This is a genomic window from Halobellus salinus, from assembly GCF_014646875.1.
Lineage (GTDB): Archaea > Halobacteriota > Halobacteria > Halobacteriales > Haloferacaceae > Haloquadratum > Haloquadratum salinum.
The window spans coordinates 113,485-227,510 of record NZ_BMOC01000001.1 but is presented as its reverse complement, the minus strand read 5'-3'; the positions used below and the strand labels follow the sequence as shown (position 1 = coordinate 227,510).

Here is a 114,026-nt window from a genome sequence, read left to right as displayed (position 1 = left end):
CGAAGCAATTACGCAAGGAAGAACGAACAATTCAGCATCATAAAGTTCCGATTTTAGACGATCATCGGAAACATGTCCTAAGAACTCAACATAACTTTCGATACCAAATTCATAAACCCTATCCCTAAGAAACTGCTCTTGCTCTCCCGAACCGATAATATGGTATTCAATATCGTATCCCTGCTTAATGAGCTTCGCAACTGCGTCAATCATATATTTATGACCTTTCTTTTCAACAAGCCGTGCAACCGTAAGGAGCCGCCCTGATATACAATTGCCAGATTGATCAAACTTATTGGCATCCGTTGTCGCCGGAACTACAGTCATCTCAGTATTTACTCCGAATTTCTCTCGGAGAAACTCTCTATTATACTTAGAAGGGACAATCACATGATCAAAGCGCAAAAAGAGACGCTGTAGTCGTTGAATATCTGGATTAGAGAAGATCTCGTAAGCATGCGCGGTAATGGTACAGGGGATATCGTAATACGCAGCCGCATATGTGACTGCTATACGGTTTGGCACTGCAAAATGAGAATGTATTAAATCAACACTGCCTTCTGATTCAATAAATTCGATAAGCTGCTTTCCGAGATGAAGGCAAGAGGCGTGGTAGCGTGGTTCATCGACAAATGCTGCTTGACGTAATACGGTCGGATTCAAAATATAATGTGAGAGGAGATCAGGAAGCGATTGAAGAGAAGGTTGCTCCGCATAGTGAACTGTCAAATCTATATTTTGAAGTTCTTTATGAACGATTTCTTCATCTGTCTGAGTAATGGCAAATATAGATACAGTATGCCCTCGTTTTTTAAGCTCATATATTTCATTTATAACGAAACTTTCGGACAATTTTGGAAACTGACTGACGAAATAAATTATTTTCATAACAAATTTTCTGTAGATATTTTATGAATTAATAGCGATTAATCTTCATTCCGATGACTGAACTCCTGAAGAGTCCTGCTCAAGGATAACACGATATTGGAGTGTTAATAGATTATTCATTTTCGTATGCTCTGGTCTACGTTACGCTTTCGCTCGTCGAAACGGCCCGACAAAGTATTAATTTTGGCACTGTTCAGATAAGATCGAAGGATGAGGCGGACGTAGTTTCTTGGTGTCCATACCAGAAACTCGCCGCCTCACCGGATGTAGCGACTGGCCTGAGTTAGGATTTGTGGAGCGAGAGGCGACACCCGAGCCGGCGATGAAGTTGGGTATCCAACTCCATTTGGCGGGATTGTCGCTGTCGGATACCGTCTCCGTCCTCGCTGGCCTGGGTGTCGATCGGTGCCGATCCACTGTTCACAACTGGATTCAGAAGGCTGACCTACAGCCGACAGAGGGACGGAATCCGAATTACGTTGCGGTAGACGAGACAGTAATTCGAGTGAATGACCAGCGCTACTGGCTGTTTGCTGCGGTCGACCCCGACTCAAATCGCCTGCTACACGTGCGACTGTTCTCGACCAGAACCTCTGCGTTGACCGAGATGTTTCTCACGGAACTCCGCGAGAAACATCTCGTTGACGACGCGATCTTTCTGGTCGATGGCGCACCCTGGCTGCAGGCGGCCTGCCATCGCCACTCGCTCCGATTCCAACACGTCACCCACGGGAATCGGAATGCCGTCGAACGCGTCTTCAAAGAGCTCAAACACCGAACTGAAGCCTTCGCTACCCACTTCAGACACGCCGATCCGAACACAGCAGAAACCTGGTTGCAAGCATTTGCCGTCTGCTTCAATCAACTAATCTGAACAATGCCTCAGAACGAATGGTGTTGAGGTAGCGCTTGGTCTGGCAGTTTCTATTTCGATCCAGACTAAGAAGTCAGAGTCTTTTTATCCGTATGTACCATAAATAAAGGTAGACCTGTCTTCACACAAGTATTTATGTCTGACTCGCAAAATGCCACTGTCACCCGTCGAGAAAAGATTAACGCGCTTCTGGATGTAGCTCGGTTCAACCCGAAGTTTACGGTACTGATCATCGGGCTGGGACTCGTTGCTGCAGTCCTCGAGGGGGTCGGTCTAAGTTTTATTCTACCAATCGTTGAGATCGTCCAGGCAGAAGACCCCGTTGCTCAAGCTGATGGGCTTATGGCCGTGTTCGTGACGGTATACCAAACGCTGGGTATCCCGTTCACCCTCGGGTTTGTCGTTGTCGGCGTTGCTGTCGTGATGACAGCCCGGTACACGATGAGTTTCGTCGTGGCGTGGTTCCGCGAGGCGTTGCGAACGTACTACATCCGCGATCTACAGATGCGAGCATTTCGAAGTGCGTTGGACGCCCGAATCGAGTATTTCGACGAAGAAGGATCGGACGATATACTGAATGCGATTGTTACGCAAACAAATTACGCTGGGCGGGCGATTCAGCGCGTTGTCAAACTTACAGAAGTGCTCTTTCTGGCATTAGCGTATCTCTCAGTCGCACTGTTCATTGCCCCGGTGCTCACGGTGGTTTCACTCGCGGTTCTCGGAGGTCTCACTGTCCTGCTTCGGAACGTTATCGAACCGGGATATGAACTCGGGGAATTGGTCGCCGAGGCAAACGAACAGCGGCAGGAGGCAGCACAGGCGGGGACACAGGGGATCAGAGATATCCGTATTTTTGGTCTCGCCGAGGAGCTGTACCAAGACTTTATTGACGCGATCGATCAGTTCACCGAATCCCGTATCAAACTTCGACGTAACGAGGCTGCGCTCAGTAACTTCTATAGTCTCGGTGTAGCTGTTTCGGTATTCGTTTTGATTTACCTCGCATTAACCTTCGCCGACTTGTCGGTTGGTGCACTCGGAGTGTTTTTATTTGCGATGTTCCAACTCGGGCCGAGAGTAAGTCGCCTCAACTCGGAGTTTTATAATCTCGAAAATGACTTACCGCATCTCGTCCGAACGCAGGCGTTCATCCGGAAATTAGAAGACCGGGAAGAACCGAATGAACCCACCCGTGATGTTCCAGCCGAAATCGAATCCGTCGAATTCGATAATGTGCGGTTTTCTTATAATGATGAAGAACAGGTACTTCGTGGAGTTGACTTCGAGGTTGAGAAAAGCGAGTTCATCGCCTTCGTCGGGCAATCAGGGGCTGGCAAATCCACGATCGTGTCCCTGCTGGCTCGCCTGTACGAGGTAGATGAGGGAGAGATTCGAGCAAACGATGTGCCGATAGAGGAGATGGACATCCACGAGTGGCGAGAGCACCTTTCGGTCGTCCGTCAGAGTCCGTTCATTTTCAACGACACGCTGCGGTATAACCTCACAATTGGGAATCGCGATGTAACAAAGACAGAATTGGATCGTATTTGCGAGATTGCACGGGTTGACGAATTCTTTGATGATTTACCAAACGGGTACGATACGACGCTTGGCGACAATGGTGTTCGCCTTTCCGGGGGACAGAAGCAGCGTGTCGCGTTGGCGCGGGCGCTGTTAGAGGATGCAGACTTGTTGGTCTTAGACGAAGCGACGAGTGATCTGGACTCAAACTTGGAGCAGGAGGTCCAGGCAGCGATCGAAGCAATGGACCGGGACTACGCGTTGATCACTATCGCACATCGGTTGTCTACGGTTCAAAATGCCGACCGGATATACACGATGGAGAATGGCCAAGTAACTGAAGTCGGGACACACGCTGAACTGATAGATAACGGTGGGCAGTATGAAGAGTTGTACACGATCCAATCAAAATAAAGAGATCAAGCGTCACATCTCAGAGGAGAAGCTTGACGAGCTTCTCCGCGACGCCGAAGACAAGCACAGAATTCAGCGTCTCGGGTTTGTGAAAAATCTCTACCAGGGTGATACGATTGCGGAAGCTGACGACCGTGCTTCCCGGTCGGCAGCGATCGGCGGCTAATGGGCGGATGCGTGGAATGAGGGTGGACTCGAAGATTGATGTCGAGCTTTGGGGGTAGCCGGCCCCCGAAACTCGACGAAGACGAACAAGAAGGGCTCTTCAAGCTCCTCAAAGAAGGTCAGCCGTGGAAATCACAGGAGATCCAGCACCTTCTGGCCGAGGAGTTCGGCGTCGGGTACCATCCGGATTACCTCGGGGAGTTTCTCCGAGGCCTCGGCTTATCGTACACGAAACTACGTCCAAAACGTCCAAACCGGCCGGAGAATCCGGAGGAAATCCTCGATGAGCGCGTCGCTGACGCGCTCGACGAGACTGACGACCAACCCCACCACAAAGAGCATCCGTATTCGGTTAAGGACAGAAACCAAGTGACGGCACTCCGATTATGTTATCGCTGTAGACCGCGTAGGGAGAGGTGTGAAACCCAAACTCTCCCCAGTCCTCATACGACGCTGATTGACTTCTCTCTTTCCAGCAGTGCGTATAGAAGACATCGCGCGTGAGCGGGATGTCGTCCGCCGCCACCGGAAACTCGATGTCTCTATGTTCGTCTGGACGCTGATTGCGGGCTTCGCCGCTGGCGGCGAAGCACGCGCCATCGCCGCATATCGCCGCTCCTACAACGCCGCTACTGGTCACGGACTCTATCCATCCAGCATCTACAACCGCTTTACCGATGAGGTCGCTGATCTCCTTGGCGACCTCCTCGAACATACTATCGAGGAGGTCGCCGTCCCGCATCATCTCGCACCAGCCTTCGACCGATTCCGTAGCGTCATCGCTGCTGACGCCACTATCGTCCGCTTGCATCGGTTCCTCTCGGCTTTTCCAGCAACTCACGAGGGTGTCTCCGGTCTCCAACTCTACCTCGTGCATCACGTCACCGAACGGTCGATGATCTCCGCCGAGATCACCGACGAACGCACCCACGAGAGCACACTGTTCAAAACCGGCTCGTGGATGCGTGGACGCCTGTTTCTGCTTGATCTCGGCTTTTTCAAGTACCGCCGGTTCGCCTTGATTGACGAGAACGACGGCTCCTTGGTCAGCCGCCTCAAGCGCAGTACGAATCCACTGATCACCGAGGAACTGGAGGGATGGCGCGGGCGCGCTATGCCGCTGGTCGGCAAGCAGATTTTCGACGTAGTGGGTGACCTACACCGCCAAGGAACCGACGTTCGGTGAAAGTCTCGGTCAAACGTCGTCCCTACGATGAGAGCCAGTCGATCACGCCCAAGCGGTTCCGAGTCGTCGGCGTCCGGGACGAGGACGCCGACGACGGCCACCGGCTGTACATCACGAATCTGCCCAGCAAGGAGTTCAGTCCCGCCGAAGTGAGTGCGCTGTACCGGGCTCGGTGGAGCGTGGAGTTGCTGTTCCGTGAGTTGAAATCACGATACGAGCTGGGGTCGTTCCAGACGGAGAAGGCGCATATCGTCCGGATACAAGTGTTGGCGGCTCTGCTGACGCTGGTAGTCAGCAGAGCCATCCTTCGAGTGTTCGTCGATCACGCCGACGACTATGGAGACGGTGCAACGTTCCCGCCGGAGCGCTGGGCGACGACCTTCCGGTCGGTCGCCCAGCTCGTGCTGTTCGATATCGTAGAAGCGTACACGGGTATCCACCGCCAAACCTACCCGAGTTCCTCTATCACGAAGCGCAGCAACCAGATCCATCTCGGGTTACACTGCTCGGGGAGGTGAATGCAGAGCTATGTAGCGGTTTCCAAGCTCAACCGAATACGAATGGTTGACACAGTATCTCAGAGCGTTTCAGTTACGTCGGGAGCTGTATCGGAAACCTGGTCGGGGTGCTCTCAAATATGCTGTTTGAGCGACGCTGTGAAATCAACAATGTGCTACGGATGAGCGTATATTCTATCCGAGATAAGACGCATAGACAGGTAGCTAGAAATGAAAAACGAATTATTTATTTACGATTAATGGATAAATTTCCGTACGATGTCTCTGGCTTCTCTATAGATAATGCTAAGTGTATTCGGTAGTGGACTTAGACTGAAATATGGCAAATTCAGAAGGTATACTCTATATCGCTACTGGCAAAAAATATATTAACGAGGCAGTAACATCTGCGCGCAGCTTAGAGGAACATATGCCAGATATCCCAATATCAATAATATCTAATAGAGAACCTGATTCTGACATATTTGATACTGTATTTACGGTTGATAATCCATCTTATTCTTTCAAAGATAACGTAGATTACCTTCGTAAGAGTCCCTATGACAAGACAATTTTCTTAGATTCTGACACATATGTGTGTCGGGATATCTCCGAACTCTTTGAATTACTCGAACAATTTGATATTGCTGCAGCTCATGACACTGGTCGCCGACATAAATTATATAAAGACGACAATATAGAAGTTCGAGCCCCAGATAGTTTTCCAATGTACAATTCTGGCGTGGTAATATTTTCTGATAATATAGAAATTGACAATTTATTTGACAAATGGGAAGACATATACTATCGTCATACTGATAAGGCCTCTGGTATCGTAAATCAACCTTCATTCCGAGAGGCACTGTACAAGACCGACGTTCGGATTGCAACTCTCCCGCCGGAATACAATTGTAGGCTTCCGTATCCGACCTATCTAAGAGGCGAAGTGAAAATCATCCATGGTAGAACCTCAAATTTTGAAGCTATTGAACAGATACTGAATGAGGAACCTACTGAATCACGTCGTACGTTTTTGAACTTTTCTGGTCGAAAAAATCCACATATACTACGTCTTGATCTGGATAAATGGCAATATCGTCAACGGAGTTTGTTTGAATCTTTGTTCAATAGGGGTATAAAAGAAACAGCAATAGGACTCATTCGTTGGTACAAAGGAGATAATTTTTGGGAATCATAAATTCCTAATTAAATATAGGTATGTCTATGAGATCCCCTATATTCATCTTCATATCGGTTTCAACCGGTTCACATAGAATACCTATGTATTCGTGGCCACACTCCTGAGCTAAGAGAAAATAATGCGCACCGCGTGTGTTGCCTGAATGTATGAGTTCAACAAACACTGCACCTGTCGCAAACACCATATTCGTCGCTCCCGCACCATGTGGGGCGACGATAATCTCTGCTTGACTGAACAACGCCACCTGTTGTCTGAAACTCAAATCAGAGAGAACATACGATTGGAATCCTAAGGGGCGCAATTCAGCTAATATCTCGTCGCGATTCAGAACGCGCCGCGAGTTGGCATCTTCACGCGAAATATATAAATAGGGAGACACATTTATATTATCTAAAACCTTCGTATCGACGTTCGACGTGGTCCGGTCCCTGAGCCACCGGCAGTTTTCGATAGCGGGTGGAAAATAAATTTCCATACTTCGGAATGGATGTTCTGGAACGATCAGATGGTTCACCTGTGTTGGTTCACCTGTCCATTCGACCCAGTCATCCTTGTCGTAGCCACAAACAGCGAGGGATTCGATCATCCAGTTCGGCGGATTTTGTGGCAAGATTAACACTGGAGAAACGCCTTCTTGAGCGGTATAGTGTTCGACTCCCCGAAGCTGTGGCAGATGTTCGATAACCCAATGATAGTAATTCTCTACATTGAACGACGCGAGAGAAACAGCGTAGTCATACTCTTGGGTCGGTTCAATTTGGTCCAAAAGCGCTTTGAAGGTGTCCCTAAGGCCATCCTTCTTGATCATTCCGGAGAGAGTAGGCCAAAAGAGATGGATATTGCCCCCCGCAGTTTCGGTAATCACACTCTTAGGACCGGTGACTCCGAGTGCGTACGTCCCGACAAGGCGGACATTTTCAAATTCTCTAACATAGGTGGGCGGATTTTCGTAGGTCCCGGTTCGCTCACGGTAGGGGTCAGGGAGTTCTCCGCTACCTGAATCAATCGTAGTAGACGACGTGGACCCGTATCGGAATTCTTGGTCCGGATTTGTATCTACTTCTGTGAGCAGGCTAACAAGAACTCTCGCTATCGTTCGTCGAGTAACAAATCGTGTTCCATCTACTGCGAACTCTCGTAGATCCCGTTTGTGTATGTTTTCTCGTGCACGAAGATACCAATCCATCAATTGTATAGTGGTTACACTCTGATAATAGTTCTACGGTTGTACTGTCCAGACTGCTGTATGAATTGCGGTGTCTTCGTTGATGGTTCCAATTCGAGCTGCCTTGTTAGCTGTGACTAATGTGGTCGCAGGGGGATCAACTCACTCCCGCACAGAGGCTGCCATTCAATAAGTGGTTTCTACAGCTGTATAACCAGATATAATGTTGGTATATCCACATACACCAATCAGCAAGTTTAACGCAATTGTCCTGGAATTAGAGGTGTATGTCGGATATCGCTATGCTGTATCATGGACACGCCGAGGAGTTACACCCTGCCCATCGCGGCTTTGCCGAATCTATCGATGCAGATATTGTGAGTGTTTCCAACACGAGCCCCCATACCACAAAATCGTTCTACCAAGAACTGGTTCGAGGATACTCAATCGGAAAGTACGAAACAGTCATCGCAGAAGGGTCACGACCATTATATACTGGTTTGATACACAAGATGATACACGGTTCCACCCTCATATACTTATGTGCTGACCATCGCCTCTACGAACTCTGGAACAGTTCAGTGGAGATTGAATCAGTATATACCTTCTTCAAATATTTGCTCGGGGAATACGGAAAACCGGTAGTTCGCGCTATTGCGCAGTACGGCGTTGATGGTATTATCGCTGTATCCGACTTTGTGAAAGAATATCTTCGACCGATTTTCGGAAATAGTGTCCCGATCCATATCGCTCATCCGTATATCCAGCCGGATTTATATAATCGCCTCGGCGATATTGAACCAAACCTTGAGCAAAAGACCGCTTTAACAGTCGGTAGATCTACACGATACAAAGGGGTTGATCTCCTTGTTGACGCGTGGCCAGCAATCCGAGAACGACATCCCAATGCGGAACTACACGTTGTGGGAGATGGACATAGTGAATCGTACGCAAACACAGCCGGTGTGACTGTACGCGGCTTTGTCGAAGATATCACTAACGTTTATGCAAATGCAGGGTTGTACGTTCAGCCATCTCGGGCTGATCCGTTCCCAGTGACAGTACTTGAAGCACTCCGAGCTGGGATTCCTACTGTGGTCACTGAATCAACTGGCTCTCAATCTGAAGTTAAGAAACTTGATGATCGCCTGATCGCATCCACTACATCAGAGGGACTCAGTAAATGTGTAAATTGGTTTTTTGATTGTGAAACGGATACGAAACAAAGATTGTCTAATTATGCCAAAGAGCGTGGGAGATGGTTTAATTCTGGCCATAAGAAACAATATTTTCGAAGGAAGTTTGAAGAACTTATGACAGAAATAGAGTGATGAAATGACGATATATCATAGAATGTCGGATTTTACCATATCAGCTATTACGACTGTTCCTCTTGTGAAGCACATTGTTGATTTTCAGAGGGCAGCGTCGAGAGCGTGTTTGAGTGCTTCATCACCTGGTTTCCCGAAGAGTTCACGTCGAAGCTGAAAGGCTCTGAGATACGGTGTTAGCTTGGTTTTTGACACTTCTCGGTGAGGCGAGAGCCACCGTCGCGTCAGCGACGCGTGGCTCTCGCAGGTGTTGATGTGGATGTCGCAGTCAGCATACTCTCCGTCGCTGTAGACGACGTATTCTCGGGTGAATGCGTCGTCTTCTTCGAACGGATCATAGGCCCGAAATTCATCGGTATAGACGGTGAGCGACTCCTGCTGGCGATCCGCCAGCAGGAGTCGAATGGTCGATTCGTCGGCGGATTTCGCTGGCACGATGTACCGTTCGTCCGAACCACGGTCAACCAGCGTGAACACCGGTGGTTTGTCGCCATCATATGTTCCGCGCCCACGCGTGGACAGGCCACGCGAGCGCGACGCTTGGTCGCACTCGCAGCCTTTGAGGCCAGCAGACACGCGTACACTTCGTCGACTTCGACCTGCCCAGACAGCGTGATCAAAGGCGCGTCGAGCGCTTCGCTAGAGCGCTCGACGCGCCGCCTCACCGTTCTGTAGGAAAGCTCGAATTCTGCCTCAATTTGCCGAATACTCGTGTTGAACCGTAAGAACACGTAGATTACGAAGTACCACTCTTTCAGCGAGAGCTTCGAGTGAGCGAAGATTGTGCCCGTCTTGTCGTTGAACGTCCGACCGCAATTCTTACACAGATACCGTTGATACACCCGGTAGCTGCGGTTTCTGACCGTCAGGTCAGAACGGCAGCGGGGGCACTCGACATCATACGCCAGCGAACCTGTTGTAGCAGGTCCGCTGCAGCCGATTCCGACACAAACCGGCTTACTGGGAACATATCGGGCACCGCTAGCGCGGTGCCCTTGCCCTCTTCGACTTTCAGCTGTCGCTATCACCGTCAACAATCTCCTTCGCAAGAGCGACGACTGTTTTATACATAATTTGAACTATTCAAAAATATTTACATTTTCTCTTATTTTGCTAATTGTCTGATCGGCTACTTTTGACCAAGTGAAATTTCTTGCTTTCTCAACACAGACGTTACGATCAATCCCTTTCACCGATTTAACACCTTCTGGGAGATCGGTAGTAACTCTTCCATATGTCTCATCTACAATTTCAGCTGCTCCACACTGGTCACTGATAACGACTGGAGTACCACACGCTAATGATTCAAGAATAACATTACCGAAGGCCTCAAATCGTGCCGGATGAACAGTAGCAACTGCCCCAGTATAAAGTTCTGCAAGTCTGTCCTGGTTCACTCGACCAAGTGCAGTAATATTCTCATCTTCTACCTTCGAGGGACCCACTACCCAAACCTCCTCCGATAATTGATTTGCGTATTCTTTTACTGTTAGTAATCCTTTTCGCACAGAATCTCCGACAAATAGGACATAGTCTTTTTGCTCCTCTACTTCTCTTGGATAGAATATATTAGTGTCAACGCCATTGTAAATTACTGTTGTTGATGTTTCAACCTCATAATGTTCTTTCCAGGCATCACGACAGAGCTTACTATTAAAAATGGCAAAATCAAGATATCTAATAGATCGTTGCTCAATAAGTCTTCTAGTAGGATCAATAAGTGAATCGACAATTTTTTTGGGACCACTTAATTCTTGACGAAAGAAGGGACGTTGCTTACGTGAGCAACCATGGTATTTTTGTATCGTAGGGATACCCAATTCAAACGGAATATGAGTATGCGTTAGTGCCACATCGAAATTTTCCACTTCAAACTCTCGTAAGCGGTTCTTAAGCGCAATCGAAAACCAAAGATGGTGTGCGTGAAATGTTCCGTATGAAAATCGCTCCACACGTATACTATCGTTTATCAAATTATGAGCTGTTTTGGAGCTTTGTGAACAGGTTCCTGCCAATACTGTTAATTCATGTCCTAGTTCTACAATTTTCGAATATAAATACCCCAGATGATATCCCATTCCACCGATCACGTTAGGTGGAAATTCTCGTGTCACGACGAGTATTTTCACAACGTTAAAAGAGCTAGCAACAATTTAACATTTCTGGTATCTGCTTTTGGTTGTGGTAAGTTTAGATAAAGAGAGCTGTTGGATTGCCTCTTATTGTCTATGGACAGATCAATTGTTTCTCACTGTCTAGAGCTTCTAACAATGGCCTCTCCAAAAACTAAGTCATCATCACCAGAAGGGTGTCAACCTTAGCGTGAAGGATGCGGCCGAGCAAGGAAAAGTTGGTGACTCAGTAATGCTCGGCCGCGTGGTTGGGCAAGTATGCGAACAAGAGATATTTTCGCGTGAAGACACGCAGACGGAGCAACGTGTCGAGACAGCGTTCCTGTATCATACCGGCTTGTCGTATCGGCGCCTCGAGAAGGTGATCGGACGGTCGTATGAGGCCGTGCGCCAGTGGTATCACAGGCTGGCGCACCTGTTCGATCCGGACCCCGATCACCGCTCGACGGTTGCAATCGATGAAACGAAGCTGAACGTCGAGAAACCGAGGTCTACATCTGGGCAGCGATCGATATGGAGACGTTCGAGGTCATCCACATTGGGGTCTCGCCCGGCCGATCTGCCCTCGATGCGTTGCTGTTCATCAAACAAGTGCTGAAGCACTGTCGTGGCGATCCTGTTGTCCTCGTGGATCGCGGTCCGTGGTACAACTGGCCACTTGATGACCTCGATCTCTGTGAGTCACGCCGAGAAACGTGGGGGAACGGTCTCTCGTCGAAGCGTGGTTCGGCCTGCTGAAATATCGAACCAGGCTCTTCTACAACCGGTTCCCCCACTATAGCTCCTGGAAATCAGTCGACCGCTGGGTCAAAGCCTTCGCAGCATTTCACAATGCTATCCTCAAACCCTGACACCTTTCCAGCAAAAACCCAACAGTTATAAGATTATCGGTACTTCCCAACTGGCGTGAGAGACGGAGCTAAAGCGTCGGTCTGATTGAGGAAGATGTCTGGTTCGGTAAGTGTGCTTGAACTACCCGAACCAGACGGTGTTCTTTCGGCGGCAGATGTCAAAGAAGTAGCGGCTGACATAATTGGACTGCTCCCACTGGAAGGAATCGAGGGCTCGCCCCTCGATTCCGATGACATTTGGCCTGTCGTTACACTGGCCAGCGTCAATCAGTCGTCCGTCTGGGAAGTCACGTCCCAGACGGACGACACACCCTGCGACGATACTGTTCTCAACTGGTTGCATACCCTTCAGCGTGGCCAACTCGAAATGGCTGCCAACATCCTCTTTCGACACCTCGCTCTGACGATTCTCGACCCTGACCGGTCGAGAATCGTCTCCATCGACTTCGTCGATAACCCCTACCACGGCTCTCCTGACGAGGATGCTGGTGAACTCTGTACAACCAGCCCAACCGACGGTACCACAACCTGCCACCGCTACTGTACCGCGTACGTCGTCTCAAACGGGAAGCCGGTGACGCTGGCGCTCACCTACGTCCGCAGCGACGAGAAGGAAGCCGACGCGGTCGAGCGCGTCCTCGACCGCGTCGGCACCTATCCCTTCGACGTTGACCTCTTGCTCGCTGACCGCGGCTTCTACAACGAACGGGTAATTCGCCGCGCACGCGACCTAGCGACGACAGTGATCCCCGTCAAAAAAAAGGGTGAGCGAATGAAGGACAAACTCGATACGCACTGCTCGTATATGAGCACCTACCGTATGTACAAGGACAGCGAGCGGGAACTCCGATTCCCGCTTGCGGTCTCTGTCTCTTATCAGAATGACGATCGAGGAAAGCACGGTGAGGTCGTTCGGGGGTACGTGGCGTGCGATCTCGGAGATCGCACGCCCACACAGGTCGAACGCCGCTATCGGAAACGCTCGGCAATAGAGACCAGTTACCGGCTGTTTCGCCAAGCGCGAGCAACGACGACAACTCAAGATCCACTCGTCAGGTTTGCGTTCGTGATCGTCAGCTTCCTGTTGGAGAACCTGTGGTTGGTGCTGCGATGGGCGGTCGTCGCCCGCCCACGACGGGGCGGGCGCGACCTGCCCGAGCAGTTCACGTTCCAGACGTTCTGTGACTGGATTCGTCACGAGCTGGAAGTAGAGTTACAGCGGCGGTGGGAGACCGAGATGAACGGTGTCGGCGTCCCCGATGCGTACGCCTCGGCCGCGGGCTGACCCAGCCCGCGGCCTTGGGCCAGCGACTCGTCAGTAACAACACTCTACTAAGGCCATCTGAACGAGCCGTTCTTGTCACAGTTTCCGCTTCTCTGAGACTGATGCTTCACTTCAGTAACCTGCCGCTCCGAGTTCGAACGACTCACACCGACTCAGCTCGGCTTCCGATTCCTCAGTTGGGAAGTACCGATTATAAGAGCGGGTATAGCTCGTCAGATATCTCGTTATTCAGCCGGTTGTTCGCCAATCTCCGCAAGGATCATAATACGTCGTATAGAGTGGTTTTCGTCAATTCTGAAGAAATTTTGATTGCTATCCAATCGCTGTCATCGCTCCCAAAGAACGTCTCATTTCTACTTTTATTTTAGAATAAAATTTTATTATATGAGCAGAGCTAAAAGGAGCGAAATTATACCTAGAAGAAGTAATAATTGTTGATTTGATTACGATATTTTTCCATATTTGACCACTACCACTACGTTACCGATTCATACACATCTTTCAGTTTTTGCGCTGACTTATTCCAACTTTGTGAGACTGCACGTTGGTAGTTTGCTTCCCTCACTGTTTGTAGGTCATCGTGTTCGCGAACTTGTGTCAGCGCACGTACTAGCGCTTTTGGATCGCTCTTATCATAGAGGAATTCATTTTCTTTAGGTGTTGTCGCTGGAATACAACCCATTTCAGGGGCCACAATCGGTAACCCAAATGATAGGCCCAGATGGACGGTGCCAGAATTGAGAATATTTCGATATGGCAATACGAGTGTATCGGCTGCATTCATATAGAACTGGACCTGATCTGCCTCAACAAACTCAAAAACTGTAAAAATATTCTCGGCATCACTAACACATTCTTGTATATCCTCACGAATTCCCTCAGATGATGCATTTCCAACGATCCACAGCTCTGCATTAGACTGATCAATATTATTGAAAGAATCGATCAGATTTGGAATTCCTTTATACTCTCGTATCATTCCGAAATAAAGATATACAAATGTGGAGTTGTCAACTCCAAGCTCCATACGAGCTTCTTGCTTGGAAATAGAATTCTCGTATGCTGGAATATAATTTCCGTCTGAGACAACGTACATTTTATCTAAACCTGCCATCCAGAAAGCAGATTCGACTTCGCATTTAGCGTGCTCACATTTGACTGTGATGGCATCAGATACCCAGCACATCATCTCATTCACGATACGTTCAGTTCTTGGATATTTACTCTCATGATGGCTCTTGTTATGAACTGTCCAAACGACTGATGTTTGTCGGAAGTAGATGATAAAAAGATCAATTAGAAAAAAAAAAGTACGGCAAACAGTTATTGCGAAGTCAGCGATTCTGGTGCCCGTAAACCCGTTTGCCATATAGTATCCATACAGCCAATCCAGTTGAATGACTTCCGCATCTGTGTGATCAAGTGATGAACGAGTCAGGGGAAGTAACTTATAATTCACACCCTGACAGACAGTAATTCCTTCATCCTCTAATGCATTGTAGAGAAGATCTACATATGGATTATCATCGCTCTGCTGCATGCCCACTATAGAGATCTCTTTGTTAGGATCCATTGGTAAAGTAACGGTATCCACTCCGGAAAGTTGTTACTCTATTCCACAGCATTGAAATCCGTAGAGTGAGGTTAGTCAACAGACATACCCGAGATGTTCAGATAATTCACAATCTTATGTGGTCTAATTTATAGACACAGTGTCTCATAACTCATATTTCATAACTAAAAGCCAGTACGGCACTGTCTAGTTAACAGCCACAGGTGGCGTTCGATCATTTAGGGCTTGATGCGGTCGTTGAACGTTATAATAGTACACGAACTGTGCAAGCCACTGGCCGACGGCAAGCCGACTGCCGACCCACAAGTAATGAAAGCAGTCGATCCTCATTTTGAGGGTCTGAAATCACTTCTCAATGACGCTTAGGTCAATGTAGTCAAGGTGACCGCTCAATCCGACGCAAAAGAGGGGAGTCAGGTATCCGTAGCTATAGACTAGATATTAGTGTTCGAGAAATCGTGTTTCTCGGAGAGTTACCCAAGAAACTCAGCTGCTGGATCAGTTCCTCGCTGTTCGAAGAGATTGATGCCGAGCAGCAACTTTGAGTGTAGGTTCATACAGCGGTACGTGTTTAACCCGAAGACGCAACAGCGGGCACAGCCTGAGCTCGTGGGATCATCTCGTTGTTTCGAGCGATTCGCTTGAGCTCTTCGTAGGGATTGCGTCCCTGCTGGCGGTAGGTCGCCAGCAGGGACAGCAGCGTCTTATGCACGAACATTCCACGGTCGTTCCGGAGCGTTCCGATGAGCTTTCGGAGAACCACCGGCTCACGAAGCGCATTTTTAGCGGCGTTGTTCGTTGGGGAAACCGCTGGCTCACCGATGAAGGTGAGCCAATGGTCGAAGCCTCCTTCAACTTTGCCGAGTAGTGTTGCCACTGGTCCGTCGGGAACTGACCGTTCTATCAGCGATTCAAGCTCTCTTCGCGCCACACGTTGGAGTTCTGCTCGCTTACGGACTGTCAAGTCCAAGTCCTCTCCAGCCGGGTCTGGAGAGCGACGTACAGCTGTTTGAGGGCACGATAGATCGGTTCGCCTTCCGCCTGCTTCTCGGCGGCGTCTTCAGCCTCCCGGAGAATATGTGCCCAACACCGCTGGAGGTTGCTGCTGAATGCCGGATACGCCGTCCACCCATCACAGACGACCGTTCCCGCGAAGTCCTCGCCTAGGACTTCTGCGGGAACATCACTCCCTCTACTCTCCCTGACCGCGTAAAGCGTGTGGTTCTCGGTGGTGAACGTCCAGATCCACGCCTGTTCGCCGTCGCGTTTGATACCAGTTTCGTCAACGTGGACAACGTTGGCTTGCTGTATCTGGTGACGGATTTGCTCATACTCACAGCGACCGGCGCGCGCAGCGCGCTCGGTCGTGTGCCACGCGGCTGCGCCCGACAATTCCAGTCCGTGGAGTTGCTCGAAACGGTCGCCGATCTTCCGGTAGGGAAGACGGTGATCGTACCGAGAGAGTGCCGCCTGTGCGATGACGTTCACCCCGAACTGCCCCTCCGGGGCAGTTCGGGGTGTGAGGCGACAGTCTCAGCACCACAGGAGTGACACTCGTAGTGGTGGCGGTTGTACTGTGTGACCTCCGGTGGCTGTGGATCAGGGAGTTCCTCGACGAGTCGAGGGTAACGCCCGCCGACTCGTCGAACCGTTCGCCGCACTCTGGACAGCAGTCGCAGGTAACCTCGATTTCTTCGTCTGGCTCAGGAGCGTCACGCCATTCCGGGTTATGTCCGGATTTTCGGCCGGGCGTGCCACCGTCAGTACGTGGTTGTTCGTCGTCCTCGTCCGGCGGGGACGAGGACGACTTTTCCTCATCGGCTTGTTCCTTGCTCGGTGGCGTGTACGGTCCCTTGTACCACCGAATCTTGGCCCTAGCCGCTTGTTCTCCTCTCGAAGCTTCTTGTTTTCTTCCTCAAGCGCAGCCAGACGTTCAAGGATCTCTTCCTTGGTGCTCCGAAGAAGTTATGAACAGGCGAGACGGGATGTTCTCCCGGCTGGAGACCATTCCTCAGGAACGCGCATACTCACCTGGCGTATCAATCTACGACACCAGTCGGGCCGCCCCTACGAGAGACTGGCGGAATCGGTCTCGGAGTAAACACGTACGGTTACTCTATGTAGCTGATTCCTTCATATATTACAGAAACCCGACAATTCCTTATGATTATTGTGGTTAGTTCCCATCGTATATTTTTGCGCGACCATTTGTATATACCAAGTCCTTATTTGTGAACTCCGGCAGTTCAAAATATTCGTAATAGATGAACCCATAGAACCCGGTTGTTATTGATCCACTCGTCATATCTACCTGAGCAATATACGTATATCCTTTATTGAGATCAGTCGGCTGCTGTATATCACGAATGATGGGGCCGGTTCCATCGGACGATCTAGGTTGCGTCTGGTACGTCCCTAACCGACTTTTATATACCATACTCTCGTCCGGGATATGCTTTGCAATAAACGAAGACGCGAAGATACCGCTTTCAGGCGTATACACCCGATATAGTGCGAACTGTTCCAGCCGATCGCCGGATTGAACGATTCGATCTCTGTCGAAGTTCGGTACCCGTGACGCGTCGTGGGTCACAGTCGCAGCGACGAACCCCGAAGAAACCAACATAATAATAACGAGGAATACGCTTGCCGGGACAAACCTTCCTCGGAGAAGCTTGGGAAGACACATTGCGAGAATGGCAAATGGACCCATAAACACCATCAGAAGTCCGAACGTACGCGCCGAGCTCAAGATGTTGGGACCGAACGACAGCGGAAAGAGCAGTGCAAACCCGAGCATCATACTCAAATACGCGCCACTTCGTGTTGCACCGTGAGCATCCATCCCAACGAATTCAGACAACCAAGTGATGAGCGGGTGCTCTACCGAAAGCAATCGTAGTAGGTAGACGAGCGCGACGATACCGACGCCGAGGCACGTGAAAGCGGCGATGATCAGGTGCGAGTAGAAGAATACCTCGAACGAGAGCGATGGCATCCCGAAGGAGAGGGCGTTCGTCGCGGCGGTGTTGCTCGTCGGTTCGAGGAAATTGAGTGCCCGACCAATGAGGACGCCAGCGACGAAATCGAATGTGTCGCTAGTTACGTAGGCGTACCACCCGTAGGTCAACACAACATAGAGTGTGAGACTTACGAAACCAGCCATTGGTTGGGACCTCTCTCCCAAACGTCTGAGTACATAATAGCAGAGGTATGCTGGGATGATCAACAGCAACACCAGAGGACCGATGCCGTAGTGAGACGTGATTAACGCCCAGAAGAAGGCGAGTGCGAGGAAATTTCGATATCGCTTCTCGATACCCGCATCAAGTATGACAGCAACGAGAACGGCTGTGAAGAAGACCGCGGCACCGGTCCGCGTGTTCCGCGGGAGTAGCCGATATGTCTCCGGGAGGAAAACGTACAGCGCGCTGCCGAGGAACGCGACCTCTTTCGAGAAATATCGAGTTGCGAGCAGATAGCCGATCACGGGCGTGAACGCGAACACGAACGGATGAGCCGTTTTGAATACCCACAGAAGCGGAATATCCATTATCAGTTGATACGCTGCTTGCATCGGTCCCACTCGAACCATCGCTCCCTTCGTTCCTGTCGGGATCCAATAGCCATTGTTGAGAATTCTCTGAGCAACACCATATTCCGCCATACCGTCGCCGAAGGCGAGATGCGTCGCTAAGAGAGCACGCTGCAACACGAGGGCGAACGAAATCGCCAGTATCGCTAGTCCGAGATATCGTCGCTTCTCGTCGAAATGGAGTACGGAAAGCGGGAGAACAGCACATGTAGCGAGGACGAAGAGCGCGATACCGTTCTCACTGACGCGGTTGATGAACAACGCACCGGCAACGCCGAGAATAGGGAGGGTAAGCAGTAATACGATGACTTTGCCGTTGTATTCGCCGATGTAGGTGAATACACGACGTATCTCATCAGCAGGCGTCTGGTCTCGGGTCAAATTCCATACTGAAACAGTGAGTGCACCGATTACGCCGACGTAGGTCCAAGGGAGAGTAGTTCCGATAAACGGCTTTGAGATGATCTGAGACTGCACGTATACCGCGTTTGTTACCCAGGCGACGAACATTGAAAACGTGAGACTCAGCGTCACTGCATATAGCACGTCTATCGGACGGAAACGCTTCCGTATAACGCGTAAAATCAGCAACCCGGGTATGAATGTCAATAGAACGAATCCGAGGACAGTTTGAATCGCCGTCATTGGTAGATTGTCCGGGAAAAAGACACTCACCGCATAGAGCATCGTGATAAACCCCGAGAAACGAATCGACTCGTGAGTGTTCGGAGCGATGGCTGATAGTACAGCACTTCGGAACAACTCCGTCCGAGTCACCTGAGTAGTTGCCATTAGTGTGGGTCTCCGTCAGGGAGTAGATCTCCTCGTTTGTTACTCATCGTCCTCACTAAGCATAGGTACTGCGCCAAGTGCGTGTATTAGGTGCTCTCTGAACTCGTCGTAATCCTCTTCGGTGACGTGATGCGCGTTCCTAAGTGATTGTACTGCCGGAATCGACTCGAAAGCGACGATCTCTAAGTCAAAGTAGCTCGCTTCGGAAAGTGGAAGCCCCCAACCTTCCGAGAGTGAGCACGTGGCGTAGACGTCGCTCCGGTTGTAAATTCCCGCGAGCGTCTCATCGTTGACGAATCCCGTCAATACGACATCATCCCCCGCTCGCCTTCGGACGCGCTCGGAGTACTCGGGCATACTCTCCTCACCGACGAGGAGGAGTTTATACCCTGTCTCCCCGTCTGTCGCCTCTTGGAATATGTCTACCAGTCTGTGAATGTTCTTACGGGGCGAAATCCGCCCAACGTGAAGGACGACGGTATCTTCGGGTGTGAGGACGAAGCGTTCGTTGATGGTCTCTTCGGTCGCAACGTCCTCAAACCGTGACTCGGTGATCGTGTTCGGAACAACGGTTGCCTCGCGTCCGGTTTTCGTTTCGATATACTCTCCAGACTCCTCACTCACCGCACAGATGCAATCGGCCCTTCGAACGGCGTAGTTCTTGGTTTCCAGGTGATGTTGGACACGCGCCCAGACGTGAGCGAGCCCCTCGAAGAGTTCGTCCGATGACCCGGACGGATGCGACCAGTAGACGTAGGGAACGCCGTGAATCACTTTGGCCGCGTGCCCCAGCGTCGAGAACGGAAACCGATGGGCGATAATCAAATCAAACCTATTGGCCGACTGGATAAATCTGAGAGCGCTCGGACTAGCCAGCGTGATCAGTTTGTCGACCTCCTTATACGGACTGGTCTCGAAGCGTCCAAGTGAGTGCAATAGGACTCCTTCTGGAGGTTCCCGTGTACCTTCCAGTGCGAATATTTCCACGTCGTATCCGTCGTCCCGCAACTCCGAGGCCTGTTGTTCGATCACCCGTGCGACGCCACCGATGTCGTTATAGGACGTTCCACAAATCGCGATTCGTCTCACGTCGTCCTGTAGCGAGCCAACGAAGTCACTGATAGAGTTGTAGTCAGCACCCATCTGCCACAACCTCTGCCTGTACAGTTTCCTTCAGGTGGTTTCCGTATACTTCTATGGTCCGCTGGACTGCCTGGCCCCACGAGCGCGATTTCGCACGTGCGCTGTTTTTTATCTGCTGCGTCTCCTTTTCGTCTCGAATCATCTCTTTCAGTTTCTCGGCGATCGGCACCTCGTCTCGGGATACTACGTACCCATCCTCTCCATCCTGAATAGCCGTCGGAATCCCCCCCGCATCCGTCCCGATCACGGGCGTCCCACACGCCATCGCTTCCAACAACACGAGCCCGAACCCCTCGTACCGCGACGGCAACACGAACACGTCCGCCGACGAGTACAGCACCGGCAGTTCCTCGTCCCCGACGTACCCCAGAAACCGCACCTGATCCGCGATCTCCAACTCCCGCGCCAACTCTCGCAGCGTCTCCTCGTGCCGTCCGGTCCCCGCGATCAGGAACTCCACGTCCTCGTCATCGACGCGAGCCAACGCCCGCAGCGCCAGATCCAACCCTTTCCGCGCACCCAACCGACCCACGTACAACAGCGTCGTTTTTTCCTCGTCGACGGCTGGGTGCCGCTCCTCGCGCGGATAGAACCACTCCGTATCGACGCCGTGCGGGATCATCTCCACCTCGTCCTCACGAAGCCCGTACCACGTCGTCAACTGCTCGTAGGCGTGGTCACTAATAGCGATCACCCGATCCGCGTCCCGGCTCGCCACGTAGTCCATCGCGACGTTCATCGGATGGAAGAAGTACTTCAGTAAATAGTCCGCGGGCGTCTCCAGCGCGACCGCCCGTGCCTCCCCGATCGACGTCCCGTGGCTCGTCAGCACGACCGGCGGCTCCACGTCGTTGAACGGCGTCACCGCGATCGTCGAGGCAGGCATCATCGTCCCGTGAATGATGTCGTAGTCGTCGAAGTCAATCTCGCATCGCGCCCTATAGCTGAACCACAGGGTCTCGAACGTGACGAGCTTCCGCCTGCCTTTGCAGATCCGTTTCACCGTCACGTTCTCGTGGACGTCCGCTTCCTCGTCAGGACTGTCGATCCACTGCGTGAACACGTCGACGTCGTGTCCCCGCTCGGCGAGCCCATTCGCTAGTTCGTACGCGTACGTCTCCGCACCGCCGACGCCCGGAGGAAACTGCTTCGAGATGAGACAGACGCGCAGGGAGTCCGCCATACTACTCCGTGTACCCCAGCGCACTCAACCGTCGTTCGATCTCCTCGTTGATCTTCCCGTCACCGACGTTCGCATCACCGTTCTCGACGCGCACCCGCGCTTCGATGTGCGCTTCCAGCTCGGTACGAAGCGACCGGTCCGACGGCTCGACGAATTCGATCCCTCCCAACTCCGTGTCTCGTTCACAGAAACAGCATCCCTCCGAGGTCCGTACCGCATATCTTCGAATGTGACTGTGCTCGTCTTCGCCGCGTGTCTGCGAGAATACCCGCCTGTCGTCCGACACGTCGAACAGCGACGTTCCATCAGAACGGTTCTCCCGGACTGCGTCCTCGATCGTGGCCGCGACGTCCAGCGTACTCGTGGGCGCGTCCACGACCTCGCTTGCTCCACCGGGCGGCCGCACGAGCAGAGGCACGTGCGTGAGCTCGTCGTACAAATACCGCGGATGTTCGTAGTACCCGTGCTCGCCGAACGCGTCACCGTGATCAGCTGTCACGATCAGCAGCGACTCTTCTAACAATTCACGTTTCCGGAGCGCATCTAGGAATTCCCCAATCTTCGCGTCGTTATATCGGATCTCCCCGTCGTACATATCTACTAAGAACTGCCGCTCCGACTCGGTGATCGACCCCGGCTCATCGATTGCACGCTGATACAGCGACTGGGCGTCCCGTCCCGACAGTCTAGTGTCGGAATACAGCGTAGCGTACTCCCCGAGCGGCTCGTACGGCCCGTGGGTGTCCATATAGTGATTCCACAGGAAGAACGGCTCATCTTCATCCAACGAATCAACCCACACCAACGATCGCTCGTTGATCTCCTCAGCCCGCGCGTAGTGCCGATTCCGAAGTTTATCGACCGCTCGTTGTGCCAACGCGATCAGCTTGTGCTGGCCCAAATGTAAGTCGTCGTCAAAGTGATCGAAACCCTGATCGAAACCGTACGCACGAGAGACGAACGGATTCGAATGAAAACCTGCGGTCGCGTACCCTTCGTCTGAGAGTATCGAAGCAACAGTTTCGGCAGCTAAATTGTACCCCGAATCAACAGCGACATCCGGATACTCACCCGTCAACAGTGCTGGTACCGCCTCTCGCGTGTGCGAACTCGCACTGTAGGCATTCATAAACTGCAGGCTTTCTTCTGCGAGTTCATCAAGGATAGGCGACGTCTTCCGAGAGTATCCGTAACAGGAGAGGTGGTCTGCACGGAGCGCATCCGCAGAAAGAAGAATCACATTACGCCACTCACTACTCATCTTACTCGAGTAGGATTTCCTACAGTGATAATAGTGTTTCGCTCACACGTTGCTTATCGCGTTTCCGTCCATCAATCCGATGATGAGGCACCCGATACGAAGAGCGCAGCCACACTCTCTCACTAAATTCCAGATATTTGAGGGGATATACAACCACGGCCTGTTTCAAAACTCAGAACGAAATAGTATTACTGCTGGATATTCATAAACGAGATGATGCGTGTGGCGTTCGTGAGTAACGTGGTTTTTCCATTCGTGAAAGGCGGTGCGGAAAAGCGCATCCACGAGATCGGCACTCGCCTCGCCGCCAACGGCCACGATATCACTGTCTACGGGCGGCATTTCTGGGACGGTCCCAAAGAAACCACCCACGAAGGAATGACCCTCCGAGCAGTCGCTTCAGAAACGGAGCTCTATAGTGACGATCGGCGCTCCATCACAGAAGCGTTGGATTTCGCGGCGCGATCGATTCCACCGCTTCGCCGTCACCTGCGAGCAAACGAACACGATGTCGTCGTCGTCAGTGTGTTCCCGTACTTTCCTGTCCTGACTACGAAGCTCGCAAGTCTTGGCACCGATATTCCGCTCGTCACGACGTGGCACGAGATCTGGGGCGACTACTGGGAAGAGTATCTCGGCTACCTCGCCCCGTTCGGCAAATTCACGGAGCGCTTGACTGCGCGAACACCCCAACACCCGATTGCTGTCTCTGGGAATACAGCCGATCGACTTGCCACAATCGGTCCCGAGCGAGACGACATCACGATCGTTCCGAACGGTATCGATGTGGATCAGATCCAAACCGCACCCCGTCCAGAGACAAGCTACGATGTACTGTTTGCGGGGCGACTCATCGAACACAAGAACGTCGACCTGCTCTTGGATGCGTTCGACAAAGTTGCTGGCAGTCACGACGCCACGCTCGGCGTTATCGGTGACGGTCCCCAGAAATCTCGACTCGAAGCCCAACGTGACGCGCTCACCCACTCTGACCGCGTCGACTTTCTCGGCTTCCTTGACGACTACGAAGACGTCCTCGGCCAGATGCGCGCCGCCGACGTGTTCGCCTCCCCATCCACGCGCGAAGGGTTCGGACTCACCTTTGCCGAAGCGTTGGCCGCCAACTGTACCGTTATAGCAGCTGATCACCCCGACTCAGCGGCAGACGAAGTGATCGGTGACGCTGGCTTTCTCGTCAAGCCCAACGTAGATAGTCTCAGTAATATACTCGGACGCACGCTTAATGGAGCACAACCTGCGCAGAGCCCATCGAAACGTGCCCAGCAGTACGACTGGGATACTGTCGCCGATCAGGCTGAACAAGCTTATCAGCGTGCCATAGACGGATCGTAGTGATCTATTCGCATTTACAGGGCCGGGGCCAGATAAAATCACACAGAAAACAGTTCCGCTACAGTCTAAATCGCTAATCTTGCGGTTCTTCCATCCATAGGAGAGTGTTTCCTACTTTTCGTGATGAAACTAAACCTCTGTCAGACATTTCTCGTAGCCGTTTGTAAGCAGTGTCGTGAGCGCAGCCAACCCGAGCCGCGATATCACCTGTACCAACTGGCCCATCTTCGTTACGAATAGCATCAAGGAACTCCTCGGTAGAGTATTCTCCAGTATATTGGCCGGTCTCCTCATCCCGGTCGGGCATCATTCTTTGATTCAATCCCGTTGTGATTAGTCCTAACGATCTATGTTGCGATTCCATTATGAGTACTCCGAAAGGTATTTACCAGTCGGAGTTCTAATAATGGACGTGAAGCCCAGCCGCTTCGGGGCGCACTGGCGATCAGAAATGCCCGGGTGCTGGAGACACCCTGGCTGGGTTTCCCACAGACGTGAGACAACCCATGACAACATACAAGCTACCAGGTCAAGAAAATACCGACAACGAGTTAATTGAAGACATAAACCAGTTGCAAAGAATTGCGCTCGGGGCAGGGGCCGCGGTTTGCCAGCGGTGCGGGAAACAACTACACGGCGGCGAGCGCGTGTTTGTGTACGTGTTTCGCCGCTGTCCGCACGCGGTGTGGCTGGCGGGCCAAACACGCTGTGCGGACCACCCTTTAGATCTTGACTCACTCGCGTCGCTGGGCGTGAGCGAGTACATTGTTGCGGGCCGTGTCGGCCACTGTATCGACCACACGCTGCAACGTGAGTACCCGGTACTGCTCGCGCCGAGACTGGAATCGACCTCGCCACCCGATACGGAAATCGCGTTCAACCTCCCGGGCGTCACCCCAGCTGACGTGACGGACTGCCCGATAGCCCAGACCACATTCGAAGACGCGCCAGCGTTCGCGTACGCGGAGGCGACGCGATGACTCTCGACTTCGACGCGTCGAGCCTCCCCGCGGACTTCACGACCCCGACCGACGAGAAGCTACTGCTCCCGGACGTGTACGTCGGACTGGAAATCGATTTGCTCGCACCGGGCGACGGCGTCGTCACAGATCGGCATCACGCGTCGGCGGACAACTACGAGGCGGACGATCCGATGAATCAGATCGAAGGCCAAATCTCGCCGTTCACCCTGTCAGGGTGGTTGCGGCACGGCTGTGAAGCGGTCCTCCAGGATCTCGACACCACCGCGTGCCACCCGGGAGAACCGAATGCGGACTTCCGCCGGGCGAACGTGTACGACCGGGACTTGGAGTCGGGCTATCACGAGAAAGGGACGTGTACGGAAGCCCACGAGGATGGTTGCACCGTCTACGATCTGTTCGGCGGGTTCGGTGATAATCCGGGGAAACTCCTGCGCCGCCCAGTCACGTTCTCGCCGATCAGGAGAAACGTGGACGTCCTCGCTGGCGAGGCGGAAGCGCACTACCGACAACTCTCTACGCAGGTGCGCTCGCGGAACGACGAGGATGGCGGGAAACCACTCCGCCAAACCGACAGAGATGTCCTTGGGAACGTGGAGGGGACGTGGAAACTCACGCTTCGAGAGGTGAAACCGGAGTTCGTCGGGCTGCTCGTTGAAGCCGTCCAGTTCTTGAACACCCACTCCGCGGAGTTTGCGTTCCAGGTCGGTGGCGCGCGAAACTTCGGCGCTGGCGACGCGGACGTGTGGGTGATCAACCCGCTGTACACGGAGGGAGAAGTCCGCCGTGTGTTCAACCGGTCACAGTCGGCGACGCGGGCGATGGACGAGAAGGACGAACAGTGGACCGACGAGGTCCGCCCGGCGTTCGTGGATGCGTTCCACGCGCGTGTCGCCGCCCGGGACCCGGACTGCGACGCTGGGATCCCTGACACAGATACGATCGACGGCACGGGCGGTGATGACGCGTGAGCGACGCCCAGACCCCAGACGCAACCCCGGAGGCCGAAACGGACGCACCCCCGATGGTGGCGGTGTACCGGCACGACACGCACAAGCTGCGTGGACGAGCGCACGAGCACGCTGCTGAGGAGGTGGCGGGCGTTCGGGTGAACGAACCGGTTCCACTGGGTGCGGATCGGGACGCGGCGCTTCTCAGCCGCCCACGTGGAGAACCGGAGCAAACGGTGGACGCACACGCCTCACCGCGGCGACTGTCACTCCTGACGGGCGACCCGCAACGCGACCCTACACGTACCGATGCTGATGCGGCGCTCCAAGAACTCGTGACACCGACGGACCCAGAACAACTCCACGAGCGGTGGCTCTCGTCAGAGTTTGCGGCGCGGTTCAACGAGTCGGTGTACTACCCGTACACGTCACTAAAATACCATACGCTCCTCGCTGCCGCGTTGCTCGATAATTACCGGGCGGGGTTCGCGTTCGACGAGTTGTACGTGGAAGCAACTCCGGATCGAGCGGTCACGCCGCACCGGACGGTCCTCGCTACACCGCAGTGCTCGCTTCGAATCACTGGCGATCCGTCTGGTCCGGCGGCGCGGCTCGGCTCTGAACCAGCGAGATCGTTCGGTGCCGTGTGGGCGCAACTCCCGGAGTGCCCGTTCGACACTGGGACTCGAGAATGGCGCGTGGTGGATGCGCAGTTGCGGCGGATCACGGCGTGGTCCACGGGGCTGCAGTACATCGAGGAGTACACGGCGGCGTACACGCCGACAACGGACGCAAGCACCGCCACCCAAGGTGACGACGACGTAGACGAGGAGGTGGATGGCGGCGGTTCGCCCGGGTGGGAGGTGACGAACGGTTGGGCGGCGACGCGTCCTGTGTCGTTCCGGGTGGGCGTCGGCGTGTCCGGCGGGCCGGGCCCGCAGATTGGGGCTGCGGGCGCGTCCCCGGCGACGCTCGACGGTGCAGGGCGGTGCGCCACCACGCACCGCCTAGTTGGGCAGCGCCCATCGTCCCGGCTGTCCCCCGGCTGGGTGCGAGGCTCGGCCCGGCACGGCGACTGACAGCGACGATCGGTGCCACGGGAAGGCTCGTGACGCGGCCCTTGTAGTGGGGTTCGTTGCGGACGGTCGCACCGATTCGCGCGCGGCGTGAGTGACGGCACGCCGCGCGGGTCGGTCGTTGGCAGTGAATCGCGCGATGAGGAGCGACGGGACTGCTCGGAGCCGGACGGCGCGGGCGATGAACACGAACACGAATACGAATACGAAGGATGGACCAGGAACAACGGACTCGACGATCGACGAATCGACTCGCACAGACAAGCATCGGAAACGCGACGCGGCGGCGACACGGGCGGCTGGGAGGTGCGGGGCGGTGACGCGACTGCAACAGGTGCTGTTCGAACTGAAGGCGCCCTATATGGGCCACGCGTACTATGTCCCCGGGCACGCGCTGTACAACGCGCTCGCACGCCGCGTGGATGATGCGACCCGACAAGCACTACACGTGAGTCACGGCGTGTTCCTGCCCGGCGAATGGGCGGAATACCCTGACACGCACCCTGACGAGGGGTCGCTCGGGAAACTGTCCGGTTCGCTTCCCGAGGTCGAATCGTACGCGGATTGGTTCCTGCTGCGGAACCCGACACACCCATGGCTGCTCGATTCCAGACCCAGGGACGCGCACAACACACAGGACCTCCAAGAGTTCGGGGGCCGGGTGGCGGCGGCGTCGGAAACGCGGTTCGCGCGCCCACCTGAAACTAGGAATCGGCAACGGTCGGTGCAGTGGTACGTGCACTGCTACGTGCACGCTGACCACCCCGATGTGCTCCCGCTCGACACTGACACGCTGGACGGGATCCAGGTCGGGGCGGCGCGGAATTACGGGTTCGGTGAACTCACAGTAGCGGACACGAACGTTGTCGCGCTTGATGACCTGTCGTTCGATCGGTTACAGGACGCGGCGGAGGGCGAGGACCCGTGCCGGGTCGAGTTGGTGACGCCGTATGTGACGGAGTCGAAGTTCCCGGGTGCGGAGCCGCAATCGGTGCCGTGGTGGTGGAACGTCTCTGAGTTCGATGCGGCGCCGGGGAATTACGCGCAGGCGACGGGGATGCGGAGTCGAGTGACGCGACTCGCACACGGCGGGGAAGCGTACAGTGTGCGCGTGTTGGATCACGGGCAACGCGTCGGGTTCGCCGGGGATGCCGAGCGTGTCGTGGAAACGGCGCGGAACGGGATTTGCCGGATCGGGACGCATTCCCGGTTCGGGTTCGGGGAACTCCGGGTGCGCCCGCCGGAAGCGGTGCCGCAGTACGCGCGGCGGGACGACGAGTCGCGTGCGGCGCGTGAAGCTGAACCGGTCGCCAGCGACACGGCGAGAGAGGCCCAAGAAGCCGAGGATGCGGACGGGGACCGTGACGCCGACGAGCCCCGGCGACGCGTCCTGGTCGGTGCTGGCGGCGTGGACGAGCGGGGTGATGGGTCGTGACGTTGGACGTGGTGGCGTTCGATATCGAGACGACGGGGTTCACCGTGGGTGACGAGGTGACGGTTGCGGGGTTCGCGTTGGAACTGGGGGCGCGTGTGTTCTACCAGACCGGGGGGCGTCCGGCGGACCCGGTCGAGAAACAGGTCAGGGAGGCGGCGACACAGCCCGTGCACGTGTCCGCCCACGACTCCGAAGCTGAGTTGTTCGATGCGATGACGGGGTTCGTGGCGGAGCGGCTCGCGGACCGGGACGTCCTGCTCGTGGCGTTCAACGGGGAGACGTGGCGCGGCGGGTTCGATGTCCCGTTCCTCCGGACGCGGTACGCCGCCCACGACGCGGCGTGGCCGTTCACTGACGTGCCGTACGCTGATTTGCTCCCCGTGGTGACGGACCGGTTCAACACGACACGCGCGGGGAGCGACACTGGTGCTGGTGGACCCGAGTCAGGGGCAGCGACGGCAGATGAACCGCACACTGTAGGAGGCACTGACGGCGACGACGCGGGTGCCGAGCAGGTGACGCGCCGGGACTTAGACGGGGTGTACGAGACGTTGTGTAACGGGCGGGTCGGCGACCTCGACCCGTTCGCTGATAGTGCGGAAGCCGTTGAGGCGTTCGCTGAGGCGCGGTTCGGTGAACTCGTGCTGCACAACGTTGCTGACATCCTGCGGACGCGGGCGCTCGGCGTGCTCGCCCACCGGTACTGTAGCAAATCCGACTTCGCAGTGAAGTCGTTGACGGCGGCGCACGACGCATAGGCCAGTGACCAGCACTCCACACGACACGCGACAGCACACGATTCACGACAATGAGTGACGCACCAAGCGATCACGACGCGAGCGACGACGCATCGACACACGATCCACGAGAACCTGGGCCTGAGTCCGGGGACGCGAGCGGCGGTGCTCCGCCGGTTGCGCCGCTGGATGTCCAGGGGCGTACCGCGGGCGACGGTTCGTCCCGGGCGGGCGGTGCGGACCCGGTGGCGGACTGGGTGGAGCGGTTCCGCGGCGGCGGGGCAGAATCAATACTTCACTTGTGGGGGAAACTTGCGTTCCAGCAGCGGAAACAGCGCCGAGAAGCGCCGTGGTTCCACGCGCCGTACGAGTTCGAACGCACGGCGGCTGATTGGGTCGCCGACTGCTTGGTTACGGGTCGTGACTCGCGCGCGTGGATCGAGTTCGTCGTTAGCAGCGAACAACAGTACCGTGCGAAGACCCGGGCGGCGCTCCGGTTTGGGTACCCGATCTACTGGGTGATACTCGACAGCGCTTCGGATGCGCGGCGCGCGGCGCGAACTGCGTTAGCACCAGAACTCACCGACGCCGAGGACGTTTCGTTCGGGACGTTCGATCCGGCGTCGAACACGCTTGACCTCGGGGACCCGGTGACGTTCGACCAGTATCGCGTCCCCGTCGAATCCGTGGATGCGTTCCGTGTTGAAGACGTGTTAGGGTATCGAGCTGGGGCGGCACACGTCCCGGAGACCGAGGTCGGGTGCGACTTCGGGTGGGTACGGATCGCAGGCGACGCGTATCGCGTGTACGCGACGCGGGACGGACGGGAAGTCCGGCTCGTCCCGCCCGGACGCCCTGTCGACTATGGCAACTCGTACCCGCTCACCGACGACTCGTCGTGGCTCGCGCAACGCATCGCTGCTGACGACGTTGAGCGTGTCGGTCCGATTCCGCCGACATCGACGTGTGAGCGACGGTCGCCCACGAACCTGCCGCCGCGGTAAAAGACAGACTGTGCGTCGATCACAAGTCGTGGCAATCGCACAGTTTATGCGGTTACAGACGCATACAAATACATACAAATGGCGCCAATCGATCTCCGTGAACACAACCCTGATGACGGGATCGACATTCGCCCTGGGACGAACAAAGCCGCCATTATCAAACTCTTGTATCGGGAGACGAATCTCGCCTATACACCGTCAGAGATTCGAGACGCGCTCGACTTGCCGCGCGGCACGATCTCGACCACGCTGTCCCGTCTGCACGACGACGGGCTGATCGGGAAAACCAGCGATGGGCTGTACCACGGGTTCGATCACCGGGACGACGTGCGCCGGTTCGCACGAAGCCTTGTTCAACTCGACGAGATGTTTACCCGGTACCCGAATTCTGGCCTTGGACCGGACGACGTCGAACAGACCGGTACGGGTGCAAAAACGGAGATCACCCGCGACACGGAAGCCGAGCACGACACATCCGGGTCGGAACCAGCACCTGCTGACTGGGTGACTGGAACCGACACGGACACAGACTCGGGGACTGCGGACGAAGACCAGTGACATCGAATAGAGATGAGGTGTGGGTGGCAGGATGACGTATTATTACCCGCAAGGGAGTCTCGTGTTCGCTGCGGATCCGACAGGCGCTCACAGTAACCCGCGGCCAGTCATCGTGATTTCCGATGGTGACCGACCGTACGTTGAGCAAGAAGCCACCGTCGTGTGTCTAACGACACAGACGGACTACTCACACGAAGTAACACGGTTGCCGAGCGACTTGCTTGATGATGTGGAGCTACGGAAAACGAGTTACGTGATGCCGTGGGCGGTGTACACGATTCCGCTATCCTCGATACGTGATAATCTCCCGTCCGGAACGTTAACGTCTGAAGGGATGCGGCTCGTTGCTGACACGATTGACGAAATGATTCGACCGTAACCCGTACGGCATAGAAGACGCCACGGGAACTCGGTGGTGATGTGACGTTCGAGACGTTCGACCCGGCGTCGAACACGCTCACGCTTGGAGAACCGGTGACGTTCGACCAGTACCGCGTCCCTGTCGAATCCCTGGATGCGTTCCGCATCGAAGAAGTGTTGGGGTATCGAGCCGGGGCGGCACACGTTCGCCAGACCGAGGTCGGGTGTGATTTCGGGTGGGTGCGGATCGCAGGCGACGCGTATCGCGTGTCCGCGACGCGGGACGGACGCGAAGCGCGGCTCGTCCGGGACGGGAACCCTGTCGACGCTGGCAACTCGTACCCGCTCACCGACGAGTCGTCGTGGCTTGCGCGTCGCATCGCTGCCGGGGATGTCGAGCGTGTCGGGCCGATTCCGCCGATATCGACGGACGAGCGGCGGTCGCCTGCGAACCTGCCGCCCCGACGGGAGTGACAAGGAGGGGTGATCGTCGGCTCACGGAGGAAACTCGTACGTAGCAGAGCAGTACTCGTTCGTCCACGTGTATTGAGATGGGTATGTAGCCGACTCACTGCTGACGATGTCGAGATATCGTTCCGCAAGAAAATCACCGATGTCCGTCATTACGAGTATGTCTTGCTTGTAACTCGCGTCAACAGCTGGCGGCATATCACTCGTACCTGCGTCAGGAGGATAGTGGAAATGGTCATCGGTATTGTGAGCATTCGGATGGCGTCCCCATCGGCACTCCCAATAGTCACCATCCCAGTTCTCACGGTAAGTGACTGAGAGCCCACCAGTCTCAGCATAGGTGATCGTGAGTTCAATAGCCGTGACGGGGTCAGGATACGTATTCGACTCAAGGAGGACTCGACGTTCACCGTCGGTCGGATTCGTTACCTTCCGGATTTGAATACCGCCCGTGGGTTTCAGTACCCGACGAAGTTTGTCAGTGTACTCGTCAACAGGTTCGGTCGAAAACGCGACCATTCAGGACTGCTCCGGGGCTTCGTTGCTGTCTGAGAACTCGGTGATGTCCGTCTGCGTCTGACTGGTTAGGAGGTTCGTGCGTAGATCCGGGAACGGTGGATGCAGCGTGTTGAGGTGCTGAAACACGTGTGAGTACGAGTCCCGAGCCGGGAGAAGCGACTGGGCGAGGTGAGTCTGCTGTGGGACTACAGCTGCGGAGTCAAGGATCAGTTTCGTGTCTCGAAGCTGTTCCAGTGCTTCGATGTGATCCTGTAACGCGTCGTATGTCGCACTCCACTCACGAAGCTCGTCGACGGCGTCGTCACCCTGCTCTTCGTGAAGCTGTTCAATATTAACTGTGGAAGGATGTTCCGTGTCGAATTCGTGTTTCCACTGGTGATGCTGCTTCCACCGATCGGCGATCGCTGCGCGTAATTCCGTGTCGGAGTGCGACTGTGCAAGCTCGTGTCCCCGCCGGAAGCGGAAGTACGCCTCGTTCTTATCGTATTTGAGTGGCCCGTCACCGGTTTTCGTAACGATTCCGAGTTCTTCGAAGTGGCGCAAAATATTCCGTGCCCCCTGGTCAGAACAATCCGCCATATCGGCGATCACACTGACTTTCGTCGGTCCTGAAAGCGCATGAATGGTCCCTAATAGCCGCTCACGTGTAGTCTGCTCGTATTCCTCATTTTCCGTGGAGGAGGAACGCTCCGAGCCAGGCATAGTAACCAATAATTATTGGAACAGCATATAATTATTGAATTTCGTGTCGCTCCGAATCGACAGGAGCAAGCAACCTCGCAGCGCACAAGTCCGTTCCAAAAGTCACGGAGATGATTACGGTCGAGACACTTCCTATAGACCCACTTGACATCCAGGAGAGCCACGGGAACAACGCACTTGCCAGGGCATCGAGTACGGAGCGAGGGCGATGTAGACCAGGCGACTCTGCGGCAACGGCACCGAATCCGCGACGCACCTGTGGGGGAACCTCACGTTCCAGCACCGGAAACAGCAACGGGACGCACCGTGATTCCACGCGCCCGACGAGATCGAACGGACCGTCGCTGATTGTCTCGTCACGAGGGGTGACTCGCGGGCGTGGATCGAGTTCGTCGTCAGTGCTGAACAAAAGTACCGTACGAAGACCCGCGCGGCGGTACGGTTCGGGTACCCGATCTACTGAGTGGTTCTCAATAGTTATGACGACGCGTGGCGCGCGGCGTGGGACGCGTTAACGCCGGAGCGTAACGACGACGAAGATGTCTCGTTCGGGACGTTCGATCCGGCGTCGAACACGCTTGACCTCGGGGACGCGGTGACGTTCGACCAGTACCGTCTCCCCGTGCTCCCTCACCGACGCATCGTCGTGGCTCGTCCAACGCTTCGCCGCTGGAGACGTGGCACGCGTCGGTCCGATCCCGCCGACCTCAACGTACGAACGCCGCTCGTACGCGAACCTGCCACCGCGGCGGGAGTGAGAGTAGACGAGTATTGGTATCCTAACCAATATTCTTATTGTATTGGCCTGTGTACCAATGTGTGAGGATGGCCTCGCTGACCGATGACGACCTCGATGGTGTGAGCGAGGGGAGGAAGTATCCTGACGGGACTGTCGTCCGCGTGTTCTGTATGCGCACGGATCGTGACGCGTACCCGTCTGGGTGGGCCTACAAACTCCACTACGGCGCGACAGAACCAGACCCGCCTCGCACGCTTGATGATGGGACGATTCGTCGGTACGACAACTCGCACGAGGATACGAAAGGGCACGAACTGCACGTTGCACCGGACTCCGACCCAGACAGTATCACGTTCCCCGGGATGGTCGAACTCTGAAATCGGTTCTGGAGCGAAGTCCCGAAATCCGAGTTCGAGGTCAAGTGAGGCCATCAACCACGGTGATACCTATGAATGATACCACGCCGCTGCACCCGATGGAACGCGAACAGCTTCGGGCCGAATCAACTCTCGTCGTGACCGTGAAGTCATCCGATGAGTTCCACGACGATGTCACAGACGGGATCGAGACGCTCAAACAGGGCGACGCGGTAGAATCCCCGCTGACGCTCTCGTTCACCAGCTACGACGACCTTCTGGGGACGCTGACACCGCGGGTGCTCGATCTCATCGAAGCCATCCGTCGAGAAGAACCAGCGAGCATCAACGAGACCGCACGGGTTGTTGACCGGGATGTGAAGAACGTCCACGAGGAACTCAGCCAGCTCGCCCAGCTCGGAATAATTTTCTTCGAAGAAGACGGCCAGCGGAAGCGTCCGGTCGTCTGGTTCGACGAACTCGTGATCAACCTCCCATTCGGCCCAGAGACTGGCGACACGGCTACTGCCGCACCTTGACTGATTTCCCGCACTGAAGCGCGAAGCTTTCTCCCCGAATGTCCGTAACCCGCCCAGCACAGACGGCGTCACCGAAGCTCGCCGAGGACGTTATGGTCGCTACGTTAGACCCGGCGTCGAACACGCTCTACCTTGGCGACGCGGGACGGACGGGAAGTCCGGCTCGTCCCGCCCGGGCGCCTTGTCGACGATGTCTCCTCGTACCCGTTCACCGACGAATCGTCGTGGCTCGCGTGTCGCATTGTCGCCGGGGCGTTAAGCGTGCCGGTCGGATTCCCGTGATTTCGACGGACGAGCGGCGGTCGTACGCGACCCTGTTGCCGCGGCAGGGATACGAGTGGGTGGGTTCGGGATGGCTTGAATCGACGATTCGACAACGCTTATAGTAACACGAAAGTAATACACGAGTATGTCTAACACCGATGCTGGGGTCGACGATGATCCAAATATGACGACGCTCACAGTGAAGATTCCGCAGGCATTTTTTGATGATCTAGATGCGACCTGGCGGGCTGAAGACTTCGCGTCTCGAAGCGAGTTCATCCGATGGGCGCTCCGAGACGCTGTGAAGCACCCTGCGTTTTCGCGGAAGAGCTGGAAAGACATCGCTGCCAGCGAACATCAACTGGCGACTGGCGAGGGGAAGACATACAGTAGCGACGAGATTCGAGCGCGATTGCACGAGGATTCGGATGGGACCGAGTGACGGCGACTGGGACTGGAAGTTCACCGATCCCGCGGAACGAGCATACGAAAAGCTACAGCCGCACGAACAGGAGCGGATCGTCTCAAAGCTCGACGAAATCGTGACAGACCAATGGCGCGACCCCAGCGACTACTTAGAGCCACTGACCGGTGCACCGCATTCGAAGCTCCGAATCGGTGCATTTCGGCTCGGCTGCAAAGCACGCCATACCGACCAGATCCTGTGGATCCACACCATCGAAAAGCGTCCGGGCGCCTACAAGCCGGGTGATGATTAAGGAAGGTATCGCTGCCGGAGGTGGGCGACATACTGCGCATCCCACCCTTTGGTCTCGACGTAGTAGGTGAGTGCGGCCGCAACGTATTCCGCGGGGAGAACCGCTCGAGCCGCGAGCGTACAAAGGATGTGTGGCGTTGTACAGAGGATATTCCGATCGTTGAGTGCGAGGTTGATGAAGAGGTAGTTGGTTGTATTGAACTCAGCAGTGAGGAAGAGGTCTGCTCCCAACTCGTTAGCCAACCAGATACAGTCAGATTCGCCACGGTCGAGACTGTACTCAAGCGGATCGTCACTCTGGTGGTCGACATCGTGATCGTGGGTCGTTAGATGGTGCACAGCTTGGAGCACGAGAGCAGCAGCTGCAGATAGCAGGTCACCACTCCCTGTCGCATCGGTGAGTTCCCCGAGGATGCGTTCGGGAACGTGCACATCATACGCCATAAGGAGTGTTTTGAGCGGGTCTGCGCCAGACGGAGCGTTTGGACGGCTATCAACAACGGGGAGTGCCAGATGCAGCAGTACGTTGGTGTCGACAACGGCGATCGCTTGCTCCGACATCGTCAGACGTGGGGCTCGTCGTCCGCCGATTCAGATGACTGAGAGTCCGTCCAGTCAGGACTCTCGCCGTTGTAGAAGGCATCGTCACTCGGGAGCCCGCCTTCAACGTGAGATTCGGCGGGTGTCCGGTCGATCGATTCCCGCAGGAGTTTCATTCGAAGTGCTTCCTCACGACCAAGAACATCGTCGACGGTGTCGTACCCGATACGACCGTCGTAGTAGGCGTCGCTGAGCCGACGCCGGAACTCCTCGTCAGCTGCAAGCTCCTCGAGTTCATCCTCCAAGGCATCGATGAGGAGCCGCGTTCGAGAGATATCAAGGATCTCGACGACACTGTCGGCACGCTCGACGAGAGACTTTGGAGCGTTGAAATCGACGCGGGTTTTTTCTTCAGCCATTCAAGTATGTGTAGAGTCTACACATACTTAGGTTCGGTGCCGTGGTTCGAAGTGACTTTGACATCCTCCCGCCTCTGAAGGGTGGCATTCCTCCGATGGGGATGGTGGCTATGCCGTTCTGAACGGTCTATCGAATCCGTCTGACTGACTCAACTCCCGAGACACCAGCCAGTCTATCTCTGATCGCTGCCTCGCTAATCGCCGTAGTCCACCGGATCGTGATTTCGACGGTGATGAGTGTTGCCGACAGTTGTGGCTCGATACTATCCAGTTCGTCAATAGTAATTTCGTCGATAGTTTCAGGTCGCGAGAGACGCCTCTCAGCGTCCGTGACGAGGCCCCTATCTGCGCCGCTGGGGACTCGGATCGTCACGACGGCAATTGTCGTCGATTCTGGGTCGGTGGTATTGGGTACTGCCATACTATCATCTCCGATGAGGCGCGTCTCACGGGCCAGATGTTCGACAACTGTACTCCGAGTGCGCGAGGAACGATTCGAACGCCCGTCTCGGTCGTGGCACAACCGCGTGTGTCCGAACTCCACCACTCGCGCATCCTGGAAAAATACGGACAGCGCTAGGTCGGGTCGAACGCCTCGATCTCATCGATGATCTGCTTCGGATTCTCGGCGTGATCGATGAACGAGAGGACGTTCTCCGACCATCCCGAGATGTTGTAGACGTTCTCGTAGCCGTCTGGCATCACCAGGTCGCCGTAGGCTGCGAGGTCGACGAGATACAGCGCGGTGTCCGCAGACACCTCGTCCCGATACGTATCGAACGCGTCTTTGACCGTCTGGGAATCGCGCGCTGTGAACGGCGTTTTGTCCCAGATCTGCATATCAGTGAAGACGATGATTCGTTCAACAGTCTCCTCTCGGTCGTGGAGGTGCTTGATCGCCTTCCAACCGTTCGTCGAGTTCCCGACATCCTCGTCGATCGCCAATACCGCCGATTGGCGCTGCAGTACTGGCGTCTCGACGTGCGTCTGAACTGTCTGGAAGTCGTCACCGAACCCGCCGATGTCGGCACCCTGGTCGGCCAGGATCGCACCGAACAACGCACCGATCTCCTTCAGTCGGAGCGTGCTGTTCGCGGACAGCGGATGATCCATCGATCCCGACAGGTCGACCGCGACAAAGGTCTCGCCGAATCCGCCAGGCACCGTCTCGACCGCGACATCAATTGCGTCTTCGAGCCACTGCTCGACCGCCGGTGCCTGGATATCCGCGTCTTGCAGCGCGGTGTAGGCCTGGTAGTACCGGAACGGGTACAGCGGCGCGTGCCGGACTGCCTCCAGGTCGAGGTGACTCACGACGGTGTCCTCCGGAACGCCCGTTTCGAGCATATTTCGGAGGTTCCGGATCGACGCGAAGATGGGCAGCGTGTACTCGTCGTCCTTGAGGAGTAGTTCCCAGGCGTCTTGGGTGTTGCCGCGCTCGGAGATGACCGTCTCCCACGTGTTCGGCGCTGGCAACGAGTCAACGCCGGGGGAGTCGTCGAGGCCGCCGCGCATAAACCGCTCGAAAAGCGCTTCTTGCTCGGCGTCGACGGGCGTGGGGTGGACGCGGTTGAAGACATCGTGCAGCGTCACCTCACGCCGCGACAGGTCGTATTTGCCCAGCGTGTAGGTGTCGGCCATCTCCACCAGCGCGTCCTCGATCCCGCGTCGAAGCGGCCACGGCGCAGTCCCGCCGAACAGCTGATCGTGGACCGCGAGCGCGGTGGCCGTCTCGTCCATCCGCTGGATGATCGCTGGCGTCCATTCGCGGATGAGCGACTCGGGGGAGTCGTCCTTGAACCGGTCGTCGTTGGCTGCCAGCACGAGTAGTACTTGTGGGATGTCCCGCAAGTGGAGTTCCTGCCGCGCATAGGCCGCGAGCTTCAGGACGAACTCCGGGTTGTCGTCTGCGGCGGCATCGAATTGGTGAACGACAGCAGCCAACTGCTCGTCATCTGACTCATAGAACGACCCTTCCAGCAGCTGATTGATCGAGCGCTTGTACAATGCGAGTCGAGGGTCGGCAGGCTCGAACGCTTCCCCACCTTCGTAGTTGGTGGTCCGTGTTGCCTCCGCGACCGTTTGCTTTGGCGTGTTGAATTCCATCCTATCACCCGGAGCCGCAACAGGTGGCTCCGACCGCAGCTGCTCACACGTTCTGTGAGCAGCGAGTATCGGGAGAGAAACTCTCCGTACCCAGCCTCGCTTCGCTCGGCTGGACGTTCCCGGCACGATTCGAACGTGCGACACCCGGCTTCGAAGGCCGGTGCTCTGTCCTGACTGAGCTACGGGAACACGAGTGGCCGGACAATTCCTGGAGCGAACGACCGGATTCGAACCCGTAGAGTGCCATCGACGTAGCGCTCCAGATCGACGGCCACTGGCGACACGGCGACCGGAAAACTGTCGGAGCGGGACCGGTGTCGAGCGTCCTCTCGTACGCTCTTTGTCCGGGATGTTCTCGATGGGCTGCGCCACCGACAGGATTTGAACCTGCGAGTTCCTGGCGAAGCAACGCTCCGACTCGGCGGTCGCCACGTGCGGTCGGGCAACCGGTGGTGCGACGGGCTATGACTCCCGTTGGTGTGCTTTGCGGGCGAAGAAACGCACCACCTCGACGACCACACGCTTGGGGAAAGCCGACCGTGACAGCGTCACGGATCCGTGGCTGCCCGCTATGTCAGACACGGGAAAACGCTGTCAGGGCCAGCCCCCCGAGTGCTCCCGAGGGGAATCGAACCCCCGGCCTCCACCTTGAAAGGGTGGCGTCTCTCGCCAACGGAGACTCCGGGAGCGCAGTAGGGACGAAATCAAGCACCGAGTTACGGCGGACACGCACGGATTATCGCAGGCGTTCGAAGCCCTCGAGTTGCCCGTGCGTGAACGTCACTTGATACATGACGAGTGTCTCGAGATCCTCGAAGGAGTGTGTGAGTTTGAAGCGGCCGTGGTAGTCGTCTCGTTCGATCCAGCCGTTGTGGACTCGATTCAGACTGCCAGCCATATAGCGGAAATCGTCCTCGCCGACGTCGTCGCGGCTCGCGTATGGGCGGTCCTCGGGCGGGACCGCTTCGGTGTGCCACTCCTCTTCGAGGAGCCGCCCGTCCGCCGTAATCCGAAATGTGGTCATAGTCGGTCGATCGATGCTTTTCGTCTGCCAGTCGACGTCCTCGGCAGGAGTAATCCCTTCGAGGTACTCCGGCAGGTGGACGTCGTCATCGAGTTCAACGGTGTCGAAGAGCCCCATTATCATCACCTCACGCGGGCTGGGTAGGATTCGGTCCTGCGTGTTCTCGTGCTGTTTGACAGCACGCACTGTTCAATTTCTGACTGTCGCCTGCGAGGCGAGAGTAGTCACTAGCTCCCGGGCACGGCACGGACGAATGACGGTTACCTCGTTCCGTGGAAGTACGCGCCGTCCTCGGTGACGCAGATGTTCACGGTTCCAATCGTGTCGATGGATGTTGACTCACCGAGCGGGACGTGGCGGGACGCTTCCTCCTCGCAGGCGGGGCAGACATTCGTTGTCATCACGCCGCGACCCGGATTCGAACCGGGAGGTCGAACGCAGACGGCCACGGCATAGTAGGCCGCTGGGTTCCCCGATACCCAGTCGCGGCACCCTGAGCCGACGAGGGCTCGATCCCTTGGTTCTGTGCGTTCAAGACACAGCCCGTCGGACGTTGGACTGTCGGCTCAGAGAGACTGCTGAGTATTCGGCAGTTGGTCATCAAACTGTACAACTCATTACGACTGCGCAACTGCGACTGATCGGTCGTAGCTGCGTTTCTCATCGCGGGGGCGTACTTCGGGAGGTCCCCGGGAATACCACACCGGACCATGGAGGTTGCAGACCCTGCTGGGTCCGTTACCGCTGGACCGATCGGGATGATCGGACAGACGGCCTGTGCCTCCCTCGATGGGTATCCCCACGTGGCCACGCCACGCATCCACACCGTCGGAACCGCGTTCCGACGAGCACCCGGTTGGCTTTGCCTCCCGGGTACGCCGACGCCGGGATTCGAACCCGGATCACGACCGCGACAGGGTCGTATGCTCGCCGGGTTACACCACGTCGGCATCGGAGTCGCCCCGGCCGGGATCGAACCGGCGACCTCCGGATTCAAAGTCCGGCGTCCCTCGCCAGCGGGGACTCCGGGGCTCGGCATCGCCGCGGCTATCGCTGCGGGGCCGTTGGCTGACGACTTCCGTGCGCTCAGCGCGAACGGAGTCCGTTCGCCCTTGTATCGGAACGAACGGAAACCAAGCAGCCGCGAGCCTGGCATCCCGCACTCGCATCCGGCTGTGTACTGAGCGAGTACTGGGCACAGGCAGGCGGCAATCCCGTGTTCCCCGGCCCCTGACGGGTAGTCCGTATGAGGGCCGAGTTATGCGGGTGAGAGTGTCCGGCCGTCGCCGGATTGCGTCGAACTCTCGTATTCGAAGCCGACGTGGATCCGGCGATTTGCGCCCGGTCTCTTCGCACGCTGATCCTGGAGGCACTCGCCGAACACGGGACCCGCGGCTAAGCGAGAACGAGCGCGCCGCGGGGTGAGGCGAGTGATACTCATCGTGTTGAACGCTCCCAGTTTGAGGGGTGTATCCGAGGTCAACCTGGAATATCGTGGCAATTGTATTAAAATTAGTCAGGGTGTGTTACCCACAGGCACGGTAGTCACACTTCAAAAGAATCCCCAAGGCAGATTCCCCGCCCCACCGTGGGCAGGGTTGAAGCCGACACTCGCTGTCAGTAACTACGGTATTACATTTCGAATACGGTGTGTGGGGGGTGCTGATGTCTCTTCTTCACCCACGATTACATTTCGAATACGGTGTGTGGGTGCTGGTGTTCTTTCTTCACCTACGATTCCATTTCGAATACGGGGTGGGTGTTCTCAGGAGAGATTGGATTTCATTTCGATCGTGGTACGGGGACCGTGATCGATTCGGACAACCCATATCGCTTCTACCCCGTGATATCGGCGAATTTCATTTCGAAGAAGAGGTCTTCATTTCGAAACAGGTGAGGTAGATTTCGTCTCGAAAATGGACACTAATAGAAATACTCTGAGTAATCATATTTCAAAATATCGTATTTCAACATACAGTATTTCGGTTCGAGGTCACGCGAGGCGTCCTGCGTGGCGGACGCGATTGGGTGCCGGGCTGGCGCGGCGCACGTTCCGCAGCCCGAGTTCGGGTGCGATTTCGGGTGGATGCGGGTCGTTGGCGACGCGTTGGCTTGACCCTAGTTACCTCGATGTTCGAACGGCAGTCGGATCGAACCAGCCGTCGCAGCGGGAGGAGCTGAAACGAAGACAGCCCGCTCTTGAGATGGCTTGATTGGCTACTCAACCGCGGTGCGTGTCGGTCTCGGTGGCCGTACGAGTAGTCCATTCGGTGGGGGCGGTGAATGCACTGCGGAGAGTTGTGTAGGCGGCACCGAAGACGGTGCCGTACGTGAGTAGTGCGGCGAGGCCGCCCCAGTGAACAACTGGGACCGACTGGCTAGTCAGGATCGGGAGAATAACGATAGCGCTGGTAAGCCACGTGGCAACCCCTCCAAGACACCCGATTCCAGCTCCGAACACCGGAGCCGAGATGCGAGATTCAAGTAAGGCGACTTCGATTGCGATGGTCCACAGCCACGCCACGCCAACGCCCCAGACCCCTGTGATCACCCAACCGGTGTACACGCCGGACAGTCCGACGAGCGCAGCAACGCTACCCAGTGACTGGTGAATGCTGATCGTTACCCCGAGCGCGATAGTGGCAAGCCCGGCAGCGATGACGGTCGCAACACCCGCGATTACTGCTCGCTCACGTCGTGTTTCGGCGGATCGTGTTACCGTCCGGTACCGTGCTGCGATCCACACTGACGCGACTGTTACGGTGAAGACGGCGATCGCCGCGAAGATGCTTTCGTGGTACTGCGCTCGGATCGCTGCCCGGTCGAGCGTGTAGTGCAGTGCGAACACTTCCACCCACGGGCTCGCGTGGAACGCATACAACGCGTCATTGTACGCGGGCGCGATGTGGTGAAAATCCGGCACCACGCCCCACACACCGCCGATCGGAACCACCCACAGCGTGTGTTCGACGGGAAACTCATACCGAAGAAGCGCGATGAGAGCGACGTATAAGAGGAGAGACGCACCGACGAGAAAATGCGTGATTGCAGGCGCCATCCGGTGCGAATACGCAGGACGAACGCAAAAAGCCAGGCATAACAAAAAGAGTGGCTATTGGATCCCGCCAATGGGAGGTACCGACTAGAGCCCTGAACAAAGGCCACGGGACGGACAAACCTCCGTGAATCTCTATCTTAATATGCCGCCGCTCCCACGCGAAGAGCTGTTTCCACTCTCTCTTTTCCCGCCAGCATAAACTTAAAGTATATTCCAGCAGTATACCTGTTTCGTTAAAATGCGACTGCGACGACCGACTGATTTCTTGATCTTGGATGTCCTGTCGGATGGAGAACGGAATACGGGGGCGAACATTGCGGACCTGATTGAGCGGGATCGTGGGTATGTGAATACACAATTGCCGACGATTGAGGATCAAGGGTTCGTGAAGAAAATCGGTCCACACCAAAACTCTGGGCTGTATCAAATTACTCCACTCGGTATTGCTGCAGTTCAGAAACAATCACTCTATAGCGAAAGCGAAGATGAATTCGAAACGGCAATCCGTGAGCTTGCAGATCAGATCGAAATCACACGGCCATCCGTTACGATTCACAAGTGAACCGCCTCGGGGTCAAGCCCCGAGGCACTCGCCTTGTTCATCTGTAGACCTCTCTTCGAGCCTCAGTACGCGATTGTTGATGGAGAACCGGTATCAGCTGGGGCTGGAAGAAAACACGCTCTCGGTGATTAAAACGAAACTCCGCCTTGGATGTCTTCGAGGACCTCTGTTTTCGCTTCCGGAGTGGGGTGTGCATATTTCCGCGCGGCTTCGAGGGATTTGTGACGAAGAATTTCAGCGACCATTTCGAGATCACGTTCTTGATCGTACACGTACATCCCGGTACTGTGCCGGATACTGTGCCAGGTTAATTTCCGACCGTTTGCTTCGATCCCGGCCGCATCCATTAAGCTGTCAAGCAGGTCGTTCAATGAGGCAGAATTGTACGGGTTCCCTTTGCGATTAAGCCAGATATGATCGCTGTCATCATACTTTGCTTTGTTCGAGCGCTGGGCCAGCCATTTTTCAAGGAGTTTGACTGACCGGGTCGTGAGTTCATCTTTCCAGCGTTCGTTATTCTTGATCGCGACCTCTGCCGGAATGACGATCTGACCATTATCGAGGTCAATGAAGGCTGTTTGAAGCCGACCGACCATTCCTGCTCGCCAGCCAGCATCGAGTGTTGTCGAAATCAACGCAGGGTACTTCCAACTCGTTTTCAGCGCCTTCCAGTCGTCAGGTGACACTTCGTCTTTCGGTTTTTCTAAGAGCTGTGCAAGATAGGCGTTCCACGCATCCCGCTCTTCAGGTAAGACATTGCTATAACTCGGTGGAGATTGATAGTCGAACGATGCGTTCAGAAGTAATCCTCTCTCCCGCTTGTTGTATGGATCCGACGCGTAGGCTGGGGCAGTATCGCGGAAGCCGACCTCGGGTTCCCACTCCGTGTCTGCAAATCTGAAATAGGATTCGAGCGCGTTGACGAGCTTCCGCTTGCTGCCCCGCTTGTACGCCTCACCGTTGTTCTTCGTGATGGTGTCCTCTAGTAATCCGTTGACGAACTCATCTGCCACTTCTGGAGTTAATTCCAGGACTAACCGATCCTGATTCCACGCGTACTCAAACACTTGGTGGATACGGCGAACCCGCGGTCGGATCCCGGAATCTTCGTACCCAATTCCTCTCTCAGGGGTTTTCCCTTGCGTGCGAAGGTATGCGATGAGATCGTCCCACAACTCAGAGTAGAGGACCTGTTGCTGGTAATTGAGAGCAGAAACGCTCTCGGAAGATAAATATTCGAACTGAATCTCCGAGTCCGCGCTCATAGCAACCCATAGGAGCCAGGGGTACGAAAACGAGTTGAGGTGTAAGTCACTTACACGTCGAAATCATTTATAAGTATTCCAGTGATAGAAATATTTGACAGACATAAAAGCAATACGTGTCCACTCCAAAGTCAAAATTAATGATAACAGACAAAATGAAGCACCTCAACCGACCCCTCGGCTACGAGATTGCGAGTCTGCTCATCGATTCGAAGCTGTCCTTCCCTGAAATAAAGCGTAGGCTTCCCTACGATGATGTAAACGACAACGAAGTAAACCGGATTCTCACCGAATACGAGACTGATGCAGAGCTGTTTACCCTTTCAAAAGTGAATGGGGACATAAAACACACATTCAATTCACAGGTCTTCTCAGACGAGGAACTTGCGACAATCCACGACCGGGCAGAGGAACGAATCAACGACACCCTCCCGGACAAAGACCGGAGTGACACGTCACAGACCAACCAAGCAGGTCGACATATGAATCTGCCGCATATGGAGAGTCAATTCATTTAGACCCTTGGGAAGTCTAAAATTCACACCAGTTAACATCGGAATCACTCAGTACAATTTGAGAATCAGTTGACGCTGCTTATACTGCGGAGAGAGGGTTGGGGGGGAGAAGCGTGTGATACGCTTCTAATAGTATATTCTAATACAACTGTGGTAAGTGCTTGGTGGCATTACGGTGAGTACGTCTGATCAAGTTGTAAATTCGTTCTGACAGCCAATTCAGTGAATTGAGCGCTAGATAATCCACCAGATGTTATGTGACATTCAGAAAAAATTATAGTCTATTTCCTCACACACAGTTGCATAGTGGTGGGGATACAACAAAGCGTTCGAGCCGGGGCGAATACCCCGGTTGGACGACGAACAGTACTCCAGTCGGGGGTTGGAGTTCTCGCCGGGAGTCTTATGACCAGCGGGGTAGCAGCCCAATCCAGCGGTGACGGCGAAGCCTGGCCGTCTCAGGGATTTGACTCTGGGAATACTAGTTATAATCCGACCGGAACACCGCTCCGGGCAGACCCGACGCAACTCGCACAGGTCGACGTTGGCGCCGCTCACCGCGGCGACTACTTGCTGGCCGACGAGACTCTCTACATCCATAGTGCCGAGAACGGACTGGGGGCGGTCGAAGTCGGGTCAGGCGACCTTCGCTGGCAGTTTCAAGAGGCTTCCGCTCCGGTGGTTCCCACGTTCGTCGACACGCCGGTGGTCGGCGCCCGGGCACTCGACGGACCGCTGTACGGCGTTGACCTATCCGACGGCACCACCACCAACGAGGTGTCGCTCGGTATGGGCCGCGGCCTAGGGATTGCTGCCGACGGACGATGGTTCGCACCGCTCTCCGAGGGGGCAGTGGTCGCCGGGCAGGCCAGCGAGAGCGGTCTTTGGCGGACCGCTGTCGAAGGCGTCCCCGTGCGACCCGCGGTCGCCGACGGACGCGTGTTCGTCTCCACCATCGAAGCATCTTCAGAGGCGTTGGATCTCGCGTTCCCCAACGAAGTGATCGAAGAGTTGGATGCACCCGGTCGGCTGTATGCCCTTGACGCCGAAGATGGTGAGATTCTGTGGGAAGCAGAACGCGTGGGTGCTGGTATTGCGGCACCGACAGCTCGGAACGGGCGGGTATTCTGGACAGGTGACGACGGTGACATCCTAGTTCACGATACCGAGACCGGCGAGCGCGTGTGGGAGTACAAGACGAACGGAGCGTTTCATACCTCGCCTGCGGTAGCTAACGGTATCGTCTTCGCCGGTAACGAGGACGGAAGCCTCTATGCGCTTGACGCAGAAACCGGTGAGCAGGTCGCACGTCCGTCAACCGGGGCAGCGGTCAGGGGCGGCCCGATCGTCGTTGACGACATTGTGTACTGGGGGGATCAGGCAGGTACCGTCGTCGCTACCGAAGTCGGTGGCGGCGACGGCGGCTGGACCTTCGAGGTCGAAGGGCCAGTTCGTGCTATGACAGCCGGGTACGGGCGCGTTGTCGTCGGCACCGACTGGGCATACTGGGTTTTGGGTGAGGCCGGAAGCGGCGGTGAAACCGCAAACGGCGACAGCGATATGACTTCTTCACCCGACGAGACCACGGTCAACGAGGGCGAACCGACTGAGCGGCAGCGTGGGTTTATTTCCAATGGTGAGGATGAACCGGATTTCATCTCGAATGGACTGAATATGACAGTACTGGGATTCCTGCTTTCGGTCCTGGGGATCTTATACCAGATGACACAGGGGCGGTAACAATGGCACGTGGACTCCCTGCGCTGTGGAGCGCACTGTTCGGATTGCCACTCGTGGCTGTCGGGCTGTACACTGGCGTCGCCGAAACCTTTGTTCCCGAGGAAGCCGGGATCCCGTTCGTCGGATTCGGACTCTTCATTATTCTATTGGGGGTATACGTCCATTACGTCGCCGCTCCCAACCCGCCGACGATGCGAGACGGCGAAGAGATCATCGAAACCAGAAATCCGGCGCAACGGGCAGCGCTCGTTAAAACGATCTTAGGACTGGTGCTGCTGCTGTTGGCCGCGTATCTCCTCTTTTTCACGTTTGAACCCTATATCTACCCGATCGTATCCTTGGTAGCTGGGCTCTACACCTTCTCAACGGGAGTTCACGCGTACTGGACGAACACGCTGACAACTTACTATGTAACTAATCAACGCCTTATCAAAGAGTACCGGTTTATTTCACTAACAAGACAGGAGATTCCATTTGATAAGGTCCGTGGTGTTGAGGAGAACAAGTCGATCTGGGAAGCCTTCGTCGGTCTCGGCAACGTCCGCGTCGCCTCGGGTGGCGGCGCGACACTCGAAGTAGTCATCCGCAACATTTACTCACCAACTATGTTCGCGGATGAAATCCGGAACTTGCTCTGAGACGAGCATCTAAAGCTCTCGGGCACTAAATTAAACAGAGCACCGCTCACGGGCCTCACTCCTGGTCTTTCCGTTCCACAGAGACGATGAAGGAACGCCGCCGAAGACCGCATCGCATCTGTACCTACCAGCGGAGTGTAAACATTACATCTGAGTGATCGGTGTGTTAGGTCTCCACAGAGCGAACTCAGATTAGTGTGATCAGCAGTCGCCGATACGCTGCTGGCACTCCTGCTACACGGCTGAAGAACTTACCGTTTGAGACGAGCGGCGGGGTACTCCTCCTCGATAATCAACAACAAGACGATACCTCATCTTGAGCGATACGCACACACGTTCTCTCGGCTAATTCGTGGGGATTATACCCGAAAATAGGGTTGGGAATTGCTCAAGACAGCACACATATATTGAGACAATCTGGAATAATATCACACCGATATATTTGCGATACAGTACTTACCGAATCGGTGTGGTACGTGGTTACCTTGTTTCTCTGCTTGGCGTCTGTATCGTTTCTTATGCGACGCTGTCTAGTAACGAAAAGATGTGAAACTCACGTGGTGAGTCCGACGAGGAACGACGCCAGACCGATGAGTATCATAACTCCGGCCCAGACGTATGTATAAGCGCGGTCTTTTCGTTGTGCCTGTTTTGGGTCCTGTTCCCATTCCGCTCCGCTGACAAACGAGCGCCCCCGGGAGAGCGGGTCAAGTGCCGTGTAGACAGCAAGGCCGATACATCCGACACCCAACACAATAAGACCCCCATTCACAATACATCGTAAGTATGTACTCGAAAAATAAGTTCGGTGATTCAGGACTTCATCGCAGTGAACACTAGACCGACATTCATTAATTTCTACAGCGAGACCCCGATATGACCTCTCTCCCTCACGACAGCCAGGTCTCTGGAGAGTATGGTTACAGGCGATCTCTGTATCTCGTCGACTTCCCAGCAGGCAATCCGCTCAAATTCCGTTCGAATGCGAAAGGCCAAACGTCGCTTGCCCGTAATGTCAGATAATGGGTGAGTCAACAGACACGGCCACACGGCCGAAAATAACAGTTGCAGTCGTTGATCAGACACACGCGAACGAAATTCCTGATAACATTGACTCCGAACTGTATACGACAACACGACCAGAGTCATCGTTAGTTGAGTTCGCAGTTGACCCTGATAGCGAGTTGGCAGAAGCACTCAGGCGGAACGGATTCGATGCCTAATCCACACCACGGGTGCCCACTTGATCGGCCGAATTGGCCCTTTTGAACCCTCAGTTGGTGATAGATTTTAGCAGTCGTACGTAGGACACAGCGTATAGCTTGGTAGACAATTCTCTGATAACCGGATCGCTCAACACAGACGAAGTGTCTGTTACTCCCTCAGTTTCTTAACGCTCTGAATGTATCTCGTATGATATGACAGAGTTGTATTCGCTGGCCAAGCGACTCGAAGTTGACGACAGGATAATTCTGAAAGCGGTCAAGGCCGAGGTGGAGAACCAGACTCCCAAAACGGTCACATCGGTTCAGAATCGAGAGGACAAGGTTCGCGTGGAAGTCGAAGGACCACAAGGAGGAGAATATGCTTTTGAGGTGGATCGAGATGGAAATCACACCGCGTACCACATACATACCGATGGGAATGATGAGGACCGCGGACCCCTTGGAACAGTCAAACTCGTATGGACAAGTGAATAAGTCGCAAGCGCGATCTAATGACCAATTCAGCGGTTCTCGGTTGAAAACAACGAACGATAACTGCTCAGTACAGACGAACGCTGTATCACATCGGATCGTCAACAAGAAGATTGCTAAGACGCTGGTTTAGATCTATACCATAGAGCTTCTTGTGGAGAAGCTCAACGGCATCATATGCACGCTCAATATCACTATCAACATTATTCAGCACATCGGTGACTGCTGTATCGTCAGCATTATGGGCCAAATCGTTTCTCGTACCGTATGCCCGTCCGATTTTACCTTTTTCGCCGCTATCGATGATACCTGTCATATACAAAATCTCTTCACGCTCGGTCTGTGGCATCCGTTTAACCTGCTTCCGCTGGCTGTCGCTCTGGCGATCCTCTCTGATAACCTTCTCAAATATAAGATCAATCGAGAGTTGCTCAATCATACCGCCGACCAGCAGGAAGTAGTTAGTTGCCTCATCCTTGATTAGCAGACGTTTGAGGTCCTCTCTTGTTATTTTTGGGTCAGCAGGCATCTCCTTTGGTGGAGAGATTATCGAATCATATTTTGATTCTATTTCTCTTTTCAATCGTTTCAGAGTCAGGACCCGAAGTGCGTGCGGATCAGTCTCAGAAATCACGGACTGAATCTGCACAAAGGCTTCCCGAACGGTCTTCTCATCAAGATCGCTATTGGCGTTTACTGGTCCTTCCGCGAGACGATCTCTTTTCTCCGCTGACTTCCTAACGAAGTCATCCACGAGTGCTTGCTCGGCATCAGACAACTCGTTGAAACTACTCACGTGAGGAGAGTTCGGTTACTCTTCTTGATATAGGTTGGCCTCAAATACGAGGAGACGCTGACTACGCAAGCACGTTCTGATGGCCAATTCAGTGAGTCTCAGTTGAAAACAACGACAAGAGCTGCTCAGTACTGGCGAACGCTGTTTCACCTCGGGAGTGCCTTCTACTCAAGATCTGATAGGACCGAATTGCTGAATATAGTAAATGATGTTCTCAGTATCATCTAGGCACCAATCCAAGCAAAATTTTATTATATATTAACATAGAAAATAGAATATAATGATCGATGAAGACTATGGCAGGGAAACCTCCAGCAGAGTGCCCTGACTGTGGGGCTCTTTCAGTTCAGATTACGAAAGTACCGCCTTGGAATCACGATCGCGGTGACGAGTGGGTAACACAGGCTGAATGTGACGGCTGCGATGAGTATCAAGAGTGGTTTGACTAACAAGCCAACCAGATTTCTCCGTATTCACGCAGGTTCCAATGGCTAATTCAGCCGTGTATTCGTGAACGTAACTACCGTAGCACGTCTGCTATGGGTCTCTCTCGGGTTTAGTTTGTTACCCCATCCTGTCGAGTGCGTCTTGTCTGTCTTCGACTGGAGTCTGATCGTACCGCATCGTTGTCCGCGGCGATTTGTGACGGAGCTGCGATTGTGCCGCCGCGAGATCCTCTTCGCGCACCATATACGTGCCGACGGAGTGCCGCAACGCGTACCAACTCAGTCGCCGCGGCTCCGTGTCGATCCCCGCGATCTCACAGAGCCGCATCAGGACGTGCTTCAACGCACTTGACCCGTAGGTGTTCCCCTCACGCGTAAGCCACAGCGACTCGCTGTCGTCGTACATCGGGTACGCGTCTCGTTCTTCTACCCATTGCTCCAGCATCGTCGCTGTTCGTTCTTTCAACCCGACCGTCCAATTCTCGTAGGATTTTGCGCTGTCCTCCATCGGGATGCGCAACACACAGTTGTCAGCATCCACCCACGCAGGCCGGGCGCGCTCGATTTCCACCGGTCGCAAGCCTGCATCAAGACTCGCCCACACAAGCGACGGGATTTTCCACCCGTTAGCGCGCTCCCAATCACTAGGTCCGATCTCGTCTTTCGATTTCTCAAATCGTTGTGCGAGATGTGCTCGCCACCGGTCTCGTTCAACTGGAGACAAATTCGAGTACGACGGGATACTCCCGTATTCGAGCGCGGCTTCTCGAATCTGTGTGCGCTCATCACGAGTGAGGAACTCACGTGGTTGTGACGCGGTCCGACCGGAGAACGTGATCGATGGTTCCCACTCCGCGGCTCCCCGCTCGTGGTGCCGCCATTTGAACAACGACTGGATCGCCTTCTGACAGTTGGCTTTGTGCGCACCGCTTTCGTCCTGCTGTGCTAAGTGCGTCATCCACTCGTCCGCGTGGTCGGGCGTCACGTTCAGGGTGTACCCGCCTTCGTGGTCCCACACCCACCGGTAGAATTGATCCATCCGACGTGCACGCGTCTTCACGGTGCTGAGTGCGTACCCGTCGTGTTTCTCCGGATCCTTCCCGGATGTGAGCAGCCACTGGATACACGCTTTGCGTTCGGCGCGGTAATCCTGTAGTTGTCTGGGATTCAGGTACCGCTCCGTGGGGGACAATACGAGGGAAACCTCGTCGAGGTCGCTCATTGAACGATCACCTCCCCTGCTGGGTGCGGCTGCTTCTCCCCGGCTTGTACACCCGTCGTTCGTGCGAATCGGGGTGGCGCGCCAATAGCGATAATCGCCCGACTGCGTCGGGGTCGGCGGTTCATCTGAATTCCTGTGGCGTAGCGTTGTGGCGTCATCGTTGGCTCGTCACAGGCCAAAACCGCAGGACGGCGAAAGGATAGGGATGCGCCAGCCGGGAATTGAACCCGGGCTAGTGGCTTGGGAAGCCCCGTCGGTCCGAACGACAGGATTCGTCACCACCCCCGAATCCCTACGCCATATCCCGGATTTTGGCCTGTTTCAGCCCTGATTTGCGTGCTCTATTGAAAATGCGGTACGGGAGTCGGATCATAGTGTCTTGGAGAGCCTCTTGATGTTGTTGAGCGCGAACAGGGGAACGATCTCGCGGAACTGGCGGTACCAGAACCGCGAACGCAGGGCGGAGTCCTGGGTTCGCTTGACCGTCGAGTAGGACGTTTCTGACATCCACCGCTGTGTGTAGCCCTTCGACCGGATGAGAGTGTTATTTGCGGTTGCCATCATCGACGAGCCGCGGTAATGAACGAGGTACTCGATGGGGGTCAAAGAGAAGTTTGCTACACACGTTTTCGTCTGTCCTGAATGCGGATTGAGCCGGGTGTACGCTGACATAGATGAGTAGCTAGCCAAGCGTATGAGTCATACGTGCTGGCTGAGTCTCCGTCTCCCACGCTACGCAACGCAGTCTCTGCACTTTGCGCTCTCTGGTCTAACTGAGTGTGCATCTGCTTCCGGCACGTCGAAACCCTGTGTGTTCAGAGTGTCTTTTTTACAGTATAGTGGGTAGGAAGATCTATGGACTCGACGAATCGAGAGGAAGCACCCCAAGCCACAGACAGACGGACGACTGTCGAGCAGGTCCTGTATGGGGAGACCGACACGCGACTTCGAGCAACCTGGCGGATCCTATTCGCAGCGGCGGTGTTTATCGGACTTGTCATAGTCGGAGACACAATCTTCAGTGCTGCCGGCGTTCAACCTGTCATCACAGAACTGAAACTCCCATATCTCGCCGCACTTGTCGTGACTGTTGTGGTTGCAGTCAGACTCGGAAACCGGTCTGTGTCGGGTGTTGGGTTCGGTATCAACGTCGTCTGGGTCCGTGACCTCGCTGCCGGCATTGGATTAGGACTCATTTTCCAACTTGCTGTCACCGTCATCTGGGCCGGAACAGGCGGGCTCACAGTCACCGACACGGCGGTCAGAGGCGTTACGACGGGGCCGTCGTCGCTCGCTCTCATCACTGGCGTGAGTCTGTTCGGCATATTGGTGACCGCAGTATGGGAAGAATTCGTGTTCCGGAGTTTACTGATTCGGAACGCCGCAGAGGGACTTGTTGCACGGAGCGTCTCACGCACAGGTGCACTGGCCGGTGCAATTATACTGAGTGCGCTCGCGTTCGGAGTTCCGCACGCGTTCGGTGTCGCAGCCGAGTTTACGAATCCAGTGTTTGGGGCACTACAGGCAGTTATCTCCGTGTCGTACTTTGTGACGGCATATGTGGCTACGGGAAGCCTTGCGCTCCCGATCGGGATCCACTTTGCATCGAACGCTTGGCTTACACTGGTCGTCGGAAAGCCTACCAGCCCGTATCCAAAGCTATTTGTGGCCGAGCGAGCGGTGGCCGGAACCCTCGATACACTACTGATTTTGCTGCCGGGTGCTCTCCTTGTTGCGCTTGTACTGTGGTGGGCACGTTTCACCGGGCGCACGGGGTTGTCGGTCAACGATGCCTACCGGCGCATCGTCGAACGTTCCTGACCGCTCTCGGCACTTCACAGTACAGGCGAGTCAGGTCTTCCTCAGTGGCTTACACGCTTGAATAGCGTCTCCCGCGAGTGAAAACACAGTCAGCGTGCTGCCAAGCGTATTCTTTGTTGAGGTGGTGAACTCATCTCGGGAAACCGTATCCTTCCAATCAACACGCCGCACGTGTGGGTACCCCGGCGGGTGATCACCAGGCTGCCACTCGTACTCGCTTGTGACGTAACTCAAGCTCTGTCTAGAGCGTGTCATAGAAAGCATCACACGTAGTTCGTCTCACCTTCCGAATGGAGTGTCCCGACGAGGATTTTATGCAAATAGTCGTTTCAATTATAATCGCTATTTTGACCGTTGTTAGCCAATCTCTCAGATATGAATCGTCGCGTAGGCTTTGGTTTGTCAATGCTTCTGATGAGTCTCTGGATGGGGCAGACTGCCCTTACCGAGTCAGGGCTGGTTATCTCGCTGGGTATGGGGATTCCGGCTGTTATGTTAGCGTGCTTTGGCGGTAGCATACTCACAGGGGTGTTTGAACCGGAAGGTATCCCCGACGAACAGATGAGTTCTCTCACGAGCCTGCTAATCGCAGCGATGCTTGCTGTTGGTGTGATAGCGCTTCTACTGATAGTCCTCTTCCCATACGTTTGACCGCCTGGCCCGGACACTAGGTATGAAGCGCGATGAGACTGTGACCGATTCTATGACACCCTGTGTCGCGTGATGTTCTATTGAGACTCCGTCAGAACCAGTCGGCTGAATACAGAGAGCGAAGTCAGCACTCAGTATGCGATAGCTCCAGCCACTTTCGTCCATCCTGTTGCCAGATTATATATGTGGTTATTACAGTAGAATTTGTTATGTCCACGGGTGGGACTACCCAATTAGCGTATATTCTGGGTCATGTGCTCACAGCACTGGTGTCTCTTACCGTAGGCTACTGGATCGTGTTCCAAACCGATATGCGCGCCCGTCGTCTCTACGGTGTCTACGCACTCAGCAATACTATATGGTCGATTGTTTCGGTTTTCCTCGTTGTTGCTCCTACTGGTTCTCTACTCCTCACACTCAGGTCAATCTGGGGGACAATACCGATGTTTTCTGCAATTCCCTTGGTCGCCTTTACCGCTAAATTTACTGGACGGAATTGGCGGCAAAATAACACTGTGAGAGCGGTGACCATTGCGGCAATTATCGTCTCTCCTTTCGTGTTGACGGCCCAGTTCCACAATTTATACTGGCAGTCAGTCACTTTCTACACGGAACCGTTTGCACATATTATGATTTCATACGAAATAATGTGGTTCGCGGCAGTTCTGATCATTCTTTCTGCCTTTCTTGTGTCATACTATTACTTCATCGAGCTGTACCTCAAATCCCGACACAGACCCAGTTCGGCACTGATACTAATTGTCACGGGTTTTCTCTTGGGTTTGACCCCATTTGTTCTCTCAAGACTCAGACTTGGGCTTGTCCCGACGTATGACCACACAGCATTTGGCATCATATTCCCAGCGCTGTCATTCGTATTCGCAGCTCAACGGTTGCAACTTGCTGATGTGACTCCCCTGGCGCGAGACGAAGCCATTGAAGACTTGGCTGATCCATACATCGCTATTGATGCAACAGCAAGGCTCGTGGATTACAACCCAGCAGCTGAAACATTACTCGATATCTCTGGCAGCGACATCGGCGACAAGATAGCGGAGATTGCCCCAGCCGTTGCGACCGCAATTCAACACGGCGAAGACGAACTCACGCTCTCATCGGATGGAACTCCACGCCATTTTGATCTGACCATCTCACCAATCAGTGGCCCGGTGGCTGACCAACTTGGTACACAACTGCTTATGCGTGAAGTAACAGCACGTGAGGAGCGCAAGAGTGAGCTTGCTCTGCAGAACGAACAGCTCAATCGATTTGCTTCAGTGGTCTCTCACGACCTTCGGAATCCGCTCGGGGTAATCATCGGTCGTGTACGACTTTTAGACGGAACGACGAACGATCAGGATGATATAGATGCAATCGAGCGGTCAGCAGTGCGGATGGAGAATATTATGACGGATCTGCTTGAGTTGTCCCGTGCCGGACAGAGCATCGATGAGACAGAGCCAGTATCACTTGCCAGTGTTGCCGCGGACAGTTGGGACAAGATCCAACAAAATGGGACGGAGCTTGATATGCAGGTTCCCGAGAGTGTGACGGTCGAAGCGGATCGAGACCGTCTGATGCATATTTTTGAAAATCTCTTTCGTAACGCCAAAGAACATAACGAGCCGCCACTCACCATCCGCACCGGCGTCATCCCCAGCGAGACAGCGAACAAAGATGACAAGTCATTTATCAGCTTCTTTATCGAAGACAACGGCGACGGCGTTCCCGCGGACGACTGTGACGAAATCTTCGACCACGGCTATACGACCAACCCGGACGGCACCGGATTCGGGCTCTCTATTGTTGAAGAAGTCGTCGACGCTCACGGGTGGTCCATCTCGGTCTCTGACAGTGACGACGGCGGCGCACGCTTTGAGATCACCGACATCGAGACCGGAAACTGACCGCTTGATACCCCGTACTCATCGATCGGCGTTAATCGTTTTCAGCTTTCAGTAGGTGTCAGTAATTATATTCCAACGCTTTGGAACCCTCGCATTTCAAGCCGGGGAGAATGCTAATTCAAGATCGTCTGTCTGAGGATCTAAACTCCTCATCCACGCTCGAATCGCTCCTATTGGCACGAGATATACCAACAGCAACACAGTCCGTGGGGGAAAGTCAATATCTGTGACCATTACACCCCCCACGATCACAAACGTGACTGGAATAAATGCGTAGAAGATGATGAATAGCACCTCACTAACTGGAGCAAACGCAAACTGTACCGCGTCCTGCGGTGACTTCTGTTGGTATGATTGGTCTGCAATGAAGTATCGCCATACTCGCATCAATTGAAACAGAGCAATACCGACAATCGCAAGTCCAACCGAGAGAGGTAGTGCCGAAACTACATCAGAGTTCGAAAAAATAGCTATCATGAGCGCCACAATGAGGATCCCGGGGAAAATCGACTTATTCCCAACGAATCTGACATTCCGAAAATAAACCGGTGGGAGTAGAGAAATTGGCTGAAGTGCAGCAGGTCTTGTGTCCCACACGTCTCCATCACGGTCATCTAGTGGTTGCGGAGTAAACAGCCCGACAGTAAGGAAGAGGAAATAGATAATTGTGCTCTGTTGAATAGCGGTCTAACCAGCCAATATCACGGGTTTAGAAGGATGAAGCCGAGGAATTCGATTCTGTCCTATGGAGATCGATCTCCTCGACTTCGTTGAGCGGTGTCGTGACCTAGCTAAACAAGCGTTGGGGAAGCACGCGGGCGAGCCCGCCAACGGCGGGTTCGCCCGCTGGGTGCACGTTGTTCTGCACTGTTTTCGGCTCGAAGAAGGCCACAGCTACCGTGAAACGCCGAATCGGTTGAAGTATATGGCCGAGATTCGTGATGCACTCGGCTTAGATCGGGACGATTTGCCGGACTACAGCACGATCTACAAGTCGTTCGACCGGCTGAAAATGTGGGTGTGGCGGGCGCTGCTGCGCTACGCCGTGCGAGCGCTCGGCTGGTATCGGCAGTTCCGTGAAATTGTCCTGATGTTCGCCATCACCAACATAGAACCGCTCTGTGAACCGCTCTAACCGTGCTTCAGCATCTATCCAACAGAGCAGGAAATCGTAACTGCATAATCCGACAGATTTGCGACGGCCATTCACCTCAGTTCGATGACGATGACGACAGTATCGCTGGAAGTGATCTCTCAAGACGTGATCACAGCAGTCACTGGCGAAGTCGATTTAGAGTCGTACTCGCTGCTTGTGTTTGGACGGCCCTCACGTACACCGAATCATTCGATTCACGAGTACTTTTGAGGTGTTCCACGAGCGATCCGTTCGGTCAAAGCAGCTACGAGATGCTGCGGCGACCGTCGCAAGGACAGCGCAGAAGGGGCTGGGGTGGTATTTCGGATGTATGACCGATGACCCATCTGCAGACACGCTGGAGAGCGGCGTTCCCACTGTCACGTGTACACGGTGTGGCCGTGAGTGGGACCTCGACTTCGAGCTTGAGGAACTGTACGCTGGTAACCAGGCTGTCGAACAGTTCGCACTTGATCACGAACGGCATACGGGTCATTTTCCCGATGACGTGACGCCGTGGACAGTAGATTGTCGGCAGTGTCCGGATGGCGATCAGTATCTTGAAGAGCGGCCTGCTCGCCGGTGGGCGAAGGTGCACGCTCGGCATACGAATCATACAGTGGAGTTACAGCCCCCAACAGGCGGAGATTCAACTGAACAGATCAACGCAGAGTGAGCTGCATCTCACCAAAGACTACCACACTCAAGCAGGTCTATGTCCTGATCTTACTGACCAGAGGTGTTGTATCGCTCGGTTTGATGCTGCCCCACGGTGCATCACATTCCAAAAAAGTAGAGTTTTGGTGGAGTCACCGGGTTGGTCACGTGTCGTCTGCGATGTAGATGAGCGTCTGTACGTCGATCATTGTTGCGTCTCCAGTCCGGTCTTTGATTTTCGAGAGCAGGTCTCGGCACGCGACGGCAACTTCGTGGTACTGCCGAGCGTTGAATCCCGTGTCGAGGCTGTCAAGCGTTGAGTACTCGCTGAAGAAGTTATTCATCCGCCGGTATTGGAACGTGATGTGCCGGTCTGGGAACGCGTACAGTGACAGAGCTGTCGCAGCACGGAGTAGTGAGCCGGGCGGCCGGTCGTTTTCCTCTCGTGTCGTGAGGTGGCGGAAGAATTCATAGAACTCGTTAAGACGGTCGACAACGGAGATCTCTTCGTTGTACAGGTCGCTGAGGACCGCCGCGGCCTCGTCGGGGTTGTCGTGGCAATAGGCGACGATGTCCTGCCACGTCAATCAATGGCATTGCCCACCCATCATTTTTGCTGGGACGTTCGAGACGGCATCGAACTCCGCGTCTGGGTCTTCGATCGCTTCGAAGAATCGGGGGATATCCGCCGCGGTCAACGCTGTCAACTCGAACTCTGCCCGGATGACATCCGCGAAGTACTCCGCGAACTGCCACTTCCACGATTCGATGTAAGTCCCACCCCAGTGCGAGGTTTCCAGATCATCGTACGCTCCCGAATCACGGGCCTCGACGTGTGCGTCGATGAGAGCATCCACACCCTGCCATTCGACCGGTTCCGCAGTGTCGTTGCGGACGCGGTGCCCGATAAGCGGGCGGAACAACGCCGCGTACGGTCCCGTCACCTGCACAGTGATCGTATCCTGGTTGGTAGTTTGTATGAGGCTAAAGAATTCATCGATTTCAGCATACATAAGGAGTTCGCACGCGGTGTCTGCTGATGCGTGTCCGACGACTGACCCGTACTCGTCAGTGAAATCCCTGACCGCAGTCGTGACTGTGGCCGGCGTGTCGACATCGGTATAGCCGAGTGATTTCAGAGCCGATTTCGCCTCAAGCGTCGGGATCGGATCAACTCCACCTTGCAGTCGGGCGTACAACTCGTACACGCCCCACGCAGTCCCGGAGCCAGCGAGGCGGTCAACCCACGTTGAATCGAACTCATCGGCAGTCGTCATCTCCGAATAGACAGCGGTAGCGAATCGATGGCGGAGTCAGCACCAAGCAGAACAGCAGCACTCGGAGCCCAGTAACTGGCCAACGCGTCTTCAGACCACAACGCTCGAAACGTCTCCGGAGTCGGGTCTTCGAGAAACGCGCCACACCGACACTGACACACTCGTGTCCGATTTGTATCGGAGAAATCAACCCCGGCCCCTGTCGGCCCATCAGACACCAGCTCGCGCCACGCAACCAGGGCCGGCGTGAGTGACTGACTAAGTGTAGAACGTCCCATACGGAGCACCGTGTGCAGACACGCATAATTCCCGGTCGGGCGTGCTGCGAGGCTATCTAGGGTACGTACAGATGCTCAGAACTCAACAGCTAGTCCTAAGTCGGTCAGTTCAAAAAGAACTCAGTTACCAAGAGTCGCCGTACCCTCTTTTTTATACAACGTAACATAGGACTGTACCAAATTATTATATTCCTCTAAACTTTGGATACAGGTATGAGTGATCAAGAACAGCCAGAGGAGTTTGCGGACATCAATGAGGCAGTCGGGGCCCAGTGGGAAGCCGAAACAACGCCGTACGAGCGGATTCGACGGGTTATCGCGCACACATATGAGCCTGTCTCGACAGATGCTGTCGCTGAGGATGCGCGGACGGCCCCGAAAACGGCTCGAAAGCACCTGAAAGCACTCGTTGATGAGGGGTTCGTCGAGACAGTCCCCGGAGAACACGGCGGGACACAGTACCGCCGGTCGTCCGAATCGCTTGTCGTTGAGCAGGCGGCCGACATTCTTGAGCACGTCTCGACTGACGAACTCGTCACGCGAATTCATGAGATGCGTGAGCAACTCTCCGAATACCAGTCCGAGTTTGGCGTCGACTCTCCGGAAGAGTTGGCCGTCGAGCAGGCGAATCAGGCGCTTGCAGCATCTAAATCCACCCAGCAAACGATTGATCCGGAAACGATTCGTGAATGGAAGACGCTACGTCGAAACCTCGCGTTTGCGAACGCGGCTCTCTCAATCGGTAATGCAGAACAGTTTGTCAATGACGATCATCGCTCTGCTGACGACACGGTTCCGGTCTGAAAATGACCGGGTCGCCTGACCGATCGGAAGCCCACACGCTTCGTGGAGCGACAGATCGAGCGGCGCTGCTCAGACTCCGCGATATCGTTGAGACAATGGAGCCGCTGGCGACGGCTGAACTCGACGATTACCTCAATCCGTCCGTTCTCGAACTTACGCTTGAAGACGGGCTTTGCGAGGCCAAGACAGCTCGAATCGATGTCCAGTGGACGACACAGGGCGAGTATAAATTCCACTATACGGACGACCAAGGAGTGGACTTCCGGTGGGGAAAGCACCCACACGGGGGAGACTACATTCACGTCCCGAGACTCGAACACTATCATCCGCCACCGGATGCGAGTTCGGAACCTGACGAGGTCGAAGCATCCTGTATCACACAGGCTCCCCCGGACCTCGTCATACGTGCTGTGCTCAAACTCTGGCGAGTTGCGTACCATACCAACTCATACGAACCGTTGAACGCAGGCCAAAATCCACCATAGGAACCAGTTTATGTTAGTCAGTTTGACTATAGCACTTCGGCTGCGACGCAGTCACACCGACTCTGCATCGCTGATATCGAGGTGGGACTCGGGAACCAGGAATCGGTAGCAGATTTCAGCTTTCGATCGGTACGGAAGGGCCATCTCGGCATCTCGTATTCCGCGTACAGCCGCCTCACTGAGGACCTCGGGAAACTTATACTCCGCCGCGACTGGGGAATCCATAATGAGAGTACGGAATAGTTTGGGACGAGCTTTCGGGGGCGATAGTTGAGCCCCAATCTCGTTACGAGCACGGTACATTGCGATATACACCTGATAGACTTGCCTTGTTTTGCCGCTGGCTGACTGTAGTTTCAGACGATCTCACAGGAAGATTCCGTCAAGCTAACCAGGAATTGGACGCCGTCTGGCGATATTGGATCGCTCAGACGGCTAGCGATGCTGTGTCGAGATCTTGCCAAACAGCACGTAGATGACCCTGACGTACCCGCCGCGCCGGACGGCGCGGACGGGTACGCCAAGTGGACACAGATCGCGTTGATTTTGTTCCGCGTTGAGTTGGAGAAGAGTCTTCGTGAAACTGAGGATTACCTCGACGAGATGCCTGGTATCCTCGCCGTGTTTGATCTTGACGAGGCACCACACTACAGTTCGGTCTGCCGGTGGGAAGACGAGTATCGGATGCGTGAACTCCGCCGCCTGCTCCGCGCGTCGGCGGAGCAGGCGGGCTGGAGTGGTGAAGCCGCAATCGATGCAAGTGGCTTCCAGCGTGATCAGACCAGCTATCACTACCGTGACCGTGCGAACTACTCGTTGCAGTCGATGAAGACAACAATCTTGATCGACGTGAACTCCCTAGCGACCAAAGACGTTCATTTCACGACACAGAAGGCGTGGGACGGCCACATCGGGATGCAGGTCTTCCGCGTTCCGGCGGAAGACCTGCGTGTATTGTCTGCTGACGCGAACTGCTCGTGGGGCGAGCTTCGTGAGGAGTGTCGCTCCAACTCAATGCGACCACTGATCAAGCACAGGGAACAAACACTGTTGCAGAAGGCCCACAACGCCCGAATGAACGAGGATTACAACCAACGCTGGATGAGTGAGACGGGGTTCTCCCAGTTGAAGGAAGACGACGGCGAGAAGCTCCGCTCCCGAACCTGGCACGGCCAGTTCCGGGAGCTGACTCGGAAGTGCATCGTCCATAACCTGACGCAGGCGGCGAGTTAGGCCTCGCCGCCTGCTCCCTTTCTCCGGACGTATCCGGGAGAGGCATCGCCGCCGTCACTGACACAACGAAGCAAGATAGCATAGTCTTGACCCTTCGACAACCGCCGTGAGTGACCGCTACTGCATCTTCTGACTGCAAGATCGCGTCTCTGACAGCCAGAGACTACAAACAATCGACCCTCCCCCGTCGCTGTCTTGCGCTCAACAAGGCAGGCTGTGTTCGGCTGGCCTGTACTTTCTTCGTTCGTGCGAATCGGGGTGGCGCACCAACAGCACTAATCGCCCGACAACGTCGGGGTCGGCGGTTCGTCCTGATTCGTGTGGCCTGGCGTTGTGGCGTCATCGTTGTCTCGTCACAGGCCAAAACCGCAGGACAGCGAAAGGATAGGGATGCGCCAGCCGGGAATTGAACCCGGGCTAGTGGCTTGGGAAGCCACTGTCCTACCACTGGACCACTGGCGCTTGCCGTAGGCAACATTATCCCCTTTCAGGGGTACTCGTCGGCTACATATCAATAACACTGGTTGGCTGATATAAAACATTCGGAGTGTAACGGAATGATCCTCAAAGCATCCATAATAACACTACACGCAACCGTTGAAATTTATCAAGGATGTGATTTTAACTACCTGTTTATTCTGCTTGAAGTGTAGACCTCAACCCTCGACTCTTAGCGTTCCTCAAACACGAGATGGTTCCGTCGAAGTGTTGAACAAGCACTATGATGCCCGTTCTAAGGAACAAGAGCGAGAGGGCCGGAAGCAATTCTTAGACCTGATGTAGAACGATTCCTACCTCTCCATACTCCCAGTTTCGGGGAACTCAACACCACAGATTTCGGACGAATTGCTACACAAACAGATCTCGGGACGCAACCCCCGGGGTTCAACCCTCGAAGATCTCCATTTCACAAAAGAACCCGACGCTGTCTCCCGGTTTCGGTACTTATATCCCGCTGGACGTTGTCTTTAGAGTGAAGGCAGATTCTCGCGGGAGACTCCATCTGACAGGTACGACTGTCGCTGTATTCTCGGCGTTTCACAGCATCGAGCGAGGTTCAGTCACCCCTGAGAGCCTTCGCCAATAATGTCCGTAGACCCATCTACTTCGACCGTAGTATCATCTGAACCAAACAAAGAATCGATTCGTGGCCGTGTGACCGAAATAATTCGCCGTGGATTCTCCTCCCCGGAGATCACACTCATCGAGGCGCTTCCTGCTTCGGGAAAGAGCTACGGGGTTCTTTCGTGGGCGGCAGAGACAGGAAATCAGCTCACAGTCTTCGGCCCACATCACGACCTCTTGGACGAGTATGAAGGGTGGTGTAAACAAGGTGACCTCGATCTTTCAGTAACCCGACTCCCATCGTTCCATCGAGACTGTAAGAGCGTATCACTCGATAAGAAAGGACGACCAGCAGACGAACTCACCGAGAAACTCCTTGCGAGGTATCGGCAGGGCCTCAAGGGAGAGAAGATACACGAAGAGGCGAGCAGATTGTACGGAGAGGATCTCCCTTGTCAGCACGACAGTCAGTGTCCGTTCATCCAGAAACTCAGCATTGAGGTGGAGGATTACGATGTTCTTCTTGGTCACTACCTGCACGCATACCAAGACGACTGGACTGATGATCGATACGTAGCCATTGACGAATTTCCCGGTGATGCGTTCGTGCAGGAGTACACAGGTAAAGTTGCACCAGCTGTAACGGCTTACCTTCGAGAAGAAGACCAACTTCCATTTCACGACTATGACGATCTACTTACGCGGGGATCGGATTTTCCAATGGAGGTTGAGGCGTGGAAGGACGACCTCTGGCAGCCCTACGATTCCACTCACGTACTCCAGAGTCCCGCCTCCGCAGCCCACGCTCTCGCTCCCCTAATGACAATGGCGAATCTGGAGAAGGAACGTCTCGAAAACCGGTGGCAACACGCTGATCTCGGTGATGGTAAGGTGGCCGCTCGAAACACCGAACACGAATGGTCGTTCCTGCTACCACCTGACTTCGAGAACGCTGAGAGCGTCGTAGCTCTTGATGGAACACCAGTCACCGAACTCTGGGAACTCGTACTGGGAACAGAGGTCAACCACCTGGCTCTCTTTGCCCACGATCAGCGTCAGAAGTACTTGGAAGAAGTTCTCGAACTCAGCATCGTACAGACTACCGAGAATTGGAACGCATATCAAAGCGGAGAAGGTGTCGCTCCAACTGTCGATATTCCATTTGTCGAAAAGGTGGGCGACATTGAGGGGCAAAAGCCTGGGGTGATTTCCTCGAAGGAGGCCCTCAAACAGTACAAAAATCACGGCATTAAGTCGCTGGTATCGAAAATGGAGAACTACGGCGGTCTGAAGGGGATCAACAGCTTCGGAACGCTACGGTCTGGTGTTATCCTCGGGAACCCACACCCCGGTGATGGTGTTATCGAGAAGTGGAGTGCGTTGGCTGGTTACTCCGCCAAACGAAAAGAGGGAACTGAAGGTGAGGATACGGATTACGGATTCTTCGGGAACCGCGTGATGGAAGCGAAGATTCACAACGAGGTGCTACAGGCGGTGATGCGCTTCGGTCGTGAGGAATGTAATGGGGAAAAGGGCGCTACGGTGTATGTCCACACATCAGCACTTCCGAAGTGGGTAGAACCAGAGAAGCGCCTCGTGGATATTGATTCGTGGATCACCCAGAAGAACGGGATGATCCAAGTGATCGGAACTATCCAGAGTCTCGATGATTGGGAGACTCGCGAGTGGAAGGTTAGCGACGTAGCAGACCAAGTGGATGTTTCGAAAAGATCCGCTCGGGAACATCTGAAGACACTTGTTGACCACGGCTATCTTGCGAGTCGAACAGCAGGACAAGGAGGTGCGTATCACTTCTCAAATGTTCGTCTCGAAGAAGCAGGAGAGTACGGACACGTTGAGTTCTCGGAATAGTTTCCGAAGGCAGGGTATTATACTCAATAGGGAGAGTTCGGAAAGAAGATCTGCTTAAGGGGGAGAGTTGTTTTTGCAGGAAACCACACAGTACAGCTGACCCCTAATGTAGATCTCGACTGTTACAGTTCATTGAGTGGGCTTTTTGCTCCTGAATTGTTCTGAGAACAGAACCACACAACTAACACCGAAAATCAAACTTCATTGGATGGACTGTAGCTCTCAATCCCCCTCAATGCAGAAAAACGTACGATTGGAACGCAGAAAGAAATTCGAGATCAGCCTTCTCAGACTCTGTTTGTATTTTGATCCACGAGGTAGTCATAGAAGATTTCCCACACCAAGCAGGAATTAATCAGTACAGAGCGTAGGATCAGTAACTACTCGTAGTCAGTAAGCAAAACAAGTAAATTGTGCTGGTAAATATTCTATTGCTACACAAAGGTCTTAATCAGTTGGTAATATGAACTATGTTGTGGCAGACAACCGACCTCCTCAGAGTCGTATTAAGAGGGTACGAGAGGAGGATAATAACACCTGTCAAAATTGTCAGAGAAGTTCATACACCGATGATGTAGAACTACACGTGCACCACATCGTTCCTCTCAAGGATGGTGGTTCAAATAAGAAATCTAACCTAATTACGTTATGTGAGGAGTGTCACAACGCGGTTCATACAGGCACTGACGCTCCTACTGCCAAATCAAAATTTTCAGGGAAGAGTGAGTTTGTGGAAAATTTTGCATACCTGTCAGTTCTGGTTGCAGGAAAATACCCTGTTATATTGATGTTGGGTGTAACTGTTCTAACGCTCATATTTGTTGCCTCCGGTCAGAGAATCATTGCTGTTTTATTTTTTATATGTTCCTCTGTGTTTGTCGGGATAATGCAGTACGCAAAAGCCAAAGGCGAAGGTGGCAAACTCAGTTAGCAAGCGCGCTCTTACCAGAGACTCCCACACTTACGGCGCTATAATTATCTGGCCGCGACACTCTGGAAATCCTATGGGACAGTACGGCGACCAGTACGTCGTCGGGGAAGAATACCGGAACTCTACAGATCTCTCCACCAATGAATATCGTGGGTGGTTAAACGCACCACTCGATGGTGGAGTTAGCTATCGTGGTATTGAGGCGCTTCGCAATCCACAAACTGATGCTTGTGAGCTTATTGTACTGTACTCCTCAAGCACAAGCTCTACTTCACACGATCCTTGGGAGGATATAATCAATCTCGAAGACGGCATTGCCTATTACTGGGGTGACTCGAAAGCTGGTGATGGACCGGACCCACTCAGCCGTCGTGGCAACCGACTTGTGAAAGAGCAGTATTGCTCCACTTACGCTCAGAATAATCGGGACGAAGCGCCCCCGGTATTGTTGTTTCAGAAAGAACGTGTTGGTTGGGTAACGTTCAAAGGATGCTGTGTCATTGATGATCTGAGTATCACCCGCCATAGAGATGAGGGTGAAACGGTTGTCAACTACCGGATTGACCTCGAAATTCTTGACACTGACACAGTCGATCTTGAATGGATTCATCGCAAGAGCCGAACTGGATATGATGTTGGTGGACCTGACGCGTGGGATCACTGGGTGGATACAGGAACAGTCCGTCGATATTCAATCTACAACGAGCAGATCCGCTCGAAGGCTAACCAACAGCCAGATACCCGCTTAGAGCCGCTCCACGAGGATATACGAACCCGACTTGACGGAACCTCCAAAGAGCGTGGTCAAAAGCTGGAGATGCTGATCGAGCGTTTGCTCGAAAGTATGGACAATATGACTCAGGTTCGTCGAACGCCCTCAAGCGGAGACAAAGGTGTGGACATTATTGGTCAAACAAACTTGCTCCCGGACGTGACACTTGGCGGAAATAAAACCAAGCTCAAATTCAAAGCACAGGTCAAAAACAAAAAAGGATCGGTTGGTGGTCGGGAACTGAGTCGTCTTGCTTCCCGAGTTGGTGATGGTGAAATTGGCCTATTCTTTACTATGTCCCATTACACGGACGCTGCCCAGCAAGAGAGCCTCTCGACCTATCCAATACGGCTGTTTGCTGGTGGCGATATTGTTGATATGCTCGTCCAGACAGACCTCACCGATGGTCCACGGTTGAATGATCAGGTCGTCAAAGAGATCAATAATAGCGTGTGAACTTGTTTTTGACAGGGGAGTTTGTTCCAATAGTTCATCGAGTCTTCTGTTCACTCTCCCCCGCTCGATGCTGGTTCTCTTCGGACTCACACACTACCTCTCAAAGCTCGTCGTAGAGGTCGAGATGATACTCTCGAATAGTTTTCTGCCAGTAGTTTCGGAAGGCAGAGTATAGTATTATAAGGGAAGACCTCGGAAAAGGAGGACCAAATCATAGAGGGGAAAACGTCTCTGCAGGAAACTCTCCAACGGTCAACTGATCCTAATGTAACCCGCAATAGATTCAGTTCATAGAGGGGGTTTTAGTCCCTGAATTGTTGTGGGAACAAAATCACACAACTAATACCAGTAAACAAACTCGTTGAGTGGACAGTAGTTCTCAATCCCCCTCTATGCAGTAAAACGTAGGATTGGTATCATAGAAGACTTCCCACATCAAACCGAAATCGCTCAGTACAGAGAATCTATATATCGAACTCTTCAGTAGGTATGGTCAAGGTTTCTTAACGACCGATCATATTGAACCTGATATGAATCCATCCAAAATACTGGAGCAACTGGCAGACGACTTAGCCTCAGCAGTTCCCACTGTCGATAGCAAAGCCGATCATACCCGATGGCAGGCGGGTATCGGTCCCTTCGAGGAGAACAAGCAAGTCGAGATGCTCCGAGACGCCGTCGAAGGCGGCACCAGCTACTCCATCGAGACAGAAGCACCATATCTTGATGGAGGACAACGTGTTGACCTCTTCATCGAGAGCGAGGAAGCAGCGATTCCGGTTGAGGCGAAACTCCTCCGCTTCCGCTACGACAACGGCAACATCGACCCGAATAGTTTTGCGAAAGTGTTCAGCCCATTCCCAGAAGAGACAACCTCTACTCTCCTCACAGACTCGCAGAAACTCTACGAAGCAAGGTTTGAGGAAACTGGTGGACTGCTCGGCCTCTACTACGAGCCGGTGGATGAGTCCTACGAACGGATGAGTCCCGAAGCTGTCGCAGAAAAGTTCGCTCTCGATGTAGACTACTGGTATGACTTTGAGGTTGAGACGAGGAACGTGGCTCACTTCGATGGATTGCGTCATCCAGTTCATCAGCAGGGAGCCGTCATAACATGGGAAATAATCGAATGACCCGAGAAATCGGCCTCGTCAGTTGCGTCAAGACCAAGCGAGACGAGCCAGCCACGCCGAAGAATCTCTACACCCCCGACTACTTCGAGAAGATGCGCTCCTATGCAGAGCAACATCACGACGACTGGTGGATTCTTTCAGCCAAGCACGGCCTCCTTGACCCAGACGGTGAGCCTATCGAACCATACAACGAGACGCTCACTGGCTTAAGCGTGGCAAAGAAGCGGGAGTGGTCCGAGAAGGTTGCCGAGCAGTTAGACAACGAACGACTGCTCACCGAGGAGACTACGCTTGTGCTACACGCTGGCAAGGACTACTACGGGGAACTCTTACCTCTCATCGAAGACAGTGGTGTCACCATCGAGATTCCCACAGAGGGCCTATACATCGGTGAAAAGAAGGCGTGGTACACGGAGCGAGTATGACCACGAAAGAGGAAATCTGGCAGGAGTGGACTGACCGCTACGTTGACACAGAGAATCCCATCCCGCTCTTCGAGACTGACAAGGATCTGACTGTCGAGTACAAGAACTACGGGAAAGACGACAGACGAATCTTGAAACGAAGCGAGGAGATGGAATCGCTCGTTCGAGAGGAGGGCCGAAAGGTCATCAACGATTTTTCGACCTCTGATGACAGCTATGACGGCTTGATTTATTTGATGTACTGGCTGGAGGACGGGAATGTCATCCCCCTTTACGTCGGGAAGGCTGGCAAGTACGGACGAGACGGTGAGGGACTGAGCGCAAATCTACGTGGTCTTCGAGGGAGCAGTACTGGTAAGTTTGCCCGATGGGGAGACGGCCACTACTACCACATCGGTAATCTCAGCGCTATCATCTTCAACCACGACAAGAACCAGAAGCAGAAGTACGAGAAGTGGGCTGACCAGCTCTTTGACGAGGGGCGACACCTCCGACAACAGACGTACTTCTGGACGAAGGCGTGGCAGCAAGAGGACACTGGCCTCTACCACGACTTCGAGGTTCCGCTTGAACAACTTGAATATCAGATTATCGGCTTAGTTTCCGACCTCTATCCAGAGCAATTGCTGAATGATGAAGGGGCGTGAGTATCCACAAGGCTGAAAGAATCCAGCGTCGGATTCGCTGACTGCTGAATATCCACGCAGGGTTTCACGGTTGATTCACCTAAAGACAACGTGAGAAAAACCTGATTCTCAGCCAAAAAATTCGCAGAGCAAGCTACCTATTATACGCTCGCCTGCGCCGATTAATGTTCTAACTGGTTGGGATTTCTGCACATAGTCACCGGATCATTCTCTTCCGCTCGATGCTGTGTTCCCGTCGGGCTTACACACCACCTCTCGAAGCTCATCGTAGAGATCGGGATGATGCTCTTGCAGTATCGCCACGTCGCTGGTTAGCTCGTCGTTGATTCGACCACGGATTCGAGATACAGCTTGGTACCTTCGATCATCTCCGTGTTCTCCGGCGATTTGTTCTCGTTCGGTTTCCGTAAGGAGCGCCCGTGTTTTCGCCATACAGTACGTTTACGCCCAAGCGGAAAAGGTTCTTACATTTGCTTATGTTAGCAAATATGCTAACTATTAAGTGGGTGGCCGATAGACTACTGAGTACGAAGCGCGGTGTTGCCATCGCAGAAATGGCCGGTGCTGGTACACCGACCGTGCTTCGTGGGCTACGAAGCAATGTCAGATAACGACACTACGGCTGATAAGAGCATCGTCGAAGAACTGAACTTCGGAACCAAAACCTCGAAGCGGGCAACGTGGGAAGCGTTCGAGTTCTCTATTGAAGCGCCGCACCTCGTCCGTGTGACCAACGCATCGTACGGCGTGGAGAAAGATGAGCATAGCTACCTCGTTGGTGTCGAAGACCGTGAGGGGCTGCTTACGCCGGCTGAGTGCGAGTGTCCTGCCGACCAGTACAACGAGGAATACGACTGCAAGCACAAGGTAGCTCTCGGGACTATCGGCGGTCCCGTCGTTCTCGAAGCGTCCGTAGAGTTCCAGACCGAGAGCGTAGACACCGACCACTCGAACACATCGACGCTGTCGGAGAAACTTCGAGCAGACGGTGGGGAATCCAACCGCCTCAATGCGGAGAAACGTGAGGAATGTCTGAATGGGTCGGAGATGTGTCCGGGACCGAACGGTGATTCACTCCCGTGCTTCCCGTGCTACCAATCGTCGGAGGAGCAATAATGGCGCTTGAACGCGACCCTGCACACCCCGGGGATATTGGCGACAACGAGCCGGAAGAAGAACCCGATCCCGACCGTATCTATGAGCAAGCTATTGAGCGTCGAATTGAGGAGGTAAGTGAAGACTAATACTGCCCACTCATCGTGATCTCGACGCGACTTCTGTCAGAATTTCACCCGAACTGCACTTGTGTACTACCTATTACTAATCAAGTGAAATCCCTTTACCAGTAATTATAACAACCAATACGGTAATGATAATTCCAGTCTATTGTGTACGTTGAGTTAATTGGAAGCACGACAGCAATATTAGGTCTCTTGGGAACTGGAGTTGTAGGTTGCTGTTGTTCACAGCAACAACAACAACAACAGATGACGGTTACTACGGATAATGAATCAGGGACTAAGCGTGTCTGTCCTAATTGTGGAATAGAGAATCCCAGAAGTGCCGATCATTGCGGTGATTGTGGATACGACTTTAAGTAAATAGTAGTGAATAACAGTAGAAAAACGTAATTAAATAGGTTATAAATGGATAATAATAACAGCGATAAAGGAGGTCTAACTGCCGATAATAATCCAGTAGTATCTTGGATAATTATTGTGGTTTTTTTCACAATTGGTGGTGTTGGGAGTTTATTATTGGTCCCGAATAGCAATTTTGTAGTATTCGTTGTAATTGGGATTGTGATTGCTTCCCCATTCTGGATTCTCCTAACTGAATCAGGAGCGCAATGGTTTATGAACAAAACCAATGATTCAAAATCAAATCAGTCACAAACAATCAATACTACTTCAACTTCAGACAGAGAGATAACTTGTCATAACTGCGGATGGGAGAATCCTGTAGAAAACAATTTTTGCTATGATTGTGGAGAGGAATTGGAACTTCCTGATGATAATCCAGACTCCCAAGCGGCTAAAACTGCGGATCATAATGAGAACTCAGGCACTGCTAAGGAAGAAGTTAGTAGTCTAACTGAAGACTCTGACGAGGATTTCAAATTTGGAGTAAGTAGGGATATATTGGCTGTAGCCACTTACATTTCGTCATTGCTTGGGGGACTCTTGCTGGGAGTTTGGTTCCTTGCGCAAGGAAATCTTATGATAAGTGGTTCTATTCTCCTCATAGCTGTAGGTTGGCCCCTTATTACAAAACGTGGGCGAGCAGCTGTGGGTCAAAAACCGGGTAGGGAAAGACGGCCGAGGAGGAAGAACGAACCTTCATCAAATACAAAAGAATGCACAGAATGCGGTTGGCACAATCATCAGGCTAATAATAACTGTGTAGAATGTGATGCGCGATTTTAGCGTACAGAAGCCGTTGACTGTGATCTTCCGTCTCTCGAACAGGTTACTCCGACCATATCCACTGTGTCACTCTCGTCCAGACCGATCACTGTGCTACCAAGGCCGATACTTCGGATTGTGCGCGCGCTGTACGGGGATGTACACAGCAGGACTCCTTACCGTTCTTATCTCGTTACTCTGGACCTTTCCACTTAGCCCGAGATTAACCTCTTTCTTAGGAGGTTTGCTTATTTTACCCGGTGGAATCGATGGCGTTACACAATTAGTCGGTGATCGTGAGAGTACGAATCTATTACGCATTCTCACTGGACTTCTACTTGGTATCGGTATCGTTCTTATGATTAAAGGAAGTATATTGTGGGTTCACAGCCAGTTTTGATGTATTGGTCTTTTAAATAATTCCGCTCATATGCTATGTTGCGAAAACCGTGATACTGCGAAGAGGTAAGAGTTTCAAATCAGAAGTTGGTATATAAAAGAAATGGCGGGTCTATCCCATCCGTTCGAGTACCTTCTGTCGGTGTTCCACCGGAGCGTTATCGGATTTTATGTCGGCAAAGCAATATCAGAGAGCAAGCCCAACCCCTCTGCCTTAGTTGGCCGGGGGGATTTTTTACTACGTTACCAGATCGAGTTGACCTCTTTTGTTAGCGTATCCCCGGAGTTTCGAGTGTAGCGAAGCGTCGTCTCGATGGACTTGTGCCGCATTTGGTTCTTCGCCTTGTAGATCCCCTTATCCTCAGCCCACACAGTAGCAACTCCGTGGCGAATTGAGTACCACGAGAGATCCCGCCCACGCTGGTCGATTTCGGCTTTCTCCATCAGATCTTGCAGGATGGGGTTGAGCGAGTGGGAGTCGTACCCTTCCCCGTACTTCGTGAGCCATAGTGCGTCCGTGCCTTGGTATTTCTCCATCGAGGAGCGTTCATCGAGCCATTTTCGTAACGCGCTTACTGCCCGGTTCTGGAGCGCACACCGCCACCGTTCACTGTTCTTCGAGGATTGGTCCTTCGGGATAATCATCTTCTGACGATCCAAATTGAACCAATCCACCTTCGCACGCTTCACCTCAATGGGTCGAAGCCCGGTATCGCAAGTAACGGCAATGAGAGAGGGAATTTTCCAAGAACTTGCTTTCTTGAACTCCTCAGGCCCGATCTCGTCCTTCGGAACACCCAATCGACGGGACACAAAGATCTTGAGCTGTTCTCGCTCTTCCGGCCCCATCGTCTTGTTGTTGTAGCTCTTGACCGACGAGTGTTCCAGCGCCGCTTGGTATATATCCCGAAACTCGGTGGGATGGAGCCGATCTTTCTGGTGGTTGGATTTGGCGCTGTTCGTATTCGTCAGATCAACATCGTGTTCCCATTCTTCGATGTGTTCTCGTCGCCGGTCACGGTAGTAATCGAACAGTCGGCGGATTGATTTGACGTAGTGGTATGCGACGGAATCAGGGTGAGGTGTCCGGTTGTGAACAAATCGGACTAACTCGGTCGCTTGCTCTGGAGTGAGGTCGCTGGTGTATTCTTTTTCTTCGTCCCACAGCCAGCGGAACACCTGCTCGATGCGGTAATGCGTCCCCTTGACCGTCTGGCGGGAATATCCTTTGTTTGCGTCAGGCTCTTTCCCCACGTCGTTGAGGTAGTCGATAAAGTCTACTTTGAAATCCTTGTAGTCTTCTGCGAGAAAGGGCGCGAAGTGTTCCAGTTCGTCTTGAGTGGGTCCGGCTACAGGTGGCCCTTCAAAATCTTCGGTGGGATCGTGGTCTTCGTCGTCGGGTTGGTCGTCGTAGGTGAACATAGTGTTATTGTGGGTTTGTTCACCGACGAGTTCACCCCTTAGATGGCGTATATTGCCGTTGTGCGCCGTCAGACATTGGAATCGCGGCGCGGCGCTTGGGAAGCCACTGTCCTACCACTGGACCACTGGCGCGCTCGTGGCCACACTCGTGAGAGGTCGTTCTGTGAGTATAAAACGTTCGGAGTCGGCGACGGCGACGCGTCTACGGCCGCAATCGGGTCCGGGGATCGTCGCTCACTCCAACTCCAGCCCCTCCTCGACGTGCGTCTCGTCGGCGCTCGGGAACGACCCTCCGACGACCTCGTCGCGGTACGTCTCGACAGCCGCAACCATCTCTTTCCGGACGTTCCCGAACGCGGTCGCGAACGGGGGCGGGTGCTCGGAGAGTCCCACGACGTCGTTGACGACGAGCACCTGGCCGTCGGTCTCCGGCCCCGCGCCGATCCCGATCGTCGGGATGTTGAGTTCGTCGGTCACCAACGCCGCGAGGTTGGCGGGGATGTGCTCCAGTATCAGCGAGAACGCACCAGCCTCCTCGTGGGCTTCCGCGAGATCGAGAATCTCCGCGGCGGCCGCCTCGTCGGTGCCTTGACGCTGCAGCCCCACGCGGTTGATGTGCTGGGGCGTCAACCCGAGATGCGCCTGGACCGGGATCCCGAGTTCGACCAGCCGCCGGGTCAACTCGACGGTGTGTGGCCCGCTCTCGAGTTTCACCGCACCCGCGCCGGCTTCCTTCAGCATCCGCCCGGCGTTCCGGAGGCTCTCGGCTTCGCTCACTCCGTAGCTGAGAAACGGGAGGTCCGCGACCACGAGGGCGTCGTCGACGCCGCGGGCGACAGCCGCGGTGTGCGTCGCCATCGTGTCAAGCGCCACCGGGAGTGAGGAGCCGTGTCCCAGGACCGCGTCGCCGATGCTGTCGCCCACGAGGACGACATCGATCCCGGCGTCGTCAACGATCCGTGCCGTCGGCGTGTCGTACGCCGTCAGCACCGTGATCGGGTCGGCTTCCGGGTCGCGGTCGACGATCTCCCTGACGCTCGGCATACATCGGTAGTGGGTGGCGCCGGCGCATAAAGGGCCGGATCTGCCGCCTACCGCACCCCCGCTCCGGCCTCCCACCCACGGACCAGCGCGGCGAGCAGTCCGTTCACGGGGGCCTCAAATCCGTGTTCGTCGGCGCGCTCGGCCACGACGCCCGAGATGGCGTCAATCTCGGTCCGGCGGCCGGCGGCGAGGTCCTGGAGCATCGACGACCGGTTGTCGGCGGTCCGGCGCGCAACGGCGCGCGCCTCCGCGGCCACCGCATCCGCGTCGAGACCGACCCCGTCGGCGCGGGCGACTCGTGCGACCTCCGCCGCGGCCCGCTCGGCGTACGCGGCGGTCGGCCCCTCGAACACCCGACCGTTTCGGATCCGGGCGAGCGCCGTAATCGGGTTGATCGCGGCGTTGACCGCGAGTTTCGCCCAGAGCCGGTGTCGGATGTCGGGGTCGCTCTCGGCGTCGATCGACGCGGCCCGGAACGCCGCGGCGACCCGCGAGGCTGGATCGTCCGTGGCGTCGACCTGCGGTGTATGGTCGCTGGCGCCGTCGACGCGCCAGTTTCCGACCGCGACCGCCCCCCGCCCCGTCCACTCGACGACTCCCGGCTCCGACAGCATCGCGCCGTGGGTCGTGGTCCCGGCCACGATCGGACACTCCAAGCCGGCCGCAAGCGTCTCCTCGTTACCGAGGCCGTTCTGGAGCGAGACCACCGCGCCGACGTCGCCGGTAGCGAGGTCGCGGGCCGCCGCGGCGGTGTCGTAGGACTTCACCGTCACGACCGCGAGGTCGGCGTCAAGCCCCGTTCCGTCGGTCGTTGACGCCGGCGACGCCTCGAACGAGTCGACGCCGGTCACCCGGAGGCCGCGCTCGCGAGTGGTTGACACGTGCGGGTCGCGCCCTACGAGCACCACGTCGTGTGCGCTGTCGAGCAGCGCGCCAAGCAGGCTCCCCAGGCTTCCGGCTCCGAAGATGACGATCCGCATGCGATGGTCCAGACTCGTGGCCCCGGGGGATATAACCACGCCCGTCGGCCCCTGGTGGCGCCGGCTGCCTTTCGCGGTGGCCTGACCGGATCCGGACACCGATTTGCGCCACAACCAAACGTCCGTCCAGTGGCTCGCGGGATCAGGCGAGTATTAGTGTACGCAGCCGTAGATACACACGATGAGCACGGAACATCCGGTTCTCCGATCCGACGCACCGCTCGACCTCCGGCTCTCCGACACCGAACTCGACGCCACCGCCGACCACCTCGCGACGTTCATCGAGGGTGTCATCGCCGACGCGGGCGCAGAGGGTGCCGTTATCGGCCTCTCAGGGGGGATCGACAGCACTACGGTTGCGTATCTGGCGGTCGAGGCACTGGGCCCCGACGCGGTCCACGGACTGGTGATGCCGAGCGTCGCCAACTCCGAGGAGAACATGAGCGACGCCGAGTGGGTCGCCCAGGAACTCGGCATCGAGTACGACGTGGTCGAGATTCAGCCGATTGCGGAGACGTTCTTCGACGCGTTCCCCGAAGCCGCCGACGACCGGATGGCGGCGGGCAACGTCTACGTCCGCACCCGCGCGGTCCTGAACTACTTCGTCGCCAACCACGAGGACAAGGTCGTGCTCGGGACGGGCAACCGCGCGGAGGCGATGGCCGGCTACTACACCAAGTACGGCGACCAGGCGGTCGACTGCAACCCCATCGGCAACCTCTACAAACAACAGGTCCGCCAACTCGCGGCCCACCTCGGCGCGCCCGAGAACCTCGTGACGAAGACACCCTCCGCGGAGATGTGGTCGGGTCAGACCGATGAGGAAGAGATGGGACTCGGCTACGACACCCTCGACGCCATCCTCGCACTCCACGTCGACGGCCCGCTGTCGAAGGCCGCCACGGTCCGGACGCTTGACGTCGACGAAAGCCACGTCGAACGCGTGGTCGACCTCTACGAGCGGAGCGCCCACAAGCGCGCGATGCCGCCGGCACCCGAGCCGCTGCACCGGTAGTCGGCTCGGACCCCCCTACTCGACCACGACGCTTTTGCCCCGCCGCCGCGGATCAGACACCGATGCGACTCGGGATCCTCGGCACGATCCAACTGGCAGGAACCGTCGTTTTCGCCGCACCCGTTGGGATCTTCGGACTCACCCGACTCACCGAAGGCGACGCCGTCCTCGGTGGCGGGCTGGCCGCGGTTGCAGTCGCTATGGTTGCGCTCCCGCACTACCTCACGACCCCGGGTGAGATCCCGATGCAGATCGCTGAGCGGGTCATCGGGCGGGCGGTCGTGACGCCCGACGACGAGGAGGACCCGGAGTAGCCCGGCGCTGGCGCACTCTCCTCACTCCCGCGGCGCGAACGACCACTCTCTGTCGCCCAGCCGTTCGTAGCCGTCTGCGGTCACAACGACGAGGGCGGACAGCCGGGCGGTGCCCTGTTCGGGGTCTTTCACCCGCGGTTCGACGGCCACAACAGTCCCGGCCTCCAGTGCCACGTCGTCGTTGAGCAACGGCCGCTCCCGCCGCGAGAGTCCGACGCCGTGACCGGGCGCCGGCTGCCCGGCCGTAACCGACGCCCTCGCGGGATCGAACCCGAACGCCGCGAGTTCGGCGTCGGCTTCGCGGCCCACCGCGCGTGCAACGGCGCCCGCCTCGATTTCGGCGAGCGCGGCGTCCAACGCCGATTCGGCCGCGATGTACGCGCGGCGGTCCCACCCGCCGTCGCTGTCGACAACGACTGTTCGGGCCAGAGAGCCGTGGTATCCGTGTGGCCCACGCGGCGAAACAGCGACAGCGACGGGGTCGCCCGCCCGGATCGGGGTGTCGGGTGTGGCGCGCTCCGTGTCCCCGATCGACGCTGCCGTTCCCGTGCCCGCGCTCACAACGGTGTTGCCCGCGTCGGTGACACCACGCCGGGCGAGTTCGGCGTTCGTCGCCCGTTTGAGTCGGTCGACGGTCAGCGGGTTCCCTTCCCGGAGAAGTTCGCCGTCGGCGCCGATGTCGGCCGTCGCGAGCAGGCGCTCGGCGTCGCGGACGGCCGCGGCCGCCGCCCGCTGGACAGCCTCGATGGCGTCGACCTCGGCGTCCGATTTGGCGACGCGTGCCTCGGCGACCGCGGTCGTCGACTGGAGGTCGTAGCCCCCGCGTTCGAGGTAGACCGCGGCGTCGTGGGGAATCGTCGGCGGCACGAGCACCGATCCGGGGTTCGACCCCGTGCGTTCCGCCCCGCGTTCGTCGTCGAGGACCGCCGCAGCGCGCTCGCCCGCGGGGTCGCCGACGCGGGCCGCAACGACCGCGCCGTGAAACTGCGCTTCAGCCGCCCGGATGTGCCCCACCGGCGCGCATAGCACGCTCTTCCCGGGGACACGCACGAACGCGTACCCCCGTTCGGGGCCCTCGAACCGGGTGAGGTACCGGAGGGCGGGATCGAACCGGTCGCCGACCGCGACGAAGCCGACCGCGCCCGCGTCGTCGATCGCGGCGTCGAGCACGTCGTACTCGGTCTCCGGCGGGTCAGGAATCGAAGTCCCGTCGAAGCCCTCCGACTGGTCGGACGCCACGGCCGCTTACGCGTCCGGCTCGGGCGCCGGCGGGTCGGCGTCCTGGGCGGCCTCGAGTAACTCCTCGACGGATTCGTCGCGGATCTCGTTGTGGAGGAGCACGCTCACAGGAAGGGTCGGCGCGCCGCTCACCAGGTTCTCGAGGAGGACGAGCCGCTCTCTGGCCCGCGACATCCCGACGTAGAACACCCGGCGCTCGTTGTCGGTGAGGAGCGGCACCGGGTCGGTCTTGGCGGTGAACTCCTCGACACCGGGGACCTCTGCGTCGTCGACCGACGCCGCCATCTGCTCGACCACCTTCTCGGTCAGGTCGGTGGCGACGAAGACGTGATCGGCCTCCCGACCCTTCGCGGAGTGGATCGTGCCGATCCGGACCCGGCTGGGATCCATCCCCCGATACTCGCCGTCGAAGTACGCCTCCACGGAGTTGCGCTGGAACGACGTGACCTTTCGGAGCATGTCCCCGGCGGAGTCGGTGCCGGGCGCGAACGGCGCAAATTCCGAGATGGTGTCGGGGTCGACCGTGAGCTCGGTGAGGTCGTCGGCGTCCGACCCCTCCTCTAACTCGTCGATGTGATCAAAGAGTTCGTCGCGGTCGTTCGTCCCGAACGCTGACTCTTGGAGCATATCAGCGAGCCGGCGGGCTTGGAGGCCGTCGAGTTCCGCCCCGGCGTCGAGGGCTTCCACGGCGCGAACGTACTGGGTCAGCCGGTCGGTCCACATCCGCTGGTCGGTCAGCGCCGAGAACGGCATCCCCAGCGGGAGGAACTCGTCGATGAACTGAAACAGTTGGTAGCGCGCCCGGAACAACACCATGATGGTCTCGTCGTCGTCACCCTGCTCGATGGTGTAACGCACGTTCCGGGCGAGATCGAGCATCGACGGGGACTCGATCCCCTCGACAGTGCCGCCCTCCTTGCGGGGCTTGAGGTCTTTCTCCTGGCGGTTGTCGATGTGGCGAATCTCTCGGTTCACAACGCTGAGCACCCGCGAGGGCAGCCGGTAGGAGTTCGGGAGCACGACGTCCTCGTCGCGGTCGGCGTCGAGAAGCAGGTTCGGGTCCGCGCCCTGCCACGCGTAGACCACCTGGTCGTCGTCGCCGGCGATCAACACGCGGTCCATGTGCGGCTTCCACTCTTCGTAGGCGTCGTACTGCAGAGTCGTGATGTCCTGGAACTCGTCGATCACCAGGTGGTCGACGTGGGGGACCAGCGACCGCTGTTTGACCCGTTCGAGCATGTCGGCGAAGCCGACAAGCCCGTGATCGCTCTTGTACGACCGCCACGCTCGGATGACCTCGGGGACGTCGACCCGGTCGTCGTCGGAGGGCCACGTCGGCGTGTACTTGTTACCCTCTTGGGCGTTGGGGTCGACCTCGGGCGGGAGACGAACCTCCTCGACGTTCCACTGGAAGGGGACGTCGTACCAGTCGGCGACGTCGCGGCGGGTCCGCTGGAGCCACTGGCTCGTGGCGATGATCTTGTTGCCGATGGTTGTCGAGCGGGCGGTCCGGCGGCCGGCGCCGCCGTACTCGTCTTCGAACTCGACGCCGTACTCCTCGCAGAACTCCTGTTTGTCGTCCTCGCCGACGACATCGCCGCGAGAGAGGTCTAACAGCTCGTACGCCTTCGCGTGCATCGTCGCCACGTTTCCCTTCAGCGAACGGGGGGAGACGCCGAGCCGCTCGGCGAGCCGCTCGCGCACCTCGGCGGCGGCCGCGCGGGTGTAGGAGACGACCAGGATGTCACGGATCGTCACGTCCTCGCGCTCCAACAGCTCGTCGACGCGGTCGAGGGGGGCAGTCGTCTTCCCGCTTCCCGGCCCACCGAACAACCGGGTTACTGTGGTGTCCGAGTCGGTCATTGGACCGTTACACACGCTTGTCCGTGATAAGTCACCTGTTTCGGGAACGCGACCTGTGCCGTCCGACGCACCTACTGGGGCCGCCACCCACAGACCGCGCAGTCGACGGCGTCGGCGTTGTGAAGCGCACCGCACTCCGGGCACTGCTTTTTGTTATACGACTCCTCCCACTGTACCGGTTGGGTCTCGTGACCGCGGTCGTCGAGGAACTCGTCGAACAGCGCGTCGTCCGGAGTTGGTGTCGCTGCCATACGACCCGTGGTATGCGTTCTCATCACTTAGGTGTACCGGCGAACCCCGCCGGCCGGAAACGGGTGTTCGTACTGACGCCGCGTCCGGGAGGACCGCCCGCTCAGACCGCGTCGAGGTCGTAGAGCGCGCCGTACTTCTCGGTGACGTAGTCGACGAACGCGTCGGCGGTGAACCCCGATCCGGTGGCCTGTGTCACGAGTTCGTCTGTCTCGTATCGGGCGCCGTGGCGGTGGACGCTCTCCGTGAGCCACTCGTGGAGCGGTTCGAACTCGCCGGCCGCCACCGACGAGTCGAGGCCGTCGACGTCGTCTTCGGCGGCGGCGTACAGCTGTGCGGCCATCGCCGACCCCAGCGAGTAGGTGGGGAAGTACCCGAAGTTGCCGTGGGCCCAGTGGATGTCCTGGAGACAGCCTTCCGAATCAGTGTCGGGGCGGATTCCGAGATACTCCTCGTACTTGTCGTTCCACACTTCCGGCACCTCTGTCACGTCGAGGTCGCCGCGGATCAGGTCGCGCTCGATCTCGTAGCGGATCACGACGTGGAGGTGGTAGGTGAGTTCGTCGGCCTCGACCCGAATCAGGTTGTTCTCGTACACCTGGTTTGCGGCCTCGTACGCCTCCCGCGGCGTCACGTCGGCGGCCTGCGGGAACTGTTCGGCGACCGTGGGGAGAAACCCCTCCCAGAACGCCCGCGACCGCCCGACGTGGTTCTCCCACAGCCGCGATTGGGACTCGTGGACCGAAAGGTCACGGTCCTCGCCCAGGGGGGTCCCGTAGTGGTCGTCCGGAAGCCCCAGGGTGTAGGTCGCGTGGCCGAACTCGTGGACGGTCGACAGCAGCGACCCCAGCGGATCCGACTCGTCGAACCGGGTGGTCACCCGGGCGTCGAACGTCGTCCCCGACGAGAACGGATGCGGCGCAGTGTCGAGCCGGCCGCGCTCCCAGGGGTACCCAAGCGCCGAGAGCACCTCCCGGCACAGTTCCTCCTGTCCATCGGCGGGGTACTCACCCAGCGACGTGAACGCGTCGGTCGCGAGGTCGACCTCGGAGTGCCTGATCTCCTCGATCATCGGCACCAGCGCGTTCTTGAGCGTCGCGAGGATCGACTCCGCGCGCTCCAAGGAGAGACACGGCTCGAACTCCTCGAAGAGGACCGCGTAGGGGTCGCGGCCAGGGTCGATGTGCTCGGCGTACTCACGGCTGAGCTCGACGTGGGTCTCCAGGTGCGGCGCGAACGACTCGAAGTCGTCGTCGGCTTTCGCCCGCTCCCACGCGGGCAACGCCTCCGAAGACGCGGTCGACATCTCCTCGATCAGCGCGTTGGGCACCGCGGCCGCGCGGTCGTGCCTCCGGCGGATCTCCCTGACCGACGCCGACTGCTCGGGGGTCAGCTCTGCGCTGTCGAGCTCGGCTAGTGCCTTCCCCACGCCATCGTCGGTGAGGAGTTCGTGCGAGAGCCCCGACAGCGTCGAGAGCTGCTGGGAACGGGCGGGGGTTCCACCCTCAGGCATCATGACCTGCTGGTCCCACGAGAGCACGCCGCTCGCCGCTCGGAGGTTTGCTACGCGTCTGTACTCCTTGAGGAGCGTCCGGTAGGCGTCCGGCGCCGACTCGGCAGCCTCGGTTTCGGATGCGTCTGTCGCCATCGTCGGACGCAAGGCGGCGTGTGGCAATCAACCCGGCGGCTGTACGCGGCGCCGACGCGGAGGCTCCGGCGTGGGCTCCCGACTCCCAGCTACTCCACCGGCCACCGTTCGGCGAGGTCCTGATAGAGCCGCCGACACCGCTCCACCACGTCGATCGAGACGCTTTCGTCGGCGGTGTGTGCCTCTCCCGGCTCTGACGCGCCGGCGATGACGCAGGTCGTCCCGGCGTCCGAAAGCCACCCGGCGTCGGTGGCGTGTGGCTTGACGACGTGCTCGGGAGTCGCCGACTGCGCCGCGTCGGCGGCGGCGAGCGCGGCATCCGCGAACCCTGCGTCGCCGCACGCCATCGGCGGCAGATCCTGGTCGACGACCCACTCGACGCCCTCAACGTTCTCGGCGCGTTCGAGCGGGACCCGCCCGCCGGGGATAGTCCGCTCGTCGACCGTGACGCTGCACGCCTCCGGAACCACGTTCCACCCGGATCCGCCCTCGATCCCGGTGACGGCGACGCTTCCTTGCATCCGGTGACCGAGGACCGTGGTCCCCGGCGTGGGGAGGTCGCGAACGACGTCGACCGCGTCACAGGCGCGGTAGACCGCGTTCACCCCGGCGTCGGGTTCGCTGGCGTGGGCCGCCCTGCCGCTGGCGGTCAGGGTCGACCCCCGCCGTCCGCGGTGGGCGACCGCAACGTCGGTCGCGTCTGGGGCGGAGTAGCCCGTGGTCCCCTCGCCCACGACGGCGTAGTCCGGCGCGAACCCGTCGTCGATGGCGGCGCGCGCGCCGACGCCGCCCTGCTCTTCCCCGACGAACGACGCAAACACGAGTTCGGCGCCCGGGTCGGCGTCGCGGAACGCACACATTGCGGCCGCGAGTGATCCCTTCATGTCCGCGGCGCCGCGGCCGTAGAGCCGACCGTCACGCTCTTCGACCACGTACGCCGGGTCGGAACCGTCGGGTGTCCCGGCCGTCACCTGCGAGGAGTGGGGGTCGACAACGTCGTGATGGCCGACGAGTGCGAGCGACGCCTCGCCCTCCCCTCGGCGGGCGATCACGTTGCCGTGGTCGTCGCGACGCACCGCGGCGTCGGTCTCCGCGCGCAGCCACGCCTCGATCTCGTCGCCCGCCGCCCGCTCGTCGTCGTGGCTCGGGATCGAGACCAGCCGCCGGGTCAGTTCCGCCACCGCCGCCGTGTTGCGACTCACACTACCGCGTGGGGTCGGCTTGGTACAAAAACCTCCGGAGTGGCCAGCCGTGTCTGGTTACGCGATAGCTGCCGGCCACCCGCCATCGGGCGGGACTGGAAGGGGCTGCGGTCTCGGCGAAGGCGGGCGATGCAAGCACTGGGGAGCGAACCGGGCGAGACCGGAGGTCTCGCTGGAAACCGGCGGCTCGCCGCCGGTGACGCAGTGAGCGACGAAGCGCGTCGTTCGAGAGAGCGCTCTCTCGTGATCACGAAAGACGCGAGCGTCTTTCGGACGACAGCGAGCCCATCGAGTCGAGACCGCGGGGGCTTCCGAGGTCTTCGCTGTTCTGTCCCCGACGATCCCATACCTGGATAAGTAGCCCCGACACTCCCCTCCGCACTACGCCTCGACAGCGACGTCCTCAAAGAACGCGAGGTCGTGAATCCGGCTGTCGGCGGTGAGTTCGGGGTGGAACGCGGTGCCGATCACCGGTCCGTCGCGGATCGCAACCGGGTCGCCCTCCCACGTCGCCAGCATCTCAACCCCGTCGCCGACCTCGTCGATAACGGGTGCGCGAATGAACACCGCCGGAAACGGCTCGTCGAAGCCGGCGACCGGCAGCGGCGCCTCGAAGCTGTCGACCTGGCGGCCGAACGCGTTGCGATCGACCGTGGCGTCGACCAGATCGAGGGTGTCGACCCGGTCGTCGTTGGCGTCGCTGGCGGCGACGATCAGCCCCGCACACGTCGCGAGCACGGGGTTCCCCGCGGCAACGTGGTCGCGGATCTCGACGTCGATCCCCTCCCGGGAGAGGAGCCGCGAGATCGCGGTCGATTCCCCGCCCGGCAACAGCAACACGTCACACTCCGGCACCGTCCCTGACTGCCTGATCTCGACGACGTCGACGTCCTTGCCGTGGGCTGCCCCCGCCCGCCGGATCGCCGCGGCGTGCTCGGAGACATCGCCCTGGACGGCGACGACACCTGCTCGTAACATACCTGACTGGAGGGATTGCGGCGACAAAAAGCGTCCGTTCCGGGGCCTTCCCGCCTCAGATCGCGACGGCGTTGAGCACGATGACGCCGACACCGAAGAGGAGCCCGAACGCGACGATGGTCTTCGGATCGATCCGGATGGCGTTGCGGTCCTCGGCGTCGAAGTAGCGGACGAGTCCCGCACTGGACATCAGCCCGCCGGAGTTCTGGCCGCTGCTCATACAGGCTGGTCGGCGGTCTGCCGTCTAAACGTTTCGGATCGACCCGTCCCCAGGTTTGATCTTCCGTCCGGAAAAACGGCCGCGTATGAGCGACGACGACTCGCTGTTCGACCGTGCCCGGCGGGCGGTCGCGGGGCCGACGCCGGCCGAACGCGCCGCAGAACTCGACGACCGAGCCGACGGCGACCCGTCGGCGCTGGACGACGACAACGTCGAGGACCTGATCGACCTGCTCGACGCCGACGACCCGGAGGCTGTGACGGACGCGCTCCACGCGCTGGGGTCGCTCGTCCGGGCCCGCCCCGGTTCGGTCGAACCCGCGGTTCCGGCGGTGTTCGCGGGCCTCTCCGAGCGCCCGGCGTCGGAGTGGACCGGTACGACGCTCGGGGACGCCTCCCAGTCGTTTATGCACGATCTCTCCCGCGGGGAGGTCCTCCTCCACGTCGCGAGGTCGAACCCTGCGGCGCTTGATCCGGTGGTGGACGACCTCGCCGACCGCTTCGCGGCGGGGACGCTGGAACCGAGAACGATCTTCGCGCTCGCGTACGCCGTCGCCGCCGCACCCGACCGAGTCGACGTTGACCCGTCGTCGGTTGCGGGCCTCGTCGCCGACAACCTCCAGGAGACCGTCGAATCGGCGGCAGAGTCCGACGACGAGGGATGGACGGAGTTGAGCCTCCAGCCGATGCCGACACGGGGCTACATCGATCTGCTCGACCGGTTCGACGACGACGCACTCGGCGCCGACGCCGTCGCGGACGTCAGAGACGCGCTCGAAACTGTCAGCCGACTGAGCCACGACGAGGAGACCGTCGCGGCCGCAGAGGAAGCGCTACCAGACGGTTAAGACGGGTTGTCGCCGTCGAACACGGGTGCCTTGCCTGGTCCCGCCCCCGGCCGCAGCTGGGGTGGTGGAAACGCTTATACAACGGCCGGAGCAACGGAGCACCGCACACGATGACTGTCCGACTACTGGATTTTCACGCCGACTGGTGCGGCCCGTGTAAGAAGCAAGACCCCATCTTAGAGGAGTTGGCCGACGAGTACGGCGATGTCGAGTTCGTCAAGATCGATGTCGACGACGAACAGGACGTCGCGAACCAGTACCAGGTCCGGTCGCTGCCGACAGTCGTGGTCGAGCGTGACAGCGACATCGTCGACCGGTTCGTCGGCTTCACCCAGCGGGAGGACATCGAGTCCGCCCTCGAGCAGGCCGCCCGGCCTGCGGGCGCCTGATACTGTCGGCTATAACTACGTGAAGATTTTCGACACCCCGGGGTGTCGAAATACGTCACGCGACTATAGCCGACAGTATGAACGTTCGCTTCTCCACCACGGTGCGCCGCCCTGCTGTGTGTACAGGCGGCCAAGGCGACTGCCTCGGGGCTTGATCCCGGGCTACGTTCACTGCTTCCAGCGCTCTCGGTCCCAACGAAACGACCCCATCGACCGTCTCGCAAAGGTTATTGCCCCACACCCGGAATCGGAACGTATGCCAAAGAACGACGCCGCGGTCGCACGCGAACTGGAAAAGCAGATCTGTATGCGCTGTAACGCCCGGAACTCCCAACGCGCCGACTCCTGCCGGAAATGCGGCTACAAGAACCTCCGGCCGAAGTCGAAAGAACGCCGCGCCGCGTAGACGCCCCGGGTCGTCGGACTCGGGCGCTATTCGTCCGGATACTTCGGTTCCCGTCGCTCCGCCCGTTTGAGCGCCCGCTCGATTACTGTTCGGACCGAGTCGCCTCGCTCACTGGGGGCCGCGCGGTAGACATCACCGTGACCGGCGTACAGCCCCGACACCGTCTCGGGGAGCCGACTGAGGATGGTCTCTATGCTCCCGATCAGTCGCTCGCGCGACTGCCCGGGGTAGTCGGTCCGTCCAAAGCTCCCGTCGTTGAACGCGCCATCGTTGTACACCACCACGTCGCCGCTGAACACCCGGTCGGCGCCGACAAAGGAGACGTGATCGTCGGCGTGGCCCGGCGTGTAGACCACCTCATAAGAGTCCCCGGAGAGGTCAACCGCCTGACCGTCTTCGAGCCCGCCGGTCCGGCGTGGGTGGTCGCCGTACGCGTAGAGGTCGGCGTCGAACCGGTCGAGCACCGCGTCGAGTTCACCCACGTGGTCGCCGTGTTGATGAGTGAGGTAGACCGCCTCGAGGTCGTCGACGTGCTCGGCGATCACGTCCGCGACGCCCGGCATAGTCCCCGCGTCGACCAACGCCGGTGCGTCGCCCGCGAGCAGGTACGCGTTGCAGGTGAACTCCGTCGCCCCCTCGGTGACGGTGTGGATCTCCATACCCGGAGCGTGCTTCGCGGCGCGCAAAAATCCTCGGCCCAGCCGCGGGTCGCTCGGTCGGACCCCCCACGTTGTGGCGTGGCTCAATCCTGCGTGTGTTTTTTATCGCTGCCCGTGTTACCGTACCACGTATGGGATTCGGGAGCTACGACGAGTCCGAACAGGAGAACCAGGACTTCGACACCGACCTCGACGACGAGGACGGCGTCGCCACCTCCCAGGCGGACCACAGGGGCGACGTCAACTTCGAGATCGGCGCGTCGAACGACGAACTCCTCGACCGGCTTGAAGAAATCAAAGGCGAGTAACCACCTCCGAGGCCGGAGACGCGGGGGCGAACAGTGGTGAAACCGGGAACGCGGGCGCTGGGTATCGCCGAGTCGACAGCCGACGACCACTGCCTGCTCTGCGGGGCTGTCGTCCGCGCCGACCGCGCCGTTGACGGCGTCGGCTTCGCGTCGGCGACCGTCGGGGGGCTTGACGCCACCGACGCGGTCCTGCGGCTGCTCGACCGGCTCGACCGCGACGACATCCGCTACCTCTTGGTGTCGGGTGTCGCCCCCGCGTGGTTCAACCTGCTCAACCTCGACCGGATCGCCGAGGCCGCCGACCGGCCGGTGTGTTCGGTCTCCTACGAGGCGAGCCCCGGGTTGGCACCGGCGATCCACCGGGCGTTCGACGGCGATGGGAGGGCGAAGCGGCTGGCGGTCTACGACCGACTCCCGCCGCGGCGACGAGTGGGCGTGAACGGCGAGACGGTGTTCGTCCGGAGTGTCGGCCTCGGCAACGGGGACGCCGCACACCACCGCGACGACGGGTCGGCGCCGACAGCCCCCGCGGAAGTCGCGAGGGTGATCCGGGCGTACACGCCGGCCGGCGGCCGCCCCGAACCGGTCCGGGTTGCCCGCCTTGTGGCCCGGGGTGGGCAGGCGTGGCGCGCTGGCGACGCCGACCGTCACGGGTAAGTCGCGTCCGTCCGGTGGTCCGGTATGACATCCGGAGCCGACAGCGACGGAGCGACACCGGGCGGGGACGGACACGGTGCCGTGCCCGACGGCGGCGACGCCCCGACAACTGATGGTGTCGACGTCGCCTCGTGTGCGCGGTGCCCCCGACTCGTCGAGTCGCGGTCGCGAATCGTCAACGGCGTCGGCCCCGACGACGCCGACCTGGTGTTTGTGGGTGAGGCCCCCGGTGCGAACGAGGACGACCGAGGCGAACCGTTCGTAGGGCGGTCGGGAAGTGTCCTTGACGACGCGCTCCGCGACGCCGGCGTGGCCCGCGCCGATGTCCGGATCACCAACTGCGTTCGGTGCCGGCCGCCGGAGAACCGCGACCCCACTCGGGAGGAGCTCGGCAACTGCCGCGGCCACCTCGTGCGCGAACTCGAGAGGGTCGACCCCGCACTCGTCGTCACGCTCGGGAAGGTCCCCGCTGAACACCTGCTGGATCGGTCGGTTCCGGTCACCTCGGAGGCGGGCGACGTCGTTGACGTACGGCTCGGCGAGCGATCCTACCGCGCTGTGATCTCGGTTCACCCCGCGGCGACGCTGTACGACGGTGGCCAGCGGGAGACGTTCTTCGACGCCGTCGCCCGCGCCGCCGATCTCGCTGGCGTCGGCGACGGCGACGCCGGCGGACAATCGGGATTGGACGCGTTCTGATCCGGGCCGGAAGCCACGCGCCGACCGCCGCCCGATAGGCCGTCTCTCACTCGTCGTGCTATTGATCGCGGAACCGACCCGGCGTGAACCGTCTCGGGGTCAAGTGGTTCGAGACACGAGGCGTCCGGTCATCACGGACATCGAAGGTTTCCGCACGACTCCGAGGCACTCCCCTTGTTTCCTCTGTAGACCACTGCTGGTGATCGGTTGTCACCCAACCGTGGTGGTGTGAGCGGTATGCGCACGTGATACACTGACAACCACGAAACCGATAGGACTTAAATCGGTGGCCCGATATATTATTATCACCTGATTCTATGCTCGCGGTACATCCGGTTCAGATCGGGTACTCGGCCGTGTTCGGCGCGGCCGCGCTGATCTGTTTTACCGCTGTTTCCCGAGCACTCAACCGGCTCGAGGACTCGGATACCCGGATCGGACTCGTTGCGCTCCTTGCCACCACCGGGCTGTGGGCGTCGTTCTACGTCGGACGAATCCTCTCTTCGGCCCCAGCAGTCCAACTCACGTTCTACATCCTCGGACTCACTGCAGGCCTGACCTCGATCGGGGCGTGGCTCTACTTCTGCTCGGCGTACGCCGGGAAGACCTACCACCGGATGTCGCTGTTTCGACAGCTCGCGGTGTTCGTCTTCGCCCTCATCCTCACAATCAAGTTCACCAGCCCGATCCACGGGCTCTACTTCAGCACCACACAGTCCACCACCCCCTTCCCCCACCTCGTGATCCGGTTGGGCGTCATCCACTGGATCGTCACCGGACTGGCGTACGCGCTGTCGGCGGTCGGGTTCTACATGTTGTTCGAGACGTTTCAGGGGTCGAACTACGCAACCGGGCGGTTGAGCCTCCTGGTCGGGCTGGCGGGGCTGCCGGTCGTGTTCGACGTGATCGCGTACTCCGGGTTCGGCCCCGTGATCACGCTCAATTACGAGCCGATCGGCGTCGCGCTGTTCGCCGTAGGTATGCTCTACGTCGCCGACGGAAGCTTCGTTGCGGTGCGGCGGTTCGGGCGGGAACAACTCCTTGCTGAACTCGATGAGGCGATCGTCATCGTCGACACCGACTGGCGGATCAAGGACACGAACGAGTCCGCCCGGGAACTGTTTCCCGACTTGACCGACAGTCTCAATGAGGCCCTCGCCGATGTGGTCCCGGAGTTCGACGACCTGCTCCCGGTCGCGGACTCGCGGGTGGCGGAGTTCGCCGAGTCGATGCCGGGCCGCAAATACCTGTTGTCAGCGCAGCCGCTGACCGCCGGCCAGACGACTGTCGGGCAGGCGCTGGTGTTGACCGACGTGACCGCGCTCGAACGCGAACGAGAGCGGGTCCGGCGCCAGGAGTCCCAACTCGACAACTTCGAGGAGGCCATCACCCACGAGCTTCGCAACATCATCAACGTCGTTCAGGGGAACATCGAGTTGGCCGCCGCGGAGTTCGACGCCGGCGACACCGAGGTCGAAGAGCGCATCCGGACGGCGTCGGCGGCCATCGACCGGATGGGGCTCATCGTGTCGGACCTGGTGACGCTCGCGCGACTCGGACGCCGCGCGGAGGAGATTGACGCCGTCGACGTTGACGCGGTGGCCAACCGGGCGTTCGCCGCCACCGCGACCGACGACCACGACCTGACGACGGTGGACACCGGCGAGGTCGACGCCGACAGGCGGCGAGTCGAGCAGCTGTTCGAGAGCCTCTTCGAGTTCTGCGTCCGGAACGACGCCACGGCCGTTGAGGTCGCACAAACCCCCGAGGCGCTCGTGATCGAAGACGACGGCCGCCCGCTGTCAGGCACGGATATCGAGCGCGCGTTCGCGTACGGACAGGCGGTTCCCGACGCCGAGTCGGGGCTGTTGCTCCCGGTGGTGCAGACACTCGCGGAGGCGCACGGATGGACGGTCGACATCGACGCCGCGTACGACGACGGCGTCCGGTTCGTGATCCGGCGGTGAACCGGGATCCGAGCCGGCCCCGACGCCCCCGGCCGGTCACCGCTTCGTCGAGATCCCGAGCCACTTTCCGGGGTTCGCGAGGTCACGGAGCGCCTCAACGACCCCTTTCGCGTCGTGCTCGCCGGGGCGGAGCCGAGCGCGGATCCGCGAGGAGACCAGTTCGATCCCTAACACGACCACGAACACCATGATCAGCCCGGCGGCGGTCCGCTGGAACTGGAAGAGATCCTGGCTGTTCCGGATCATCAGCCCGAGCCCGCCGGCGCCGACGACGCCCAGCGAGATGGCGATCCGGGTGTTGATCTCGAGGATGTAGAGCGTCCACGCGATGAACGACCGCGATACCTGGCTCAACATTCCGAAACTCACCGTTTGCGTGCCCGAGGCACCGGTCGACCGGATGGCCTCGATCGGGCCCTCGTCGATCTCTTCGAGATCGTCGGTGAACAGCCGGCCGAGGTTTCCGATGCTGTCGGTCCCGATCGCCAACACCGCAGTGATCTGGCTGGGGGGACCGATCGGGATGTAGAGGAAGATCCACACGATCGCGGGGATCGCCCGGATCGCACTCAGCGTGCCCCGAAAAAGGAAATTGAACGGGAACGGGGTGACGCGCTCGCTCCCCAACACACCCAGTACAAGCGCGAACGGGAACGCGATCACGGTCCCCATGAACCCCAGAAGGAGCGTCACCAGGCTGGCTTTCACCAGCGACAGCCGCTCGGAGCTGAAGCTCTCGAAGATCGGGGCCCCCCAGTCTCGGAAGCTCGCCGGGATCGCTCGGAGTCCGGTGATCTCGTTTTCCTTGGTGTAGACGGTGAAGTTCTGGAAATCCGGCGGAAAAAATCCCTGCGCGATGAACTCGTACATAGCGGGGAACCGGCCGGCGACGACGCCGGCCTGGAACCCGATGAACCCCACCCCCCAGTAGGTCACGCCTACGACAACCCCGAGGACCGCCACCCACAACAGATACTGGAGGCGGCGCAACCGGCGCAGGGCGCGGCGCTTCTCCTCGACCCCCCGGCCGCCGGCGTCGGCCCCGGAGCTCACGCCCCGTCACCCCCGTCGGTGGTAACGCTTGGGTCGGGCGTCGTCGACGGGACCGCGTCCGTCCCTGTCGGGTCCGTAGCGGGCGAGTCGGCGTCGGCGTCGCCGTAGTAGATCCGGTCCATCTGTTCCATTGTGAGGTCGTCGGCGTCGCCGTCAAAGATGACCTCTCCGTCGCGGATCCCCAAGAACCGGTCCCCGAACTCCCGGGCGATGTTCACCTGGTGGAGGCTGGTCACCGTCGTGAGGTCCTGTTCGGTCGCCGCCTTCTTGAGGTACCGCATCACCTCGCGGGCGGCCTTCGGGTCGAGGCTGGCGACCGGCTCATCGGCGAGCAGGATCTCGGGCTCCTGGACCAAGGCGCGGGCGATCCCGACGCGCTGTTTCTGGCCGCCGCTCATCGACTCCGCGCGCTGGCTGGCCTCCTCGAGCAGCCCAACGGTCTGCAACGACCTGAGCGCGGTGCGTTTATCACCCCCCGAGTGGAGTCCGATCGCACTCCTGAGGAGGCCGTTGCGCGACAGCGCACCGGTGAGCGCGTTCCCGAAGGCGCTCTTGCTCTCGATGAGGTAATGTTCCTGAAACACCATACCCACGTCGCTGTCGTTCTCGGATATCTCGGCGCCACCGACCCGCACTGAGCCCTCAGTCGGATCGGTGAGGCCGTTCAACACACGCAACATGGTGGACTTGCCCGCCCCAGAGGGCCCTAGGAGGATGACGAACTCGCCTTCGGAGACGCGCAGCGAGACGTCGTTGAGGGCGACGGTGTCCGCATCGTAAATCTTGGTGACGTCGTCGAATTCGATGGGTGGCATCTATTATTGTCAGCGTCGCGGGGACCCGCCACAAGGGGGACGCGGCTGTCCCTGTTTGGCGGCGGGGGACAGTTACTCGAAGATGTCGGTGCCGATACCGAGTTCGCCGGCGACGTCGATGACCGACTGGTACTCCGCTTGGCCCGCCTCGCGGACGTCGCCGAACCAGAGGTCGTCGTCGGTCCCATCCTCGCCGTCGGCGCCGTAGTAGATGTCGTCCGGGCCCTCGAGGAACGCGTTCTGGACCGCGGTCTTGGCCTCCTCGCTCAGCTCCGGCGACACCACGATGGGTGCGCGCGGGAGCCCGTTGTCCTCGTGGAGCGTGGTGGCAACCTCCTGCCACTCCTCGGGAGTCGGGCCGGTCTTGGTGTCGCGGACGAACCCACCCATCGCGGCGGCGTCGACCTGGCCCTGTTCGAGGAGCGTGTACGATCCGACGTGCCCGCCGGCGAAGCGCGCCTCGAACTCCGCTTGTGAGCCGTTGCCCTCGGGGAGTTCGCCCACGTCGAGCCCGCCCTGATTCGACATGCTGTACAGCGGGTACAGCGCGCCGCTTGTGGACAGCTGATCGGAGAACGCGACTGTCTTTCCGGAGAGGTCCGAGAGTTCGGTGATATCGCTGTCGTTGGGTGTCGCGATGATGCTCGTATACTCCCAGCTCCCGTACCCATACCGCTGGAGAACGATCTCCGCGTTCCCGGTCATGACGCCGAGCCCGGCGGCGAACGGCCCGGTCTCGGCCACGTCTGTCGTGCCCTGGCCGAGCGACTGGATCACGGCGCTGTAGTTGCTGCCGACCGTTCCCTCGACCGACAGGCCGCCCGGGACGTCGTGGTTCCCCTGTAGGTACGTGCCCACGTAGTCGAGCAGCGGCGAGTACTGGACCTCCATGTCCTCCTGCGGGACGGACGGCGAGAGCCCGAAGTTGACCGTGTTGTCGCCGCCAAACGTCATCTGTGGTTCCGGCGTCGCTGTCGGCGTCGCTGTCGCGGTGCCGGTCGATCCATCGGTCGACGCGTCGGTTTCGGTACTGCCACCGCCGCTCGACCCACCGCTACACCCTGCGATGAGCCCGGCCGCCCCGACGGCGCCAGCGGATTTGAGAAACGTTCGTCGCTTCCTCATGTGAACACCTGAAACTACGACATCAGCCAGATAAATGTTCTGCCACGGATCTATATAGCCAACAATACTCGAAAACAACCCAAAACCGCCCACTGTCGACGCCGGTCGGAACCGATTTGTCCCGCGGCCACGAAGCCCAGATATGAGCGCCCAGACGGCAGCCGACGTGGTTCTCGTCGACTACGGACTCGGGAACCTCCGGAGCGCCCAGCGCGGCCTCGAACGCGCCGGCGCGGCGGTGTCAATCACCGACGACCCGGCGCAGTTCGCGGCGGCCGACGGGATCGTGCTCCCCGGTGTCGGCGCGTTCAGCGAGGGGATGGAAAACGCCGGCCCGTTCCGCGAGCCGCTCGCGGCAGCCGCGGACCGCGGCCAGCCGGTCTTCGGGATCTGCCTCGGGATGCAGATGCTTCTGACCACGAGCGAGGAGGCCGACCACGCGGGCCAAGGCGAGGTCGAAGGGCTGGACTTCGTCCCCGGCACCAACCTCCGGTTCGACACCGGGGTGAAAGTGCCGCACATGGGGTGGAATGAACTCGATATCGAGCACGAGCACCCGATCGTCAGCGGCGTCGACAGCGTGGGATCGGAGATCCCACTGGCGGACGGAACCACCACAGGTGGGTCCGTCGACGGCGACTACGCTTACTTCGTCCACTCCTACTACGCCGACCCCGCCGACCCCGATTCGATCGTGGCGACGACCGACTACGGCACCGACTTCCCCGCGGTGATCGCAAACGAGGCGGGCAACGTCTTCGGCACGCAGTTCCACCCCGAGAAGTCCGGCGAAACCGGCCTGCGCATCCTCCGAAACTTCGTTGAGTACTGCGCCGACCGATAGCTCCCCGAGGCCTTTTGAGAGTCCCCGGAGTACGCCACCGTATGCAGGTAGTCACGCTGGGTCCCGCAGGCACGTACTCCCACAGAGCCGCCCGCGCAATTGACGACGACGTGGCGTTCCGGGAGTCGGTGTCTGCGATCGTCGCCGCGGTCGACGCCGAGGAGTACGAACGCGGTGTCGTCCCAATCGAAAACAGCATCGAAGGCAGCGTTACCGAGACGCTCGACGCCATCGCCGACGCGGATGTCGCAGTCACCCAGGAAGTAATCACCCCGATCCGCCACGCCCTGCTGGCGCAGTCGCCGAATTTCGACACCATCGCCTCCCATTCCCAGGCGCTTGCACAGTGCCGGTCGTACCTCGAAACCGAATACCCCGGCCACGATCTTGAGGCGGTCACGAGCACCGCCGCGGGGGTCGAACGCGCCCGCGAGGACCCCACGGTCGCCGGAATCGGCCACCCGGACAACGCCGGCGATGATCTCGAAGTCATCGCCGAGGACATCCAGGATCGCTCCTCGAACGCGACACGCTTCTTTGTGGCCGCACCCACCTCGGCGCGGTCCGAGGGCGGAGGCAAGTCCACCGTGGTGGTCTACCCGAACGCCAACTACCCCGGACTCCTACTCGAACTGCTCGAAGCGTTCGCCGACCGCGACATCAACCTCTCGCGGATCGAGTCCCGCCCGAGCGGGAACCGGTTGGGCGATTATCTCTTCCACATCGACTTCGAGGCCGGCCTCTACGAGGACCGTGCGCAGGCAGCGCTCGACGATATCGATGCGATCGCCGAGAACGGCTGGGTCAAGCGGTTGGGGTCGTACGACAAGCGGCACGTGCTCTACTAGCCACCTTTTTTGTCGGGGGTCCTCGGCCGCGCTGCGCGCGGCCTCGAACCCCCGCAAAAAATCTGGATCAAAAGATCCCGACTCACGGCCCGGCCGTGAGTTGGTGAACCGCTCGCTCACTGCGTTCGCTCGCGGATACCGCTGGATCCCACTTGTTTATACTGTGTGATAGAACTTTTGTTATGGTGTTTATTACACCATTAGAGCGTGTCATAGAAAGGTTCACACAGCTCACTGAAGCAGCTTAAACAAATTGAAATCGCCGTGCACTTAGTGCACGCTGATTTGAGCTTGTTTTAGCTATGACGAAAGAGAAGTTCGGAGTCGCTGTTGGCGAGGAGACCGTGCAAGAAGTGGATGAGTTGGTCGCAGAGTGTGACGATCTCGGAGCGGCTGGCTCCGAGATCGTCGAAGCCATCCTCACAGCGTTCGTTCAATCCGAGACAAACCACGTTGAACAGATACGAGAGATCATTATTCGGAAACGAAAGGGTACTCTCTGACTGATTTTAAACTTCGTGCACCAAGTGCACGTACTTCTAAGCTAATAGCCTGCTATAATAGTAATTAAAATGATCATAGTGTGTGAAGAGTTCTATGACACGCTCCCATTAAATAATTGAATCAGGCGTGAGATCTTGGTTGCGTGCTGAGCGATCACCGCTTTCGCAATCAGTAACTGACCACAACGGTTATACTCAATCCCACTTTAAGTGGGAATATGACGAAGGTGGATTCAAAAGGGCGGATCGTCCTCCCGAAGGAGGTTCGAGAACGGCTCGGTATTACTCCTGGCACAGAAGTAGATATCCACGAAGAAGACGGGAAAGCAGTCGTTGAGCCGGAGGACGATCCCGAGCAGGTTATCGAGCGGATGGAGCAACTCATTGCGGACACATCGTCGGATCGTGGAGAGACGACTCCGCTTGACGAACCCGTCAATCCGATTGCCCAGAAGCATAGAGACGCTGTTCGGAAAGGGGCAGAGAAAACCAGCGATGAGTGACGCTGGGAGCCCGTATCTGTTCGATGTCGGCGTGATAGCCCTCGCACATACAGAGGCCCCTGTTCGAGATGCTGCGCTTTCGTATGTCCGAGATGCCATCGCTGGCGACATCGATGCCGTTGTTCCGTATCCTGCGCTATTCGGAGCGCACACTGTCCTGACGACGTACTACGGACGGTCACACGCAGACGCATCCCGGCTGCTCCAGAATTTTATGGATGCTAAACGAATCCAGTGGTACGACGGGATGCCTGAGGACGTAGTTCGGGGTGGGTTTTCTCAGGCGAGTGACGCAAACGTCAGTGGGTGGGACGGGTACTATGCGCAGGTAGCGGTCGACGAAGGGGTGAATACCGCGGTGACGATCGACGACGACTTCGAGCGATTTGACGCATTCGATACTGAGATCATTCTCTCATCCGACGAATTTAGCGAACTGAACAAATTCCTCGGAAACTAATTCCAGCGTCCGAGCAGAGTGCGTCTGTGGTGAAGATCAGTTGAAGGGGTTGTCAGCGGTGTCCAACCGAGAGTCGATGGATACAGTGACGTGACGTACATTACCGCTCGTCTCCGTGGGCAACGTACAGCGTTCCGCCCCCGGGCAGTGACGTCGGCACCGCGGAGACTGCCGGCGGGTCGCCGCCGAGAGTAGTGAACCGGAAGTCGGCGTCGACCGCCTCGGCTACCGCGAGCGCCGGACGGTGCAGTTCCGGCGGGAGGTTCAGGCCGTACAGGAGGTCGGCGTCGTAGACAGCGCCGGGATGGTCGCGCTCGCTGGCCGTGACGACGTCGTCGCGGGCGAACGACACCGACGGGGGCACGTCGCAGTCGACGACATCCGTGGCGGCCACTGCGACCCCGGCGTCGGCGAGCCCCGCGGCGATGTCGGAACGGCGACCGATCCCGACCTCGACCGCTGAGGCGTACTCCGAAAACCGGCCGACCAGGGCGGTATCACGGCGCGTACTCACGGCGGGATATTTATCACTCCACCCTGTTTAACCGTTCGTATGCTCGTCGACATCGTGCCGATCGGGGACCTCCCGGCCCAGGTCAAACGGGAGGCGTCGGCCGCGCTACGGGGGGTCTACGACTGCGAAGTCACCGTCCAGGAGGAGCAGTCGATCCCCGACGGCGCGTTCGACCGGAGCCGGAACCAGTACCGCGCCGAGCAGTTCATCGAACTGGCGAGCCGGGTCGGCACGGGCGAGAAGAACATCGGCATCACTTCTCAGGACCTCTACTACCGCCGGCGGAACTACGTGTTCGGACTGGCGTACCTCAACGGCAACGGCTCCGTGATCTCCACACACCGGCTTCAGACCTCCTCGGACGGCGGTATCAGCTCGAAGCCCCAGTCGGAGGTGTTCGCCGACCGCGTCCGGAAGGAGGTGGTCCACGAAATTGGCCACACGTTTGGGTTGGAACACTGCGACAACAGCAAGTGCGTGATGTCGTTCTCCCCGACCGTACGGGAGGTTGACGTGAAAGAGGAGAACCTCTGTGGCTCCTGCAGCCAGTCGCTGTACTGATACGTTCCCCGACGTGCGCCCGGCATCGTGACACAGTATTAAGCTCGCTCCCCCCGTATCGCCGGGTATGGAGTATCTCGTCGCAGTCGACGGCTCGGAGTCGAGCACCCACGCGCTCGAACACGCCACCGTCCCCGTAACCGTGGTGAAGTGATCCCGACCGCTACGCTGGAGGCCCGGGCGTGATCGACCTCGACGGCAGCGACGGCGGCGGCCAGTTGGTCCGGACCGCGCTCACCCTCTCGGCGCTCGACAGGGAGGCGTTTCGGATGGAGCGGGTCCGCGGGAACAGGTCGAACCCGGGACTGAAGCGCCAGCACCTCGCGTGTGTGAAGACGGTTGCAGCGCTCACCGACGCCGACATCGAGGGGGCCGCGATCGGCTCGGAGACGCTCCGGTTCGAGCCGACCGCGGGCCCCGACGCGACCGACGCCCCCGACGAGGTCGCGGTCGATATCCGGACCGCGGGCAGTGTCACGCTCGTTGCCGATACGCTCCTCCCGCTCGCGACCCGGATCGACGGTCCCGTCCGCGCCGACCTGACCGGCGGAACCGACGTGCAGTGGTCGCCGTCGACCGACTACCTCCGGCGGGTCAAACTCCCGCTGCTTCGCGGGTTCGGGCTCGACGCCGACGTGGCTGTGGAGCGACGGGGGTTCTTCCCCGCCGGCGGGGGCGAACTCGCCGTCGCGGTCCAGCCCTCGTCGCTGGAACCGATCGAGTTCGGGGAACGTGAGGGAGCCACTCCCGATAGGGACGCGCCCGGCATCGACGCCCCGAGTTCCGCTCCCGACGCCTCTGTGCACGCCGTCGCGGCGACCGATCTCGACGGTGGTGACACGGCCGACGAACTGGCCGACGCGGCGGTGACGGAACTCCACGACCGCGGGATCGACGGCGCCGCGACCGCGGCGACTGCGTCCGTCGACGCCGACTCCCCCGGATCGGTGCTCACAGTCGCGGTCGGCGAGCCACCGGGACCCGGAGGTGAGACAGGTTCGCCGGCTTCACGAGCCGGGTTCGTCGGATACGGCGGCGCAGACGATCACCCGCCGTCGTTGGCCGAAAGCGTTGCCGACGCGGTCGAGCGATGGCTGGCGACCGGCGCCCCGGTCGACGCCCACCTCGCCGACCAGCTCGTGGTGTGGGTCGCGCTCGCCGGCGGTGCGGTTCCGATCCCGCGGCTCACGGATCACGTCCGGACCAACGTCGATCTCGTCTCCGAATTCGGGTACGACGTCTCGATCGCAGACCGCGGCGGGACGCCGACGGTGGTCTCGTCGGGAGACGGATAGCGAACAGCGGTCAGCTCCGACACGACATCGACGCTCGAGCCGCTCTCACGGCGCGTAGTAGTACTCGCCCTGTCTTTTCTGCTCCCGGTCGAGTTGGGAGTCGGGCTTGTTGATCCGCGGTCGCTTCGTCCGCTCGTCCCGGCGGAACGTGATATCGAGGTCCTCGAGGAAGTCGTTCATCCCCGCACGCATCTCCTGGGGGACACCCGCGTGGCCGTACTCGGAGGGCTCGCCGTCGAACACCATCAGCCGGTCGGCCAGCAGGTCGATCATATAGATGTCGTGGTCGATGACCAACACCGTCTCGTCGTGGTTCTCGGCGTACCGGCGGATGGCGGTCGTCGCCTGCACGCGCTGTTCGACGTCGAGGTGCGCGGAGGGTTCGTCCATCACGTAGAGGTCGGCGTCCTCCGAGAGCGAGGCCGCGATTGCGACCCGCTGGCGCTCCCCGCCCGAGAGGTCGTCGAGGTTGCGCTCCATAATCCGTTCCAACTGGAGCGGCTTCGCCACCTCGGTGTTCCAGTAGGAGGTCCCGAAGTCGTCGGTGATCGACGAGAGGAACGCGTCGACGCGCATCGGCTGGTCGATCTCGATGTACTGCGGCTTATACGAGATGTCGAGCCGGGCGTCGAGGCTACCGTCGTCGGGTTCCAGCGCACCGGTAAACAGCTTCGCGAGCGTGGACTTCCCGATCCCGTTGGGGCCGACCACGCCCAGGACCTCCGACTCGTAGATCGTGCCTGGGTCGACCTCCAGCGAGAACTCCCCGTCGCCGTACGATTTCGACAGCGCTGGGTACTCAACCAGCGGCGTCGACTTCGAGGCCTCCCGCGGGGCGTGTTCGTGGAACTCGATCTCGTCGGGCCGGATGCGCATGTTCTCGTTGGAGAGGTAGCCCGTGAGGTACTCGTTGATGCCGTTCCGGACCGACTTGGGGTCGGTGACCACACCGAACGCCCCGGGTTCGCCGTAGGCGACGTGCAGCGAGTCCGCGAGCAGGTCCAGAATGGCGAGGTCGTGTTCGACCACGAGGACGGCGCGGTCCTCCTCGTCGGCGAGTTCCTGGATCAGCCGCGCGGCGGTCACTCGCTGGCCGATGTCGAGATACGGCGACACCTCGTCGAGGAAGTAGAAGTCGCGGTCGCGCGCGAGAGTGGCCGCGAGGGCGACCCGCTGGAGCTCCCCGCCCGAGAGGGTATCCAGCGGCTGGTCGACCACCGGCCGGATCCCGAGACGGTCGATGTAATCGTCGAGGGCCCCGCGTTCGTCGGTCGAGGAAAGCAGGTCGATGGTGGCCCCGTCGAACTGCGCCGGGAGTTGGTCGACGTACTGAGGCTTCCGGGCGATGGTGATCTCGCCGGCTTGAACCCGCTCGATGTAGGTCTGTAGCTCCGTTCCGCGGTAGCGATCGAGGACGTGCTCCCAGCCGGGGTCGGTGCCGTAGTCCCCGAGGTTCGGGACCATCTCGTCGGCGAGTGCCCGGACTGCCGTGGTCTTCCCGATGCCGTTCGGGCCGAGGATCCCCGTGACGGTTCCGGGTTCGGGGATCGGCAGACCGTACAGGGCGAACGCGTTCTCGCCGTAGCGGTGGACCGGGTCGTCCTCGAGTTCCGTGGGGAGGTTGATGATCTCGATCGCGTCGAACGGGCACTTCTCGACGCAGATCCCGCAGCTTTCCCCCAGACAGATCTCCTCGGAGATCCGGATCTGGTTGGGGTCGCCGTCGAAGGGTTCGTCTTTGTCGTAATGTTCCTCCCGAGTGACGATGCACTCCTGACCCGTCCGGTTCGGCGGGCAGTAGTTCGCACACTCGTAGTTACACCGGTCGGGCTGACACCGGTCGAGGTCGACGACCGCGATGCTGTCGTCCGCCATCGATCAGATCGAGACGCCTTCGGTCAGGATGATCCCGAACGTGACGAACCACAGCGTGAACGTCATGAACACCACGTAGAGGTAGTCTTTCGCGCCGAACTCCGAGACGTCGATCCCGGTCACGCGCAGGATGGGAAACTGCGCGGCGGTCAGCGCGCCCACGATGAGCAGCGACTGCCTGCTCGCGGCGTCTTCGACGCCGGTGCCGACGAACCGGGCCGACACCAGTGCCGCGATCACCCCCGCGAGGCAGGCGAGTGTGGTGACCGTGACCCCCCGGAGGTGATCGGAGAGTCCGTCCTGCGATTCCGTAGCCATACTTCCGTATCCGTCACGGGGCGTCAAAAGCCGTTCGTTCCCGCCGCCCGGAGCCGCCCCCCGTTCGCTCCGAACACCCGACCGGGGAGCCCGGATACGGTTTCGAAGTGGTTAAAACCGCCACGGCGGTAGAACCGACAACTCGCTGGTCGGACGGGACGCCAGCGGGCACCCGAGACATCGGGACGAAATGTGGGTCGGCGTCGAACGCCGCCCGAATCGCAAGCGCCCGTGGTGAACCCAATGGCACGAAGCTTCTACTCACACATCAAGGACGCATGGAAACAGCCCGGCGACGGCAAACTCGCCGAGTTGCAGTGGCAGCGAAAACAGGAGTGGCGCGACGAGGGCGCCATCGTCCGGATCGACCGACCCACGCGGCTCGACAAGGCCCGCGAACTGGGCTACAAAGCCAAGCAGGGCGTCGTCGTCGTCCGCGCGTCGGTTCGCAAGGGCAACGCCCGCAAGCAGCGATTCACAGCCGGCCGCCGCAGCAAGCGCCAGGGCGTCAACCGGATCGGCCGCCGGAAGAGCATCCAGCGCATCGCCGAGGAGCGCGTCGCCCGGAAATACCCCAACCTCCGGACGCTCGCTTCGTACTGGGTCGGCGAGGACGGCTCCCAGAAGTGGCACGAGGTGATCCTCGTAGACCCCGAACACCCCGCGATCGAGAACGACGACGACCTCTCGTGGATCTGCAGCGACGACCACAAGGGGCGGGCGTTCCGTGGCCTCACCAACGCCGGTCGCTCCAACCGCGGGCTCCAGAACCGCGGGAAGGGCGCCGAGCACACCCGGCCCAGCATCGGCGCCGAGAAGCGGCGCGGGAAGTAGGAACCCACCTTTTTTCACCGGGGCCTCGCACCGCCTTCGGCGGCGCTCGACCCCGGGCAAAAAATCTGTCTCGCTGAGCGGAGCGAAGCGAGGCTCGTGAGGCGCCTGCGCCTCACGGTGGACCAAAAAATTCGCCGACATCGCGGCCTTCGGAAGAGCAAGCTCTTCCGTGCTCCCGTTCGCCTCCGGCTCACGGGAACTCCGGCCGCTCGTCGGCGTGAACCGCTCGCTCACTGCGTTCGCTCGCGGACGTTTGACGACGATTACTCTCCCGATTCTTCCGTCACGGAGTGGACACCGTCCACGAGAGGCGCCGATAACGTACCCGAATCAACAGCCTACCCCCGCGGGTCCAGATCCGGTCCGGGGTACGCCCCGCCGACGACCTCCGGGTACAGACTCCCGGCGTCGAACAGCGCCGCGAACGCCTCCGGGTGGCGTGCGCTCACCGTGAGATCCGTCCCGAGGGTCGCGCCCGCCTTCGCCGAGCGGAGTTGGTCGTCGAACGTGAGGAGGTGCATCGCGCCGCCGCGGTAGGCGCTCCCCAAGGCGGGGTTGTCTCCGGGGGGATGTGAGACGGGTTCCCGCCACGCTTCCACCCGCTCGCGCCACGCCGTTGCGAGGGCCGCGTCGGCGAGGTCGGCGACGGCCGCCGCGGCGTCGTCCAGAAGTGGGTCGCTCGCGAGCAGCGTGGTCCAACTGTGGCTCCGGAGAGGGTCGAGCGCGTTCCGGGCGTCGCCGCCGACGAGGAGGTCCGCCGCGAGTATGTCGGCGTCGGCGACAACGCGGGCGGGGCCGGCATCAGCCGGCGGCGACACCGGCGATTCGGGGTCCGTGTCCGCTCCGTTCCCCGCCCGAACCGACGCGAGCGCGTCACGGACCGCGCGCTCGTCGGCGTCAACCTCGGCTGCGCGCTCGAACAGCGAACCCCACGAGTCCATATTCAGCGATAGGTCGTCGGCGACAAGAAGGGTGCGATGCGCAACCGGCCGGCTAATCGAACCGGAACGTCTCGAGGTTCCGCGGGGCGTACGTGCGCATCCCGAACTCCTGGTAGAGCCCCGAGGAGAACTGGTCGGTGGAGGCCTCGTCGCCGTGGACGCAGATGACTTCCTCCGGCCGGGGATTCATACTCCCGACGAAGTCCTCCAATCCCTGCCGGTCGGCGTGGCCGGAGAACCCGCTGACCGTCTCGACGTCGAGTCGGAGGGTCAACTGCTCGCTCCGGCCGCCGCGGTCGGAGAAGGGAATCTCCCGGCGGCCGCTCTGGATACGACGGCCGAGCGTGCCCTGTGCCTGGTAGCCCACGAAGATCAGCCGGTTGCCGGGGTCGTCGCCGAGGAGCTCAAGCCACGACATGATCGGCCCGCCGGTGACCATCCCCGACGTCGAGAGGATGATGCAGGGCTCCCCGCCCGCGATGTCCTCGCGCATCTCCTGGCCCCCGTCGACCTGCTGGAACTGGTCGGCGAGGAACGGGTTCTCCTCGTCGTGGAGGATCCGGTCGCGGAGGCCATCGCGGAGGAACTCCGGATACGCGGTGTGGATCGCGGTGGCCTCCCGGATCATGCCGTCGAGGTAGATGGGCATTGTCGGGAGCTTCCCCGTCCGCATCGCCTCCTCTAAGACGAGCATAAGCTCCTGTGACCGCCCGACCGCGAACGCGGGGATGACTACGGTGCCGTCCGTCGCCGCGGTCTCTCGGACGAGTTCGACCAGCCGCTGTTCGGAATCGTCCTGGTCGGTCTGGTAGTCGTCGCGGCGGCCGTATGTCGACTCCATCACCAGCGTCTCAACGCGGGGGAAATCGTTCGAGGCACCGTTGAACAGCCGGGTGTCGGTGTGGTGGATGTCCCCGGAGAACACGACGTTGTGAAAGCCGTCGCCGATGTGGAAGTGTGTGACTGCGCTGCCGAGGATGTGACCGGCGTTGTGGAACGTGAGCTTGATGTCCGGCGCGATGTCGGTCACATCGCCGTAGTCGACGGTGATGGTGTGTTTCAGCTCCTCGCGCACCATCTCGGAGGTGTACGGCGGCGTCCGCCCCTCCTTGGCGGCGACGTCGAGGTAGTCGAGCTGGAGCAGCCCCATCAGGTCCCGGGTGGGTTCAGTGGTGTAGATGGGGCCGTCGTAGCCGTATTTGAAGAGCAAGGGCAGAAGCGCGCTGTGGTCCAGGTGGGCGTGGGTCAACACGACCGCGTCAAGGTCAGCGATGGGGTTGGCCTCGGGGACTTGGAGGTACGGGACCTCACCCTCGGCGCCGGGCTTGTCGCCGCAGTCGATCAGCACCCGGCTTTCGGGCGTCGAGAGCACAAACGCTGCGCGCCCCACCTCCCGGCAACACCCGAGTGTGGTCACCCGAGCCCAGTCGGTGTCGTCGGTCCCCTGCCGGTGGATCTCCCGACCGACGCGTTCGAGGAAGTCCCGACGGCCGTCGCGCTCCTGCATGAGGAAGTTCCGGACGTTGTCGACGGTCGAAGACTCCATCGGCGGCGTTCGGAGGACTTCGGGCGTCCACCCGACTTCCTGAGTAATCTCCCGGAGGGTGCTGGCGCGGCGGCCGATCACCAGCCCGGGCTTTTCGGCTTCGATCAGGACCTCGCCGGTCGCGGGGTAGAACTCCAGGTTGGTGATCCCCGCGTCGTCGGGGATCAGACTCAGAATCTTGCGCTTCGCCTCCGCGGGGTCGAGCTGTACCCCCGCGGCGGGGCGGACGGTGATCCGCTTGCGGAGAACGCTCGCGAGCCGACGGATCAGGCCGTCGCGCTCGGCGAACTTCTTCGGCGTCTCGGTGTAGACAACGAGTTTCGGGCCCTCGTAGGCGACCCGAGAGACCACGAGGTCGTCCGGGATCTCGTCTTCGAGGCGTGCTCTGACGGATTCGAGCGGATCCGTGGTGTCGTTCGTGCTCATACGTGTCTGGAACGTCGTCGGCCGGAGCCACCAGAAGTCGAGGTCGCATCGCCGGTTGCGGTCGAGGCGTCGGCCCCGCCGGCTCCGGCCGGTCTGACGAGTTCGCTCACCGAATCTTACCTCACGGGGCTTATAAACGTTTTCAGTACGCCGCTACGGTTCGCTCACGCGGAGGACGGGCTTGATCGCGCTGCCGTCCTCAGAGGCCTCGACGGCGTCTTGGATCTCGTCGAAGTCGTAGTAGGACACGAGTTCGTCGAACGGGAACCGCCCCTGGCGGTAGAGTTCGATCAGGTCGGGGATGAACTCCTTGGGGTTGCTGTCGCCCTCCACGACGCCCGTGATCGACCGGCCGTTGAGGATGAGGTCGTTGACGTCGAAGCTCGCGCGGGTGCCGAGCGCCGGCGCCCCGACGACCGCGAGTTCCCCCCGCTGAGCCAGCGTCTCGATGGCCTGCTCGGCCACGTCTGGGACGCCCGTGGACTCGACGGCGTGGTCGACGCCGCCGCCGGTCTCCTCGCGGACCGCCTCCACGACGTCGTCAACCTCGCCGGGATTGACAGTCGCGGTCGCGCCGAGTTCCTCGGCCTTCGCCAACCGGCTCTCCTCGAGGTCGACCGAGACGATGTCGGTACAGCCCTTGATGTTCGCGCCGAGCAGCGCCGATAGCCCGACCGATCCGGCGCCGAAGATCGCGATCGACGACCCCGCCTGGGGGTTGAGGGTGTTGATCACGGCGCCCGCGCCCGTCTGGATTCCGCACCCGAGCGGCCCGAGGAGTTCGAGGGGAACGTCGTCGGCGACGGGGACGACGTTTCGTTCGGTCGCGATCGCGTGGGTCGCAAACGATGATTGGCCGAAAAATCGACCGCTGATCGCCTCGTCGCCGCGGGACAGCGGCGACGTGCCGTCCTCCGGACGGGCGCCGCCGAAGTTGTGCGCGAAGAAGTCCTCACAGTACGCCGGGTGGCCGGCGTTACAACTAGTGCACTCCTGGTCGGAGTCGAAACTCAGCACCACGCGGTCGCCGGGTTCCACGTGCGTGACATTGTCGCCGACCCGCTCGACGACACCGGAGCCCTCGTGGCCCAGTACCGCGGGGAGCGGTGTCGGATACATCTGATCACGCACGATCATATCCGTGTGACAGACCCCCGCGCCAACTACTCGTACGAGAACCTCGTTGTCCTGCGGCTCCTCGAGTTCGACCGTCTCGATCGTGAACGGTGCGCCTTCCTCGTTGGTGACCGCGGCCTGTATTTCCATTCCAAACGACCGTTCATCGCTCGTCATCCTAAAGATTCGCACTCCGACGGTCGCTTTCCGGAACCGTGTTGTTGGACGCGTATTCCGGGGGGAGGCGGGCCGACGAGGAACGGGGTGTCAGCCGGAAAATTTCACGAAACGGACAGATCCGTTTGGGTGTTACGAAGGTTTCCACACCCGAGTGGACAAGATTATATGCCAAAGAAGCAAACGTTCACTCAATGTCTGGGTCCGATCAGAATTGGTGGCCGAATCAACTGCAGTTGGACATCCTCGACGACAACGCACAGAACCTGGGGCCGCTAGAGGACGGCTTCGACTACGCTGAGGCGTTCCAGAGCCTCGACCTCGACGCGGTGAAAGACGACTTGGAGGGACTCATGACCTCCTCGCAGGAGTGGTGGCCCGCGGACTACGGCCACTACGGCCCGCTTTTCATCCGAATGGCGTGGCACAGCGCCGGTACGTACCGCACCGTCGACGGCCGCGGCGGCGCCGCCGGCGGCCGACAGCGCTTCGCGCCGATCAACAGTTGGCCCGACAACGCCAACCTCGACAAGGCGCGGCGTCTCCTCCTGCCGGTCAAACAGAAGTACGGCCGCAAGATCTCGTGGGCCGACCTGATGATCCTGGCCGGTAACGTCGCGATCGAGTCGATGGGGTTCAAGACGTTCGGCTTCGCCGGCGGCCGCGAAGACGACTTCAAAGGCGACGACGCCGTTGACTGGGGGCCCGAAAAGGAACTCGACACACAGGAGCGCTTCGAGGAGGCCGGCGAGATCCAGGGCGGCCTCGGCGCTTCCGTGATGGGCCTCATCTACGTGAACCCCGAGGGACCGGACGGCCAGCCCGACCCGATGGCGTCGGCGAAGAACATCCGGCAGACGTTCGACCGGATGGCGATGAACGACAAGGAGACCGCCGCGCTCATCGCGGGGGGCCACACTTTCGGGAAGGTCCACGGCGCCGACGACCCCGAGGAGAACATGGGGCCCGAGCCGAACGCCGCGCCAATCGAGCAACAGGGGCTCGGGTGGGAGCAAGATGGTGCCACGAGTGGCGCGATGATCACAAGTGGCATCGAGGGCCCGTGGACCTCCTCGCCGACCGAGTGGGACATGGGCTACGTCGACAACCTGCTCGAATACGAGTGGAAGCCCGAGAAGGGCCCCGGCGGCGCGTGGCAGTGGACGCCGAAGGAGGGCGAACTCGTCGCCCCGGCACCCGACGCCCACGACCCCGACGAGGATGTCACACCGATGATGCTCACGACGGACATCGCGCTGAAGCGGGATCCGGACTACCTCGAGGTGATGGAGACCTTCCAAGAGAACCCGATGGAGTTCGGGATCGCGTTCGCGAAGGCGTGGTACAAGCTCACGCACCGTGACATGGGTCCGCCCGAGCGGTTCCTGGGCCCGGAGGTCCCCGACGAGGAGATGATCTGGCAGGACCCCCTGCCGGACGCCGACTACGACGTCATCGATGCGGATCAGGCTGCCGAACTCAAGCAGACCGTCCTCAACTCGGAGTTGTCGGTGCCGCAGCTCGTGCGGACCGCGTGGGCGTCGGCGTCGACGTACCGCGACAGCGACAAGCGCGGCGGCGCAAACGGCGCCCGGATCCGGCTCGAACCCCAGCGGAGTTGGGAGGTCAACCACCCCGACGAGCTGGAGACCGTCCTCGACACATACGAGGGGATCCAGGCGGAGTTTAACGCCGCACAGTCGGACGACACCCGCGTCTCGCTCGCGGATCTGCTCGTGCTGGGCGGCAACGCGGCCGTCGAGCAGGCCGCGGCCGACGCCGGCTACGACGTCGAGGTTCCGTTCGAGCCGGGCCGAACCGACGCCACTCCGGAACAGACCGACACCAACTCCTTCGAGGCGCTGAGGCCGAAGGCCGACGGGTTCCGGAACTACCTCGGCGACGGACTCGACGAGCGCCCCGAGGAGACGCTCGTGGACAAGGCGGACCTACTGAACCTGACGCCCGCCGAGATGACGGCGTTGGTCGGCGGGCTCCGCGCTCTCGACGCGAACTACGACGGCTCGGATCTGGGTGTCCTCACCGACCGGCCGGGAACGCTGAGCAACGACTTCTTCGTGAACCTGCTCGACATGGGCACTGAGTGGGAGGAGGTCCCGACCGCCGAGCCGATCTACGAGGGGTACAACCGGACCACGGGTGAACTCGAGTGGGAGGCGACCCGCTTTGACCTCATCTTCGGGTCGAACCCCCGCCTCCGGGCTATCGCGGAGGTCTACGGTAGCGACGACGGCGAGGAGGAGCTCGTCCACGACTTCGTCGACGCGTGGAGCACGGTGATGCAGGCCGACCGGTTCGACCTGGACTGAAACGGAGTCGCGTACTGAACCGCCGGTCGTCCACCGCGTCTCCGGCACCTGACCACCACCGTTCGTAGGAGGTCCCACCACGGCCGCGGGTGCGGCCGCTGCGGCCGATCCGTCCCGCCAGATTCTTTATGCGGAAGGTGGTGGATTCGACCGAGCCGCCCTCCGTTCGGCTCGGTGCACCAATGGACACCGAACAGTTCGAATCCGCCACTACCCCCGACGACGAGACGTTTCGACTCGAAAACAGCTACACGCTCGACGCTGCGGTTGACGGCACGGTGATGGCCAAGGCCGGCTCGATGGTCGCCTACACCGGCGACCTGTCGTTCACCGGCCAAGCGAGCGCTGAAGGCGGCATTACCGGATTCCTCAAGGAGGCCGCGACCGGTGAAGGCACGCCCGTCATGGCGATCGAGGGGTCCGGAACCGTCTACCTCGCCGACCACGGCAAGAAGGTGCAGGTGCTCACACTTGCCGACGGCGACGCCATCACGGTCAACGGCGAGGACGTTCTGGCGTTCGACTCGGGCGTCGACTACGAAATCAACACGATCGACAGCCTCGCCGGGTCCTTCGCGGGAGGCTTCACCAACGTCTACCTCCAAGGTCCCGGAGCCGTCGCGATCACGACCCACGGCGACCCGGTCGTGGTCGAACCGCCGGTCTCGACCGACCCGGCGGCGACCGTGGCGTGGAGTGACACCTCCCCGACGGTCGAGGTGAACCGCAGCCTCTCGGACATGGTCGGTCAGGAGTCCGGCGAGCGCTACCAGATGACATTCGAGGGGCCGGACGGCTTCGTGGTCGTCCAGCCGTACGAGGAACTGTAGCCGGCGATCGGGGGCGACACGCCGCCGCGCCGCGCCCCGTAACCGGTCATTTATGGGGGCGCCTGCCGTAGTTGAGATGTGACTGAAGAATCAGGGCGTCGGAACCTTCGAATGCCCAACGACGACGAGCTGTTCGCCGTGGTTACCGAACACAACGGCGGGAACCACGTCCGCGTCCGGTGTGCGGACGGCACAAACCGGATGGGTCGGATCCCCGGCCGCATGAAATACCGCACCTGGATCAACGAGGGCGACGTCGTCCTCGTGGAGCCGTGGGACTGGCAGGACGAGAAGGCCAACATCGAGTGGCGGTACTCCGAGCAGGACGCCGAACAGCTCCGCGAAGAAGGACACATCGAGTAGCCCGGCAGCGGCCGACGCCCGCGTCCCGCTCGGTCCGACGGTAGTTTTCGTGGGGCCGTCTTCAACACTCACAGCGCTCGAGCCACAGCGTCGCTGATCCCGCGCCGAAACCGCTCGCTCCCGAACCGGTCCGGTGGCAGCACGGGCGGGTCGTCGGCCGCAGCGGCCGCCGCGACCAGGTCGATCGCCTCATCGACCGATCCGAACAGCCGGTTTTCGCGGCCGTTGAGCACCTCGCGCTGGCCGCCGCTATCGGGGGCGAACGCAACCATGCCGCTTGCGACGTACTCCGCGACCGACATCCCGAAATGCTCCCGCGGTTTGCAGTTCAGCCCGTATTTGTGGGTGCACAACAGTTCCTCCAACCGCGCCCGCGGGGCGTTCTGCTCGACTGTCACGTACGGGCGCTTGTCGGCCATCGACTCGACACGCCGGACGTACCGGCGGTACGACCGCGGCGCGGCGCCGACAACCTGAAGCGAGAGGTCGTGACCGCGCGCCCTGACCCCGTCGACGATCCGGACGGCGTCTCCGATCCGCTTGTCGGGCGCGAGCCGCCCGACGACGACGATCCCGTCCCGGCGCTCGCCCCACGCGTTCCGCCCCGCGATCGGATCCACCGGCGGGTGAAGCACCGACGGCCGGACCCCGTAGACGGTCTCGGTCACGCGCGCGGTCCACGCCGAGTTCGCGAGCAGCGTCGTCTCGTCGTCGAGGTCGTCGGATCGGGGGGCTCCGAGTCGACTCCACACGCGGTTCAGCCCCCCACCGTCGCCGTCGGGGAGTCGGTGGGTCCGGAACTGCGGGTAGTGGACGTACTGGACCGACGGGGTCGGCAGCGACACCTCGTTTGCGGTGCTCACCACGAGGTCGAACGCGCCCAGTTGCCTACCGACGGCCCGGCGGAGCAGGACGCTCCGGAGCGCCAGCTGCGGGCCGACCGCGGGGGCACCCGCCGACAGCATCCGCGCGAGGGGTTCCGCGCCGGTCGGCATCCGAACGTCGAGCGACGCCGTGTCGAGGTCGATCCCGAACCGCGCCGCGAGGTCGCCGGGATCGCTCTCCGAGATCGTATACAGGGTGACCGAGTGTTCGGCCTGGAGTGCCGCACACGCCGACAGACACACCACGTCGGCGCCGCCTTGGAAGTCAAGCGTGTTGTGAAGGATCGCGACCCGGGCCATACCCGTTCTACCGGCGGCGGCGGGATATACCGTCGGGGTTTCGGCCACCTCGTCAATGTTGGCGTCGGCGTTGACGTCGGCGGAACGCGGCCCGCGTGCTTTTGAGCGTCGGGTCCGACTACACGCTTATGAAGTGTGCGTTCGTCGGCGCGGGCGCGGTGGCGGAGCAGTACGCCACCGCCCTCGGCGACTCCCCGCTCAACCTCGCCGCCGTCTGTGACCTCGACGCAGCGCGTGCCGAGTCGCTGGCGGGGGCACACGGCGCCGCGGCGTACACCGACCTCGACTCGCTTCTGGCCGCCGAGTCGCTCCCACTCGTCGTGAACCTCACCAGCCACGCCGCCCACGCCGACGTCACCGAAACATGTCTCCGCGCCGACCGGCACGTCTTCAGCGAGAAGCCGCTCGCGCTCGACGCCGACCGGGCGGCCGACCTCGTCGCCACCGCCGATGACCGCGGGGTCGCGCTGGGGTGTGCGCCGATCAACCACCGGTGTGACGCCCAGCGTCACGCCGCCTCGCTCCTCTCGGACGGTCGGTTCGGCCCGATCCAGTTGGGGTACGTCCACGCCCACGTCGGTCGGGTCACGGCGTGGCACGACAGCCCCGATTCGTTCCTCTCGGTCGGGCCGCTCTACGACGGCGCGGTCTACCCGCTGTCGCTTCTGGCCGCGTGGTTCGGCCCCGTCGACCGCGTGCGGACCGCCGACGCCGTCGATGTCTGGCCCGACCGGGAGTCACGACGGCCCGACCGCCCTGCTCACGTTGAGGCGACCCTCCAGTTCGCTGCCGGCCCCGCGATCCGACTCACTGCGAGCCTCTACGCCCCGCACCGGAGCCGCGAGTTCACCAGCCTCGAACTCCACGGCGACGACGGGTCGATCTACCTTGCGGACGCGGGCGCACTCGCCGCCGACCCCGAGACGGTGCGCGTCGGCGGCGCGGGCCGGCCGTACGTCGCCGCCCCCCACCCGGCGCCGCGCCGGGCCCGGCCGTACCTCTCAGGCCCCGAACGGGTGGCCACCGCTATCGGGCGTGGGGACCGCCCGACCGACAGCGCCGAGCGCGCGGCCCACGTTGTCGCCGTGTGTAACGCCGTCGAGCGCGCGGCCGACGCCGGCGGAGCGGTCGACGTCCCCCCGGGCGACCTGGAGCCTCGGACTCCTGACACTCGGTCGCCGCGGGTCCGGCCGACACCGCCGTCGGAGCGTATCCGGCCCCCGGAGACGGACCGAGCGGCCGACGCCCCCGCTCGCCCCGCCGCGCTCCGGCTTCCCCCCGTCGGCTTCGGGTGCTCGCGGTACCGGGACGACGAGTACGTCGACCGGATCGACTCCATTGCAACCGCGGTCGATGCGGGGTATCGGCTGTTCGATTCGGCGGAACTGTACGGCAACGAGGCGCGGATCGGCGACCTGTTCGACGCGCCCGGGTCACCCGACCGCGAGGGGGTGTTCCTGGTCAGCAAACTCTGGAACACCAACCACGAACACGTTGCAGAAGCCTGCCGCGGCAGCCTCGACGAACTCGGGGTCGGCGCCCTCGACGCGTACCTCCTGCATTGGCCCGACGCGTGGGCCTACCAGGGGCCGCTGTCGGAGCTCGCGGAGCTCCCGCCCGACGACCAGGAGGCGGTGACGTTCCCGACCGACGGCGACGGCGACCCCGAAACCGTCGACGCGTCCATTGTCGACACGTGGCGGCGACTCGAACGCGTCCACGACCAGGGGCTCGCTCGGACGATCGGCGTCTGTAACGTCTCTTCCGACCAACTGGAGACGATCCTCGACGCCGCCCGCGTGCCGCCCGCGATTGTGCAGGTCGAATCCCACCCCTACCGCCCCAGAACCGACCTGATCGAGGCGTGTCACGCCGCGGGGATCCGAGTGCTCGCTCACTCCCCACTGTCGGCGCCGGGGCTGCTTGCGGAACCGGTTCTGGCTGAGATCGCCGCCGAACACGGGACGACGCCCGCGGCGGTCGCGGTCGCGTTCCACGTCGACCGGGGGGTCGTTCCGATTCCCGCAAGCGACGACCCCGACCACATCGCCGCGAACCTCGCGGCCGCGCGGCTCCGGCTGACCGACGCCGACCGCGACCGGCTCGCAGACCTCGCGGACCCGGAGTTCGACCGATGACCGACACCACGGCAGTTCCGACGACACTCCGGCGGGAGTGGGCGGCGGTCGCGGCCGCGATGGCGTTTCTCGTGGTCGGCGGCGCGTGGCTCGTGGCGCTGACGCTCGACGGCCAGGGTGCTGTTCTGCTTGAGGTTTTGGCCGACCTGATCCGGCTCTCGGCGCGGGGGATCGTCGACTTCGCGGACGCGATCTGGATCGCCACCGGGTTCGCGTCGGTGCGGTGGCTCACTCCCGTTGCGGCGGTGTCGGCGTTCCAACTGTGGTTCGCCTACCGCCACCTGGACGCCAACCGGCCGGACGGAAGGGATACGCCGGTCCCGGTCCACCGGTCGTTGGGGATCCCGAACCTCATCACTCTGGGGCGAGGGGCGTTGGTGGCCGCGGTCGTGGGGTTCGGGACGCTCACACCCCGCCCCGAGATCGCGTGGCTCCCGGCGGTGCTCTACGGGGCGGCCTGTGGGCTGGACTCCGTGGACGGGTTCCTCGCGCGCCGGACCGAGCGCACCACGCTCCTCGGCGCGAAACTGGACATGGCAATCGACACCACCGGATTCTTCGTGGCACCGGTGGTGGGGGTGCTCTGGGACCAACTTCCGGTCTGGTATCTGTCGCTGTCGGTGGCGCGCTACCTGTTCAAACTCGGGTGTTGGAATCGCCGTCGGCAGGGAAAGCCGGTGTTCGATCTACCGCCCAGTCTCCTCCGGCGGCCGCTTGCGGGGACACAGATGGCGTTCATCACATTCGCGCTGATGCCGATCGCGCCGCTCTCGATCGTCACACCGCTGGCTGCGGTGGTGCTTACGGCGTCGCTTGCGGTGTTCGTTCGTGACTCCCTCGTCGTCGCCGGGGTGTACCGGACGGGGGATATGTAACGGCTACCCCTCGTGGGCCGCCGACGGGCTCCGTGTGCTCGGTGCATCCGAGGCAGTCCCGGCGCTTCGGGAGGCGTATCCCGAGGAGTCGGCGGACGACGCCACTCGGGATGCGTTCGACGACGCGATCGCGGCACTGGCGGCCGACGCGGGTTCCGGCACCGACGACACCGACGCGTAACCCTTTGCGGTCGGCCGGCGTACAGGACGACAATGCACGCGACTGACGGGTTCAGGTTTGACT

General features: G+C 58.8%; 109 protein-coding genes, 7 tRNA genes and 7 pseudogenes (2 of these 123 only partly in view). 69 read left to right on the top strand and 54 right to left on the bottom strand.

The genetic code is table 11. The annotated features are described in order from the left end of the window. Positions 1–888, bottom strand: the 5' portion of a protein-coding gene (locus IEX72_RS01135) for a glycosyltransferase (RefSeq protein ID WP_188785542.1). It extends 291 nt beyond the left edge of the window; 888 of the gene's 1,179 nt are visible here — the first part of the coding sequence; its start codon is at positions 886–888; its stop codon lies beyond the left edge, outside the window. Between the two features lie 238 nt (positions 889–1,126). Between IEX72_RS01135 and IEX72_RS01130 the strand changes: the two genes are divergently transcribed. From IEX72_RS01130 to IEX72_RS01110, 5 genes and pseudogenes are all read left to right on the top strand, one after another. After that, a complete protein-coding gene (locus IEX72_RS01130) occupies positions 1,127–1,762 on the top strand; it encodes an IS6 family transposase (RefSeq protein ID WP_188785715.1) in 636 nt (211 codons plus the stop codon). A gap of 135 nt (positions 1,763–1,897) precedes the next feature. Further along, positions 1,898–3,700 carry an ABC transporter ATP-binding protein gene (locus IEX72_RS01125; RefSeq protein WP_188785541.1) on the top strand — a complete coding sequence of 601 codons (1,803 nt, stop codon included), beginning with the start codon at positions 1,898–1,900 and terminating at the stop codon, positions 3,698–3,700. Beyond that, a pseudogene (locus IEX72_RS01120) lies at positions 3,669–4,201 on the top strand (IS630 family transposase); the annotation flags it as partial. The gene IEX72_RS01125 and the pseudogene IEX72_RS01120, both read left to right, overlap by 32 nt. Positions 4,202–4,322: 121 nt before the next feature. After that, positions 4,323–5,619 (top strand): annotated as a pseudogene (locus IEX72_RS01115) (IS4 family transposase). Between the two features lie 269 nt (positions 5,620–5,888). Then, complete coding sequence (locus IEX72_RS01110; RefSeq protein ID WP_188785540.1) at positions 5,889–6,746, top strand: glycosyltransferase; 858 nt, start codon at positions 5,889–5,891, stop codon at positions 6,744–6,746. Between the two features lie 4 nt (positions 6,747–6,750). Here the strand turns inward: IEX72_RS01110 and IEX72_RS01105 are convergent, their stop codons facing one another. After that, positions 6,751–7,557, bottom strand: coding sequence for a glycosyltransferase family 61 protein (locus IEX72_RS01105; protein ID WP_188785539.1), 807 nt, complete (start codon positions 7,555–7,557; stop codon positions 6,751–6,753). A gap of 644 nt (positions 7,558–8,201) precedes the next feature. On the opposite strand from IEX72_RS01105, the gene IEX72_RS01100 reads away from it, so the two are divergent. Next, entirely contained in the window at positions 8,202–9,245 is a 1,044-nt protein-coding gene (locus IEX72_RS01100; RefSeq protein WP_188785538.1) for a glycosyltransferase family 4 protein, read from the top strand. Between the two features lie 84 nt (positions 9,246–9,329). Here the strand turns inward: IEX72_RS01100 and IEX72_RS01095 are convergent. Together IEX72_RS01095 and IEX72_RS01090 are read right to left on the bottom strand one after the other, a co-directional pair. Continuing rightward, positions 9,330–10,215, bottom strand: a pseudogene (locus IEX72_RS01095) (IS1595 family transposase). A gap of 109 nt (positions 10,216–10,324) precedes the next feature. Beyond that, a complete protein-coding gene (locus IEX72_RS01090; RefSeq protein WP_188785537.1) occupies positions 10,325–11,374 on the bottom strand; it encodes a glycosyltransferase family 4 protein in 1,050 nt (349 codons plus the stop codon). A 966-nt stretch (positions 11,375–12,340) separates the two neighbouring features. Here IEX72_RS01090 and IEX72_RS01085 point away from each other — a divergent pair. Further along, positions 12,341–13,513: an ISH3 family transposase gene (locus IEX72_RS01085; RefSeq protein ID WP_188785536.1), complete on the top strand. Its 1,173-nt coding sequence runs from the start codon at positions 12,341–12,343 to the stop codon at positions 13,511–13,513. Between the two features lie 475 nt (positions 13,514–13,988). Here the strand turns inward: IEX72_RS01085 and IEX72_RS01080 are convergent, their stop codons facing one another. From IEX72_RS01080 to IEX72_RS01050, 7 genes and pseudogenes are all read right to left on the bottom strand, one after another. Then, positions 13,989–15,086, bottom strand: a complete 1,098-nt coding sequence (locus IEX72_RS01080; RefSeq protein ID WP_188785535.1) for a glycosyltransferase — start codon at positions 15,084–15,086, stop codon at positions 13,989–13,991. A 186-nt stretch (positions 15,087–15,272) separates the two neighbouring features. Beyond that, a pseudogene (locus IEX72_RS15110) lies at positions 15,273–15,628 on the bottom strand (integrase core domain-containing protein); the annotation flags it as partial. 29 nt (positions 15,629–15,657) lie between these two features. Continuing rightward, positions 15,658–17,094, bottom strand: a pseudogene (gene tnpC, locus IEX72_RS01070) (IS66 family transposase). 168 nt (positions 17,095–17,262) lie between these two features. Beyond that, positions 17,263–19,473, bottom strand: coding sequence for a DUF2206 domain-containing protein (locus IEX72_RS01065; protein ID WP_188785533.1), 2,211 nt, complete (start codon positions 19,471–19,473; stop codon positions 17,263–17,265). A gap of 39 nt (positions 19,474–19,512) precedes the next feature. Beyond that, complete coding sequence (locus IEX72_RS01060) at positions 19,513–20,616, bottom strand: glycosyltransferase family 4 protein (protein ID WP_188785532.1); 1,104 nt, start codon at positions 20,614–20,616, stop codon at positions 19,513–19,515. After that, entirely contained in the window at positions 20,606–21,799 is a 1,194-nt protein-coding gene (locus tag IEX72_RS01055; protein ID WP_188785531.1) for a glycosyltransferase family 4 protein, read from the bottom strand. The genes IEX72_RS01060 and IEX72_RS01055 overlap by 11 nt, the downstream gene beginning before the upstream one ends. 1 nt (position 21,800) lies before the next feature. Then, on the bottom strand, positions 21,801–23,060 hold the full coding sequence (locus tag IEX72_RS01050) for a sulfatase (RefSeq protein ID WP_188785530.1): 1,260 nt from the start codon (positions 23,058–23,060) through the stop codon (positions 21,801–21,803). A gap of 216 nt (positions 23,061–23,276) precedes the next feature. Here IEX72_RS01050 and IEX72_RS01045 point away from each other — a divergent pair, with 216 nt between their 5' ends. The 10 genes from IEX72_RS01045 (at position 23,277) to IEX72_RS01000 (ending at position 31,987) form a co-directional block, all read left to right on the top strand. Next, complete coding sequence (locus IEX72_RS01045; RefSeq protein WP_188785714.1) at positions 23,277–24,413, top strand: glycosyltransferase family 4 protein; 1,137 nt, start codon at positions 23,277–23,279, stop codon at positions 24,411–24,413. Between the two features lie 752 nt (positions 24,414–25,165). Next, positions 25,166–25,393 (top strand): hypothetical protein, encoded by a 228-nt coding sequence (locus IEX72_RS01040; RefSeq protein WP_188785529.1) that lies wholly within the window; start codon positions 25,166–25,168, stop codon positions 25,391–25,393. Then, entirely contained in the window at positions 25,390–26,364 is a 975-nt protein-coding gene (locus IEX72_RS01035; RefSeq protein WP_188785528.1) for a hypothetical protein, read from the top strand. The genes IEX72_RS01040 and IEX72_RS01035 overlap by 4 nt, the downstream gene beginning before the upstream one ends. Next, positions 26,361–27,422, top strand: coding sequence for a hypothetical protein (locus tag IEX72_RS15415; RefSeq protein ID WP_326838250.1), 1,062 nt, complete (start codon positions 26,361–26,363; stop codon positions 27,420–27,422). Before IEX72_RS01035 ends, IEX72_RS15415 begins: the two co-directional genes overlap by 4 nt. A 313-nt stretch (positions 27,423–27,735) precedes the next feature. Beyond that, positions 27,736–28,854 carry a hypothetical protein gene (locus IEX72_RS01025; protein WP_229663690.1) on the top strand — a complete coding sequence of 373 codons (1,119 nt, stop codon included), beginning with the start codon at positions 27,736–27,738 and terminating at the stop codon, positions 28,852–28,854. Then, a complete protein-coding gene (locus tag IEX72_RS01020; RefSeq protein WP_188785527.1) occupies positions 28,851–29,612 on the top strand; it encodes a 3'-5' exonuclease family protein in 762 nt (253 codons plus the stop codon). Before IEX72_RS01025 ends, IEX72_RS01020 begins: the two co-directional genes overlap by 4 nt. A gap of 50 nt (positions 29,613–29,662) precedes the next feature. Beyond that, a complete protein-coding gene (locus IEX72_RS01015; protein WP_188785526.1) occupies positions 29,663–30,595 on the top strand; it encodes a hypothetical protein in 933 nt (310 codons plus the stop codon). A 78-nt stretch (positions 30,596–30,673) separates the two neighbouring features. Next, entirely contained in the window at positions 30,674–31,153 is a 480-nt protein-coding gene (locus IEX72_RS01010; protein WP_188785525.1) for a winged helix-turn-helix domain-containing protein, read from the top strand. A 31-nt stretch (positions 31,154–31,184) separates the two neighbouring features. Then, the gene (locus IEX72_RS15485) at positions 31,185–31,532 is read left to right on the top strand and encodes a type II toxin-antitoxin system PemK/MazF family toxin (protein ID WP_394354585.1); all 348 of its coding nucleotides are present in this window, start codon (positions 31,185–31,187) and stop codon (positions 31,530–31,532) included. A 41-nt stretch (positions 31,533–31,573) separates the two neighbouring features. Next, complete coding sequence (locus IEX72_RS01000) at positions 31,574–31,987, top strand: hypothetical protein (RefSeq protein WP_188785523.1); 414 nt, start codon at positions 31,574–31,576, stop codon at positions 31,985–31,987. A 516-nt stretch (positions 31,988–32,503) separates the two neighbouring features. On the opposite strand, the gene IEX72_RS00995 is transcribed toward IEX72_RS01000, so the two are convergent. Next, a complete protein-coding gene (locus IEX72_RS00995) occupies positions 32,504–33,205 on the bottom strand; it encodes a DUF7342 family protein (RefSeq protein WP_188785522.1) in 702 nt (233 codons plus the stop codon). 825 nt (positions 33,206–34,030) lie between these two features. Between IEX72_RS00995 and IEX72_RS00990 the strand changes: the two genes are divergently transcribed. The 4 genes from IEX72_RS00990 (at position 34,031) to IEX72_RS00975 (ending at position 35,822) form a co-directional block, all read left to right on the top strand. Further along, positions 34,031–34,321, top strand: coding sequence for a toxin-antitoxin system TumE family protein (locus IEX72_RS00990; protein ID WP_188785521.1), 291 nt, complete (start codon positions 34,031–34,033; stop codon positions 34,319–34,321). A gap of 71 nt (positions 34,322–34,392) precedes the next feature. Next, positions 34,393–34,839 carry an HVO_A0114 family putative DNA-binding protein gene (locus tag IEX72_RS00985; RefSeq protein WP_188785520.1) on the top strand — a complete coding sequence of 149 codons (447 nt, stop codon included), beginning with the start codon at positions 34,393–34,395 and terminating at the stop codon, positions 34,837–34,839. 409 nt (positions 34,840–35,248) lie between these two features. Further along, positions 35,249–35,545: a ribbon-helix-helix domain-containing protein gene (locus tag IEX72_RS00980; protein ID WP_229663688.1), complete on the top strand. Its 297-nt coding sequence runs from the start codon at positions 35,249–35,251 to the stop codon at positions 35,543–35,545. Next, entirely contained in the window at positions 35,532–35,822 is a 291-nt protein-coding gene (locus IEX72_RS00975) for a type II toxin-antitoxin system RelE family toxin (RefSeq protein WP_188785519.1), read from the top strand. The genes IEX72_RS00980 and IEX72_RS00975 overlap by 14 nt, the downstream gene beginning before the upstream one ends. Here the strand turns inward: IEX72_RS00975 and IEX72_RS00970 are convergent. From IEX72_RS00970 to IEX72_RS00915, 12 genes are all read right to left on the bottom strand, one after another. Further along, complete coding sequence (locus tag IEX72_RS00970) at positions 35,819–36,265, bottom strand: hypothetical protein (protein ID WP_229663687.1); 447 nt, start codon at positions 36,263–36,265, stop codon at positions 35,819–35,821. The genes IEX72_RS00975 and IEX72_RS00970 overlap by 4 nt on opposite strands. Positions 36,266–36,384: 119 nt before the next feature. Then, complete coding sequence (locus IEX72_RS00965; protein WP_188785517.1) at positions 36,385–36,780, bottom strand: hypothetical protein; 396 nt, start codon at positions 36,778–36,780, stop codon at positions 36,385–36,387. A 127-nt stretch (positions 36,781–36,907) separates the two neighbouring features. Next, positions 36,908–37,201 (bottom strand): hypothetical protein, encoded by a 294-nt coding sequence (locus IEX72_RS00960; RefSeq protein WP_188785516.1) that lies wholly within the window; start codon positions 37,199–37,201, stop codon positions 36,908–36,910. Between the two features lie 155 nt (positions 37,202–37,356). Then, positions 37,357–38,886 (bottom strand): TROVE domain-containing protein, encoded by a 1,530-nt coding sequence (locus IEX72_RS00955; protein ID WP_188785515.1) that lies wholly within the window; start codon positions 38,884–38,886, stop codon positions 37,357–37,359. 114 nt (positions 38,887–39,000) lie between these two features. Then, a tRNA-Arg gene (locus IEX72_RS00950) sits at positions 39,001–39,075 on the bottom strand. 424 nt (positions 39,076–39,499) lie between these two features. Beyond that, positions 39,500–39,575, bottom strand: a tRNA-Glu gene (locus IEX72_RS00945). A 47-nt stretch (positions 39,576–39,622) separates the two neighbouring features. After that, entirely contained in the window at positions 39,623–40,027 is a 405-nt protein-coding gene (locus IEX72_RS00940) for a hypothetical protein (protein ID WP_188785514.1), read from the bottom strand. A gap of 143 nt (positions 40,028–40,170) precedes the next feature. Next, positions 40,171–40,311 carry a hypothetical protein gene (locus tag IEX72_RS00935; protein ID WP_188785513.1) on the bottom strand — a complete coding sequence of 47 codons (141 nt, stop codon included), beginning with the start codon at positions 40,309–40,311 and terminating at the stop codon, positions 40,171–40,173. A gap of 2 nt (positions 40,312–40,313) precedes the next feature. Next, positions 40,314–40,400: transfer RNA gene (locus IEX72_RS00930), tRNA-Ser, on the bottom strand. A 386-nt stretch (positions 40,401–40,786) separates the two neighbouring features. Next, positions 40,787–40,860 (bottom strand) — tRNA-Asp (locus IEX72_RS00925). A 7-nt stretch (positions 40,861–40,867) separates the two neighbouring features. Continuing rightward, positions 40,868–40,943: transfer RNA gene (locus IEX72_RS00920), tRNA-Gln, on the bottom strand. Positions 40,944–42,131: 1,188 nt separating this feature from the next. Next, entirely contained in the window at positions 42,132–42,968 is an 837-nt protein-coding gene (locus IEX72_RS00915; protein WP_188785512.1) for a hypothetical protein, read from the bottom strand. A gap of 238 nt (positions 42,969–43,206) precedes the next feature. Here IEX72_RS00915 and IEX72_RS00910 point away from each other — a divergent pair, with 238 nt between their 5' ends. Then, positions 43,207–43,530, top strand: a complete 324-nt coding sequence (locus IEX72_RS00910) for an ArsR family transcriptional regulator (RefSeq protein WP_188785511.1) — start codon at positions 43,207–43,209, stop codon at positions 43,528–43,530. Between the two features lie 128 nt (positions 43,531–43,658). On the opposite strand, the gene IEX72_RS00905 is transcribed toward IEX72_RS00910, so the two are convergent. Continuing rightward, entirely contained in the window at positions 43,659–44,795 is a 1,137-nt protein-coding gene (locus tag IEX72_RS00905; protein WP_188785510.1) for a tyrosine-type recombinase/integrase, read from the bottom strand. Positions 44,796–44,935: 140 nt separating this feature from the next. Here IEX72_RS00905 and IEX72_RS00900 point away from each other — a divergent pair, with 140 nt between their 5' ends. The 5 genes from IEX72_RS00900 to IEX72_RS00885 all read left to right on the top strand — a co-directional run bounded on the left by IEX72_RS00900 (position 44,936) and on the right by IEX72_RS00885 (position 49,388). Next, the gene (locus IEX72_RS00900; protein ID WP_188785509.1) at positions 44,936–45,313 is read left to right on the top strand and encodes a hypothetical protein; all 378 of its coding nucleotides are present in this window, start codon (positions 44,936–44,938) and stop codon (positions 45,311–45,313) included. 402 nt (positions 45,314–45,715) lie between these two features. Beyond that, positions 45,716–47,050, top strand: a complete 1,335-nt coding sequence (locus tag IEX72_RS00895; RefSeq protein ID WP_188785508.1) for an outer membrane protein assembly factor BamB family protein — start codon at positions 45,716–45,718, stop codon at positions 47,048–47,050. Positions 47,051–47,052: 2 nt separating this feature from the next. Beyond that, a complete protein-coding gene (locus tag IEX72_RS00890) occupies positions 47,053–47,688 on the top strand; it encodes a PH domain-containing protein (protein ID WP_188785507.1) in 636 nt (211 codons plus the stop codon). Positions 47,689–48,710: 1,022 nt separating this feature from the next. Beyond that, entirely contained in the window at positions 48,711–48,911 is a 201-nt protein-coding gene (locus IEX72_RS15105) for a hypothetical protein (RefSeq protein WP_229663686.1), read from the top strand. A gap of 195 nt (positions 48,912–49,106) precedes the next feature. Continuing rightward, positions 49,107–49,388, top strand: a complete 282-nt coding sequence (locus IEX72_RS00885) for a hypothetical protein (protein ID WP_188785506.1) — start codon at positions 49,107–49,109, stop codon at positions 49,386–49,388. Between the two features lie 85 nt (positions 49,389–49,473). On the opposite strand, the gene IEX72_RS00880 is transcribed toward IEX72_RS00885, so the two are convergent. From IEX72_RS00880 to IEX72_RS00865, 4 genes and pseudogenes are all read right to left on the bottom strand, one after another. Then, positions 49,474–50,181 (bottom strand): hypothetical protein, encoded by a 708-nt coding sequence (locus IEX72_RS00880; protein ID WP_188785505.1) that lies wholly within the window; start codon positions 50,179–50,181, stop codon positions 49,474–49,476. A gap of 564 nt (positions 50,182–50,745) precedes the next feature. Then, complete coding sequence (locus tag IEX72_RS00875) at positions 50,746–51,849, bottom strand: tyrosine-type recombinase/integrase (RefSeq protein ID WP_188785504.1); 1,104 nt, start codon at positions 51,847–51,849, stop codon at positions 50,746–50,748. 206 nt (positions 51,850–52,055) lie between these two features. After that, a tRNA-Gly gene (locus IEX72_RS00870) sits at positions 52,056–52,131 on the bottom strand. Positions 52,132–52,218: 87 nt separating this feature from the next. Continuing rightward, positions 52,219–52,446 (bottom strand): annotated as a pseudogene (locus IEX72_RS00865) (IS5/IS1182 family transposase); the annotation flags it as partial. Positions 52,447–52,704: 258 nt separating this feature from the next. Between IEX72_RS00865 and IEX72_RS00860 the strand changes: the two are divergent. From IEX72_RS00860 to IEX72_RS15100, 5 genes and pseudogenes are all read left to right on the top strand, one after another. After that, complete coding sequence (locus tag IEX72_RS00860; RefSeq protein WP_188785503.1) at positions 52,705–53,670, top strand: CPBP family intramembrane glutamic endopeptidase; 966 nt, start codon at positions 52,705–52,707, stop codon at positions 53,668–53,670. Between the two features lie 375 nt (positions 53,671–54,045). After that, on the top strand, positions 54,046–54,321 hold the full coding sequence (locus IEX72_RS00855; protein ID WP_188785501.1) for a hypothetical protein: 276 nt from the start codon (positions 54,046–54,048) through the stop codon (positions 54,319–54,321). Between the two features lie 209 nt (positions 54,322–54,530). After that, positions 54,531–56,228: a sensor histidine kinase gene (locus IEX72_RS00850; RefSeq protein WP_268238870.1), complete on the top strand. Its 1,698-nt coding sequence runs from the start codon at positions 54,531–54,533 to the stop codon at positions 56,226–56,228. 745 nt (positions 56,229–56,973) lie between these two features. Then, positions 56,974–57,279 (top strand): annotated as a pseudogene (locus tag IEX72_RS00840) (IS5/IS1182 family transposase); the annotation flags it as partial. Between the two features lie 415 nt (positions 57,280–57,694). Beyond that, the gene (locus IEX72_RS15100; protein ID WP_229663685.1) at positions 57,695–58,039 is read left to right on the top strand and encodes a hypothetical protein; all 345 of its coding nucleotides are present in this window, start codon (positions 57,695–57,697) and stop codon (positions 58,037–58,039) included. A 145-nt stretch (positions 58,040–58,184) separates the two neighbouring features. On the opposite strand, the gene IEX72_RS00835 is transcribed toward IEX72_RS15100, so the two are convergent. Both IEX72_RS00835 and IEX72_RS00830 read right to left on the bottom strand, forming a co-directional pair. Next, on the bottom strand, positions 58,185–58,607 hold the full coding sequence (locus tag IEX72_RS00835; RefSeq protein ID WP_188785493.1) for a hypothetical protein: 423 nt from the start codon (positions 58,605–58,607) through the stop codon (positions 58,185–58,187). Further along, positions 58,608–59,297, bottom strand: coding sequence for a hypothetical protein (locus IEX72_RS00830; protein WP_188785491.1), 690 nt, complete (start codon positions 59,295–59,297; stop codon positions 58,608–58,610). It abuts the gene before it with no gap. 491 nt (positions 59,298–59,788) lie between these two features. Between IEX72_RS00830 and IEX72_RS00825 the strand changes: the two genes are divergently transcribed. The 3 genes from IEX72_RS00825 to IEX72_RS00815 all read left to right on the top strand — a co-directional run bounded on the left by IEX72_RS00825 (position 59,789) and on the right by IEX72_RS00815 (position 62,097). Beyond that, positions 59,789–60,379 carry a DUF7342 family protein gene (locus tag IEX72_RS00825; protein ID WP_188785489.1) on the top strand — a complete coding sequence of 197 codons (591 nt, stop codon included), beginning with the start codon at positions 59,789–59,791 and terminating at the stop codon, positions 60,377–60,379. A 2-nt stretch (positions 60,380–60,381) separates the two neighbouring features. Beyond that, the gene (locus IEX72_RS00820; RefSeq protein WP_188785487.1) at positions 60,382–60,864 is read left to right on the top strand and encodes a hypothetical protein; all 483 of its coding nucleotides are present in this window, start codon (positions 60,382–60,384) and stop codon (positions 60,862–60,864) included. Positions 60,865–61,281: 417 nt separating this feature from the next. After that, positions 61,282–62,097 carry an IS5 family transposase gene (locus IEX72_RS00815; protein WP_188785712.1) on the top strand — a complete coding sequence of 272 codons (816 nt, stop codon included), beginning with the start codon at positions 61,282–61,284 and terminating at the stop codon, positions 62,095–62,097. A gap of 391 nt (positions 62,098–62,488) precedes the next feature. On the opposite strand, the gene IEX72_RS00810 is transcribed toward IEX72_RS00815, so the two are convergent. Then, a tRNA-Gly gene (locus tag IEX72_RS00810) sits at positions 62,489–62,559 on the bottom strand. A gap of 624 nt (positions 62,560–63,183) precedes the next feature. Between IEX72_RS00810 and IEX72_RS00805 the strand changes: the two genes are divergently transcribed. The 6 genes from IEX72_RS00805 to IEX72_RS00780 all read left to right on the top strand — a co-directional run bounded on the left by IEX72_RS00805 (position 63,184) and on the right by IEX72_RS00780 (position 69,398). Further along, positions 63,184–65,034 (top strand): helix-turn-helix domain-containing protein, encoded by a 1,851-nt coding sequence (locus IEX72_RS00805; RefSeq protein WP_188785485.1) that lies wholly within the window; start codon positions 63,184–63,186, stop codon positions 65,032–65,034. A 475-nt stretch (positions 65,035–65,509) separates the two neighbouring features. Then, entirely contained in the window at positions 65,510–65,965 is a 456-nt protein-coding gene (locus tag IEX72_RS00800; protein WP_229663684.1) for an HNH endonuclease, read from the top strand. Between the two features lie 73 nt (positions 65,966–66,038). Next, entirely contained in the window at positions 66,039–67,193 is a 1,155-nt protein-coding gene (locus IEX72_RS00795; RefSeq protein ID WP_188785481.1) for a restriction endonuclease, read from the top strand. A 530-nt stretch (positions 67,194–67,723) separates the two neighbouring features. Then, positions 67,724–68,326, top strand: coding sequence for a transcriptional regulator (locus tag IEX72_RS00790; protein WP_188785479.1), 603 nt, complete (start codon positions 67,724–67,726; stop codon positions 68,324–68,326). Further along, the gene (locus IEX72_RS00785) at positions 68,323–68,751 is read left to right on the top strand and encodes a DUF6884 domain-containing protein (protein ID WP_188785477.1); all 429 of its coding nucleotides are present in this window, start codon (positions 68,323–68,325) and stop codon (positions 68,749–68,751) included. The genes IEX72_RS00790 and IEX72_RS00785 overlap by 4 nt, the downstream gene beginning before the upstream one ends. Next, positions 68,748–69,398: a hypothetical protein gene (locus tag IEX72_RS00780; protein WP_188785475.1), complete on the top strand. Its 651-nt coding sequence runs from the start codon at positions 68,748–68,750 to the stop codon at positions 69,396–69,398. The genes IEX72_RS00785 and IEX72_RS00780 overlap by 4 nt, the downstream gene beginning before the upstream one ends. A gap of 204 nt (positions 69,399–69,602) precedes the next feature. Here IEX72_RS00780 and IEX72_RS00775 read toward each other — a convergent pair whose 3' ends face one another. Further along, complete coding sequence (locus IEX72_RS00775) at positions 69,603–69,830, bottom strand: hypothetical protein (RefSeq protein WP_188785473.1); 228 nt, start codon at positions 69,828–69,830, stop codon at positions 69,603–69,605. Between the two features lie 168 nt (positions 69,831–69,998). Here IEX72_RS00775 and IEX72_RS00770 point away from each other — a divergent pair, with 168 nt between their 5' ends. The 4 genes from IEX72_RS00770 to IEX72_RS15480 all read left to right on the top strand — a co-directional run bounded on the left by IEX72_RS00770 (position 69,999) and on the right by IEX72_RS15480 (position 72,203). Further along, positions 69,999–70,514: an SWIM zinc finger family protein gene (locus tag IEX72_RS00770; protein ID WP_188785471.1), complete on the top strand. Its 516-nt coding sequence runs from the start codon at positions 69,999–70,001 to the stop codon at positions 70,512–70,514. Further along, positions 70,514–70,642, top strand: coding sequence for a hypothetical protein (locus IEX72_RS15335; RefSeq protein ID WP_268238867.1), 129 nt, complete (start codon positions 70,514–70,516; stop codon positions 70,640–70,642). The genes IEX72_RS00770 and IEX72_RS15335 overlap by 1 nt, the downstream gene beginning before the upstream one ends. Before the next feature lie 402 nt (positions 70,643–71,044). Further along, positions 71,045–71,824 (top strand): hypothetical protein, encoded by a 780-nt coding sequence (locus tag IEX72_RS00765; protein WP_188785468.1) that lies wholly within the window; start codon positions 71,045–71,047, stop codon positions 71,822–71,824. Next, positions 71,811–72,203, top strand: a complete 393-nt coding sequence (locus IEX72_RS15480) for a DUF2085 domain-containing protein (RefSeq protein ID WP_188785466.1) — start codon at positions 71,811–71,813, stop codon at positions 72,201–72,203. Before IEX72_RS00765 ends, IEX72_RS15480 begins: the two co-directional genes overlap by 14 nt. A 242-nt stretch (positions 72,204–72,445) precedes the next feature. Here the strand turns inward: IEX72_RS15480 and IEX72_RS00755 are convergent, their stop codons facing one another. From IEX72_RS00755 to IEX72_RS00745, 3 genes are all read right to left on the bottom strand, one after another. Next, positions 72,446–73,624, bottom strand: coding sequence for a tyrosine-type recombinase/integrase (locus IEX72_RS00755; RefSeq protein WP_188785463.1), 1,179 nt, complete (start codon positions 73,622–73,624; stop codon positions 72,446–72,448). Between the two features lie 234 nt (positions 73,625–73,858). After that, positions 73,859–74,668: a 3-methyl-2-oxobutanoate hydroxymethyltransferase gene (gene panB / locus IEX72_RS00750; RefSeq protein ID WP_188785461.1), complete on the bottom strand. Its 810-nt coding sequence runs from the start codon at positions 74,666–74,668 to the stop codon at positions 73,859–73,861. 47 nt (positions 74,669–74,715) lie between these two features. Further along, entirely contained in the window at positions 74,716–75,648 is a 933-nt protein-coding gene (locus IEX72_RS00745) for a ketopantoate reductase family protein (RefSeq protein WP_188785459.1), read from the bottom strand. A 181-nt stretch (positions 75,649–75,829) separates the two neighbouring features. Here IEX72_RS00745 and IEX72_RS00740 point away from each other — a divergent pair, with 181 nt between their 5' ends. Both IEX72_RS00740 and IEX72_RS00735 read left to right on the top strand, forming a co-directional pair. After that, positions 75,830–76,663, top strand: coding sequence for an NAD+ synthase (locus IEX72_RS00740; protein WP_188785458.1), 834 nt, complete (start codon positions 75,830–75,832; stop codon positions 76,661–76,663). 62 nt (positions 76,664–76,725) lie between these two features. Then, a complete protein-coding gene (locus IEX72_RS00735; RefSeq protein ID WP_188785455.1) occupies positions 76,726–76,977 on the top strand; it encodes a DUF7533 family protein in 252 nt (83 codons plus the stop codon). A 21-nt stretch (positions 76,978–76,998) separates the two neighbouring features. Here IEX72_RS00735 and IEX72_RS00730 read toward each other — a convergent pair whose 3' ends face one another. The 7 genes from IEX72_RS00730 to IEX72_RS00700 all read right to left on the bottom strand — a co-directional run bounded on the left by IEX72_RS00730 (position 76,999) and on the right by IEX72_RS00700 (position 84,376). After that, complete coding sequence (locus IEX72_RS00730) at positions 76,999–78,216, bottom strand: M24 family metallopeptidase (protein ID WP_229663683.1); 1,218 nt, start codon at positions 78,214–78,216, stop codon at positions 76,999–77,001. A gap of 6 nt (positions 78,217–78,222) precedes the next feature. Then, positions 78,223–80,079, bottom strand: coding sequence for a UvrD-helicase domain-containing protein (locus IEX72_RS00725; protein ID WP_188785453.1), 1,857 nt, complete (start codon positions 80,077–80,079; stop codon positions 78,223–78,225). A 71-nt stretch (positions 80,080–80,150) separates the two neighbouring features. Next, positions 80,151–80,330: an HVO_0416 family zinc finger protein gene (locus IEX72_RS00720; protein WP_188785451.1), complete on the bottom strand. Its 180-nt coding sequence runs from the start codon at positions 80,328–80,330 to the stop codon at positions 80,151–80,153. A gap of 101 nt (positions 80,331–80,431) precedes the next feature. Further along, a complete protein-coding gene (locus IEX72_RS00715) occupies positions 80,432–81,976 on the bottom strand; it encodes a carboxypeptidase M32 (protein WP_188785449.1) in 1,545 nt (514 codons plus the stop codon). Positions 81,977–82,065: 89 nt separating this feature from the next. Further along, entirely contained in the window at positions 82,066–83,178 is a 1,113-nt protein-coding gene (locus tag IEX72_RS00710; RefSeq protein WP_188785447.1) for a M20 family metallopeptidase, read from the bottom strand. 381 nt (positions 83,179–83,559) lie between these two features. Next, on the bottom strand, positions 83,560–84,156 hold the full coding sequence (gene pdxT, locus IEX72_RS00705; RefSeq protein WP_188785445.1) for a pyridoxal 5'-phosphate synthase glutaminase subunit PdxT: 597 nt from the start codon (positions 84,154–84,156) through the stop codon (positions 83,560–83,562). Between the two features lie 55 nt (positions 84,157–84,211). Next, positions 84,212–84,376 carry a preprotein translocase subunit Sec61beta gene (locus IEX72_RS00700; RefSeq protein ID WP_188785443.1) on the bottom strand — a complete coding sequence of 55 codons (165 nt, stop codon included), beginning with the start codon at positions 84,374–84,376 and terminating at the stop codon, positions 84,212–84,214. Between the two features lie 85 nt (positions 84,377–84,461). Here IEX72_RS00700 and IEX72_RS00695 point away from each other — a divergent pair, with 85 nt between their 5' ends. The 3 genes from IEX72_RS00695 to IEX72_RS00685 all read left to right on the top strand — a co-directional run bounded on the left by IEX72_RS00695 (position 84,462) and on the right by IEX72_RS00685 (position 86,018). Continuing rightward, positions 84,462–85,223 carry a hypothetical protein gene (locus tag IEX72_RS00695; protein WP_188785440.1) on the top strand — a complete coding sequence of 254 codons (762 nt, stop codon included), beginning with the start codon at positions 84,462–84,464 and terminating at the stop codon, positions 85,221–85,223. 110 nt (positions 85,224–85,333) lie between these two features. Then, positions 85,334–85,612, top strand: coding sequence for a thioredoxin (gene trxA, locus IEX72_RS00690; RefSeq protein WP_188785438.1), 279 nt, complete (start codon positions 85,334–85,336; stop codon positions 85,610–85,612). A gap of 256 nt (positions 85,613–85,868) precedes the next feature. Next, positions 85,869–86,018, top strand: coding sequence for a 50S ribosomal protein L40e (locus IEX72_RS00685; protein WP_188785436.1), 150 nt, complete (start codon positions 85,869–85,871; stop codon positions 86,016–86,018). Between the two features lie 26 nt (positions 86,019–86,044). Here IEX72_RS00685 and IEX72_RS00680 read toward each other — a convergent pair whose 3' ends face one another. Next, positions 86,045–86,677, bottom strand: coding sequence for an MBL fold metallo-hydrolase (locus tag IEX72_RS00680; RefSeq protein WP_188785433.1), 633 nt, complete (start codon positions 86,675–86,677; stop codon positions 86,045–86,047). Between the two features lie 131 nt (positions 86,678–86,808). Between IEX72_RS00680 and IEX72_RS00675 the strand changes: the two genes are divergently transcribed. The 4 genes from IEX72_RS00675 to IEX72_RS00660 all read left to right on the top strand — a co-directional run bounded on the left by IEX72_RS00675 (position 86,809) and on the right by IEX72_RS00660 (position 90,308). Next, positions 86,809–86,985 carry a DUF5786 family protein gene (locus tag IEX72_RS00675; RefSeq protein WP_188785432.1) on the top strand — a complete coding sequence of 59 codons (177 nt, stop codon included), beginning with the start codon at positions 86,809–86,811 and terminating at the stop codon, positions 86,983–86,985. Positions 86,986–87,021: 36 nt separating this feature from the next. Beyond that, complete coding sequence (locus IEX72_RS00670) at positions 87,022–87,642, top strand: endonuclease dU (RefSeq protein ID WP_188785430.1); 621 nt, start codon at positions 87,022–87,024, stop codon at positions 87,640–87,642. A 24-nt stretch (positions 87,643–87,666) separates the two neighbouring features. Beyond that, entirely contained in the window at positions 87,667–88,341 is a 675-nt protein-coding gene (locus tag IEX72_RS00665) for a uracil-DNA glycosylase (protein WP_188785429.1), read from the top strand. Between the two features lie 317 nt (positions 88,342–88,658). Then, positions 88,659–90,308 carry a sensor histidine kinase gene (locus tag IEX72_RS00660; protein WP_188785427.1) on the top strand — a complete coding sequence of 550 codons (1,650 nt, stop codon included), beginning with the start codon at positions 88,659–88,661 and terminating at the stop codon, positions 90,306–90,308. 36 nt (positions 90,309–90,344) lie between these two features. On the opposite strand, the gene IEX72_RS00655 is transcribed toward IEX72_RS00660, so the two are convergent. From IEX72_RS00655 to IEX72_RS00645, 3 genes are all read right to left on the bottom strand, one after another. Further along, entirely contained in the window at positions 90,345–91,361 is a 1,017-nt protein-coding gene (locus IEX72_RS00655; protein WP_188785425.1) for a PhnE/PtxC family ABC transporter permease, read from the bottom strand. Next, positions 91,358–92,176 carry a phosphonate ABC transporter ATP-binding protein gene (locus IEX72_RS00650; protein ID WP_188785423.1) on the bottom strand — a complete coding sequence of 273 codons (819 nt, stop codon included), beginning with the start codon at positions 92,174–92,176 and terminating at the stop codon, positions 91,358–91,360. The genes IEX72_RS00655 and IEX72_RS00650 overlap by 4 nt, the downstream gene beginning before the upstream one ends. Before the next feature lie 72 nt (positions 92,177–92,248). Further along, a complete protein-coding gene (locus IEX72_RS00645; protein WP_188785421.1) occupies positions 92,249–93,301 on the bottom strand; it encodes a substrate-binding domain-containing protein in 1,053 nt (350 codons plus the stop codon). Positions 93,302–93,443: 142 nt separating this feature from the next. Here IEX72_RS00645 and hisH point away from each other — a divergent pair, with 142 nt between their 5' ends. The 5 genes from hisH (at position 93,444) to IEX72_RS00620 (ending at position 96,459) form a co-directional block, all read left to right on the top strand. Next, on the top strand, positions 93,444–94,145 hold the full coding sequence (hisH, locus tag IEX72_RS00640) for an imidazole glycerol phosphate synthase subunit HisH (protein WP_188785419.1): 702 nt from the start codon (positions 93,444–93,446) through the stop codon (positions 94,143–94,145). Between the two features lie 41 nt (positions 94,146–94,186). Next, a complete protein-coding gene (gene pheA / locus IEX72_RS00635) occupies positions 94,187–94,993 on the top strand; it encodes a prephenate dehydratase (RefSeq protein WP_188785417.1) in 807 nt (268 codons plus the stop codon). A gap of 302 nt (positions 94,994–95,295) precedes the next feature. After that, positions 95,296–95,496 carry a hypothetical protein gene (locus IEX72_RS00630; protein WP_188785415.1) on the top strand — a complete coding sequence of 67 codons (201 nt, stop codon included), beginning with the start codon at positions 95,296–95,298 and terminating at the stop codon, positions 95,494–95,496. Positions 95,497–95,714: 218 nt separating this feature from the next. Beyond that, positions 95,715–95,999, top strand: a complete 285-nt coding sequence (locus IEX72_RS00625) for an AbrB/MazE/SpoVT family DNA-binding domain-containing protein (RefSeq protein WP_188785413.1) — start codon at positions 95,715–95,717, stop codon at positions 95,997–95,999. Then, the gene (locus tag IEX72_RS00620) at positions 95,992–96,459 is read left to right on the top strand and encodes a hypothetical protein (RefSeq protein WP_188785411.1); all 468 of its coding nucleotides are present in this window, start codon (positions 95,992–95,994) and stop codon (positions 96,457–96,459) included. The genes IEX72_RS00625 and IEX72_RS00620 overlap by 8 nt, the downstream gene beginning before the upstream one ends. A 100-nt stretch (positions 96,460–96,559) precedes the next feature. On the opposite strand, the gene IEX72_RS00615 is transcribed toward IEX72_RS00620, so the two are convergent. Next, complete coding sequence (locus IEX72_RS00615) at positions 96,560–96,973, bottom strand: UPF0146 family protein (protein WP_188785409.1); 414 nt, start codon at positions 96,971–96,973, stop codon at positions 96,560–96,562. Positions 96,974–97,012: 39 nt separating this feature from the next. Here IEX72_RS00615 and IEX72_RS00610 point away from each other — a divergent pair, with 39 nt between their 5' ends. Together IEX72_RS00610 and IEX72_RS00605 are read left to right on the top strand one after the other, a co-directional pair. Next, positions 97,013–97,534 carry an archaemetzincin family Zn-dependent metalloprotease gene (locus IEX72_RS00610; protein ID WP_188785406.1) on the top strand — a complete coding sequence of 174 codons (522 nt, stop codon included), beginning with the start codon at positions 97,013–97,015 and terminating at the stop codon, positions 97,532–97,534. A 182-nt stretch (positions 97,535–97,716) separates the two neighbouring features. Then, the gene (locus IEX72_RS00605; RefSeq protein WP_188785404.1) at positions 97,717–98,829 is read left to right on the top strand and encodes an RNA 3'-terminal phosphate cyclase; all 1,113 of its coding nucleotides are present in this window, start codon (positions 97,717–97,719) and stop codon (positions 98,827–98,829) included. A gap of 45 nt (positions 98,830–98,874) precedes the next feature. Here the strand turns inward: IEX72_RS00605 and IEX72_RS00600 are convergent, their stop codons facing one another. Next, complete coding sequence (locus IEX72_RS00600; RefSeq protein ID WP_188785402.1) at positions 98,875–100,704, bottom strand: ribosome biogenesis/translation initiation ATPase RLI; 1,830 nt, start codon at positions 100,702–100,704, stop codon at positions 98,875–98,877. A gap of 3 nt (positions 100,705–100,707) precedes the next feature. Next, a complete protein-coding gene (locus IEX72_RS00595; protein WP_188785400.1) occupies positions 100,708–101,022 on the bottom strand; it encodes an EMC6-like membrane protein in 315 nt (104 codons plus the stop codon). Between the two features lie 243 nt (positions 101,023–101,265). On the opposite strand from IEX72_RS00595, the gene IEX72_RS00590 reads away from it, so the two are divergent. Beyond that, entirely contained in the window at positions 101,266–101,856 is a 591-nt protein-coding gene (locus IEX72_RS00590; RefSeq protein WP_188785398.1) for a 50S ribosomal protein L15e, read from the top strand. Between the two features lie 338 nt (positions 101,857–102,194). Here IEX72_RS00590 and IEX72_RS00585 read toward each other — a convergent pair whose 3' ends face one another. The 3 genes from IEX72_RS00585 to IEX72_RS00575 all read right to left on the bottom strand — a co-directional run bounded on the left by IEX72_RS00585 (position 102,195) and on the right by IEX72_RS00575 (position 106,062). Further along, a complete protein-coding gene (locus IEX72_RS00585) occupies positions 102,195–102,797 on the bottom strand; it encodes a DUF7384 family protein (RefSeq protein ID WP_229663682.1) in 603 nt (200 codons plus the stop codon). Between the two features lie 52 nt (positions 102,798–102,849). Beyond that, the gene (locus tag IEX72_RS00580; RefSeq protein WP_188785396.1) at positions 102,850–104,769 is read right to left on the bottom strand and encodes a beta-CASP ribonuclease aCPSF1; all 1,920 of its coding nucleotides are present in this window, start codon (positions 104,767–104,769) and stop codon (positions 102,850–102,852) included. A gap of 153 nt (positions 104,770–104,922) precedes the next feature. After that, positions 104,923–106,062, bottom strand: a complete 1,140-nt coding sequence (locus tag IEX72_RS00575; RefSeq protein WP_229663681.1) for an NAD(P)-dependent alcohol dehydrogenase — start codon at positions 106,060–106,062, stop codon at positions 104,923–104,925. A 194-nt stretch (positions 106,063–106,256) separates the two neighbouring features. On the opposite strand from IEX72_RS00575, the gene katG reads away from it, so the two are divergent. From katG to eif1A, 3 genes are all read left to right on the top strand, one after another. Beyond that, positions 106,257–108,392 (top strand): catalase/peroxidase HPI, encoded by a 2,136-nt coding sequence (gene katG / locus IEX72_RS00570; protein ID WP_188785394.1) that lies wholly within the window; start codon positions 106,257–106,259, stop codon positions 108,390–108,392. Between the two features lie 182 nt (positions 108,393–108,574). Continuing rightward, positions 108,575–109,222: an AIM24 family protein gene (locus IEX72_RS00565; protein ID WP_188785391.1), complete on the top strand. Its 648-nt coding sequence runs from the start codon at positions 108,575–108,577 to the stop codon at positions 109,220–109,222. A gap of 78 nt (positions 109,223–109,300) precedes the next feature. Then, positions 109,301–109,585 (top strand): translation initiation factor eIF-1A, encoded by a 285-nt coding sequence (gene eif1A, locus IEX72_RS00560; RefSeq protein WP_188785389.1) that lies wholly within the window; start codon positions 109,301–109,303, stop codon positions 109,583–109,585. A 68-nt stretch (positions 109,586–109,653) separates the two neighbouring features. Here eif1A and IEX72_RS00555 read toward each other — a convergent pair whose 3' ends face one another. Then, positions 109,654–110,769 (bottom strand): glycosyltransferase, encoded by a 1,116-nt coding sequence (locus tag IEX72_RS00555; RefSeq protein WP_188785387.1) that lies wholly within the window; start codon positions 110,767–110,769, stop codon positions 109,654–109,656. Positions 110,770–110,897: 128 nt separating this feature from the next. On the opposite strand from IEX72_RS00555, the gene IEX72_RS00550 reads away from it, so the two are divergent. The 4 genes in view from IEX72_RS00550 to IEX72_RS00535 are tightly spaced (at most 34 nt apart) and all read left to right on the top strand, a layout consistent with a single transcriptional unit that may run on beyond the window. Then, positions 110,898–112,907 carry an aldo/keto reductase gene (locus IEX72_RS00550; protein WP_188785385.1) on the top strand — a complete coding sequence of 670 codons (2,010 nt, stop codon included), beginning with the start codon at positions 110,898–110,900 and terminating at the stop codon, positions 112,905–112,907. Beyond that, a complete protein-coding gene (locus tag IEX72_RS00545) occupies positions 112,904–113,782 on the top strand; it encodes a CDP-alcohol phosphatidyltransferase family protein (protein WP_229663680.1) in 879 nt (292 codons plus the stop codon). Before IEX72_RS00550 ends, IEX72_RS00545 begins: the two co-directional genes overlap by 4 nt. A 34-nt stretch (positions 113,783–113,816) precedes the next feature. Next, on the top strand, positions 113,817–113,963 hold the full coding sequence (locus IEX72_RS00540; protein ID WP_188785384.1) for a hypothetical protein: 147 nt from the start codon (positions 113,817–113,819) through the stop codon (positions 113,961–113,963). A gap of 32 nt (positions 113,964–113,995) precedes the next feature. Next, on the top strand, positions 113,996–114,026 hold the start of the coding sequence (locus IEX72_RS00535; RefSeq protein ID WP_188785382.1) for an iron-containing alcohol dehydrogenase family protein. It continues 1,184 nt past the right edge of the window; 31 of the gene's 1,215 nt are visible here — the first part of the coding sequence; it begins with the start codon at positions 113,996–113,998; its stop codon lies off the right edge, out of view.

Excerpts from the sequence above, each read along its gene's own strand:
- IEX72_RS01125 (WP_188785541.1), top strand. The coding sequence starts at position 1,898 with ATGTCTGACTCGCAAAATGCCACTGTCACCCGTCGAGAAAAGATTAAC.
- IEX72_RS01110 (WP_188785540.1), top strand. The coding sequence starts at position 5,889 with ATGGCAAATTCAGAAGGTATACTCTATATCGCTACTGGCAAAAAATAT.
- IEX72_RS01105 (WP_188785539.1), bottom strand. The coding sequence starts at position 7,557 with ATGATCAAGAAGGATGGCCTTAGGGACACCTTCAAAGCGCTTTTGGAC.
- IEX72_RS01100 (WP_188785538.1), top strand. The coding sequence starts at position 8,202 with ATGTCGGATATCGCTATGCTGTATCATGGACACGCCGAGGAGTTACAC.
- IEX72_RS01080 (WP_188785535.1), bottom strand. The coding sequence starts at position 15,086 with ATGGATCCTAACAAAGAGATCTCTATAGTGGGCATGCAGCAGAGCGAT.
- IEX72_RS01065 (WP_188785533.1), bottom strand. The coding sequence starts at position 19,473 with ATGGCAACTACTCAGGTGACTCGGACGGAGTTGTTCCGAAGTGCTGTA.
- IEX72_RS01060 (WP_188785532.1), bottom strand. The coding sequence starts at position 20,616 with ATGGGTGCTGACTACAACTCTATCAGTGACTTCGTTGGCTCGCTACAG.
- IEX72_RS01055 (WP_188785531.1), bottom strand. The coding sequence starts at position 21,799 with ATGGCGGACTCCCTGCGCGTCTGTCTCATCTCGAAGCAGTTTCCTCCG.
- IEX72_RS01050 (WP_188785530.1), bottom strand. The coding sequence starts at position 23,060 with ATGAGTAGTGAGTGGCGTAATGTGATTCTTCTTTCTGCGGATGCGCTC.
- IEX72_RS01045 (WP_188785714.1), top strand. The coding sequence starts at position 23,277 with ATGCGTGTGGCGTTCGTGAGTAACGTGGTTTTTCCATTCGTGAAAGGC.
- IEX72_RS01035 (WP_188785528.1), top strand. The coding sequence starts at position 25,390 with ATGACTCTCGACTTCGACGCGTCGAGCCTCCCCGCGGACTTCACGACC.
- IEX72_RS01015 (WP_188785526.1), top strand. The coding sequence starts at position 29,663 with ATGAGTGACGCACCAAGCGATCACGACGCGAGCGACGACGCATCGACA.
- IEX72_RS01010 (WP_188785525.1), top strand. The coding sequence starts at position 30,674 with ATGGCGCCAATCGATCTCCGTGAACACAACCCTGATGACGGGATCGAC.
- IEX72_RS15485 (WP_394354585.1), top strand. The coding sequence starts at position 31,185 with ATGACGTATTATTACCCGCAAGGGAGTCTCGTGTTCGCTGCGGATCCG.
- IEX72_RS00995 (WP_188785522.1), bottom strand. The coding sequence starts at position 33,205 with ATGCCTGGCTCGGAGCGTTCCTCCTCCACGGAAAATGAGGAATACGAG.
- IEX72_RS00990 (WP_188785521.1), top strand. The coding sequence starts at position 34,031 with ATGGCCTCGCTGACCGATGACGACCTCGATGGTGTGAGCGAGGGGAGG.
- IEX72_RS00985 (WP_188785520.1), top strand. The coding sequence starts at position 34,393 with ATGAATGATACCACGCCGCTGCACCCGATGGAACGCGAACAGCTTCGG.
- IEX72_RS00980 (WP_229663688.1), top strand. The coding sequence starts at position 35,249 with ATGTCTAACACCGATGCTGGGGTCGACGATGATCCAAATATGACGACG.
- IEX72_RS00975 (WP_188785519.1), top strand. The coding sequence starts at position 35,532 with ATGGGACCGAGTGACGGCGACTGGGACTGGAAGTTCACCGATCCCGCG.
- IEX72_RS00970 (WP_229663687.1), bottom strand. The coding sequence starts at position 36,265 with ATGGCGTATGATGTGCACGTTCCCGAACGCATCCTCGGGGAACTCACC.
- IEX72_RS00965 (WP_188785517.1), bottom strand. The coding sequence starts at position 36,780 with ATGGCTGAAGAAAAAACCCGCGTCGATTTCAACGCTCCAAAGTCTCTC.
- IEX72_RS00960 (WP_188785516.1), bottom strand. The coding sequence starts at position 37,201 with ATGGCAGTACCCAATACCACCGACCCAGAATCGACGACAATTGCCGTC.
- IEX72_RS00955 (WP_188785515.1), bottom strand. The coding sequence starts at position 38,886 with ATGGAATTCAACACGCCAAAGCAAACGGTCGCGGAGGCAACACGGACC.
- IEX72_RS00940 (WP_188785514.1), bottom strand. The coding sequence starts at position 40,027 with ATGGGGCTCTTCGACACCGTTGAACTCGATGACGACGTCCACCTGCCG.
- IEX72_RS00935 (WP_188785513.1), bottom strand. The coding sequence starts at position 40,311 with ATGACAACGAATGTCTGCCCCGCCTGCGAGGAGGAAGCGTCCCGCCAC.
- IEX72_RS00915 (WP_188785512.1), bottom strand. The coding sequence starts at position 42,968 with ATGGCGCCTGCAATCACGCATTTTCTCGTCGGTGCGTCTCTCCTCTTA.
- IEX72_RS00910 (WP_188785511.1), top strand. The coding sequence starts at position 43,207 with ATGCGACTGCGACGACCGACTGATTTCTTGATCTTGGATGTCCTGTCG.
- IEX72_RS00905 (WP_188785510.1), bottom strand. The coding sequence starts at position 44,795 with ATGAGCGCGGACTCGGAGATTCAGTTCGAATATTTATCTTCCGAGAGC.
- IEX72_RS00900 (WP_188785509.1), top strand. The coding sequence starts at position 44,936 with ATGATAACAGACAAAATGAAGCACCTCAACCGACCCCTCGGCTACGAG.
- IEX72_RS00895 (WP_188785508.1), top strand. The coding sequence starts at position 45,716 with ATGACCAGCGGGGTAGCAGCCCAATCCAGCGGTGACGGCGAAGCCTGG.
- IEX72_RS00890 (WP_188785507.1), top strand. The coding sequence starts at position 47,053 with ATGGCACGTGGACTCCCTGCGCTGTGGAGCGCACTGTTCGGATTGCCA.
- IEX72_RS15105 (WP_229663686.1), top strand. The coding sequence starts at position 48,711 with ATGGGTGAGTCAACAGACACGGCCACACGGCCGAAAATAACAGTTGCA.
- IEX72_RS00885 (WP_188785506.1), top strand. The coding sequence starts at position 49,107 with ATGACAGAGTTGTATTCGCTGGCCAAGCGACTCGAAGTTGACGACAGG.
- IEX72_RS00875 (WP_188785504.1), bottom strand. The coding sequence starts at position 51,849 with ATGAGCGACCTCGACGAGGTTTCCCTCGTATTGTCCCCCACGGAGCGG.
- IEX72_RS00860 (WP_188785503.1), top strand. The coding sequence starts at position 52,705 with ATGGACTCGACGAATCGAGAGGAAGCACCCCAAGCCACAGACAGACGG.
- IEX72_RS00855 (WP_188785501.1), top strand. The coding sequence starts at position 54,046 with ATGAATCGTCGCGTAGGCTTTGGTTTGTCAATGCTTCTGATGAGTCTC.
- IEX72_RS00850 (WP_268238870.1), top strand. The coding sequence starts at position 54,531 with ATGTCCACGGGTGGGACTACCCAATTAGCGTATATTCTGGGTCATGTG.
- IEX72_RS15100 (WP_229663685.1), top strand. The coding sequence starts at position 57,695 with ATGACCGATGACCCATCTGCAGACACGCTGGAGAGCGGCGTTCCCACT.
- IEX72_RS00830 (WP_188785491.1), bottom strand. The coding sequence starts at position 59,297 with ATGACGACTGCCGATGAGTTCGATTCAACGTGGGTTGACCGCCTCGCT.
- IEX72_RS00825 (WP_188785489.1), top strand. The coding sequence starts at position 59,789 with ATGAGTGATCAAGAACAGCCAGAGGAGTTTGCGGACATCAATGAGGCA.
- IEX72_RS00820 (WP_188785487.1), top strand. The coding sequence starts at position 60,382 with ATGACCGGGTCGCCTGACCGATCGGAAGCCCACACGCTTCGTGGAGCG.
- IEX72_RS00805 (WP_188785485.1), top strand. The coding sequence starts at position 63,184 with ATGTCCGTAGACCCATCTACTTCGACCGTAGTATCATCTGAACCAAAC.
- IEX72_RS00795 (WP_188785481.1), top strand. The coding sequence starts at position 66,039 with ATGGGACAGTACGGCGACCAGTACGTCGTCGGGGAAGAATACCGGAAC.
- IEX72_RS00790 (WP_188785479.1), top strand. The coding sequence starts at position 67,724 with ATGAATCCATCCAAAATACTGGAGCAACTGGCAGACGACTTAGCCTCA.
- IEX72_RS00785 (WP_188785477.1), top strand. The coding sequence starts at position 68,323 with ATGACCCGAGAAATCGGCCTCGTCAGTTGCGTCAAGACCAAGCGAGAC.
- IEX72_RS00780 (WP_188785475.1), top strand. The coding sequence starts at position 68,748 with ATGACCACGAAAGAGGAAATCTGGCAGGAGTGGACTGACCGCTACGTT.
- IEX72_RS00775 (WP_188785473.1), bottom strand. The coding sequence starts at position 69,830 with ATGGCGAAAACACGGGCGCTCCTTACGGAAACCGAACGAGAACAAATC.
- IEX72_RS00770 (WP_188785471.1), top strand. The coding sequence starts at position 69,999 with ATGTCAGATAACGACACTACGGCTGATAAGAGCATCGTCGAAGAACTG.
- IEX72_RS15335 (WP_268238867.1), top strand. The coding sequence starts at position 70,514 with ATGGCGCTTGAACGCGACCCTGCACACCCCGGGGATATTGGCGACAAC.
- IEX72_RS00765 (WP_188785468.1), top strand. The coding sequence starts at position 71,045 with ATGGATAATAATAACAGCGATAAAGGAGGTCTAACTGCCGATAATAAT.
- IEX72_RS15480 (WP_188785466.1), top strand. The coding sequence starts at position 71,811 with ATGCGCGATTTTAGCGTACAGAAGCCGTTGACTGTGATCTTCCGTCTC.
- IEX72_RS00755 (WP_188785463.1), bottom strand. The coding sequence starts at position 73,624 with ATGTTCACCTACGACGACCAACCCGACGACGAAGACCACGATCCCACC.
- panB (WP_188785461.1), bottom strand. The coding sequence starts at position 74,668 with ATGCCGAGCGTCAGGGAGATCGTCGACCGCGACCCGGAAGCCGACCCG.
- IEX72_RS00745 (WP_188785459.1), bottom strand. The coding sequence starts at position 75,648 with ATGCGGATCGTCATCTTCGGAGCCGGAAGCCTGGGGAGCCTGCTTGGC.
- IEX72_RS00740 (WP_188785458.1), top strand. The coding sequence starts at position 75,830 with ATGAGCACGGAACATCCGGTTCTCCGATCCGACGCACCGCTCGACCTC.
- IEX72_RS00735 (WP_188785455.1), top strand. The coding sequence starts at position 76,726 with ATGCGACTCGGGATCCTCGGCACGATCCAACTGGCAGGAACCGTCGTT.
- IEX72_RS00725 (WP_188785453.1), bottom strand. The coding sequence starts at position 80,079 with ATGACCGACTCGGACACCACAGTAACCCGGTTGTTCGGTGGGCCGGGA.
- IEX72_RS00720 (WP_188785451.1), bottom strand. The coding sequence starts at position 80,330 with ATGGCAGCGACACCAACTCCGGACGACGCGCTGTTCGACGAGTTCCTC.
- IEX72_RS00715 (WP_188785449.1), bottom strand. The coding sequence starts at position 81,976 with ATGGCGACAGACGCATCCGAAACCGAGGCTGCCGAGTCGGCGCCGGAC.
- pdxT (WP_188785445.1), bottom strand. The coding sequence starts at position 84,156 with ATGTTACGAGCAGGTGTCGTCGCCGTCCAGGGCGATGTCTCCGAGCAC.
- IEX72_RS00700 (WP_188785443.1), bottom strand. The coding sequence starts at position 84,376 with ATGAGCAGCGGCCAGAACTCCGGCGGGCTGATGTCCAGTGCGGGACTC.
- IEX72_RS00695 (WP_188785440.1), top strand. The coding sequence starts at position 84,462 with ATGAGCGACGACGACTCGCTGTTCGACCGTGCCCGGCGGGCGGTCGCG.
- trxA (WP_188785438.1), top strand. The coding sequence starts at position 85,334 with ATGACTGTCCGACTACTGGATTTTCACGCCGACTGGTGCGGCCCGTGT.
- IEX72_RS00685 (WP_188785436.1), top strand. The coding sequence starts at position 85,869 with ATGCCAAAGAACGACGCCGCGGTCGCACGCGAACTGGAAAAGCAGATC.
- IEX72_RS00680 (WP_188785433.1), bottom strand. The coding sequence starts at position 86,677 with ATGGAGATCCACACCGTCACCGAGGGGGCGACGGAGTTCACCTGCAAC.
- IEX72_RS00675 (WP_188785432.1), top strand. The coding sequence starts at position 86,809 with ATGGGATTCGGGAGCTACGACGAGTCCGAACAGGAGAACCAGGACTTC.
- IEX72_RS00665 (WP_188785429.1), top strand. The coding sequence starts at position 87,667 with ATGACATCCGGAGCCGACAGCGACGGAGCGACACCGGGCGGGGACGGA.
- IEX72_RS00660 (WP_188785427.1), top strand. The coding sequence starts at position 88,659 with ATGCTCGCGGTACATCCGGTTCAGATCGGGTACTCGGCCGTGTTCGGC.
- IEX72_RS00650 (WP_188785423.1), bottom strand. The coding sequence starts at position 92,176 with ATGCCACCCATCGAATTCGACGACGTCACCAAGATTTACGATGCGGAC.
- IEX72_RS00645 (WP_188785421.1), bottom strand. The coding sequence starts at position 93,301 with ATGAGGAAGCGACGAACGTTTCTCAAATCCGCTGGCGCCGTCGGGGCG.
- hisH (WP_188785419.1), top strand. The coding sequence starts at position 93,444 with ATGAGCGCCCAGACGGCAGCCGACGTGGTTCTCGTCGACTACGGACTC.
- pheA (WP_188785417.1), top strand. The coding sequence starts at position 94,187 with ATGCAGGTAGTCACGCTGGGTCCCGCAGGCACGTACTCCCACAGAGCC.
- IEX72_RS00630 (WP_188785415.1), top strand. The coding sequence starts at position 95,296 with ATGACGAAAGAGAAGTTCGGAGTCGCTGTTGGCGAGGAGACCGTGCAA.
- IEX72_RS00625 (WP_188785413.1), top strand. The coding sequence starts at position 95,715 with ATGACGAAGGTGGATTCAAAAGGGCGGATCGTCCTCCCGAAGGAGGTT.
- IEX72_RS00620 (WP_188785411.1), top strand. The coding sequence starts at position 95,992 with ATGAGTGACGCTGGGAGCCCGTATCTGTTCGATGTCGGCGTGATAGCC.
- IEX72_RS00610 (WP_188785406.1), top strand. The coding sequence starts at position 97,013 with ATGCTCGTCGACATCGTGCCGATCGGGGACCTCCCGGCCCAGGTCAAA.
- IEX72_RS00600 (WP_188785402.1), bottom strand. The coding sequence starts at position 100,704 with ATGGCGGACGACAGCATCGCGGTCGTCGACCTCGACCGGTGTCAGCCC.
- IEX72_RS00595 (WP_188785400.1), bottom strand. The coding sequence starts at position 101,022 with ATGGCTACGGAATCGCAGGACGGACTCTCCGATCACCTCCGGGGGGTC.
- IEX72_RS00590 (WP_188785398.1), top strand. The coding sequence starts at position 101,266 with ATGGCACGAAGCTTCTACTCACACATCAAGGACGCATGGAAACAGCCC.
- IEX72_RS00585 (WP_229663682.1), bottom strand. The coding sequence starts at position 102,797 with ATGGACTCGTGGGGTTCGCTGTTCGAGCGCGCAGCCGAGGTTGACGCC.
- IEX72_RS00580 (WP_188785396.1), bottom strand. The coding sequence starts at position 104,769 with ATGAGCACGAACGACACCACGGATCCGCTCGAATCCGTCAGAGCACGC.
- IEX72_RS00575 (WP_229663681.1), bottom strand. The coding sequence starts at position 106,062 with ATGACGAGCGATGAACGGTCGTTTGGAATGGAAATACAGGCCGCGGTC.
- katG (WP_188785394.1), top strand. The coding sequence starts at position 106,257 with ATGTCTGGGTCCGATCAGAATTGGTGGCCGAATCAACTGCAGTTGGAC.
- IEX72_RS00565 (WP_188785391.1), top strand. The coding sequence starts at position 108,575 with ATGGACACCGAACAGTTCGAATCCGCCACTACCCCCGACGACGAGACG.
- IEX72_RS00555 (WP_188785387.1), bottom strand. The coding sequence starts at position 110,769 with ATGGCCCGGGTCGCGATCCTTCACAACACGCTTGACTTCCAAGGCGGC.
- IEX72_RS00550 (WP_188785385.1), top strand. The coding sequence starts at position 110,898 with ATGAAGTGTGCGTTCGTCGGCGCGGGCGCGGTGGCGGAGCAGTACGCC.
- IEX72_RS00545 (WP_229663680.1), top strand. The coding sequence starts at position 112,904 with ATGACCGACACCACGGCAGTTCCGACGACACTCCGGCGGGAGTGGGCG.